This is a genomic window from Streptomyces sp. NPDC048623, from assembly GCF_040650755.1.
Lineage (GTDB): Bacteria > Actinomycetota > Actinomycetes > Streptomycetales > Streptomycetaceae > Streptomyces.
The window spans coordinates 57,026-168,269 of record NZ_JBEZHV010000006.1 but is presented as its reverse complement, the minus strand read 5'-3'; the positions used below and the strand labels follow the sequence as shown (position 1 = coordinate 168,269).

Below are 111,244 nucleotides of genomic sequence, written 5' to 3'. Positions count from 1 at the left end.
GCGGGGTGCGCCTGGAGACCGCCGGGTTCGCCGAACCGGCGTACGACGCGCCTGCGAAGGCGGGCGTGCACCGCCGTCTGTCGATGCCCACCGCCGGGTACGACGGCGCCTGAAGCCCCGTACGCACACGCGCGTACGCGCGTACGCGTCGCCCCACCCCGCCGCCTCTGTGCCACGCTGGTCGCAGGAGACGGGCGAGAGGTGAACCAGGCGTGGGTGAACGGCGAGAGCGGGCGCCGGGCCCGCTCAAGGGCCCCCGGCGGGACGGGGCGCCCCGGCGGGTCGGGACGCCCCGGCGGGTCGCGATCCCCTGGCGGAGCGCGAGCCGCGCGCTGCTGCGGGTGATCACGGTGTGGGCGGTGTCCACGCTCACCCTGCTCGTGCTCGCCGGCCTGCTCCCCGACTTCCAGCTGCAGTCCGCCGACGGCGCCAGCCTCACCACCATCGCCTTCACCGCCGTCTGGTGCGCCGGCGCCTTCGGTCTGCTCAGCGCCCTGGTGTGGCCGCTGATCGTACGGGCGCTGCTGCTCGTACCGGCCCTGGTGCTCGGTCTGCTCGTGTTCTTCCTGAACGGTTCGCTGCTGCTCCTCGCGCTCCGGCTCAGCACGGACGGGCGGGCCGCCGCCGCGCCCGAGACCGCGGTCGTGGTGGCCGCCGTGATGTCGGCGGTCGCCTCCGCCACCTCCACCGCGCTCGCGGTCCGCGACGACGAGGCCTACCGCCGCCGCCTCTACCGGCTCACCGGCCGCACCCGGCCCCGGATCGCCCGTACCGCGGGCGCCGGACCGGTGCCCGGCACGGTCTTCGTCCAACTCGACGGCGTCGGCCACCGGGTGCTGTCCGACGCGGTCGCCGCCGGCCGGATGCCGATGGTGGCCGAATGGCTGGCCACCACCCACACCCTCACCCCCTGGCGCACCGACTGGTCCAGCCAGACCGGCGCCAGCCAGCTCGGCATCCTGCACGGCTCCAACGAGGACGTACCCGCCTTCCGCTGGTACGAGAAGGACACCGGCCGTCTGATGGTGTCCAACCGCCCCGCGAGCGCGGTGGAGCTCCAGCGCCGGGCGGTCCGGCGCACCGGCGACGGCGGGCTGCTCACCCTCGACGGCGCATCGCGCGGCAATCTGTTCAGCGGCGGCGCCGACCAGCTGGCCCTGGTGCTCTCGATGGCCGCGCGCCGGGGCCGCCGCAACCGCTCGCGGTCCGGCTACTTCGCGTACTTCTCCGACCCCGCCAACGCGGTCCGCACCGCCGGCTCCCTCGTCGCCGAGGTCTTCCGCGAGATGACCCAGTCGGTCCGGGCCCGGCTGCGCCGTGAGTCCCCGCGGGTCTCGCGTGGCGGCCTCTACCCCTTCGTGCGGGCCTTCGCGACCGTCGTCGAGCGGGACGTCGTGGTCTCCGCCGTGATGGGCGACATGCTGGCGGGGCGCACCGCCGTCTACGCCGACCTGGTCGCGTACGACGAGGTGGCCCACCACTCGGGTCCGCGGGGCCGGGACACCGACCAGGTGCTCGCCCGCCTCGACCGGGCGCTCGCCCTGATCGCGAAGGTGGCCGAGCACGCGCCCCGCCCGTACCGGATCGTGCTGCTCTCCGACCACGGGCAGAGCCCGGGCGAGACCTTCGAGTCCGCGTACGGACTGACGCTGAAGGATCTCGTACGGGCCGGGTGCGGGCTTCCGGTGTCGCGCCGGGTGCGGCGCACCCGCAGTGGTTCCGAGGCCCGGGACGCCGCCCGCGACGCGCTGCGCAGTGCCCTGCACCGGCCGGTCGACGAGGCGGGGGAGGCCGGGAAGGAGGGCGCGGAGGCGGCGGCGGTGGCCGCGGCCCGCGCCCCCGAGCCGGTCGTCCTCGCCTCCGGCAACCTCGGCCTGGTGTCCTTCCCCGGCGTGCCGCACCGGGTGACCCGCGAGGAGATCGACCGCCTCCACCCGGGGCTGCTCCACACCCTCGCCCACCACCCCGGGATCGCCTTCCTGCTGGTCGCGAGCGAGGAGCACGGCTCGGTCGTGCTCGCCGGGGACGGCGTCGAGGTGCCGGTCGGCGCACTCGACGACGACTCCGCGGCCGGGCCGCTGGCGGTGTTCGGGCCGGGCGCCGCCGCCGCGGTGCGCCGCACCGACGGCTTCCCGCATGTCGCCGACATCATGGTCAACTCGATGTACGACCCCGCCGCCGGCACCGTGCACGCCTTCGAGGAGCAGATCGGCTCGCACGGCGGCCTCGGCGGCGACCAGGCGCTCCCCTTCCTGCTCTGGCCGCGCGACCTGACCCCGCCGCCCGCCGGTCTGGTGGGCGCGGAGCAGGTGCACCAGGTGCTGCGCGGCTGGCTGCGGGAGAGCGAGGGGCCTCAGGTGCCGCTGGAGATTTCCCCGTCGAGCGCCGATGCGGAAGCACTTCTTCCGGTCGAAGGGCCTGCCACACGGGACAAAAACGGGTGATTTGGAACGTCGTCCCGCCATCCGGACCATGGTGGCGTTTGTACGACGAGAGGCGCACCACCCCGCATGAGCACGGCCACCACCCCCGCACCCCCCACCCCCACCGCTGACACAGCCGAGCAGGACCCGCAGCAGGCCCCGGCCCCCACGCAGGACGGCAAGGGCAGCAGGCACGCCCGGCGCTTCGGGCTTCCGATCGCCACCGCCCTGGTCATGGGCAACATCATCGGCGGCGGCATCTTCCTGCTCCCCGCCTCCGTCGCCCCCTTCGGCACCATCAGCCTGGTCGCCTTCGGCGTGCTCACCGTCGGGGCGATCGCCCTCGCGCTCGTCTTCGGCCGGCTCGCCCGCCGCCACCCGCAGACCGGCGGCCCGTACGTCTACGCCCGCGCCGCCTTCGGCGACTTCGCCGGCTTCCTGGCCGCCTGGTCGTACTGGATCACCGCCTGGGTCTCCAACGCGGCCCTCGCCGTCGCCGCCGTCGGCTACCTCGACGTGATCGTCCCGGTCCACGGGTCCAAGCTCGCCACCATCGCCGTCGCCCTCGGCCTCCAGTGGCTGCCCGGCCTCGCCAACCTGGCCGGCACCCGCTATGTCGGCGCGGTGCAGATCGTCGCGACCGTGCTCAAGTTCGTGCCGCTGGTCCTCGTCGCCGTCGGCGGGCTCTTCTTCTTCGACCCGGACAACCTGGGCCCGTTCCGGGCGAGCGGTGACAGCGCGCTCGGCGCGGTCTCCGCCTCCGCCGCGATCCTGCTCTTCAGCTACCTGGGCGTCGAGTCCGCCGCCGTCAGCGCCGGCGAGGTCCGCGACCCGCGGCGCAACGTCGGCCGCGCCACCGTCCTCGGCACCCTCGGCGCCGCCGCCGTCTATCTGCTCGGCACGCTCGCGGTCTTCGGCACCGTCGCCCACGACAAGCTGGTCGGCTCCACCGCGCCCTTCTCCGACGCCACGAACATCATGTTCGGCGGCTCCTGGGGCGGCGTCGCCGTCGCCGCCATGGCCATGGTCAGCATCCTCGGCGCGCTCAACGGCTGGACCCTGCTCAGCGCCCAGGCGCCGTACGCCGCCGCCCGCGACGGGCTGTTCCCGAAGGCGTTCACGGTCAAGCGGCGCGGCGTCCCGACGGTCGGTGTGCTCGTCACCGTCGCCCTCGCCTCGCTCCTGACCGTCTACAACTACACGTTCGGCGGCGAGGGCGTCTTCGAGATCCTCGTCCTCGTCACCACCTTCACGGCCACCGTGCCCTACCTCCTCTCCACCGCCGCCCAGATCTACTTCCTGCTCTCCGGGCAGTCCGAGAAGGTCTCCCGGGCCCGCCTCGCCCGCGACGGCGTCCTCGCCCTCGCCGCCTTCGGCTTCTCGATCTGGCTGGTCGCCGGCGCGGGTTACGCCGCCGTCTACCAGGGCGTGCTGTTCCTCTTCGTGGGCGTGCCGGTGTACGCGGTGATGGCGGCCCGCAAGGGCCGCGCGGGCGCCGCCGGGCCCGGGGCCGCCGGGCCCGAGGCCGCCGGGGCGGGTCCCTCCGCGGGGTGAGAAGCGGCCCCCGCACCGGGGGCCGGGTCCCCTCAGCTGTCGGCTGCCTCCGGCCGTCCGGTCACCGCGCGCCCGTGCACGACGACCAGCGCGAGCACCGCCGCCGCGAGGAGCGCCAGGGCCACCAGGGCCGGCACCCGTTCCACCAGGGGGCCGGCCGCGAGGGCGGCCGCACCGCCGGCGAGCAGCGCGGTCGGCCGCCGCCCGGAGGAGCGCAGCACGATCGCCGCCGCGCCGAGCAGGAACACCCCGACGCCGCCGGTCAGCGACCAGGCCACCGTGCCGTGCAGCGGCTCGGCCAGACCGTAGTGGCCGGTGTCGGCGACCTGGGTGAGGACCTTCTTCATGCCGAGCGCGCACAGCACCACGCCCGCGACCAGCGGCAGATGCAGGAAGGTGTACACGTCGCGGGCGAAGCGGGTGCGTTCGTCGCCGTCCAGCGCGCCGAGCCGGTGCTCGGCCGGGTCGCCGAAGCGCCGGAAGTACAGCGCCCACAGCCCGCCCGAGAGCAGCAGCCCCGCCGCGCACGCGCCGATCACCGCCACCGTCAGCGGGAAGTCGGCCACGCCCACACCCATCGCCACGATCGACTCGCCGAGCGCGATGATCACGATGAGGCCGTGCCGCTCGGCGAAGTGCCCGGGGGAGTTGACCCGCCAGCCGGACGAGCCGGTCACGTAGATGCCGCCGTAGTCCACCGCGACCGCGCCCAGCCACAGCAGCAGCCGGGGCGTCCCCTCGTACGCGCAGCCCACGAGCAGCAGCGCGAGCGGCGGGGCGACGGAGAGCAGCGCCGTGCGGCGCAGCGTGCGGTGCAGGGCCGTGTCGCCGGGGCTGGAGATCCGGTACGAGACCAGGTGCAGCACGCGCACCAGGCCGTAACAGCTCACGAAGACCAGCGGCAGCGGCAGCCCGCCGGTGGTGTCCGTGAACAGCTCCGGCACCGCGAGCGACACCACGAACACCACCGTCATCACGGTCACCAGGACCCCGAACAGCGCCCCCGCGTCGGCCCGTACGACATTGCCGAGCCACGCGAAGCAGCACCAGCACCACCACAGCAGCGCGAGCACCACCATCGCCCCGAGCACCCGGGACGGCGCGGGCGCGGCGGCCATCAGCGCCGTCACCTGCGTGATCGCGTAGACGAAGACCAGATCGAAAAAGAGCTCGGCGGGCGTCACCCTGTGATCGCCCCCGGTCGCCACCATGCGTGACCGATGCCCGGCCGCCATGCCGTCCCCCTCGTTCCCCGGCCGTACCCTCCGGCCGTCCCGGCGCGCACCCTACCGGCCCGGGGGCGTCTCACGCCGCGCATCCGGCGGGCCCGCATGACCCCTGAGGTAATCGACCGTCCCCGCCCCGCCCCGGCATGCTCGGAGCACCGGTTCCCGGGCGGCGCACTCCGTCCGGGCGCCGGCCCGACTCCCCGTGAACTGCCTTGTCAGGAAGGTGATCCGCCATGTCCCAGGCCCTGCTCGCCGGAATCTCCCGCACCACCCGGCCGCGGTCCATGGTGCGCCGGTTCCTCGCGCTCGACGCCGTCGTCACCGGCGCCAACGGGCTCGCCTACGCCGCCGCGCCCGGACCGATCGGTGAACTCCTCGGTGTCGAACGGGGGTTGCTCTTCGAGCTCGGGCTCTTCCTCGCCGTGTACGCGGCCGGGGTGGCCTGGCTCGCGAGCTGGCCGCGGCCCGCCGCGGGCGGGGTCAGGGCCGTCGTCGACATCAACCTGCTGTGGACCGTCCTCAGCGTCGTCGCACTCGTCGCCTGGCTGGAGCCCACCACCGCCGGGACGGTGTGGACCCTGCTCCAGGCCGCCACCGTCGCGGGCTTCGCCGCGCTCCAGTGGTCCGCGCTGCGCGCCTCCGAGGCCACGCCGTAAGCCGTAGCGGGAGGGGCTATCCCGCCTGCGACCGGAGATAGGCGGCGGTCGCCGGGTCGGCCGGCAGCATCGTCTCGATGGCCAGCTCGGCGACCGTCACGTCCATCGGCGTGTTGAAGGTCGAGATCGACGACACGAAGGACAGCACCCGCCCGTCGTGCTCGATCCGCAGCGGCAGCGCGAAGTACGGGTACGGCTCCGGGTCCTCCCGGTCGTCCGGGTCCGCCACCCCCGCGTCCGGCAGCGGATACGCCGCCACCTCCTCGTACAGCGCCCGCAGCGCCTGCGAACGGGCGAGCCCGATCTGCCGCTCCATCTGGGCGAGCAGATGCCCCCGCCACTCGCGCAGATTGCGGATCCGCGGCGCGAGACCCTCCGGGTGCAGCGTGATCCGCATCGCGTTCAGCGGCGGGGTGAGGAGATGCTCCGGCAGTCCGGCGAGCAGCAGTTGGATGCCCCGGTTGGCCGCCACCACCGTGTACGAGCCGTCGACCACGAGCGCCGGGAACGGCTCGTAGCCCTGCAGCAGCCGCTCGATGCCCTCGCGCAGCGTCTCCAGCTCGGGTGCGTCGAGCGCCGACTCGGCGTAGCGCGGCGCGTAACCCCCCGCGAGGAGCAGGGAGTTGCGGTCCCGCACCGGCACGTCCAGATGCTCGGCGAGCCGCAGGATCATCTCCTCGGACGGCCGGGAGCGGCCCGTCTCGATGAAGGAGATGTGCCGCGCGGACGAGTCCGCCCGCAGCGCCAGCTCCAGCTGGCTCAGCCGCCGCTGCTCGCGCCACCCGCGCAGCAGGGGCCCCACACCCGTGTCGGTCGCGACAGTCGTCATGGGCAGACGGTATCCCAGAGGGGGACGCGGGTACGTTCTCCCCGGGACCGCTCCCGGGACCGCTCCGTCACCACCCCGCACACCTACCGGAGGGAGCACCACGTGCCCACTGAGCCCCTGTCGCAGAAGGAGATCGAGGACCGCCTGCGGGAGCTCCCCGGCTGGCGCCTCGACGGTGACCGCATCACCCGCCGCTACGAGCTCGCGGACCACTTCGCCGCGACCGCGCTCGTCGTCCACGTCGCCCAGATCCAGCAGGAGCTGAACCACCACAGTGATCTGACGCTCGGTTACAACACGGTCGCCGTGGCCGTGCACACCCACTCGGCCGGCGGGATCACCGAGAAGGACTTCGAACTCGCCGAGCGGGTCGAGGCGGTGGCCCCGGGCCACGGCGCACGCTGACACGGGTCAGGGCCGGACACACCCTCGCCGTACCATCCCCGCATGGGACGGACGACGATGCTCGACTACGAGGCCGAGGCCGCGCGCTACGACGAGACACGTGGGGGAGTCCCGCGCGCCGAGGCGGCGGCCGCCGCCGTGCTCCGCCTGCTGCCGCCCGGCGCCCGCACCCTCCTCGACGTCGCCTGCGGCACCGGTCTCGTCACCGAACGGATCGTCCGCCCCGGACTCACCGTGTACGGCGCCGACGCCGCCCACGCGATGCTGCGCACCGCCGCCGCCCGGCTCCCCGGCCGGGCGGTGCGCGCGGACGCCCGCCGGCTGCCGCTGCCGGACGGGGCGGTCGACGCCGTGAGCGCGATCTGGCTGCTGCATCTGGTGCCGTTCGCCGAGGAGATCGTCGCCGAGGCGGCCCGGGTGCTGCGGCCCGGCGGCGTGTTCGTCACCACCGTCGGCAAGGACGCCTGCCACGACGTCGGCAGTGACATCGATGTCCTGCTCCGCCCGCATCGCGCGCCGGACGCCGGGTCCGACCGGGCCGACCGCATCACCGCGTACGCCGCCGCCCACGGCCTCGCCCCGGCGTCCGGCACCACCTTCACCGGCCACGGCCAGGGCGCCACCCCGCGCGGCACGGCCGGGAAGCTGCGCCGCGGCCACTACGCCTCCTGGTTCCGCGGCACCCCTGTGACCGTGGAGAACCTCAGCCGGTCCCTCGCCGCCCTCCCGGACCAGGACCGGCCGCGTCCCGACCCCGCCTACCGCCTCGCCCGCTACGTCAGGGCCGCTCCCCGCGGCTGAACTCCATCACCCAGTTCACCACCCACTCCTCCGTGCCCGCCGGCGCGAAGGACTGCTCCCAGCGCGCCGTGTCCGGACCGATCCCGGACCACCGGAACCGCACCCGCACCGGCCGCCCCGCGTCGTGGTCGTCGCCGAAGAACTCGCCCGTGCCGTCCGCGCCGAACCGGCCGCGCACCGGCGGAGAGAGGAGGCCGGTACGGCTGTTGGACCAGTTCAGCGTCCACTCGCCGGACTCCGGCTCGTACAGCCGCAGCGTCAGCCCGCGGAAGTCCTTCGACGGGAACACGATCTCGTCGGCGTGCGCCCGGCCGCCCCAGAACAGGCGCCCGGTCGTGTACCCGTCGAACTCCTCCCAGCCGCTTTCCGGATCGAGGGAGTCGGCGAGCCGCCGATTGCGGACGGTCCACCGTCCGTCCAGGAAGTCGAAGCCGCCGCTCACGCGCACACCCCCGTGGTGCCCGTGGTCAGCGCGTCCGCGAGATAGGCGGTCAGGTCCGGAGCCTCGGGCACCAGCATGTGCCGTACCCAGGCGGCCCGTTCGTGCCCGAGCGGCGCCAACTCCCACACACAGCCGATCCAGTTGCGGACGGTCGGGTCGAGGCGCACGAAATGCGTGGAGTCCAGGTCCGGGCAGTCGAGGGCCGGCTGCCCGGCCGCCGCGCCCGCGAACTGCAGCACGTTGTCCCACACCCAGCTGTAGACGTTCAGATACGCGCCGGTGTCGCCGCCCCGGTGCAGCACCGTGAAGCTTGCCGCAGGGGTGGAGCCGTCCGGCTCCGGCAGCAGCTCGGGCAGCAGCGCGTACGCCGCCTTCGCGACCTCCGGCTCGATGCCCGCCGGGTCGGACGTGACGTGGTAGCGCTTGATGTGCCGGCCGTCGATCTCGACGGGCGGCAGGACGGTCAGATTCTTCTCCGCGAAAGCCATGGCTGGACTGTACGAACACTTCCCTGACATCTTCTGTCAGTGAAGTCCAGCCGACTCCTGACGATCCTGCTCCTGCTCCAGACCCGCGGCCGGATGACCGCCGCCCAGCTCGCCGAGGAGCTGGAGGTCTCCGTCCGCACCGTCTACCGCGACGTCGAGGCGCTGCACACCGCGGGAGTCCCGCTGTACGGCGACGCCGGGCACCGCGGCGGCTACCGGCTGCTCGACGGCCACCGCTCCCGGCTCACCGGCCTGTACGCGCGGGAGGCCGAGGCCCTCGTCCTCGCCGGCCTTCCGGCCGCCGCCGACGAACTCGGCCTCGGCGGACACTTCGCCGACGCGCAGCTCAAGCTGCGCGCCGCCCTTCCGGCGCCGCTGCGCGAGCACGTCGACCGGCTGCGCGGCCGCTTCCACATCGACGCCCCCGGCTGGTACGCGGAGGACACCGGCGCGCCGTTCCTGTCACAGGTCGCCGACGCCGTACGGGACGGGCGGGTGCTCGCCGTCCGCTACCGGCGCTGGAAGGAGCCCACCGACGTCGACCGGCGGCTCGCCCCGTACGGCCTGGTCCTCAAGGCGGGCCGCTGGTACCTGGTCGCCGGGCCCGGACCGCGCACCTACCGGGTCGACCAGATCCTCGACCTCACCGTCACCGACGAGGAGGCCGTCGTCTCCGAGGACTTCGACCTCGCCGCCCACTGGCGGGCCAGTCAGACCGACTTCCACGCCCGGCTCCACCAGGGCGAGGCGGTCGTACGGATCTCCCCGCGCGGCGCGGCCAAGCTCACCGGCGCCGCCGCCCGCGCCCTCGCCGCGAACGGCACCCCCGAACCCGACGGCTGGACCCGCGCCACCCTCCCCGTCGAGGGCCCTGACCACGCCCATGACACCTTCCTCGCCCTCGGCGCGGAGGCGGAGGTCCTCGCCCCCGAGGACCTCCGGGCCCGCATCGCGGCCACCGTGCGCACGCTGGCCGCGCGCTACACCTGACCGAGCGAACCGAACGTGGACCGTCGCCACCGGGGGGAGGGCTGAGCGGATTCGGCTTTGCCGGACCGGCAAGTTTTCTCGCGCCCACGGGGGCGGGCGCGCACGCTGTCCCCATGAGCGCATCCCACCACCACTCCGGGCACGACCACGGGCACGATTCCCAGGGACACGGGTCCCATGGCCACGGCTCCCACGGGCACGGCCACCACCACACCGACCTCGACTGGGCCGAGATGGCGCCGCTGCTCATCGCGCAGGCGGAGACACAGAGCCCCCTCTACGCGGAGGCCGCCGCCTGGCTCGCCTCCCTGCTCCCGGCCGGTTCGGTCCGCCGCGTCCTCGACGTCGGCAGCGGCCCCGGTGTCGTCACCGCCCTGCTCGCCGAGGCCTTCCCGGAGGCGGAGGTGGTCGCCGTCGACGCGACCCCGGAACTCCTCGCGCTCGCCCGGGAGCGGGCGGACGCCCGCGGACTCGGCGACCGGGTCGGCACCCTGCGGGCCGAACTCCCCGGAGACTTCGGCACCCTGGGCACCGCCGACCTGATCTGGGCCAGCAACTCCCTCCACCACATCGGCGACCAGCGGGCCGCCCTCGCGTCCTTCGCCGGTCTGCTGAACCCCGGCGGTCTGATCGCCCTCGCCGAGGGCGGCCTTCCGGCGCGGCACCTGCCGTGGAACCAGGGCGTCGGCCGCCCCGGTCTGGAGGCCCGGATGGACGCGGCGCAGGCCGACTGGTTCGGCGAGATGCGGGCCTCGCTGCCCGACAGCAAGGAGGAGATCGACGACTGGGCCGCGCTGCTCACCGGCGCCGGGCTCGATCCGAGCGGCACCCGCAGCTTCCTCGCCGACGTCCCGGCGCCGCTGCCGGAGGCCGTGCGCAGGCAGGTCGTCGCCCACTACGAGCGCCTGCGCGAGGGGTACGGCGAGCAGCTCGCCGCCGACGACCGCGAGGCCGTCGACCGGCTGCTCGACCCGGCCGAGCCGCTGTCCCTGCACCGGCGCCCGGACGTGTTCCTGCTGACCGCCCGCACGGTCCACACGGCGCGCAAGGCCTGACGCCCACCGCTACGGGCGGGGCCCGGTGGACGGACATCCACCGGGCCCCGCCCGTACCGCCTGCGGCATCCGCCGGTCAGGCGCCGACGTTGAACTCGCCCGGGTTCGGGCCGAGGCGGCGGCCCTCGTCGAGGGCGGCGATGCCGGCCAGGTCCTCGGCGTCCAGCTCGAAGTCGAAGACGTCGATGTTCTCGCGGATACGGGACGGGGTCACCGACTTCGGGATCACCACGTTGCCGATCTGCAGGTGCCAGCGCAGCACCACCTGGGCCGGGGTCCGGCCGTGCTTCTGCGCGATCGCGACGATCGCCGGGACCTCCAGGAGGCCCTTGCCCGAGCCGAGCGGCGACCAGGCCTCGGTCGCGATGCCGAGCTTCGCGTGCGCCTCGCGCGACGCGGTCTGCGCCAGCTGCGGGTGCAGCTCGATCTGGTTGACGGCAGGGACCACGGAGGTCTCACCGATCAGGCGCTCCAGGTGCTCGGGCAGGAAGTTCGACACACCGATGGCCCTGGCCCGGCCCTCGGCCAGGATCTTCTCGAAGGCGCGGTACGTGTCGACGTACGCGTCCTTCGCCGGCACCGGCCAGTGGATCAGGTACAGATCGACGAACTCCAGGCCCAGCTTGTCGAGCGACGCGTCGAACGCCCGCAGCGTCGAGTCGTAGCCCTGCTCGCTGTTCCACAGCTTGGTCGTGACGAAGAGCTCCTCACGCGGGAGCCCCGAGGCCGCGAGCGCCTTGCCGGTGCCGGCCTCGTTCGCGTAGATCGCGGCGGTGTCGATCGAGCGGTAGCCCGCCTCCAGGGCCGTGGCCACGGCCCTCTCGGCCTCGTCGTCCGGCACCTGCCAGACACCGAAACCGAGCTGCGGCATGCGCACGCCGTTGTTCAGGGCGAGGAAGGGGACGTTGCTGTCCGTGCTCACGAGGGGTGGATCCTTACGTCGTCGGGGGTTGTCCTCACAGCCTCAACGATCACGACGCCGATCGCATTCCGCCCGCCCCGGAATCCGCCCGCCCCGGAATCCGCCCGCCGGGAGCCGTGCGGCGCGCCCGTCAGCCGTACAGCGCCGCGACCTCGGTCGCGTACGCCTGCTCGATCGCCTTCCGTTTCAGCTTCAGGGACGGGGTCAGCAGCCCGTGCTCCTCGCTGAACGGATGCGCCAGGATCCGGAAGGTGCGGATCGACTCGGCCTGCGAGACCTTGGTGTTCGCCGCGATCACCGCCCGCCGGATCTCCGACTCCAGAGCCGTGTCGTGCACGAGCTCCCCGGGCGGCAGCGGCGCGCGGTTCTGCATCGCCAGCCAGTGCTCCACCGCCTCCTGATCCAGCGTCACCAGGGCCGCCACATAAGGCCGGTCGTTGCCGACCACGATGCACTGGGCCACCAGCGGATGCGCCCGTACCCGCTCCTCCAGGCCGAAGGGCGACACGCTCTTGCCGCCCGAGGTCACCAGGATCTCCTTCTTCCGCCCGGTGATCGTCAGATAGCCGTCCTCGTCGAGCATCCCCAGGTCGCCGGTGGCCAGCCAGCCGTCGTTCAGGACGGCGCCGGTGGCCTGCGGATCGTTCAGATAGCCGGAGAAGACGTGCGCGCCGTGCAGCCACACCTCGCCGTCCTCCGCGATGTGCACCGTCGTGCCCGGCACCGGCTGCCCCACCGTGCCGTACTTGGTGCGCTCCGGCGGGTTCGCCGTCGCCGCCGCCGAGGACTCCGTCAGGCCGTAGCCCTCGTAGACCGTCACGCCCGCGCCCTCGAAGAACAGACCGAGCCGCCGGTCCATCCCCGAGCCGCCCGACATCGCGTGCCGGACCCGGCCGCCGAGCGCGTCGCGCACCTTCCCGTACACCGTCTTCTCGAAGAACTGGTGCTGCATCCGCAGCCCCGCCGACGGCCCGGGACCGATCCCGAAGGCCTTGTGCTCCATGGCCTCCGCGTACTTCACCGCCACGTCCACCGCCTTGTCGAAGGGCCCTCGCTTCCCCTCCGACTCGGCGCGCCGCCGGGCGGCGTTGAAGACCTTCTCGAAGATGTACGGCACGGCCAGGACGAAGCTCGGACGGAAGGCCTGCAGATCGGGCAGCAGCTCCGCGGCCGCCAGCACCGGCTGGTGGCCCAGCTTCACCGCGCCCCGGATCGCCGCGACCTCCACCATCCGCCCGAAGACATGCGCGAGCGGCAGGAACAGGAGGGTGGCGGCCTCGTCGCCCGGCTTCGAGTGGAACACCGACTCCCAGCGCCCGATCAGCATGTCCGTCTCGAACATGAAATTGGCGTGGGTGATCACACAGCCCTTCGGGCGGCCCGTGGTCCCCGAGGTGTAGATCACCGTCGCCACCGACTCCGGCGTCACCGCCCTGCGGTGCCGCTGCACCACGTCCTCGTCGATCTCGGCGCCCGCCGCGATCAGCTCCGCGACCGCGCCCTCGCCCGCGTCGAGCTGCCACAGGCGCTGCAGCCGGGGCAGCCGGTCGATCACCGAACCGATGGTCATCGCGTGGTCCTCGTGCTCCACCACGCAGGCCGTCACCTCGGCGTCGTGCAGCATCCACAGCACCTGGTCGGCGGAGGAGGTCGGATAGACCGGCACCGGCTGGGCGCCGAGCGTCCACAGCGCGAAGTCGAACAGCGTCCACTCGTAGCGGGTACGGGCCATGATCGCGACCCGGTCGCCGAACCGCACGCCCTGGGCGATCAGCCCCTTCGCGAGCGCGAGCACCTCGTCCCGGAACTGCGCCGCCGTGACGTCCTGCCACTGCCCGTCGGCGTCCTTGCGGCCGAGAGCCACCCGGGAGGGGTCGTTCTCCGCATGATCGAACACGGCGTCCGCCAGACCGCCGATCTGAGGCGCCGCCTCGACGGGCGGCACGGTGAACTCGCGCACTGACCTGCTCCCTCGCCGGCTTGATGTCGCGCTCGTTGCGGCGCGGGTGAAACTACCCCACGGCGGAGCCGGGCGGGAGGGCCTTCACCAAGCCGCGACATAACGCATCCGCACAGGTCAGCGACCAGAGCGCGGGCAAGCGAGCGCTTCCCGGACCCCGTTGGCCCACCACCGGCGGGCCCTGCGGACCCGAACCTGCACCGAATCTGTACGGAGCGATCACGGCGGCATCGACGGGACCGAGGCTGTGACGAGACCCGCACCCAGGACGAGACGCGGGCCGTGGGGGACGCGCAGGGGGCCGCGGCCCCACCGACCAACCGTCCCGCAAAAACGTCACCGCAGCCGGTCCCCGCCCGCCAGGATCGCCGCGGCCAGCGCGTCCGCCGCCTCCTGGGTCGCCCCGCGCCGCCGCCCCTTGCGCAGCACGAAGTCCACCGCGCCCAGCTCCGGCAGCCCGGCCCGCGCCGGGAGCTCGACCAGACCCGGCGGCAGCAGGCCGCGGGTGTGCGCCATCACCCCGAGCCCGGCCCGCGCCGCCGCCACGTTCGCGCTCAGGCTGCTGCTGGTGCAGGCGATCCGCCACGCCCGGCCCTGCGCCTGCAGGGCCTCCAGGGCGCGAGCCCGGGTGATGCCCGGCGGCGGGAACACGATCAGCGGTACCGGACGCTCCGGGTCGAGCCGCAGCCGGGGCGCTCCGATCCACACCAGCACGTCCCGCCAGACCAGCTCCTCACCGCCCAGCTCCGCCTGCTCGCCGCGCCGCTTGGCCAGGATCAGATCGAGCCGGCCCGCCTCCAGACGGGCCTGGAGCGTGCCGGACAGTTCGACCGTCAGCTCCAGATCGACCTCCGGGTGCTCGCGCCGGAACGTCTCCAGGATCTCCGGAAGGCGCGTCATCACGAAGTCCTCCGACGCGCCGAAGCGCAGCCGGCCGCGCAGCCGCGTCCCGGTGAAGAAGGCCGCCGCCCGCTCGTGCGCCGCCAGGATCGTCCGGGCGAAGCCGAGCATCGCCTCGCCGTCCTCCGTCAGCTCCACCCCGTGCGTGTCGCGGACGAAGAGGGGCCGGCCGGTCGCCTCCTCCAGGCGCCGCACGTGCTGGCTCACCGTCGACTGGCGCAGTCCGAGGCGCCGGGCGGCCTGGGTGAAGCTGAGGGTCTGCGCGACCGCGAGGAAGGTGCGCAGCTGGGTCGGCTCGTACACATCCCGACCCTAGCGCCGCCGCCCCTCGTGCCGTCATCACGATTCGTGATGACAGTCAGTGCGCTGTACGACGTTCCCGATCGCCGGGCCGTCGACCAGGATGGACTCATGAGTTCCCGTACGCCCCGCGGCTCCCGCCGGCCCCTCCTGCCGTCCCGGCTGCCGGTCGACCCGTACATCCTGGCGCTGCTCGCCACGGTCGGCCTCGCCGCGCTGCTGCCCGCCTCCGGTGCGGCGGAGACGGTCGCGAGCGGCGCGGCGACCGGGGCGGTCGCGCTGCTCTTCTTCCTGTACGGGGCGCGGCTCTCGACCCGCGAGGCGCTGGACGGCCTGAAGCACTGGCGGCTCCACGTCACCGTCCTGGCCTGCACCTTCGTGCTCTTCCCGCTCCTGGGCCTCGCGGCCCGCGGACTCGAACCGACGGTCCTGACCCCGGAGCTCTACAGCGGCCTCCTCTTCCTCTGCCTGGTGCCGTCGACCATCCAGTCCTCGATCGCCTTCACCTCGATCGCGCGCGGCAACGTGCCCGCCGCGATCTGCGCGGGCTCCTTCTCGTCGCTCGCCGGCATCCTGATCACCCCGCTGCTCGCCGCGCTCCTTCTCGGGCACGGCGCGGGCGGCTTCTCGGCCGACTCGGTCCTGAAGATCGTGCTCCAGCTGCTCGTGCCGTTCCTCGCGGGGCAGCTGCTGCGCCCGTGGCTGGGAGGTTTCCTGTTCCGGCACAAGAAGGCGCTCGGCCACGTCGACCGGGGCTCGATCCTGCTCGTCGTCTACACCGCCTTCAGCGAGGGCATGAACCGCGGCGTCTGGCACCTGGTGACCCCCGCCCGGCTCGGACTGCTCCTCGCCGTCGAGGCGGTGCTGCTCGCCGTGATGCTGGGGCTGACCTGGTACGGCGCGAAGCGGCTCGGTTTCGGGCGAGGCGACCGCATAGCCATCCAGTTCGCGGGTTCCAAGAAGAGCCTGGCCGCCGGACTGCCCATGGCGAGCGTCCTCTTCGGTGCGCAGGCCTCGCTGGCCGTGCTCCCGCTGATGCTCTTCCACCAGATGCAGCTGATGGTCTGCGCGGTGATCGCCCGCCGCCGGGCCCGCGACCCGGAGGCCCGGGACCCGGAGGCGGCGCCCGCCGGGCGGACCGCGGAAGGACCGGGCGGAGAGCCGACGGAGCAGTTGGCGGAACAGAGGGCGGAGGCGAACTCGCCCGCGTAGGCTCCACCGATGGACAAGATCACCGCGCTCCTCTCGGCGGACGCCACGCCCTCGGCCCCCGCCCTCGTCCTGCGGCCCTGGGAACCGGCCGACGCCTCCGGCCTGCTGGAGCTGGGACGGGACGACGCCCTGCGCCGCTGGACGAGCCTGGCCGTGGACGACGAGGCGGGAGCGGCCGACTGGATCCGCGAGCAGCGGCAGGGCTGGGAGACGGGTGGTCGTTTCGCGTTCGCCGTCCTGGAACGCCGGGAGCCGGGCGGCGGCGCGGCGCGACTGGTGGGCCACGCGGTCCTCAACGGCGTCGCTCCCGGCACCGCGTCCGCCGACGTCGGCTACTGGACCGCGGCGCCCGCACGCGGCCGGGGCGTGGCGCCCCGGGCCCTGCGTGCCCTGACGGACTGGGCCTTCGCGACCTTCGCCGCGGAGGGCCTGACGCGTCTGCGCCTGCTGCACCAGGTGGACAACACGGCGTCCTGCCGGGTCGCGGAGAAGTGCGGCTACGAACTGAGCGCGGTCCTGCCCGCGGCACCCCCGGCCTACCCCCTGGACGGGCATGTGCACGTCCGGGCGTACGAGGCGTAGGCGCCCGGGCATGGTCGTTCGCCCGGGGGCGCCGCCACCGGGACAGAACGCGCCCCGTCGGCCGGCCCGGCGCGGGCGCGGCCACCGCGTGGGCGCGCGGCTCGCCGCCGACCGCCCAGGACCGCGCCGACCGGCGCTCTCGGGACCACCCGCCTCCTCGCCCCCCGCCGAGGCGCGCGGCACCGTCGGCCGGGATCGCACCCCGTCCGGCCGTCGATGATCATCCGGGCCGATACGGTGCTCCCATGCCCGCACTCGATCCCCGCCGCACCGCGCTCGTCCTCGTCGACCTGATGGAGCGCATCGTCGCGCTCCCCCTCGCCCCCCGACCCGGCAGCGACGTGCTCGCCACCGCCGGCCGCCTCGCCGAGACCTTCCGGGCCGCCGACGCGCCCGTCGTCCACATCAGGGTCGAGCGCCCCGGCGTCGACACCCAGCCGCCCGGGAGCGAGCTCGTCGCCGAGCTCGTGCACGCCGGCGACGAGACCGTCGTCAAGCGCACCATCGGCGGCTTCCAGGACACCGGACTGCACGAGCTGCTCCAGAAGCACGGGGCCACGACCCTCGTGTTCGGCGGCATCGCCACCAACCTCGGCGTCGAGTCCACCGCCCGCGCCGCCGCCGACCTCGGTTACGACCTCGTCTTCGCCGAGGACGCCATGACGGCGCTCACCGCCGACGAGCACCGCGCCTCCGTCCAGCTGGACTTCCCGCGCCTCGGCACCGTCACCCCGACCGACGACATCACCCTGGACGGCGCCGAGTGACCCACGTGCCGATACGGTACGGGGCCCGCCCCTGCTCGCTCGTGGTCTGCCGCGGCTGCTGCTGCGGCGACGCGCGCAAGAACCCCGGCCAGGACCACGACGGCCAGCTCGCCCGGCTCCGGGCCGCCGCCGCGGCCTCCGGCGGCCGCCTGGTGGTCCGTACCAGCGACTGCCTCGGCCCGTGCGCACAGGCGAACGTGCTCGTGGTCCAGCCGTCCACCGAGGGCCGGCGGCGCGGCGGCCGGGCCGCGTGGGTCGGCTGGAGCGCCGACCAGGACTGCCTCGACGAGGTCCTCGCCTGGACCGCGGCCGGCGGCCCCGGCGTCGCCCCGCCGCCCGCCACCCTCGAACTCCAGATGATCGACCCGCCGAAGAACTAGGCAGGACCAGGACCAGGACCAGGACCAGGACCAGGCCCAGGACCGGGACCGGGAGCGGCTTCCAGCGCGACCCGGTGCTCGCCCGCGTACACGTTCATGTCCTGCCCACGCAGGAACCCGACGAGCGTCAGGCCCGACTCGTGCGCCAGGTCCACCGCCAGTGAGGACGGCGCCGATACGGCCGCGAGCACCGGGATGCCCGCCATCACCGCCTTCTGCGCCAGCTCGAACGAGGCCCGCCCGGACACGAGCAGCACCGCCCGCGCCAGCGGCAGCAGACCCTCCTGCAGCGCCCGCCCGACCAGCTTGTCCACCGCGTTGTGCCGGCCCACGTCCTCCCGTACGTCGAGCAGTTCGCCGTCCTCCGAGAAGAGCGCCGCCGCGTGCAGACCGCCCGTCCGGTCGAAGACCTTCTGCGCCCCCCGCAGCCGCCCCGGCAGCGCCGCGAGCAGCTCCGGCGTCAGCCGCAGCGGCGGCGCGTCCGCGATCGGGAACCGGGCGGTGGTGCGCACCGCGTCCAGGCTGGCCTTGCCGCACAGACCGCACGACGAGGTCGTGTAGACGTTCCGCTCCAGGCTGATGTCGGGCACCGGCACGTCCGGCGCCAGCTGCACGTCCACCACGTTGTACGTGTTCACACCGTCCGCCGTGGCGCCCGCGCAGTACACGATGTTCCGCACGTCCGAGGCCGCGGCGAGCACCCCCTCGCTGACCAGGAACCCGGCCGCGAGCGCGAAGTCGTCACCGGGCGTGCGCATCGTGATGGCGATCGGCCGCCCGTTGAGACGGATCTCCAGCGGCTCCTCCGCCACCAGCGTGTCCGGCCGGGTGTTCACCGCCCCGCCCCGTATGCGCACCACACGCCGCCGCTCCGTGACCCGTCCCATGGTCGCTGCACCGTTTCTGTCCGAGCGGGACGCCACTGTCCCCGCGGATCGCCCCCAGGGGCCTGACCGGCCCATTCTCCTCTTGTCACGGTCGAACAGGCACTTCGGGTGAATCTTGGTGGTTTACGTCACCGGTTACCCGTCAGTCGCTGACAAGACTGGGTCCTCCCTGCCGAGGCCGCAATGCGGCAACGCACCGACGATCGAACGACCGAGGGGGTCCCGGCGATGACCGGCACTCGTATCGCCGCGCTCGGGCACTACCAGCCCGCCAAGGTGCTCACCAACGACGACCTCGCCGCGCTGGTCGACACCAGCGACGACTGGATCACCAGCCGGGTCGGCATCCGCACCCGGCATGTCGCCGGACCCGAGGAGCCGGTCGACGAACTCGCCGCGCACGCCGCCGGCAAGGCCCTCGCCGCCGCCGGGCTCGGCCCCGGCGACATCGACCTGGTGCTGGTCGCGACCTCCACCGCGATCGACCGTTCGCCGAACACCGCCGCCCGGGTCGCCGCCCGCCTCGGCATGGGCTCGCCCGCCACCATGGACCTCAACGTGGTGTGCGCGGGCTTCACCCACGCCCTCGCCACCGCCGACCACACGGTGCGCGCCGGCGCCGCCCGCCGCGCCCTGGTCATCGGCGCCGACAAGATGACCGACATCGTCGACTGGACCGACCGCAGCACCTGCGTCCTGGTCGGCGACGGCGCGGGCGCCGCGATCGTCGAGGCCACCGAGACCGACACCGGCGCGATCGGCCCGGTCCTGTGGGGCTCCGTCCCCGAGATGGGCCACGCGGTCCGGATCGAGGGCACCCCGCCGCGCTTCGCGCAGGAGGGCCAGTCCGTCTACCGCTGGGCCACCCAGCAGCTGCCCGCCCTCGCCCGCCAGGCCTGCGAGCGGGCCGGCGTCCGCCCCGAGGAGCTGACGGGAGTGGTGCTCCACCAGGCCAACCTGCGGATCGTCGAGCCGCTCGCCGCCAAGATCGGGGCGGTCAACGCGGTCGTCGCCCGCGATGTCGTCGACTCCGGCAACACCTCCGCCGCCTCCGTCCCGCTCGCCCTCGCCAAGCTGGTCGAACGCGGTGAACTCCCCTCCGGCGGGCCGGTGCTGCTCTTCGGCTTCGGCGGCAACCTCTCGTACGCGGGCCAGGTCGTCCGGGTGCCGTAAGGGGTCCCGGCGGGTCCCGCGGGGGACCCGGGGGATCCCGGGGGAGTCCCGGGAGAGTCCCGGGAGAGTCCCGGGGGCGGATGACCCGATCGGCGGAGCCCGGTGGCGGGGCACCCGCGGCGCGCCTAGCTTCGAACGCGACGAGGGCCCGCAACCGGCCCGCCGCGGAGCGTGAGTTCCGCGTCCGCCCTCGCGTGATCTGGAGGACCCCCATGCGCGCGATACGCGCCGCCGCTTCCGCCGCCCTGATCGCTCCCCTCGCGACCACCGCCCTGTTCCTCGCCGCGCCCTCGGCGGCCGCGGACGACGGGGGTTTCGCCCCCACCGACCTCGGCCTCCTCAAGGACGAGCTCCTCGGCACGGCCGACGCGGCCCCGAAGGACGCTCCCAAGGACGCCCCGAAGGACGCCCCCGACGAGGCCCTCAAGGAGGCCCCCAAGGGCGCTCCGCAGAACGACGGCGGCACCGGGCACGACATCACGTCCTTCGGCTTCTCCGTCACGCCCGCCACCGTGGCGCCCGGCGGCACCGTCACCCTCAAGGCCGACGGCTGCCAAGTCCCCAGCGTGAAGGTCGAGTCCGGGATCTTCGAGACCGTCACCCTGAACGAGGGTCACCAGGGCACCGCCACCGTCGACTTCAGCGCGAAGATAGGTGCCCAGTACGAGATCACCTTCGACTGCAAGGGCGAGCGCGGCACCACGAACCTCACCATCGCGGACGGCGGCGGCCATACGCCCGACCCGAACACCGGCGCCCACAAGGGCGTCAAGGCCGGCTTCGGCAGCGGCGCCACGCACGGGGTCGGCGCCACCGAGATGGTCACCGGTGGCGTCCTCATCGCCGGCGCGCTCGGCGCCGCCGTGGTCCTGACGCGCCGCCGCGAAACCACCGGGTCCTGACCACCGGCCGGCGTCCGGCCGGCATCCCAGACGGCTCCCCCGCCCCGGTGTGACGAGGTCCGGGGCGGGGGAGCGCCATTCCGCGGAACCGGCGGACGAGCGACGAAGGGGACGGCAGGCACGTGCAGGGGTCGAACGGGTCCGGGCGGCGCGGCGCCTGGGGTGTGATCGCCGTGGTCCTCCTGATCGGTGTGCACCTGGTGCGCGGCGGGGCGGGGGAGTGGCCCGCCGGCGGGCCGCCGCAGCCCCCGACCGCGGCCGCCGCGGCCGGCCGGGCCGCCGCCCTGACCGGTGCCGCCACCGCCGATCCGCTGCCCGCCTCGCCGCCCGTACGGGTCAGGGTGCCGTCCGTGCGCATCGACGCGCCCGTCACCCGGGTGGGCCTGGACGCCGACGGCTGGATCGATGCCCCCGCCCCGTACGACCGCAATCTGGCGGGCTGGTTCACCGGCGCCGTCACCCCCGGTGAACGTGGCACGGCCGTCGTCGTCGGCCATGTCGACGTCCCCGGCGGGCGGGCCGTCTTCTACGACCTCGGCGCCCTCGCCCCCGGCATGCGGGTGGAGGTGGCCCGCACGGACGGCCGGACGGCGGTCTTCACGGTGTACGGCATCGAGGTCGTCCCGAAGGACGGCTTCCCGGCCGCCCGGGTGTACGGCACCACCGGCGCCGCGGAACTCCGGCTGATCACCTGCGGCGGCCGCTACTCCCCGGACGGCGGCTACGAGAGCAACGTCGTCGTCTCGGCCCGCCTCACCGAGGTCCACTGACTCCTGCGACTCCTGTGACTCCCGCACCGACCTGACGTACTCCCGCTCCGGGACTGACCCGGGGCGCGCGCCGCCGGGCAAGGTGGCTCCCACGGAACCGGCGTCGGGGGGCGCCGGGCTCCGAGCGGCCTCCGCGCGCCGCACTGACCACGGAAAACGCGGGTGAAAGGCGCCTCGAACCCCTGGTAGAGTTATCCATGTCGCCGCGGGGAACACCGAGGCGCACACCACCTGTCCGGGTGGCGGAATGGCAGACGCGCTAGCTTGAGGTGCTAGTGCCCTTTATCGGGCGTGGGGGTTCAAGTCCCCCCTCGGACACCAGTACGGAAGGACCCCGACGAAAGTCGGGGTCCTTCCGCGTTTCCCCGTCTCACAGGGCCGGAGACGCGGCGTCCAGGCCCTTCCGGGCCACCACCAGCCGGCAGCGCGGGCTGCCGTCCTCCCGTGCGCCCAGGGAGCGGATCGGCAGGGTCTCCACCGTGAAGCCGGCGCCCGTGAGGCGGGCGCGGACGTCGGCGAGGCGGAAGGTGCGGTAGTACATGACGAACGGCGGGCGCCACAGAGCGTTACGGACGCGCATCGCCGCGTCGAAGCCCCAGGACGTCCAGTACGCGGCGGAGCCCACCCGGGGCGGGGTCGGGAGGGGGAAGGCGAAGGTGCCGCCGGGGCGCAGGGCGGAGTGGACCGAGGAGAAGAGGACGCGCTGCCCGGCGGGGAGGAAGTGGCCGAAGGCGCCGAAGCTGACCGCGAGGTCGAAGACCGGTGCGAAGGGGAGGGCGAGGGCGTCGGCCCGGACCAGGGCCGCCCCGGGGTGGGCGAGCCGGGCCTCGGCGAGCATCCCCGCGCTGAAGTCGACCCCGGCGATCCGGCCCGCGCACACCGAGCGGAGCACCCCGAGTCCCGCGCCGGTGCCGCAGCACACGTCCAGGCCCGAGTCGAAGGGGCCGAGCGGCTCCAGCGTGTCGGCGACCGCGGTGAGCAGCCGGTCGGAGGTGCGGAACGGCGTCGCGTCGAACTTCGCGGCGAGCAGGTCGTAGCCGTGCTCGACGGACGACAGCGCCTGGCGGGTCAGTTCGTACAGGCTGGGGCCCTCGGGGGAGAACATGCTCCGACCCTACGGCCCCGGTCCGAACGACACGCCCTACAGCGGGCTGCCGCCCGACAACGGGCTGCCGACCTGCGGCGGGATGCTCCAGGCCGGGGCGATCCCGGTCAGCTGGCAGGTCAGCAGATAGAGCGGGATCGGCGGGGAGTACGGGGAGCCGCCGTCGGGATGGTGGATGAGCCGCGGCCGGCGGTCCGGGACCCGGGCGCCGGGGGCGTAGCAGGCGGGCAGCGGCCAGGTGAGGTCGTCGTCGGAGCCGGCCGGGACCAGCCACCACCACCAGTCGGTGTCGGCGTAGACGCAGCCCTTGGCGGGCAGCCGGGACAGGATGCGGAAGCCGTAGCGGGCGGGGACGCCGACGGCGTCGCAGCCGAGGGTGGCCGGGAGGTCGACGGGCACGGGGAGCCGGGTCACGCCGACGGGCGCGGGGGAGAAGGGGGCGCCGGGAGTGCGGGGGGAGTTCTCGGGGCTCTTGCGGGCGCGCGGGATCAGCAGCGTCGCCATCGCCTTCAGCACGGCTCGCCCATGCCGTGCGCCAGTTCCGCCCAGACGATCTGCGCCGTGCCGTGGCCGGTGCGGTCCGCGCCCCAGGCCGCGCACAGGGCGTCGACCAGGATGAGGCCGCGGCCGCGCTCCTCCTCGCCGCAGTCGCGTATCCGCGGCCCGGCGGGCCCGCCCTCGTCGCACACGGCTATCCGGAGCCGCTCCTCGTCCTCGCGGATCTCGCAGACGATCCGGGCGCTCGCGGTGTGCACGACGGCGTTGGTGACGAGTTCGGAGACGACCAGGGCGACGGTGTCACGTATCCCGGTGTCGCAGCCCCACAGGATCAGGCGTTCCTCGGCCAGCCGCCGGGCCCGGGCGACGGACTCGGTCCGTGCGGGCAGTTCGAAGGCGAAACGGCGGAAGATGTCGTGAGGGCGTGGGCGCTGCTCCATGACGCGGGGGCTCATGAGACCAGAGGAGTGCGCGTTACCAGAAGCCACGACCGGATCCTCACAACTGTGGGCAGGAGTGCCGTACACACCCCTCCGGGGCGAATCGCCCGGTGACGTGCGTACTGGTTCACCGGAATACTCTGCTCCCGAGCCGGACACTTGGCAAGTGGCACTCTGAAAATTGCAGAGTGCTGTGTTCTCTCTGGCGGGGTTCGTGGCACACTCATCGAAACAGCGCGTCGGGGAGGTCTGAGAGTGAGCGAGCCGCGGTCCGCCCCCACGGTGGGACAGGTCGTTCTCGGCAAGCGTCTGCAGGATCTGCGCGAGCGGGCAGGCCTCAAGCGGGAAGAGGCCGCCAAGATCCTCAGGGTCGCCCCGGCCACGATCCGGCGCATGGAGACCGCCGAGGTCGCGCTGAAGATCCCGTACGTACAGCTGCTGCTGAAGGCGTACGGCATCACGGACTCCGAGGCGGAGAGCTTCGTCGCCCTCGCGGAGGAGGCCAACCTCCCCGGCTGGTGGCAGCGGTTCCACGACGTGCTGCCCGGCTGGTTCTCGATGTACGTCAGCCTGGAGGGGGCCGCGAGCCTCATCCGGGCCTACGAACCCCAGTTCGTCCCCGGTCTGCTGCAGACCGAGGACTACGCCCGCGCCATTCTGCGCAGCGGGGCGGTCGGCGGCAGGAATGCCGGGGAATCCGAGGAGACCGACCGGCATGTAGCCCTCCGCATGGAGCGCCAGTCCCTGCTCACCAGGGAGGACGCGCCCAAGTTCTGGGTGATCATGGACGAGACGGTCTTCCGCCGGCCGGTCGGTGACGGGCCCGAAGTGATGCGCGACCAGCTCGACCGGCTGCTCGAAGCGTCGGAGCTGCCGAACGTCACCCTGCAGATCGCGGAGTTCGCGTCCGGACACCATCCCGGTACCTACGGACCGTTCGTCCTCTTCCGCTTCGCCATGCCCGAACTCCCGGACATGGTCTACAGCGAGTACCTGACCGGCGCCGTCTATCTCGACGCGCGCCCCGAGGTGGCCTCCCACCTCGAGGTCATGGACCGCATGGCGGCCCAGGCCGCGACTGCACAACGCACGAAGGAGATTCTCCGGAATCTCCGCAAGGAGCTGTGAATGGATCGCATATACAACGGCATGCCCGCCGCTGAGCTCGGTGCCGAAGGCTGGCACAAGCCGTGGAGCGGCGGGAACGGGGGCAACTGCGTGGAGGCCATGAAGCTGGCCGACGGCAGGGTCGCCGTGCGACAGTCCGCAGACCCTGAAGGACCCGCGCTCATCTACACCCACGGGGAGATCGCCGCCTTCATCCAAGGAGCGAAATCCGGTCAGGCTGACTTCCTGCTCACCTGACCCCTTCCGTCCCACCCCGTGCATCGCGTAACTCTTGCTGTAAGCGCCACCGTTCGACCCGCCGAGGAGAGCCGATGACCCCCCAGGACGCCGTACCGCCGCAGGGCGGCATACGCATCGACACCAGCAAGCCGCATCCCGCGCGCATGTACGACTGGTTCCTGGGCGGCAAGGACAACTATCCCGTGGACGAGGAGATGGCCCGCCAGCTCCTCACCGTCGACCCCCGGGGCCGGGACATGGCCCGGGTCAACCGGGCCTTCATGCACCGCGCCATCCGCTGGCTCAGCGCCAACGGCGTCCGCCAGTACCTGGACATCGGCACCGGCATCCCCACCGAGCCCAACCTGCACCAGATCGCGCAGGGGGCCGCGCCGGAGTCCCGGATCGTCTACTGCGACAACGACCCGATCGTGCTCGCGCACGCCGCCGCGCTGCTGCGCTCGACCCCGGAAGGGGCCACCGAGTACATCCAGGCGGACGCCCGTGACCCCGAGCTGATCCTCGAACGGGCCGGAAAGGTCCTTGACTTCGACCAGCCCATCGCGCTCTCGATGCTCGCGCTGCTGCACTTCGTCGGCGACGAGGACGGGGCCTCCGAGCTGGTCGCCAAGCTCGTCGACAAGCTGGCCCCCGGCAGCTATGTGGTCATCTCCCATGTCACCGGGGACTTCAACCCCGAGGGCGCGGAGCAGGCCGCCGCCATGTACAGGGCCCGCGGACTCACCCTGCGCCTGCGCTCCCGCGACGAGGTCGGCGCCTTCTTCGACGGCCTCGACCTCGTCGACCCGGGCGTGACCCTGACCGCCGAGTGGCACCCCGAGCTGGGCGAGCCGGTCCCGGTGCCGGGCGACGAGCCCATCCCGGGCTGGTCGGCGGTCGGCCGCAAGCGCTGACCCCGTCCCGCAGCCTGCCGCGTCAGAGGGGCCCCGCCGTTCCGGACGGCGGGGCCCCCTCTCTCGTCCGTGCTGTCAGGGCCGTTCCAGCGTCACCAGGAAGCGCTGTGCCCGGCCCACGTTCCCGGCCGCGTCGACCGTCCGGTACTCGACCGTGTGCGTGCCGTAGTCCGGCGTCGCGTCGTCCCACGGCACCGCCCGCGGCCGGCCCAGCTTCCCGTACACCAGGCCGTCGATCACCGTGCCCGAGGGTGAGAAGAGGAACGGCGCGTCCGCGTCCGTCGGCCGGCCGTAGTACGTGTACCAGCCGTCGCCGTCCACCCGGAACTGGCTCACCACCGCGCCCGGCCGGTCGTCCGTGGCCGTCAGCCGCATCGTGAACGCGGCGTCGTAGACGTACTCGACCGGCCGCCCCGGCCGCCGCACCGTGCGCAGCGGCTTCGACAGCTCGTACGCGGCGGAGGCCGGCGTCGCGTCCACCGTCCAGCGCAGCTCCTGATGGGTGCCGGGGATGCGGGCGGTCAGGGTGTACGTGCCGGGGGCCAGGCGCAGCGCGCCCAGGTCGAGATCGCGGTCGTTGCCGGGGTTCGGGACCGTCCGGCCGTCGAGAGCCCAGGTCACCCCGGGGATCCGGCGCACCGGATGGGTGGTGTCGGCGTACACCACGGACCGGGCGCCGACCGGCGCCGTGGTCGCCGTGTGCCCGGTGAACACCGCGGCCGCGGCGGGGTTCCGCGGCGTGCGCAGCGCCGGGTCCACGGTCCAGCGGACGGTACGGGTCAGGGCGGCCGAGCCGCGGACCGCCGGGTCGCGCACGAACGGGGTCGGGTCGGTGACCGTCGCCGTCAGCGTGTACGTACGCCCGGGGGAGAGGCCGCCCACGGTCCGCAGGTCGAGCGTCCGGGCGCCGCCGGTGCGCAGCGGCCGCCCGTCGAGGCGCCATTCCACGGCGAGTTCGCCGCCCGTCGGGTGCAGGGTGTCCACCCACACCGTCCGGTCGGCCCCGACCGGCACGGTGTCCGGGGTGTGGTCCTGCACCAGATCGACCTTGCCGGAGATCGCCTTCACCATCACCTCGCGCTCCACCTGGTCGAAGGCGTAGCCGAGGGTCTTCATCATCGAGTGCCGGCTGGGCCGCCAGACGCCCCGGGTGCTGTACATCCCGCCCTCGTACCGCCCCACGACCCCGCCGGACTCGCTCTCCTCGCCCAGCCAGCGCCACCACTTGGCCCGCTCCGCCCGCATCCGCTCCTCCGTCAGGAGCGAGTGGTGGGCGGAGGACGGCTCGCCGCCCTCGTACGTGCCGCCGGGCACCCCGCGCGCGTAGTAGTCGTACTCGTCCTGGAGCCCGCCGAGCGAATGGCCCAGCTCATGCGGGGTGATGAGCGCCGACAGGGCGTTGCCGCCGGACGCGGTGGCGTAACTCCCGCCCGCGCCACCGTAGGTGGAGCTGTGCGCGAGCGCCACGATCTGCCGGTTCGCGCGCCGCGTCCCCGGCACCAGGTCCGCGAGCCCGGCCGCCTTGGCGCTGTCCACGGTAAGCAGCCGCTGCACGCTGCCCGGGTCGCAGCCGCCCCAGAAACCCATGTCGAGCGCGGTGTCCCGGGCCGGCGCGTCCAGCGAGGGATCGCAGTCCACGCCCGATTCCTTCGACGGCACCTCCACCGCCCACACGTTGATGTACGAGCGGTACGAGGCGAACGGCTCGATGCTCCACAGCATGCTCAGATGCCGTTCCAGGTCCGCCCGGAACACCGGCATCTCGGCGGCCGTGTAGCCGTCGCCCATCACCACCAGATTGAACCGGCGGTCGGCGGGACCGGTGGTCCGGACGGGCACCACGGTCGCCCCGCCGGACTCGGCGGCGGCCGGCCCGCCGCCGGCCAAGGTCCCGGTGGCCACGAGGCCCGCGGCCAGCAGGCAGCCCACGAGGAGCCGGGCCACTCCGCGGCGCACACCCCGGCGCACACCCCTTCGTCGCGGTGGAGTCGGTGAAGTCATGGGGCGCGAGCCTAGGCCGAGCGCCCCCACTCGTAAAGGTGTTCGTCGGCAGACGTCAGCCGTCCATCTCAGCGACGCAGATAGGCAAGACCCGCGTGCTCGGCCGTGTAGTCGTCGACGAGCCGGCGGGCCACCGCCACCGAGTCGACCAGCGGATGCAGCGCGAAGGCCTTCACCGCCGTGGCCCGCGAACCGCTCTCCGCCGCCGCGAGCACCTCCCGCTCCACCGCCTTCACCGCCGTCACCAGACCCACCGCGTGATACGGCAGCGGGTCCACCGACACCGGATGCGCACCGGCCGCGTCCACGAAGCACGGCACCTCGATCACCGCGTCCGCGTCGAGCACCGAAAGCGTCTGCCGATTGCGGACGTTGAGGATCAGCGTGGCCCGCTCGTTGCGCGCGATGGCCCGCATCAGGGCGAGCGCCACCTTCTCGTAGCCGCCCGACTCCAGGTCCGCCTCGTCCCGCTCGCCGACCCCGGCCGCCTCCCGGTTGTGCGCCATGTAGGTCGCCTCCCGGTCCGCGAGCACCCGGTGCCAGGTGCCCAGCGGCGGAGTGTCCGGCTTCCCCATCTCCTCGTAGAAACCGGCCTGTTGGTCGAGGAGATACGCACCCCGGGTCTTCTCCGCCTGGCGATAGGCCCGGACCGCCTCGCGGTTGAAGTAGTAGTAGTGCAGATACTCGTTGGGGACCGCACCGAGCGAGCGCAGCCACTCGGTGCCGAAGAGCCTGCCCTCCTCGAAGGAACCGAGCAGCGCGTCGTCCTCGAAGAGTCGCGGCAGTACGTCATGTCCGCCGACCTTCAACCCCCGCAGCCAGCCGAGGTGGTTGAGGCCCACGTAGTCGATCCACGCCTCGTCCGGATGCGCCCCGAGCACCCGCGCCACCCGGCGTCCGAGCCCCACCGGCGAGTCGCAGATGCCGAGCACCCGGTCACCGAGGATCCGCGACATCGCCTCGGTGACCATGCCCGCCGGGTTGGTGAAGTTGATGACCCAGGCGTCCGGGGCGAGTTCGGCGATCCGGTGCGCGATGTGCGTGACCACCGGCAGCGTCCGCAGCCCGTACGCGATACCGCCCGCGCCCACCGTCTCCTGGCCGAGCACCCCTTCGGCCAGCGCGATCCGCTCGTCCGCGGCCCGGCCCGCGAGCCCGCCCACCCGGATGGCCGAGAACACGAAGTCCGCACCGTGCAGCGCCTCGTCGAGGTCGGTCGTCGCGCTCACCACCGGCGCGTCCGCCACCCCCTCGCCCTGCTCCGCCAGGACCCGGGCGATCGCCGAGAGCCGCCCGGCGTCCAGGTCGTACAGGGTGACGTGGGTGACCCGCCCGTCGGCGTGGTCGCCGAGCAGCGCGCCGTACACGAGCGGCACCCGGAACCCGCCGCCTCCGAGAATCGTCAGTTTCATGCCCGTACGCTATCGGGATGCACGTCCTCAGCAGCAGGATCCTGCTCCGCCCGACGGACCCCGAGCGCTCCCGGCGCTTCTACGGCGAGACGCTCGGCCTCGCCGTCCACCGCGAGTTCGGCACCGGCCCCGACCGGGGCACCGTCTACTTCCTCGGCGGCGGCTTCCTGGAACTCTCCGGCCGCGCGTCCGTCCCGCCGCCGGAGCCCGGGGCGCGGCTGTGGCTCCAGGTCGCCGATGTGCAGGCGGCCCGCGAGGAGCTGCGGGGCAGGGAGGACGTGCGGGTGCTGCGTGAACCGGTCACGGAGCCGTGGGGGCTGATCGAGATGTGGCTGGCGGACCCGGACGGCGTACGGATCGCGGTGGTGGAGGTCCCGGAGGGGCACCCGCTGCGGTTCCGGCCGTAGGCCGGGTGGGGCGGAGGGGTGCTCGCACGCGACAATGAGCGCATGTCCCGACGCAAGACCCGCCCCGCCGCCGCTCCGGCCGTGACCGCCGAGTCGCCCTGCCCCTGCGGACTCGAAGCCGCCTATGGCGCCTGCTGCGGCCGCTTCCACACCGGACCGGCCACCGCGCCCACCGCCGAACTCCTCATGCGCTCCCGCTACAGCGCCTTCGTCGTCCGCGACGAGCCCTATCTGCTGCGCACCTGGGCCCCTGAGACCCGCCCCGGCGACGTCGATTTCGACCCCGCGCTGCGCTGGACCGGCCTCGCCATCGAGGACACCACCGACGGCACCGCCTTCCACCAGCACGGCACCGTCACCTTCCGCGCCCACTACACCCAGGCCGGCACACCGGGCGAACTCCACGAGCGCAGCCGCTTCGCGCGCCACGACGGGGCGTGGGTGTACGTGGACGGCGACTTCCTGGCCTGAGGCCGGGGCCCCGGCCCCGGGCCCGCCCCGCCGCGCGGGGCGCCCCGGGCCCGGTAGGCCCGGTCAGCGTGCCCCCACTCCCACCGGCTCCCGGTGCTCCTGTGGCAGTCCCTGCGCCAGGTCCTCCGCGATCAGCTTCTTCGCGATGGCGTCAGTGGCCGCCCGCAGTTCCGGGCCGCTCGGGCGGCCGCGTTCCTGTTCGACGCGGTTGCTGAGCCAGTCGCCCCAGGCCTTGGTGATGACGTCGGCCTCCCGCTTGCCGGCCGGCGTGTGGGACAGCAGATTGCCGTCGCGGGTGAGGAAGCCCTCGTCGACCATGCGGTCGAAGACCGGGAGCAGCACCTCGGGCGGGACGCGGCGGCCGGCCGAGATCAGGCCGAGGCTGGCGTGGCCGACGAGGCGCGTGAAGAGTTCGACCTGCATGACCGCCCACGCGCCGGCCGTGTCGAGCCGGGTGTCGGAGTCGGCGACGATCCGTTTGGCGGTGTCGTAGTCGGTCCTGCGGATGATCTGGCCGACGGCGAGTTCGAGGAGCTCGGCCGAGTTGCCGGCGGTGGTGGGGGAGCCGAAGCCCTCGCCCATGTCCGGGGCGGAGGCGCGGACCGTGTCGCGCAGCGCCACCTGCTTGAGGAAGAGGGCGACGACGAAGCCGACGGCCGCCACCGGAACCGTCCACAGGAAGACGGTCTGGAGGGTGTCGGCGTAGGCCTGCACGATCGGTTCGGCGATCCCGCCGGGCAGCGCGTGGAGCCCGGACGGGCTCTGCGAGGCGCGGACGACGACCGTGGGGTCGAGCCCGGCGCTCGCGGCGAGCGCCGAGGCCTGGCTCACAGCCTCGGTCAGGTTGGGCTTGAGCGCGTTGGTGTAGATGGTGCCGAAGACGGCGGTGCCGAAGGAGCTGCCCAGGGTGCGGAAGAAGGTGACGCCCGAGGTGGCGGTGCCCAGATCCGCGTAGTCCACGGTGTTCTGCACGGCGATCGTGAGCACCTGCATGCACAGGCCGATGCCGACACCGAGCACGAACATGTAGAGCGAGGCCAGCCAGGCGCTGGTGTCCGGGTCCAGCAGGGACAGCAGGAAGAGGCCGACGCCCATCACCAGGCAGCCGACGATGGGGAAGATCCGGTACCGGCCCGTCTTGCTGACCACGTTGCCGCTGAAGATCGAGGCGATGAGCAGACCGATGACCATCGGCAGGGTGCGGATGCCGGAGATCGTCGCCGAGTCCCCGTCCACGTACTGCAGATACGTCGGCAGGAAGGTCATCGCGCCGAGCATCGCGAAGCCCACGACGAAGCTGAGCACGGAGCACACGGTGAAGACCGGATTGCGGAACAGGCGCATGGGCAGCATGGGTTCGGCCGCCCGCGTCTCCGCCCAGCAGAACAGCGCGAGCGCGACGAGACCGCCCGCGAAGAGCCCGATGATGACGCCGGAGCCCCACGCGTACTCGTTGCCGCCCCAACTCGTGGCCAGGATCAGGGCGCTGGAGCCGACCGCGACGAGCGCGATGCCCAGATAGTCGATGACCGGCCGGCTCGCCGAGCGCACCGAGGGGATCGTGCGGGCGGCGGCGATCACGACCAGGATCGCGATGGGCACGTTGACGTAGAACGCCCAGCGCCAGGTGAGGTGGTCGGTGAACAGGCCGCCGAGCAGCGGCCCGATGACCGTGGCGACGCCGAACACCGCGCCGATCGCGCCCTGGTACTTGCCGCGTTCGCGCAGCGGGATGACGTCGGCGATGAGCGCCATCGAGGTGACCATGAGACCGCCGGCGCCGACGCCCTGGAGGCCGCGCCACACGATCAGCAGCGTCATGTTGGTGGCGAGGCCGCACAGGAACGAGCCGGTGATGAAGACGATCGCCGAGATCTGGAAGATCACCTTGCGGCCGAACAGGTCGCCGAACTTGCCGACGAGGACGGTCGCGACGGTCTCCGCGAGGAGGTACGCGGTGACCACCCAGGACATGTGCTCGGCGCCGCCGAGGTCCGACACGATCGTCGGCAGCGCGGTGCCGACGATCGTCTGGTCGAGTGCGGCGAGGAGGACGCCGAGCATGATCGTGCCGAAGACGACGTTGCGCCGGCGGCTGTCGAGCACCGGCGGCTCGGCGGCGGGGGGCGCGGGCGGCGCTGCTTCGCTGGTGGTGGTCACTCTCGCAGGGTCACACCGACGGCGGCGTCCCGCATGTGGAGTACACCCGAACCGGTACGGGTGCCTCGTGGCCCCGCCCCGTGGGGGCCCGTCAGTACCCCGGACGGACCGGCAGCTTGGGGTGGTGCTTGGCCAGGATCTTGTTCGCCCGGGCGAGCGCGGCCAGGGCGTGCTCCCGGTCGGCCCGGTCCTCCGCACACAGCGGCCCGCGGAAGCGGTACACCTCGCGCGCCGCGCAGTCGGCGTCGACCTCGGCCTGCAGCACGTGCAGCGGCAGGCAGGAACCGATCAGCGCGGCGACGCGGTCGGGGATCGGCACGGGGACGAGGGTCGAGGGCGAGGCGATCACGGTCGGTCCTTGTGGGGGTCGCGGGCGGGGCGGCGAGAGGGTTTCTCTCTTCCGTACGTACTTCCATACGTACCGGATGCCGGTGCCGGTTCGCCGACGGCCCTGTCACCGCCGGGCAACACCCGGAGCGCCGCTTCGGCGAGGCGTACGGGCGGGCGCGGCGTGGCCCCGGACGTTCCCGCAGGTGCGACCGGGTGCACCACCGGATCGAGCGTCAGTCCATCGAACAGAAGGGCGAGAAAAGGGCGTTGTCCGCCAAACCCGATGTGGGGCATCTCACGTCGGGCCGGCGGCGGAACGATCTTTGTGTGGTAAAGGGGCGTGAGCCCGCGCCGCTACGAGAGGATCGCGCCGAGGTCGTACGAGACCGGCTCCTCCAGCTGTCCGTAGCCGCAGGACTCCGGCGTCCGGTCCGGGCGCCAGCGCTTGAACTGGGCCGTGTGGCGGAAGCGGTCGCCCTCCATGTGGTCGTACCCGACCTCGCAGACCCGCTCGGGCCGCAGCGCCACCCACGACAGGTCCTTCTTCCCCGACCAGCGGCTCGGCGCGCCCGGAAGGCGCGAGGCCTCGTGCGCCGACTCGTCCGTCCAGGCCGCCCACGGGTGCCCGTCCGGCGGGTCCATGACCAGCGGCGCCAGCTCCTCGACGAGTTCGGCCCGGCGCACGGCGGTGAAGGCGGCGCACACGCCGACATGCTGGAGCGCGCCCCGGGCGTCGTACAGACCGAGCAGCAGCGAGCCGACCACCGGCCCGCTCTTGTGGAAGCGGTATCCGGCCACGACCACATCGGCCGTGCGCTCGTGCTTGATCTTGTACATCAGACGTGCGTCCGGCCGGTACGGCAGGTCGAGCGGCTTGGCGATCACCCCGTCGAGCCCGGCGCCCTCGTACTGCTCGAACCAGCGCGCCGCGAGCTCCGGGTCCGTCGTCGCGGGCGCGAGGTGCACCGGCGGCGCGACCCCGTCGAGCACCCGCTCCAGGGTGGCGCGCCGCTCGGCGAGCGGGGTGTCGAGGAAGGCCTCGTCGTCCAGGGCGAGCAGGTCGAAGGCGATGAACCGGGCCGGGGTGGTCTCCGCCAGCATCCGCACCCGTGAATCGGCCGGATGGATCCGCTCGGTGAGCCGGTCGAAGTCCAGGCGTCCGTCGTGCTCGATGACGATCTCCCCGTCCACCACGCAGCGCTCCGGCAGCCGGGCGAGCAGCGCCTCGACGAGCTCGGGGAAGTAGCGGGTCAGTGGCTTGCCGGTGCGGCTGCCGATGAACACCTCCGGCCCGTCCCGGTGCACCAGGGCGCGGAAGCCGTCCCACTTGGCCTCGTACTGCATCCCCGGCGGGATCTTCTTGACGGCCTTCGCCAGCATCGGCTTCACGGGCGGCATCACCGGCAGGTCCATGCCGCGATTCTAGGCACCCCTTGGGGACGCTTCATCCCGATATGCGCGCCATGGGTGCCAGACCTAGGCTGACCGGCATGGCAGGCAAGGCGGCAGCGGTGGAGCTCGAGGTCGGCGACCGGACCGTGAAGGTGTCCCACCCCGACAAGGTGTACTTCCCCGAGCCCGGCTACACCAAGATCGACATGGTGCGCTACTACCTGACGGTCGGCGACGGCATCACCCGCGCCCTGCGGGACCGGCCCACCACCCTGGAGCGCTACCCGGACGGTGTGACCGGCGAGTCCTTCTTCCAGAAGCGCGCCCCCAAGTACCTGCCCGACTGGATCCCGACCGCCCACATCACCTTCCCCAGCGGCCGCTCGGCCGACGAGATGTGCCCCACCGAGCCGGCCGCCGTGCTGTGGGCGGCGAACCTGGGCGCGGTCACCTTCCACCCCTGGCCGGTACGCCGGGAGGACACCGACCACCCCGACGAACTGCGCCTCGACCTCGACCCGCAGCCCGGCACCGACTACGCCGACGCCGTCCGCGCCGCCCACGAACTGCGCGCGGTCCTCGACGAGCACGGGCTGCGCGGCTGGCCCAAGACCTCCGGCGGCCGCGGCCTGCACGTCTTCGTGCCGATCGTGCCGAAGTGGACCTTCACCCAGGTCCGGCGGGCCGCCATCGCCTGCGGCCGGGAGCTGGAGCGGCGGATGCCGGACCGGGTCACCATCAAGTGGTGGAAGGAGGAGCGCGGCGAGCGCATCTTCCTCGACTACAACCAGACCGCCCGCGACCGCACCATCGCTTCCGCCTACTCTGTACGGCCCCGACCGCACGCGCCGGTCTCCGCGCCGCTGCGCTGGGACGAGATCGACGACGCCGTCCCGCGCGACTTCGACATCCGCACCATGCCGGAGCGCTACGCCGAACTCGGCGATGTGCACGCCGACATGGACGACGAGCGGTTCGGTCTGGACTCGCTGCTCGAACTGGCCCGCCGCGACGAGGCCGACCACGGCCTGGGCGATCTGCCCTATCCGCCGGAGTACCCGAAGATGCCGGGCGAGCCCAAGCGGGTCCAGCCGAGCCGGGCGAAGAAGAAGAAGGAGGAGTAGGTCCCTTGGCCGCGGCGCCCGCGCCCGCCTACGATGCCGAAGATCACCGCCGCACCGTGGGGGGAGCGGGGGAGCGCACCTGGGGGGAAGCTCGTGGACCAGTACAACGTGCCCGTGGGACCGGCCGCCGTGCGCGGGCCGCGCTACCGGTTCCGCGACCCCAAGGGGCCGGCGCTCGTCGTCCAGTGCCTGATCGCCACGTGGGCCCTGGCCGACATCGCCGTGATCGTGACCGGAAAGGACTCCCCCTTCGGCGAGGACGCGGACGCCCTGCTCGGCGGGCTCCAGATCGCCTGCTGGGGCGCGTTCCTCTTCTGGTTCTACCGCTGCCGGTGCAACGCCGAGGTGCTGGCGCCCGGCACCCACAAGTACGCGCCGGCCTTCGCCCTCGGCTCGTGGATCATCCCGCTGGGCATGTGGTGGCTGCCGCGCCGGATCATGCTCGACATCCGGCGGGCCGGTGGCCCGCCGCTCGACGTGTGGTTGATCAACGCCTGGTGGTTCGTATGGCTGTGCGACGGCCCGGTCTCGGTCGCCGTCCACCTGCTGGTCCTGCACCAGACCGACTACGAGAATCCCGTGGACAAGGCCGTCGCCGTGCTGGACACGATCCTGGCGATCGCGGTCATCCGCCGCGTCACCGCAGGTCAGCCGGCCGGTCCCCTGCCCTACTTCAACATGACCTGAGTATCGCCGCCATGACCTGAGGTACCGCCGCCGTGCGCGGGAGGCATGGCCGAAACGGTCCGGTCGGTGTGCGGCGCGCCGCGTTGATCGGACGTTGATGGCGCGTTTAGGGCGGCGGGCGAGTCTGGATCCATGCAGACCGACACGATGCCCTCCGCCCCGCAGCGCCTGACGGACGCCGATCTGGCCTGGCAGGAGGACGCCCTGTGCGCCCAGGCGGGACCGGAGTTCTTCTTCCCGGCACCCGGCTCCTCCACCCGCGAGGCGAAGCTGCTGTGCGGGGCGTGCGAGGGCCGCGTCGCCTGCCTCGAGTACGCGCTGACGCACGACGAGCGCTTCGGGGTGTGGGGTGGCCTCTCGGAGAAGGAGCGGATCAAGCTCAAGCGGGGCCGGGGCTGAGCTGCCGGAGGCGGCGGGGCTGACGGGCCCCCGGGGGCCCGTCCCCAACGCGTCGTCGTCGCCGTCAGCCGGCCGCGCGGGCCGCCATCCGCGCCTTGCGCGCCGCGAGCCGCTCGTCGAACTTGCGGGCCTCGGCGTCCAGACCGTTCATGAACAGGCCCAGCTCCTCCTGCGCCCGCAGTCCGTCCGGGCCGAGCCCGTCGATGTCGAGCACCTTGAGGAAGCGGAGCACCGGCGACAGCACGTCGTCGTGGTGGATGCGCAGGTTGTAGACCTCGCCGATCGCCATCTGGGCCGCCGCGCGCTCGAAGCCCGGCATGCCGTGGCCGGGCATGCGGAAGTTCACGACCACGTCCCGTACCGCCTGCATGGTGAGGTCGGGGGCGATCTCGAAGGCCGCGCCCAGCAGATTGCGGTAGAAGATCATGTGCAGGTTCTCGTCCAGCGCGATGCGGGCGAGCATCCGCTCGCAGACCGGGTCGCCGGAGTGGTGGCCGGCGTTGCGGTGCGAGATGCGGGTGGCGAGCTCCTGGAAGGAGACGTACGCGATCGAGTGCAGCATCGAGTGCCGGTTGTCGGACTCGAATCCCTCGCTCATGTGAGCCATGCGGAAACGTTCAAGCTCGTCCGGGTCGACCGCCCGCGAGGCCAGCAGATAGTCGCGCATCACGATGCTGTGCCGGCCCTCCTCCGCGGTCCAGCGGTGCACCCAGGTGCCCCAGGCGCCGTCGCGGCCGAAGAGGGTGGCGATCTCGTGGTGGTAGCTCGGGAGGTTGTCCTCGGTGAGCAGGTTGACCACGAGCGCGATCCGGCCGACGTCGGTGAGCTTCGACTGCGAGCGGTCCCAGGCCTCGCCGTCCTCGAAGAAGCCCGGGAAGTTCCGGCCGTCCGACCACGGGACGTACTCGTGCGGCATCCAGTCCTTGTAGACCTTCAGATGCCGGTTGATCTCCTTCTCCACGGCCTCTTCGAGGGCGTAGAGGAGCCGCGCGTCGGTCCACCCTGCCGAACTGTCGAGGTGGGGAGAGGTGAGCGTCACGGGGACTCCTGGGGACGGAGAAGGGCATACGGAACTACCTACGGCTTCGTAGGTTACGAGACCGTAGGTTAAGGCCCCGTAAGGCGTCGGCCAAGCCCGTCTCGGCGATGTCCGGTTACGTTCCGCTATGCGCCCTGGTCCGGTACCACGGAAGAGACCCAGGTCACGCGTTTGTTCGCCGGGTCCCCCGTGGTCGGGCGGCTACTCAGAGCGGCTGCGCGCCGGTAGCCGGTTGGAGCGGCTACTCGAGCAGACGGTCGGCCGTCGTCGGCCGGAGCGTCCCGTCGAGCCGCAGCCACCGGGTGATGCCGAGCGACTCCAGGAACGGCAGGTCGTGACTCACGACGACCAGCGCCCCCTCATATGCTTCGAGCGCGGACGTCAGGTTCCGGACCGACGCCAGATCCAGATTGTTGGTCGGTTCGTCGAGCAGCAGGAGCTGCGGAGCCGGCTCGGCGAGGAGCAGCGCCGCGAGCGTCGCCCGGAACCGCTCGCCGCCCGACAGCGTCCCCGTCGGCCGGTCCGCCCGGGCGCCCCGGAACAGGAACCGGGCGAGCCGGGCCCGGATCTCGTTGGGCGTCGCCTCCGGTGCGAACCGTGCCACGTTCTGCACCACACTCAGCTCGTCGTCCAGGACGTCGAGCCGCTGCGGCAGGAAGCGCAGCGGCACCCGCACCGCGACCTCGCCCGAGACCGGGGCGAGTTCACCCGCGACGGTCCGCAGCAGGGTCGTCTTCCCGGACCCGTTCCGGCCGACGAGCGCCACCCGCTCGGGCCCCCGCAGCTCGAACTCCCCGTCGACCCGGGCCCCGTACGGCAGTTCCAGATCGCGCAACAGCAGCACGCCCCGCCCGGGATGGACGACCGTGCGCGGCAGCTCGACGCGGATCTCGTCGTCGTCCCGCACCGCCTCCACCGCCGCGTCGAGCCGCGAACGCGCCTCGGCGAGCCGCTCGGTGTGCATCGTGCGGTGCTTCCCCGCGGACACCTCGGCCTGGGCCCTGCGGTTGTTCGCGACGATCTTCGGCACCACCTTGTTCTCGAAACTCTTCTGCGCGTAGCGCCGTCGCCTGGCCAACTTGACCTGGGCGTCCGAGAGTTCGCGCTTCTGGCGCTGTACGTCGGCCTCCGCGACCCGCACCATCCGCTCGGCCGCCTCCTGTTCGGCGGCCAGGGCGTCCTGGTAGTCCGACCACGCGCCGCCGTACCAGGTGACCTCGCCGTCCCGCAGATCGGCGATCTGGTCGACGCGTTCGAGGAGTTCACGGTCATGGCTGACCACGACCAGGACACCCGACCAGGCGTCCACCGCCTCGTACAGCCGGTGCCGCGCGGCCAGGTCCAGACTGTTCGTCGGCTCGTCGAGCAGCAGCACGTCGGGCCGGGCGAGCAGCAGCGCGGCCAGCCGCAGCAGCACCGACTCGCCGCCGGACAGCTCCCCGATCGTGCGGTCCAGGCCGATGTGGCCGAGTCCGAGCTGGTCGAGCACCGCGCGGGCGCGTTCCTCCACGTCCCAGTCGTCGCCGACGGCCGCGAAGTGCTCCTCGGCGGTGTCGCCGGACTCGATCGCGTGCAGGGCGGCCCGCGCCGCGTCGATGCCGAGCGCCCGGTCGACCCGCAGGGCCGTGTCCAGGACCAGGTTCTGCGGCAGATAGCCGATCTCGCCGGCCGTGCGGATCGTGCCCGAGGCCGGGGTCAGCTCCCCGGCGATCAGCTTGAGCAGCGTCGACTTGCCCGCGCCGTTGAGCCCGACGAGCCCGGTGCGCCCGGGGCCGACGGCGAGCCGGAAGTCGTCGAGGACCCGTGTGCCGTCGGGCCACGAGAAGGAGAGGGACGTACAGGTGATGAAGGTGGGGCGAGGTGCCAAAGGGGGCCTCCCGGATGCGAAGTGTGAAAAGGGGCATCGCGTGAGACACCGGGGCGCGGGCGGATCCGGGGCCCGGAGACAGGGGCCGGAACGGATCGGAGCAGCAGGAACGCTCGTACGCCGAGGTCGGACGACGGCACACGCGGCGGCAGGGCGGCACGCGCGGCACGGTGTCTCAGGACCTCAGACGTTCAACGGCCTGCTCCGATCGGGCGACAACAGCAACGCGGACGACGCTACGGCCGGGGCCCGGGGGACGGCAACCGATTTACCGGGCGGGAGTCAGGAGTGCTCCTCCAGGAGCTGCACCAGGTCCTGGTCCCAGTCCACGTACTGGTGCTCGCGCCCCTGCGGCACCAGATGCTGCGAGCGCTCCAGGAAGCGGCGCAGCTCCGAGGTGCGGATGTGCACCATGGCGACGCCCTCGGGCGCGTGGAACTCGACCACCGTGCGGTCGTAGCCGTACGGCCGGAGGCGTACGTCCCCTACCCCCGCCGGCCCGTCCACGCCCTCCACGAGCAGCTCGCGGGCGAACGCCCAGGACACCTCGACGCCCTCCAGGGTCGCGGGCGGCGGGAAGGCCATGCTCACGGCGTACGGGTCCTCGCGGTCGTAGCGCAGCGTGGCGGCGACCGACTCCGTCCGGGGCGCGGACGCGACCAGCCGGGCCTGCACGGCCTGCTCGATGACGGTGGACATGGACCAGCCTCCTGTCGCGGGCGTCCCCCCTGACACAAGGAGAGACGAACCGCGGAGCCGGAACGTGCACCGGAGGGGTACGTGAGCTGTGTCACCGCCCGGCGGCGGAACGCCCTCGCCGCTCCTTCCGCGCCGTCGCCGCTCCCTCCGCGCCCTCAGCGCTCCTTCGCGCCCCTTCCGCCTCTCACCGCTCCTCGGCCCGGTCGAAGTCACCGCCCGCGCAGGGCCCCGAGTGGTCGCAGTACGGCTGGTTCCCGGAGGCCCCGCAGCCGCAGAGCACCGCCCGGACCTCGTGCCGCTCGGCGCCGTCCCGGCCGGCGCGCACCAGCAGGTCGCCGCGCATCACCAGGCGCCCGTCCGGCATCCGGCGGACGGTGGTCGGGGTGTCCGGGGTCTCGGCGGTGCCGTCCGCGAGGTGATGGCGCAGCGCGCCCGAGGGGCAGCGGCCGACCACCTCCGCGACCTCGTCGGGGGCCGCTCCGTCGGGCTGCACCCAGGGCCGCTTCTTCAGGTCGAAGACGCCCGGGAGGCCGCGGACGCACTCGGCCGCGTGCAGGCAGCGGCGCGGCTCGAAGGTGACGGTGATGCCCTCGCCGTCGTACTCCTTGAGCTTCGGCGTCTGGTCGGGGACGGGTTCGGTCGTGCGGTCCGTCATGTGCCCAGCCTAGGAAGGCGGGGGGCCGCGCGCACTCCGGCGGCAGGCAGGCGCCCCGGCGGCCGGGTACGCACTCTGGACGGGATCTTCGCCGTGGACTAGCTTCCCGCGCCATGACGTCCATGGGGAAGACGAGACGAATGATGACGGCGGGGCTGGCGGCGGGGCTTGCGGGGGCGGCGCTCGCCATGGCGCCGGCGGTCCCGGCCCAGGCCGCGGCGGGGGAGCGGATGGCGGTGGAGCGCACCGCGGACGAGGCGGGGATGGGCTGGCGGCTCACGCCGACCGGCACCGACGCCCGGTTCCGCGGCCTGGCCGCGGTCAGCCGCTCGGTGGCCTGGGCCGCCGGGTCCAAGGGCACGGTCCTGCGCACCACCGACGGCGGCGCGAGCTGGCGGAACGTCTCTCCGGCCGGCGCCGACGGCCTGGAGTTCCGTGACGTCGAGGCCTTCGACGCGCGGCGGGCCGTGGTCCTCGCCATCGGCGAGGGCGAGGCGTCCCGGGTCTTCCGCACCGAGGACGGCGGGGCGACCTGGACGGAGTCCTTCCGCAACACCGACCCGCGGGCCTTCTACGACTGTATGACCTTCTTCGACCAGCGGCACGGGCTCGCGATGAGCGACCCCGTCGACGGCAGGTACCGCATCCTGTCCACCCGCGACGGCGGCCGGTCCTGGACGGTGCTGCCCGACAGCGGCATGCCGGCGGCGCTGCCCGGCGAGGCGGGCTTCGCGGCGAGCGGCCAGTGCCTGGTGGCCGCCGGGCCGCGCGATGTGTGGCTGGCGACCGGCGGCGGCGCGACGGGCAGGGTGCTGCACTCGGCGGACCGGGGCCTGACCTGGACCGCCACCGACACCACCATCCCGGCGGGCGAGGGCGCCAAGGGCGTCTTCGGGCTCGCCTTCCGCGACCGGTGGCACGGCATCGCGGTCGGTGGCGACTACCGCAAGGACCAGGCCTCTCCGCAGGCCGCCGCCGTCACCGGCGACGCCGGCCGCAGCTGGACCGCGTCCGCCACCCCGCCGCCCGCCTACCGCTCCGGCGTCGCCTGGCTCCCGCACACCAAGTCCGCCGCGCTGGCCGTCGGCCCCACCGGCACGGACCTCACCACCGACGGCGGCCGCACCTGGCGCACGGTCGACCCCGGCTCGTACGACACGGTCGACTGCACGACGGACGGCGCGTGCTGGGCCGCCGGCGAACAGGGCCGTATCGCACGGGCGGTGCGCCGCTGATCACGCCGTGAAGGACCGGGGCCCGTCGCCATGACGAGCCCCGGTGCGTCAGACGGGCAACTCGTCCCGGAACGCCGCGAGTCCGTCCACCGACTTGGTGGCGTGGAACTGGACGATCCGGTACTCGCACACGCCCGCGGCCACGAACGGATCGCCCGCCACGATCGCCTCGATCTCCGCCCGCCCGACCCCGCCGGCCAGGATCACCCCGCCGTCCCGCGGCTCCTTCCGCCCGGACGCCAGGAACACCCCGTCGGCATACCGTGCGTTCAGCCAGGTGCGATGCGCGTCGAGAAGCGCGTCGATCCGCTCGACGGGCGCGGTGTAGGTCAACTCCAGTACGAACATGATCGCCAGACTACCCATGGCCTCCGGCGCCGGCTCGGGGCCGCATAGGGTTCCGGCCATGACGATCATCGAGATTCCCGAAGGATGGCCCGCCGACGAGGCCGCCGCTCTCGCCGTGCAGCAGGAGCTGCGGGACCGGCTGGTGCTCGGGGAGGAGGGGCCCGGGGTCGGGGAGGGGAACGTCACCGGGGTGGACGTGGCCTATGACGACGAGCGGGATCTGGTCGCCGCGGCGGCCGTCGTCCTCGACGGGGAGACGCTGGAGGTGGTCGAGGAGGCCACCGCCGTCGGGCGGGTGTCGTTCCCCTACGTGCCCGGGCTGCTCGCCTTCCGCGAGGTGCCGACCGTGCTCGCCGCGCTCGGGCGGCTCCGCGCCGACCCCGGGCTGCTCGTCTGCGACGGGTACGGGATCGCGCACCCGCGCCGCTTCGGGCTCGCCAGCCACCTCGGAGTGCTCACCGGACACCCCGCGATCGGCGTCGCCAAGAACCCGTTCACCTTCTCGTACGAGCAACCCGGCGCCGCCCGGGGCGAGTTCAGCCCGCTCGTCGCCGAGGGCGAGACCGTCGGACGCGCCCTGCGCACCCGCGCCGGCGTCAAGCCGGTCTTCGTCTCGGTCGGCCACCGCGTCTCGCTGGAGCGGGCCTGCGCCCACACCCTGCACCTCAGCCCGCGCTACCGCATCCCCGAGACCACCCGGCACGCCGACTCCCTCTGCCGCCGGGCGCTCAAGGAGGCCCTGGACGCCGCGCTCTGAGCACAAGGGCCTGTCCGAGGGCCGAGCGGCCCTGGGACGAGTGAGTACCCGTACGGATATCGCCCCGTGACACTCCGGCGGCAGAGTGAGGGGCATGACTTCCCCCGGCACCGAGCGTCCCACCCCCGGCCCCGCCCCCACGCCCATCGGCACCCTGCAGTGCGTCGTCCTCGACTGCCCCGACGTGATGGAACTGGCCGTCTTCTACCAGCGGTTGCTGGGCGGCGAGATCAACCGCCCCGACCCGCAGTGGGCCGTCGGGGACGCCTGGGCCACCCTGCACGGTGCCGGCGGCACGCCCGTCCTCGCCTTCCAGGGCGTGGCCGACCACCGGCCGCCGGTGTGGGGCGCGCCCGAGCAGCAGTTCCACATCGACGTGCGGGTCGCCGACCTCGACGCCGCGCACGAGGCGGTGCTCGCGCTCGGCGCCTGGCGCCTCGACAGCGACGAGGGCGACCGGTCCTGGCGGATCTACGCCGACCCGGCCGGCCACCCCTTCTGCCTCGTCCGGCACTGAGCCGCACGGCGCGAGCCGCGGGGTGCCGAGCCGCGCGGCACCGGGTCGCGCGGCACCGGGTCACTCGGCACCGGGTCGCCCGGCGGGCGCTCAGCCCGAGTGCGCCACCCGGAACCGCAGCCCCGCCGCCCGCAGCCGCTCGACCAGCGCGTCCCCCATGGCGACCGCCGTGGTGACCTGCCCGGCGGTCTTCGGCAGCTCGTCGTGCGCCAGGCACAGCGCCGACTCGGCCAGCATCTTCGCCGTCTCGTCGTAGCCCGGGTCGCCGCCCGACACCTCGGTGAAGACGCGCCGCCCGCCGCCCTCGCCGACGAACCGCACCGAGAACCAGCTGCGCGCCCGCCGCTCCGCGTCCGGCCCCTGGCCCGGCTCCCAACGGTTCATCAGCCAGTCCCGTACGAAGGGGAGTTGGGCCGCGAGGACGCCCGCACCCACCGCCGCCGAGCCGCCCAGCGCCATCGGCAGCGTCTTCACCGAGGCGTAGTGGCGATAGCGGAAGTCCGGGCCGTAGCGCTCAAGGGCCCGCGCCGAACGCGCCACCACCTGCGGGTCGATGGTGGGCAGCGGCAGCGCCCAGGTGCCGGTCTCACGGCTGAACCGGGGGCCGCCGAGCGGCGCGCGGGCCCGACGGGTCACCAACCTGGGCTCGTACAGGCGCCGTTCGTGCGCGGCCCGCAGGATCTCGCGGCCGCGCCCGAACGCGGTGAGCGCCGAGGCGAAGGTCCCGCCGGAGAAGACCGCCCCGGCCCGCACGAAGCCGTCGATCCGCAGCGGCACGCCCTCCGGCAGCTGCTTCACGGTGAAGTACACGCCCAGGTCGTGCGGGATCGAGTCGAAGCCGCAGGCGTGCACGAGCCGGGCGCCGGTCTCCCGGGCGAGGGCGTCGTACCGCACGTACATCCGGTCCACGAACTCGGCCTCGCCGGTCAGGTCCAGATAGTCGGTGCCGGTCTCCGCGCACGCGGCGACGAGCTCCTCGCCGTACCAGACATAGGGTCCGACGGTGCTGGCCACCACTCGTGCGGACCCGGCGAGTTCGCGCAGCGCGACCGGGTCGGCGGAGTCGGCGACCAGGAGCGGGAGCCCGGCGCAGCGCGGCCACCGGGCGGCGAGGCGGTCGCGCAGGGCGGTGAGCTTGCCGCGGCTGCGGCCGGCGAGGGCCCAGCGGCAGTCCGCGGGGGCGTGCTCGGCGAGGTACTCCGCGGTGAGCTCGCCCACGAAACCGGTCGCCCCGAAGAGGACCACGTCGTACGGCCGTGCGGCCGCCCCTGTCTCCATCCAGCCCCTCGCCTTCGCGCCCGCGCCGGGCCCGGCGCGCGTGTCGTCGGCGGACTCTAGCGGACGCCGCCGCTGTGGCGGACCACACGGTACCCCCGGGTAATTTCCAAGCGCTTGCTCGGCTCGGGGGCTTGTGCCGAGTGGAACACGTTCCTAGCATCTTCGGTGTTACATCATCACTGTCACACACGTCTGGGGACTCGATGGGTACGAGGCAGACCGAGCGGACCGGCCCGCTCTCCGGCGTCCGCGTGGTCGAACTCGCCGGGATCGGCCCCGGCCCCTTCGCCGCCATGCTGCTCGCCGACCTCGGCGCCGACGTCGTCCGCGTCGACCGCCCCGGCGGCCCGGGCCTCGGCATCGACCCCGCCCACGACCTCACCAACCGCAACAAGCGCTCCGTCCTCGTCGACCTCAAGGCCGAGGGCGGCGCCGACACCGTCCTCGACCTGGTGGCCCGGGCCGACATCCTGATCGAGGGCTACCGGCCCGGCGTCGCCGAACGCCTCGGCGTCGGCCCCGAGGCCTGCCTCGCCCGCAACCCGCGGCTGGTCTACGCCCGGATGACCGGCTGGGGTCAGGACGGTCCGCTCGCCACGACCGCCGGCCACGACATCGCGTACATCGCGCTCACCGGCACCCTCGGCATGATCGGTCCCGACCCGGACGGCCCGCCCACCGTGCCTGCCAACCTCGTCGGCGACTACGCGGGCGGCTCCCTCTACCTCGTCATCGGCGTCCTCGCCGCCCTCCAGCACGCGCGGGCGCACGGCGAGGGGCAGGTCGTCGACGCCGCCATCGTCGACGGCGCCGCCCACCTCGCCACCATGATCCACGGCATGCTCGCGGCCGGCGGCTGGCAGGACCGGCGCGGGGTCAATCTGCTCGACGGCGGCTGCCCCTTCTACGGGACGTACGAGACCTCCGACGGCGGCCACATGGCCGTCGGCGCCCTTGAGCAGCAGTTCTACGACGAGTTCATGCGCCTCCTCGGCCTCGCGGAGCTCGGCCCCGCGCGCCGCGACCTGGCCCGCTGGGACGAACTGCGCGCCGCCGTCGCCGCCCGCTTCCTCACCCGTACGAGGGGGGAGTGGACGGCCGTGTTCGAGGGCACCGACGCCTGCGTGGCCCCGGTCCTCTCGATGCGCGAGGCCCCCGGCCACCCCCACCTCGCCGCCCGCGGCACCTTCGTCGAGCACGGCGGACTCGTCCAGCCCGCGCCCGCGCCCCGCTTCTCCGTCACGCCCGGCGCGGTGCGCACCGGGCCCGCGCTGCCCGGCGCCGACACCGACGAGGTCGCCCGCGACTGGGCCGTACCCGCCCTGCGCACCCCGGACGCCCCGCCCGCCCCGCACACCCCGGCCGCCCCGCCCACCCAGGAGTCGAAGAACGCATGAAGCGCACGCTCTACACCGACGACCACGAGGCCTTCCGGGGAGTCGTCCGCACCTTCCTGGAGAAGGAGGTGCTGCCGCACTACACGCAGTGGGAGAAGGACGGCATCGTCTCGCGCGAGGCGTGGCGGGCCGCCGGGCGGCAGGGACTGCTCGGCATCGCCGTCGAGGAGGAGTACGGCGGCGGCGGGAACCCCGACTTCCGGTACGCCTCCGTGCTCGCCGAGGAGTTCACCAGGGCGGCCGCCCCCGGCCTGGCCATCGGCCTGCACAACGACATCATCGGCCCCTACCTCACCAAGCTCGCCACCGAGGAGCAGAAGCGGCGCTGGCTGCCCGGCTTCTGCAGCGGTGAGATCATCACCGCGATCGCGATGACGGAGCCCGGTGCGGGTTCCGACCTGCAGGGCATCCGTACGACCGCCGAGGACCAGGGCGACCACTGGGTCCTCAACGGTTCGAAGACCTTCATCTCCAACGGCATCAACGCCGACCTGGTGATCGTGGTGGCCCGCACCACCCCGGAGGGCGGCGCGCACGGGCTGTCCCTCCTCGTCGTGGAGCGCGGCATGGAGGGTTTCGAGCGCGGCCGGAACCTCGACAAGATCGGGCAGAAGTCCCAGGACACCGCCGAGCTGTTCTTCGACGACGTACGCGTCCCCAAGGAGAACCTGCTCGGCGAGCTCAACGGCGCCTTCGTCCACCTCATGACCAATCTCGCCCAGGAACGGCTCGCCATCGCCGTCGCGGGCATCGCCGGCGCCGAGCACCTCCTGGAGCTGACGACGACGTACGTGAAGGAGCGCGAGGCGTTCGGCCGGCCGCTGGCCAAGCTCCAGCACGTGCGCTTCGAGATCGCCGAGATGGCCACCGAGTGCGCCGTCACCCGCGCCTTCGTCGACCGATGTATCGAGGAGCACGCCGATCCGGCAGGTCTCGGGCTCGACCCCGTGAACGCCTCCATGGCGAAGTGGTGGGCGACCGAGCTGCAGAAGCGGGTCGCGGACCGGTGCCTGCAACTGCACGGCGGATACGGCTACATGAGCGAATTCCCGGTGGCCAGGGCCTTCACCGACGGCCGCATCCAGACCATCTACGGCGGGACGACCGAGATCATGAAGGAGATCATCGGCCGCTCCCTGCTCACCTGACCCGTACCTCGACAGACTCGCCCGAAGAGACTCGCCCGAAAGGCAACACCGTGACCACCGAAGCGTACGTCTACGACGCGATCCGCACCCCGCGCGGCCGCGGCAAGGCCAACGGGGCCCTGCACGGCACCAAGCCGATCGACCTCGTCGTCGGCCTCATCCACGAGATCCAGGCCCGCAACCCCGGGCTCGACCCGGCCGCCATCGACGACATCGTCCTCGGCGTCGTCGGCCCGGTCGGCGACCAGGGCTCCGTCATCGCGCGGATCGCCGCCATCGCCGCCGGCCTGCCCGACACCGTCGCCGGCGTCCAGGAGAACCGCTTCTGCGCCTCCGGCCTCGAAGCCGTCAACCTGGCCGCGATGAAGGTCCGCTCCGGCTGGGAGGACATGGTCCTCGCCGGTGGCGTCGAGTCCATGTCCCGGGTGCCGATGGCCTCCGACGGCGGCGCCTGGTTCGCCGACCCGATGACCAACATCGCCACCAACTTCGTCCCCCAGGGCATCGGCGCCGACCTCATCGCCACCATCGAGGGCTTCTCGCGCCGTGATGTCGACGAGTACGCCGCCCTCTCCCAGGAGCGCGCCGCCGCGGCCGTCAAGGCCGGACGCTTCGACCGCTCGATCGTCCCCGTCAAGGACCGGGCAGGGCTGACCGTCCTCGACCACGACGAGCACCTGCGTCCGGGCACGACGGCCGACTCGCTGGCGAAGCTGAAGCCGTCGTTCGCGGACATCGGCGAGCTGGGCGGTTTCGACGCCGTCGCGCTGCAGAAGTACCACTGGGTCGAGGAGATCGACCACGTCCACCACGCCGGCAACTCCTCCGGCATCGTCGACGGCGCCTCGCTCGTCGCGATCGGCTCGAAGGAGGTCGGCGAGCGTTACGGGCTCACCCCGCGCGCCCGGATCGTCTCGGCGGCCGTGTCCGGCTCCGAGCCCACCATCATGCTCACCGGCCCCGCTCCCGCGGCCCGCAAGGCGCTCGCCAAGGCCGGCCTCACCATCGACGACATCGACCTGATCGAGATCAACGAGGCCTTCGCCGCCGTCGTCCTGCGCTTCGCCAAGGACATGGGCGTCTCCCTCGACAAGATCAACGTCAACGGCGGCGCCATCGCCCTCGGTCACCCGCTCGGCGCCACCGGCGCGATGATCCTCGGCACCGTCGTCGACGAGCTGGAGCGCCAGGACAAGCGCTACGGCCTCGTGACGCTGTGCGTCGGCGGCGGCATGGGCATCGCCACCATCGTCGAGCGCGTCTGACCACCCGGTCCGAACCCCTCTTACGGATCCAACGGAGAAGCATCAGTCATGAGCGAGAGCACCACCATCCGCTGGGAGCAGGACGAGACCGGGATCGTCACCCTCGTCCTGGACGACCCGAACCAGTCCGCCAACACGATGAACCAGGCCTTCCGGGCCTCCATCAAGGCGATCGCCGACCGCGCGGTGGCCGAGAAGGACTCCATCCGCGGCATCGTCTACACCTCCGCCAAGAAGACCTTCTTCGCCGGCGGCGACCTCAAGGACATGATCAAGGCCGGCCCCGAGGACGCCCGGGCGATCTTCGACACCGCCATCGAGATCAAGGACTCGCTGCGCCGCATCGAGACCCTCGGCAAGCCCGTCGTCGCGGCGATCAACGGCGCGGCCCTGGGCGGCGGTTACGAGATCGCGCTCGCCTCCCACCACCGGATCGCGCTGGACGCGCCCGGCTCCAAGATCGGCCTGCCCGAGGTCACCCTGGGCCTGCTGCCCGGCGGTGGCGGCGTCGCCCGCACCGTACGCCTCATGGGCATCACCGACGCGCTGCTGAAGGTGCTGCTCCAGGGCACCCAGTACAACCCGAAGCGCGCCCTCGACAACGGCCTCGTGCACGAGCTGGCCGCCACCCCCGAGGAGATGCTGGCCAAGGCGCGTGCGTTCATCGACGCGCACCCCGAGTCCGCGCAGCCGTGGGACGTCCCCGGCTACAAGATCCCCGGCGGCACCCCCTCCAACCCGCGGTTCGCCGCCAACCTGCCGGCCTTCCCCGCGAACCTCCGCAAGCAGACGAACGGCGCCCCCTACCCCGCCCCGCGCAACATCATGGCCGCGGCCGTCGAGGGCTCCCAGGTCGACTTCGAGACCGCGCTGACGATCGAGTCCCGCTACTTCACGGAGCTGGTCATCGGCCAGACCGCGAAGAACATGATCCAGGCGTTCTTCTTCGACCTCCAGGCCGTCAACTCCGGCGCCAGCCGCCCCAAGGGCGTCGAGAAGACCCAGGTCCGCAAGGTCGCGGTCCTCGGCGCGGGCATGATGGGCGCCGGCATCGCGTACTCCTGCGCCCGCGCCGGCATCGAGGTCGTCCTCAAGGACGTCACCACCGAGGCCGCCGCCAAGGGCAAGGCGTACTCGGAGAAGCTGTGCGCCAAGGCCGTCGCCAAGGGCCGCACCACCCAGGAGAAGGCCGACGCTCTCCTCGCCCTGATCACCCCGACCGGTGACGTGGCCGACCTGGCGGGGTGTGACGCCGTCATCGAGGCGGTGTTCGAGGACACCGCGCTCAAGCACAAGGTGTTCCAGGAGATCCAGCACGTCGTCGCCCCCGACGCCCTGCTCTGCTCCAACACCTCCACCCTCCCCATCACCGTCCTCGCCGAGGGCGTCGAGCGGCAGACCGACTTCATCGGCCTGCACTTCTTCTCGCCCGTCGACAAGATGCCGCTCGTCGAGATCATCAAGGGCGAGCGCACCGGCGAGACGGCCCTGGCCCGCGCCTTCGACCTGGTCCGCCGGATCAACAAGACGCCCATCGTCGTCAACGACTCCCGCGGCTTCTTCACCTCCCGGGTGATCGGCCACTTCATCAACGAGGGTGTCGCCATGGTCGGCGAGGGCGCCGAGCCCGCCTCCGTCGAGCAGGCCGCCGCCCAGGCCGGCTACCCGGCGAAGGTCCTCTCCCTCATGGACGAGCTGACCCTCACCCTCCCGCGCAAGATCCGCAACGAAACGCGCAAGGCCGTCGAGGAGGCCGGCGGCACCTGGGTCTCCCACCCGGGCGAGGTCGTCATCGACCGCATGGCCGACGAGTTCGGCCGCCCCGGGCGCAGCGGCGGCGCCGGCTTCTACGAGTACGGCGAGGACGGCAAGCGCGGCAAGCTGTGGCCGGGCCTGCGCGAGCACTTCACCAAGCCGGACGTCGAGATCCCGTTCCGCGACATGCAGGAGCGGATGCTCTTCTCCGAGGCGCTGGACACCGTCCGGCTGGTGGAGGAAGGCGTCCTGACCTCGGTCGCCGACGCCAACATCGGCTCCATCCTGGGCATCGGCTTCCCGGCCTGGACCGGCGGCGTGCTCCAGTACATCAACGGCTACGAGGGCGGCCTCGCCGGCTTCGTCGAGCGGGCGCGCGAGCTGGCGGCCACCTACGGCGAGCGGTTCACCCCGCCGGCTCTCCTTGTGGAGAAGGCCGAGCGGGGCGAGGTCTTCACGGACGCGCGGTAGTTCGGAAGGCCGTACGGAGTTCCTCGCTGAGGGACCGCTGGAAGGCCGTGACGAGGGACTGGATCACCATCGGCTGCATGTGCGCCGAGAGCGACTTCATCGCGGTCAGGTGATCCGGGTCCTCGCCGCTCTCCCGGTACGGATTCCACACCTGCTCCTGGAACAGCCTGGCCAGCTCCTGCGCGGCGGCCCGGGCATGCTCCAGGAGCACGGTCCGGGAGGCCAGGATCGTCTCGTGCCCGATGGGTACGTCGAGCAGCTCGACCCCGAGCCGGAGCAGGGCGCCGTCGAGCCGGAACACGTCCGGGTCGGGGCCCTTGTCCAGCACCCCCATGGCGGCCAGCCGGTCGACGTCCCGGTCGGTCAGCGGCCGCCCGGCCCGGCGCTCCAGCTCCTGCCGGGTGATCTCCTCGGCGGACTCCGGTGCCCAGGACGCCACGAGCGCCCGGTGGACCGCCAGATCCCGTGCGCTCAGGTCCGGCGGCAGCTGCTCCAGATACCGCTCGATCGCCGCGAGGGTCATGCCCTGCCGCTGCAGTTCCTCGATCAGCGCGAGCCGGGAGAGGTGCTCGGGCCCGTACCGCCCGACCCGCCGCGGCCCGATCACGGGCGGCGGGAGCAGCCCCCGGGTGCCGTAGAACCGCACGGTGCGCACGGTGACCCCGGCCCGGGCGGCCAGTTCGTCGACGGTGTAGCCGGGGGTGTCGGACCGCTCTTCGGTGGCCTGGTGCTCCTGCTCCTGCATGGTTCAACAGTATTGCTGTCTCACCAGCCATGTAAAAGGGCGATTGGGCGAGGTTCGGGGTTACGCCCCCGGTGCGAGCCGCTCGATCGCCACCAGCGCCGCGTCGTCGCCGAGGTGCCCGCCCGCGTATGCCTGGAGGTCGGCCCGGAGGCGCGCGAGCAGGGTGGGCGGATCGTCCCCGGCCCAGGCCGTGAGCCGCTCGGTCAGCGGATAGAAGGCGCGGGTGTCGTCGCGGGCCTCGACGACACCGTCCGTGTAGAGGAGCAGCACGTCGCCGACGTCGAAGGGGAAGGTCTCCACCGTCATGTCGGGCGCGAGGAGATCGGTGAGCCCGAGGGGAGGGGAGGCATCGGCGGTGTCCAGGGTGCTCACCTGCCCCGCGCGCAGGAGCAGGGGCGGCGGGTGCCCGCAGTTGACCAGCCGTACGACCGGATCGTCGTCGGGGATGTCGAGGACGAGCGCGGTGACGAAGGCCTCGTCGGTGCGGCCGGCGCTGTCGCTCTCCCGGTTCGTCTCGTCGTCCTCGTCCGCCGCGACGACCCCCGCCTCCAGGTGCCCGATCAGCTCGGGCAGCCCCTGCTCCCGGCGGGCCGTGACCCGGAAGGCGCCCAGGACCAGCGAGGCCTCGCTGATGGCGTCGAGGCCCTTGCCCCGGGCGTCCCCGATCAGCAGCCGCGTCCCGCGCGCCGTGCGCGCCGCGGCATACAGATCCCCGCCCATCTGCGCCTCCTCCTCGGCCGCCAGATACACGGACGCGATGTGCAGCGGCCCCGCCCGGTGCGGGAGCGGGCGCAGGACCACGCTCTGCGCGGCGTGCGCGATGGAACGCAGCCGGGTCATCCGGCTCTCGTCCCGCTCCCGCAGATAGGCGAAGAAGGTCACGATGACCGAGATCAGCACCAGCGAGATGATCTGGAGCGTGTGGTTGAGGTCGGTGAGCGTCGTCCGTGTCGCGGCCACCACCGACTGCGCGAGCACCGCGACGGCTCCGACCAGCGCGGTCATCCGAGGCCCCGCGAACGACGCCGTGAGCGCGGGAGCGGCCACCAGGAACGGCCCCAGATGCACGTCCGGCGGCGCGAGCACGTCCACCACGGTGACCACCGCGATCAGCCCGAACGGCGCGCACAACAGCCACCGCCCGCCGCGCCGGGACAGGCGGAGCCTCCGATCGCGCCGGTGGTCCTCCATGGGACAGGCATACCCGAGGACCGGGACCCTGTCCTGTTCACGGGCCCCCGGGCTCACTGACGGCGGCCCCGGGCGATTCTGGGGCGGGCCCAGGGCCCCCGATTCGAGGGGTTGCGCGACTCGTGCGCGATCGGCCCCATGCCCAGCGCCCGCGCCCCCGATCCCGTCGTGCCGTCAGGCGCATCCGGGACCTGTCGCCTCACCCGTCCCCGCCCGGCGTCACCAGGCCCGACTCGTATGCCAGGACCACCAGCTGTGCCCGGTCACGCGCCCGCAGTTTCGTCATGGCGCGGTTGATGTGGGTCTTCGCCGTCAGAGGGGTGATCACCATCCGGGCGGCGATCTCGTCGTTGGACAGGCCGCGGGCGACCAGGGCCACGGCCTCGCGTTCGCGGGCGGTCAGTTCGTCGAGGCCGGGGCCCGGGCGGGCGGGGGACGGGGCCTGGGCGAGGTGGCGGTGGATCAGTCTGCGGGTGATGGACGGCGCGAGGAGCGCGTCGCCGCGGGCCGCGACGCGGACGGCGTGCAGGAAGTCCTCGGGGAGGACGTCCTTGACGAGGAAGCCGGCGGCGCCCGCGCGCAGCGCGTCGAGGACGTACTCGTCCAGGCCGTAATTGGTGAGGATGACGACGTGGACCCCGGTGAGGGCCGGGTCCGCCGCGATGCGCCGGGTCGTCTCGATGCCGTCGACCAGCGGCATGCGGATGTCGACGAGGGCCACGTCGGGGACGTGCGTACGGGCCAGGGCCAGGCCCTCGGCGCCGTCGGCGGCCTCCGCGACCACCTCGATGTCGTCCTCCAGGTCGAGGAGCGCGCGGAACCCGCTGCGGATGAGCGGCTGGTCGTCCACCAGCAGGACGCGGATCACAGGACCCTCCGCCCGATGGTGGCGTCACGTTCCACGACCGCGTCCGGGGCCACCGGAAGCTCCGCCCGGACGCTGAAGCCGCCCTCCGCCCGTGCCTCCGTCCTCAGCCGCCCGCCCAGCGCCGTCACGCGTTCGCGCATGCCGAGGAGTCCCAGACCGGGCGCCGGCACGTTCCCCGGCCGCGCCTTCCCGTCGTCCTCGACGCGTACGGACACGGCGTCGGGCCGGCAGGCGACGCGGACCGAGACGGTACGGGCGTCCGCGTGCCGGGCCACGTTGGTCAGGGACTCCTGGACGATCCGGTAGACGGTACGGTCCACCGCCGCCGGCACGTCGGGCCGCAGCCGCCCCGCCGCCCCGTCCGGCCCATCCGTGGTGCCCGGCCCCTCCACCACCAGCGTCGCCTCCACGCCGAACGCCCGCGCCCGCTCGACCAGTTCGGGCACCGCGTCCAGCCCGCGCGGCGGCGCCGTGTCGTCGTCGCGCAGTGCTTCGAGAGTGGCGCGCAGCTCACGGCTCGCCTCCCGCCCCGCCTCCTGGATCGCGAGCAGCGCGGGCGGCACCTCCTCGCCGCGCCGCCGGGCCACGTGCACGGCGACCTCCGCCTGCACCTTGACGACCGAGATCTGGTGGGTGAGCGAGTCGTGCAGTTCCCGGGCGATCCGCAGGCGCTCCTCGTCGGCGCGGCGCCGCGCGGTCTCCTCCCGGGTGCGTTCCGCCTCGTCCGCGCGCCGCTCGGCCTGCCGCAGCGCCTCGCCAGCCGCGGCCGCCGCGATCAGCCAGGCGATTTCGAGCGCGCCCCGGGCCCGCGCGAACGCCTCGCCGATGTCGTCGAGGCCCGAGGCGAGCGCCGCGAGCGGCAGCGCCGCGATCATGGCCACGCTCACGGCCGCCGTGACCGCGCGGTGGCCCGCCCGTACGGCCGCGTACACGGCGAAGAGATAGCCGACCACCGGTACGTCGAAGCCCGCCGCCTGGTAGCCCACCGCGCAGAGGCCGGTCACGGCGAGGACGGCGACGGGGGCGCGGCGCCGCGCGACCAGGGCGAGACCGCCCGCCGCGAGCAGTCCGTACCCGAGCCCGAGCAGCGCGACGCCGATCGCCTGATGCCGCTCCGCCACCCCGGTGACCAGCAGCGCGCCCGCCACACCGACCGCGACCACCAGGTCCCCGAACCGGTCCCAGAGCCCCGCCGCCGGCCCTGCCGCACGTGCCTTCATGCGCGCACCCTAACCGCCTGCCCGGGCCCGCCGGATCCTCCGCGCGGACCGTGCCCGGCTACCGCGGACGCGGTACGCGCCCGCCGTCCTGCCGCCGTCGCGGCAGCGAAAGAGTCCGCGCCCGCCGGACGACCCGGCGGGGGAGCGGCGCCCATGCTCGGACCGTGCACCACACCCGCACGACCGAGAAGACGAGGAGCACCCGATGTCACAGCTGCCCGAACCCTCCGACCTGTCCGCGCTCGCCGCCAGTGTCTACACCCTCAGTGCCGGCCGGATCGGTGCCAGTGCCGCCGCCCTGCTCGGTCTGGCCGGCGCGGTCGTCGCCTGGCGCGTCCTGACCCGGCCCGCCGGCCGCCTCGGCCGCATCGGCGCCGGGCCCGCGCTGGGCGCCGGTCTGCTCGCGATGGCCCTCGGCGGCCTGGTCGCGGCCACCGCCGACGGCGGCGTCGGCACCGGCAACGGCCTTGGCGGCGCCTATGTGGCCCTGGTGGTGGGCGCCCTCGCCACGGTCCTGGCCGGTGTCGCCCTGGTGCGGACCCGGCGGGGGAGCGACGCCACCCGCTGACCGTACGGGCCGTGGCCGTGGCCGTGGCCGGCCGGCGCGGCCCGCCGATTGTCAGACCCCGCTCGTACGGTGGTGCCATGAACGCGATCGAGTACGTGCGGGGGGACGCCACCGTGCCGCGCGGCAAGGGGATCAAGGTCGTCGCGCATGTCTGCAACGACCTGGGTGGCTGGGGCAAGGGCTTCGTGCTCGCCGTGTCCCGGCGCTGGCCGGAGCCGGAGGCGGCGTTCCGCCGCTGGCACCGTGAGCGCGCGCGGAACGACTTCGGTCTGGGCGCGGCGCAGTTCGTCAGGGTCGAGCCGTATGTGTGGGTGGCCAATCTGGTGGGCCAGCGGGGGATACGGACGGGGCGGAGCACCGGTGTCCCGGTGCGGTACGAGGCGATCGACGCGGCCCTCGCGCTGCTCGCCGACAAGGCGGAGGAGCTGGGTGCCTCCGTGCACATGCCCCGGATCGGCTGCGGCCTGGCGGGCGGCCGCTGGGAGCGGGTCGAGCCGCTGATAACCGGGCGCCTGGTGGAGCGGGGGATTCCGGTCACGGTGTACGACGTGGGCGCCTAGCCGTACGTGCGCGCGCGGGGTGACCCTGGCGGCGGGGTGGGGGCGGCGGACGCTAGAGTCAGCCGCCTGTTCGGATCAGGGGCATGACACAGGGGAGGGGTATGCAGGCGCAACTCAGGGAGAGAGCCACCGAGTTGGCCGAGGTCCTGTGGAAGGAGCACACCGTCTACCGCGAGCGCGGCGGCGGCGTGGTGATCCGCGGCGATCATGTGCGCCGGTGGATCAGTCTGGCGCCGACCGGGGGCAAGGACCAGGCGCTGATGCGCGCCGGGCGGATCCTGGACGGCGGGACGACCGCGCCCGCCCGTATGGAGATCGTCGTGGACCTGGCGTCCGGGACGTCCGAGCTGGCCGCGGTCTGCCGCCGTCTGCTCGCGGAGACCGCGGCCGACGCCGCGACCTCCGCCGCCCCGGCCCGGCCCGCCCGGCCGCCCAGGGCCGCGCGGGCGGGGAAGGAGAGGGCGAAGGCGCAGGGCCGCCCGCGCGAGGGACGTCATACGGGCGTCGGCTCGTGGGTGATCCTGCTGTGCGTCGGAGGCGTCGTCGCCCTCTGGGCGTACAGCGTCTTCGGAGGCGCGTACTAGGCGCCTGCCCGTGACATGCGACGGCGCCGCGGGATCCGAGTCGAGTGGAGTCCCGCGGCGCCGCCGTTCACCGCAGTCGATCACTGCTGGTCGCGGCCCGGCCGGTGAAGGGGAGGGGTCAGCCCGCCGAGTAGGCCGTCACCGGGTAGTGGTCGGACAGGTTGGTGTACGTGTACTGCGTTCCCCAGCTGGAGACGGTCCAGGGCGCGGTCGTCTCCGGGATCACGTTGTTCGTCCAGCCCGCCGGGCGGGCGTTCCCGGCCCGGAAGAGGACGTAGTCGAGGTCCTCGCGGGGGTCGGTCGGGTAACGGTCGTGGGCGATGGAGTTCAGCGCCGTGTCGAAGGAGTACGGGTGACCGGTGCGGGCGTCCGCGCCGACCAGGCCCGCGTCGCTGAGCATGGTGCCGTACTCCGGCGTCCGGGAGTCCACGTTCATGTCGCCCGCGACGATGACCTGCTCGTTCGCCGGGATGTTCTTGGCGTCGAGGAAGGCGTCGATGTTCTTGAACTGGCGGCTGCGCATCTGCGCCGCCTCGCCCGCCGAGCAGCCCGGGTCGGTGGACTGCGCGTGCGTGCCGACCACGTGCACCTTGGTGCCGTTGACGTCCAGGACCGCGTAGACGAAGCCCTTGTTGGAGTACCAGTCGGCGCCGCAGGCGTCCTTGTAGATGTACTGCTCCTTGCGCAGCACCGGCCACCTGCTGAGCAGCGTCACGCCGCCGTCCTCCGGCGTGAGCGCGGAGTAGGCGCCACCGGTGGCGTCCCAGCCCGTCTTCGAGCGGCCCACGACCGGGGTCTGGTAGGGGTACTCGGCCGCCGCCTGCGACTTCAGGGCGTCGGAGGCGGAGTTGTCGAAGGCCTCCTGGAGGACGACGACGTCGTTGCCGCGGAAGAAGGACGTCGTGGGGATGGTCGCGGCCCGGTGGTCCTGGCCCCAGTTCGGGTACAGCGACTTGGACATCAGGAAGACGTTGTACGTCAGCACCTTCAGGCTCGGCGTCGCGGCGGCGGCAGCGGTCGCGGTGGGGGTCGCGGAGTCGGCGGCCGAAGCGGCCGTCGCGGTCCCGGTCAGGGCGGCGGCGGCCAGGGCGACCGAGAGGGCTGCGCCGGGGATGCGGCGGAGCGCGGTGAACTGCACGGCAAACTCCCAGAGGGTAGTGGGGGGTTGGGCTCGGGCGCGGTACATCGAACCAGCCGTAGTTACCTTCGGGTAGCCGTTGGATGCCACGAATCTTGCGCGGCTCGCACAAACGCGCCAACTCTCGGGCATCTGCCTGAATTGCGAGTTTTGCGACCAGGTAAGATGCGCGCATGACCCTCGCGCAGAACAAGCAGATCTTCCCCATGGACCTGGGCCCCCTGAACCCGGTCTGGGCGGAGCTCATCCTCGGTGCCGTCCTCTTCGGCCTCACTTTCCTGATCCTGGCCAAGGGGATCCTCCCGAAGATCAAGCGGACCCTCGCCGAGCGCGAGGACGCGATCGAAGGCGGCACCGAGCGCGCCGACGACCTGCGCTCCGAGGCCACCGCGATCCGTGAGCAGTACGAGGCCGAGCTGGCCGAGGCCCGCCACGACGCCGCGCGCATCCGCGCCCAGGCCACCGAGGAGGGCTCGGCCGCCATCGCCGCCGCCCGTGCCGAGGGCGTCCAGGAGCGCGAGGCCATCCTGGCCGCCGGCCACGCGAAGATCGCCGCCGAGCGCGAGTCCGCCGAGCGTGAGCTCTCCGCCGACGTCGACGCCTGGGCCCACGCCCTGGCCGGCCGCATCGTCGGCGAGCCGGTCGGCGCCGACCGCGCCTGACGCACCGCACACCCGTACGGGGCCGCGCCCCGGGCCGCTCACCAGGCCCGGGCCGCGGCCCCGCGTCGTATCCCCGGCCAGCCGCGCGCTGCCCGCGCCCTGCCCGTGCCGGGCGACCGCCTGACCGCCCGCCTGCCTGCGGCTTGCCCGCCGTGCGCGACCCGGGGCAGCCTGGGAGAACGAGAGGGAGACCGCGTTGACGCACCACGACGACACCCGCACCGAGCGCGCGACGCCCGCCAGGCCGGACGGCCCGGGGCCCGGTCCGGCCGCCGGACCTGGCCCGGCGGAGGCGTCCGCGCCGGTGGTGCCCGCCGGCGGAGCCTCGGGGCGCGCGAGGGCAGCGAGTGCTGCCGCGGGCGAGGCACCCGGCCGGGCGGCGGGCTCCGCGCCCGCGACAGCCACCGAAGGCGCCCTGGCCGGGGCGGCGGGCTCCGGGCCCGCGAAGGCATCCGCCCCCGCACCCGCCCCGGTGAACGCCACCGGCGGCGCCCCGGCGACGGCGGCTGCCTCTGCGACGGGCACCGGCGCCGCCCCCGCGGACGCCACCGACGCACCCGCCACACCCCGCCGTACCCGCACGCCCCGCACCGACCCCGTGCCCCCGCCCGTGGGCGGCGCGCTCTGGACGCTCGCCGGGGATGTGCGGGCCCTGTTGATGCTGCCTGCCGCGCTGGCCATGCAGGTCGCGCACCCTGCCGTCGGTGCCGGGGTGGACGAGCACTCCGTCTTCCGTACGGACCCCTGGGGCCGCGGCGAGCGGTCGCTGCGCTCGCTCCAGCTGTGGATCTACGGCGGCGAGCGCGCCGCCGAGGAGGGCCGCAGGCTTCGCGCGCTGCACAAGACGATCGGCGGCACCGACGCCCACGGGCGTCGCTACCACGCCCTCGACCCCGCCTACTACGCGTGGGTGCACGCCACCGGATACCCCGTCTACCGCCACGGTCTCGGTTATCTCGTCCGCCCGCTCACCGAGGCCCAGGAACGCCTGCTCTACGCCGAGTGGCTCCAGGTGGGCCGGATCCTCGGCATCCACGACCGGGACATGCCGCAGACGATCGAGGACTTCTGGCCGTACTACCGCCGCATTCTCGACGAGGAGCTGGAGGCCACCGTCGTCGTCCGCGAGCTGATCGCCACCGACATACCCGTCCCGGCCCCCGACCGCGGCCCGCTGCCCGTACGTCTCGCGCTGCGCGCGTTCTGGCCGCTGCTCCGCCGCCCGTTCCTGCGCGCCCGCGCCTTCCTCACCGTCGGCCTGATGCCGCCGGAGGCCCGCGCCGCGATCGGTCTGGAGTGGACCCCCGAGCAGGAACGCCGGCTGCGCCGCCTCGGCCGGGTCGTCCGCGCCGTCGTCCCGGTCCTGCCGGAGCGGCTCCGCTATCTCCCGCTGGCCCGGAAGGCGAGGGCGGAGGCGAGGGCGGAGGCCAGGGCCGCGGCCCGCCGCAACCGTTGACCAGGCCGCCCTTGGCGAGGCCGCCCTAAGCGAGGGCGGCCGGAGCGGCGAAGGGCGGGAGCCCCTTGAAGGTGGCGTGCAGGGCCAGGCTCGGCGTGATGCGGCGCAGCGCGGCCCGTACCCGGGTCAGCGGATGGTCGGGAAAACGCGCGTCCCAGCGCTCGTCGTCGGCCGCGTGCGAGGGCAGGCCGCCGGTGATCCCCGGGCCGTAGGGGTGGTCCGTGAAGTAGTGCATCGGGCCCACCTCGTTGAGGATCAGCGCCTCGCGCAGCCCGGTTCTGCGGCCCTCGCCCGCCTGCACCTTCACCACCGTGCTGCAGCGGGCGCGCGGGATCGTCCACGAACCGATGAAGGCCTGGCCGTGGCCCTGCGCCAGTGGCACCTTGACCAGCTGCCGTACGGCGGGCAGCGAGTCCACCTCGCCCAGCTCGGCCTCGATCAGCCCGGCGCCCGCACCCGCGGCGGACCGGGCGAGCCCATGCCGGAGCCGGTCGGGTTCGCCCAGGGAGGCGGGCAGATCGGGCACGAGGTCGAAGAAGTGGACGGAGAGCAGGAGGCCCTGCTCGTCGGTCCACATCCCCGGCTCGTCGAGCGCGCTGAATCCGGTGAGGTCGAGGCCGGTGATCGGTGTCATACGTCTGCTTCCCTTGTGGTCACGCGGTTGGTCGCACAGTCATGTCCGTCGGTCGTCGGAGGAGGAGCGGAACGGCCGGAAGCCCTGGCGGGGGCCGGGGGTCGTCCCCTGGCGGCGCAGGGCGGAGCCCGGCTCGTCGTACGCGACGTCACGCGCCGCCGGATCCGCCGAACCGACCGCCCGCAGCAGCCCCGGCACCTCCTCCGCGGAGCCGTAGGCCTCCGGCGCGGCCCGGTCGACGGCGTCCAACCCGGCGTCGATGCCCGCGAGTTGCGCGTCCGCTGTTCCGTGCCGCATGCCCGGACCCTACGCGATTTCCGGGCCGTGTCCGGAAACCATCGCCCGCAGGGCTTCGCCGCTACCCGGCCAGCGACCCCAGATAGTCGTCCACGAGCCGCGCCTGCCGCTCCGGCGGGAACTCCGCCGGTGCGAGCAGGGCCTGGACCACCAGGCCGAGGGCGAAGGACTGGGCTCCGGCGGCGAGGCGGGCCGGGTCGCCGGAGGGGAGTTCGCCGCGGGCCTGGGCCGACGCGATCAGGTCCGCGAGGCGGGCGCGGCCGCGGGCGTAGCGGGCCGCGTGGTCCCGGCTCAGGGCGGGGTCGGCGAGGGCGGTGTCCCAGGAGGACACCCAGACGCGGTTGCTGCGCTCGGCCTCCGGGGTGAGCGGCAGGATGTCGAGCAGCGCGGCGCGCACCGCGGCCAGGCCCTCGCCGCCGGTGCGGCGCGGGCGGGCTGCGGTGCGCTCGTCGAGCAGGTCGAGGGCGTGCCGGACCAGGTCGCGCTTGGCCGGGAAGTAGTGGGTGAGCAGGCCGGTCGTGGCGCCCATTTCAGCGGCGACCGCGCGCAGGGTCAGCCCGCCGAACCCCTGGGCGGCGAGCACCCGCCAGACCGCCTCGGAGACCTCACGGCGGCGGGCTTCGTGATCGCCCTTCGTACGTGCCATGCTGCTACGGTAATAGTCATAACGCTTGTTGTGTGAATGGGGTCCTCATGTTCGCCCTCCCGCTGCGGGACAACGCCGAGCTCCGCCCACTGGAGGCCTGGCACGCCGAGGAGTTCGCCGCCCACCTGGACCGGGCGCGCGAGCACATCCGGCCGTGGGTCGGGCCGGCCTTCGTCACCGACGACCTCGCCGGGGCCCGGGCCACCCTCGTCCGGTACGGCGAGCGCCGGGCCGCGGACGGCGGGCGCCTCTACGGCGTCTGGCGCGACGGCACCCTCGTCGGCGGCGTCATGTTCACCACCTTCGACGCCGCCTCCGGCAGCTGCGAACTCGGCTGCTGGCTGGAGCCCGCGGGCGAGGGCCACGGACTGATCACCGAGGCCTGCGCGATCCTCCTGGACTGGGCCTTCACCGAGCGCGGGCTGCACCGCGCCGAGTGGCACTGCCGCGCCGACAACGCCCGCAGCTCCGCGGTCGCCGAACGGCTCGGCATGACCCTCGAAGGCACCCGGCGCGAGGTCTGGCCGTACGGCGGCGCCCGCCACGACAAGCAGCTCTGGGGCATCCTCGCCCGCGAGTGGGCCGCCCGCTGACCCCTTCGCTGCTCTTCGCACGTGCCGGCGCCCCCGTCCCGCCCGACCGCGGGACGAGGGCGCCTTTCCGGTACGACCTGGGTCAGCGCCCGCCGTGCTCGTGGACCGTGTTCGTCGCCGCGATCTTCTTCCACGACTTCGGCGGTACGGGCTTCGCCGCCGCCTCCTCCGCCTCCGCCGCCAGGCCCACCGCCGGGGCCGCCGGCTTCACCGGCTGGAAGAGCCATGTGTCGAAGAGCCCGGCGAGCGGCCTGCCCGACACCCGCTCCGCGTACCGCACGAAGTCCGCCACCCCCGCGTTGCCGTACGCGTGCTCCTGCGGCCAGCCCTTGAGGATCGCGAAGAAGTCCTCGTCGCCGACGGTGTTGCGCAGCGCCTGGAGCGCCAGCGCGCCCCGGTCGTAGACGGCGATGTCGAACTGGTTCTCCGCGCCCGGGTCGCCCGGCTTCACCGTCCAGAACGGGTCGTCCGCCGCCCGCGTCGCGTACACGTAGTCGGCGAGCTCCTGCGCCGTGCCCTCGCCCTCCTTCTCCGACCACAGCCACTGGCTGTAGCGGGCGAAGCCCTCGTTGATCCAGATGTCCTTCCAGTCGGCGACCGAGACGCTGTCGCCGTACCACTGGTGGGCCAGCTCGTGCACGACCACCGACACGTTCGCGCCGTTGGCGAACTGCCGCGGGCTGTAGAACGGCCGGGTCTGCGTCTCCAGGGCATAGCCGCTGGTCACGTTCGGGACGTACCCGCCGAGGGAGTTGAAGGGGTACGGGCCGTAGACCGACTCCAGCCACTCCGCGACCTCGGCCGAGCGCTCGACCGAGGCGCGCGCCGCGCCGTCGTTGTCGCCGAGGCCCTTGCTGTACGCGTTGAGGACCGGGAGGCCGCTCGCCGTCTTGTCCGTCGTGATGTCGAACGCGCCGATCGCGAGCGTGGCGAGATACGTCGCCTGCGGCTTGTTGGAACGCCAGTTGAAGCGGGTCCAGCCCAGCTTCGAGGACTGCGACTGGAGCACGCCGTTGCTGATCGCCTGGGTGCCGTCCGGTACGAGCACCGACACGTCGAAGGTCGCCTTGTCCAGCGGGTGGTCGTTCGACGGGAACCACCAGACGGCCGAATCCGGCTCCTGCGCGGCCACGCCCCCGTCCGGGGTGCGGTGCCAGGCCGTCCAGCCGCCGATCTTCAGCTCGGACGGCTTGCCCGCGTAACGGACCACGACCGAGAGGGACTTGTTCTTCTCCAGCGGGACCGCCGGGGTGACCTCCAGCTCGTGCTCGCCGGACGTGGCGAACTTCGCGACGCGCCCGTTGACCCGTACCTCGCTCACCTTCAGGCCGAGGTCGAGGTTGAAGCGCGACAGGTTCTGCTTCGTGGTGGCGACGAGCGTCGCCGTGCCTTCGAGCAGGTCCGTGGCGGGCTGGTACTTCAGCCGCAGGTCGTAGTGCGACACGTCGTAGCCGCCGTTGCCGCTGGCGGGGTAGTAGGAGTCGCCGATCCCCGGCGTGCCCGGCTCGAAGTCGGCCGCCGATGCCGGGATCGCCAGCAGGAGGGAGGCCGCGAGGGTGCTCGGAACGATGATTCTGCGGTGCACAGGTGGTCCCCTAGTCGCCTAGTCGTCAGAGAGGTAAGACGCACAGGTGGTCGTCGGTCCTTAGCGACACTATTCAGAGCCCCGACGGCCCGTCACGTCCAGAGCACCCCCTGTCACATGAACGCCATTCGGCCGACATGAACCTCCCGTTCCGGTCGTCTCATCCGCACCGCTTGTCCGTGACGGCCCTCTTTTGCGCGGCAGTCGACAGCGGTACGTTCCGCCCCATGTCGACGACGACACCCCGCACCTCCCTCCGTACCCCCCGGCGCGCGCTCCTGGGCGCGGCGGGCATCGCCGCCCTCGGGCTGCCGCTGCTCGCCGCGCCCGCCCCGGCCGCGGGCAGGGCACTCCCGTCGCCGCCGCCCCCGCGCACCGGCTTCGAGGAGAGCGGTGGCGCCCGGTGGACCGGCGAGGCCGAGGAGACGGCCTTTCTCGCCGCCGTCGACCGGGGCAGTGACCGGCTCGCCGTCCGTACGGTCGGCGCCACCGCGCAGGGCCGCCCGCTGCGGCTCGCCACGCTCGGCACCGGCCCGACGCCTGTGCTGCTCATCTGCTCGCAGCACGGCGACGAACCCTCCGGGCGCGAGGCCTGTCTGAGCACCGTGCGCGATCTCGCGTACGACCGGGGCGAGGCGACCCGCCGCCTCCTGGCCCGCATCACCCTGCTCGTCGTGCCCACCGCCAACCCCGACGGGCGCGAGGCGAACACCCGCGGCAACAGCGCCGGCATCGACATCAACCGCGACCACATCGCGCTGCGCACCGCCGAGGCCCGGGCGCTCGCCGCCGTCATCCGCGACCGACGGCCGGAACTGATCTACGACCTGCACGAGTACAGCGCCACTCCGCCGTACTACGACAAGGACCTGCTGGCCCTCTGGCCGCGCAACCTCAACACCGACCCCGGCGTCCACACCGAGTCCCACACCCTCTCCGAGGCGTACGTGCGGCCCGCCGCCGGCCGCGCCGGCTACACCAGCGGTCTCTACGGCATCTGGACCGACCCCTACACCGGCGAGCCGGTCAAGCAGGTCGCGGGCGACGGCCAGGAGCGCATCCTGCGCAACACGGCCGGGGTCAAGCACGCGGTCGGCCTGCTCGTCGAGACCCGCGAGGACGCCCTCGACCCGGCCGAGCAGGACGACCCCGCACGCAACCACCGGCGCCGTGTCGCCACCCAACGCGCCGCGCTCAAGGGCGCGTTCGGCTACGTCGGGGAGCGCGGCGGCCAACTCGCCGCGGCCACCGCCCGCGCCCGGCGGACCGGCCTCGCCGACCGCGGCCCGGTCCTCCTCGGCGGCGCCGACAACGACCCCGCCGAGCCCGCCGAGATCCTCCAGGACCCGCCCTGCGCCTACCGCCTGACGGCGGATCAGTACGCGGAGGTCGGCGACGAACTCGACCTCCACGGCGTCTTCGTGCGCCGCGACGGCGCCGGGGGAGTGCTCGTCCCGCTGCGGCAGCCGTCGCGCGCGCTCGTGCCGCTGCTGCTCGATCCGCGCGCCGCGTACGGGCTGACACGAGGGGAGCCCGTGGAGAAGTGCTGAGGGATCGGTGAAGGGCTGGTGAGGGGCTGTTCGGCGGCGTCAGCGATGTGCGGAGCGGATGATCACTCCGGGTATGGTTACCAACCGGTATTGACCATACCTGAACGGGCTTCTACTGCCCGGAAGTTGGAGAGAACCATGACGAACGCGACGCCGCTGCGCCGTACCCTCACGGCCCTGGCCGCCACGATGCTGCTGGCCGGGGGCCTGCTGCTCGGCCAGACCGCGACCGCCCCGACCGCCCAGGCGGCCGTCTGCAAGCCCGCCGAGCTGCGCCAGGACGCCGCCGAGCTGCGCGCCAAGGCCGGGAAGCTCGACCGTCTGGGCGAGAAGGCCGCCGCCCGCAAGGCCCGCGACCAGGCCGCCGCCTTGGAGCGGAAGGCCAAGGCCTGCGAGGACGCGGACGACCACGCGACGAAGCCGTTCCCGGGCTAGGAAGCGGCCCGGCCCTGTCCGGAGCATGAACGCCCGCCCCGGAGTCGTACGGCTCCGGGGCGGGCGTCGTCCGTACCCCGGGGCCCCGGTCAGGGCCGGGACGCCGTCACCAGTTCCGCCACCCGGTCCGCGCAGCCCCACGCCACCGTGACGCCCGCGCCCCCGTGGCCGTAGTTGTGGACCAGGATGGCGCCGTCCGGCAGGGTCTCCGCCTCGATGCGGACGCCCGACGGGCGGGCCGGGCGGAGGCCGACCCGGTGGGCGAGCACCCGGGCGTCCGCGATCTCCGGGCGGACGCGAGCGCAGCGCGCCACGATCGCGGCCGCCGTGGCGGGGTCCGGGTCGAGGCGCTCGTCGTCGTCCTGCGCCGTGCCGCCCAGGATCAGCCGGCCCGGCTGCGGGAAGAAGTACGTCGTCTCGCTCGACGCCCCGTCCGCCGCCGTGAACCAGGTCTCCACACCCGGGTTCTCCACCAGGACCAGCTGCCCGCGCACCGGCCGCATCCCGGGGTCGCCCACCAGCTCCCGGGCGCCGAGCCCGGTGCAGTTCACCACCACGTCCGCACCGGCCGCGACCGCTTCCGCCGCCGGATCCGTCACCGTACGCCGCTCGATCACCCCGCCGAGCTCCTTCAGGCGCGCGGCCAGCCACGCCAGGTGGACCGGCATGTCGACCAGCGGCAGCACCGCGGCGAGCCCGCTGCCGTACGGCCCCGGCACCTCCTCCGGCGGCAGCTGCCGCAGCCCGTCGACCTGCCGCGCCCAGTCGCCGAGCCCCGCGAGCTCCGTGTCCGCGTGGACGCCGGCCACCAGCCGTACCCCCGTCGCGACCGGATCGGCGGCCAGCTCGCCGTACACCCGCAGCGTGTCGAGCGCCCACGCGCCGACCTCCGCCGCCGGCTCGATCCGGTACGGCCACCACAGCGCGCCCGCCACCGCCGAGGTGGTCTCCTCCGGTGCCTCGCGCGACCAGACCCGTATCCGCAGCCCGCGCTCCGCGAGCCGTACCGCCGAGGTCAGACCGACCACCCCGGCGCCCACCACGATCACATCAGCCACATCAGCGTCCATGCCGGGACCGTACCCACGCCGCCCGGGCCGTGATGTCCGGGCCCGTCCCTTCCTCGCCTAGGATTCATGGCCTGATGACTGCCACTCTCGTCGCCAAGGACCTCGCCGCCGGCCACGGCGAACGCTCCCTCTTCTCCGGGCTCGACCTCGTCGTCGCCCCCGGGGACGTCATCGGCCTCGTCGGCGTCAACGGCGCCGGCAAGTCCACGCTGCTGCGCCTGCTCGCCGGCCTCGACACCCCCGAGGAGGGCGAGCTGCGGCTGTCACCGCCCACCGCCACCGTCGGGCACCTCCCGCAGGAGCCGGAGCGGCGCGCGGGGGAGACCGTGCGGGAGTTCCTCGCCCGCCGCACCGGGGTCGCCGCCGCACAGGCCGCCATGGACGAGGCCACCCAGGGCCTGGTCGACGGCGCGCCCGGCGCCGACGACGCGTACGCCGTGAGCCTGGAGCGCTGGCTCGACCTCGGCGGCGCCGACCTCGACGAGCGCGCCGAGGAGGTCGCCGACTCGCTCGGCCTGACCGTCGGCCTCGACCAGCCGATGACCGGCCTCTCCGGCGGCCAGGCCGCCCGCGCCGGACTCGCCTCGCTGCTCCTCTCCCGCTACGACGTCTTCCTCCTCGACGAGCCCACCAACGACCTCGACCTCGACGGCCTCGAACGCCTGGAGGCCTTCGTCCAGGGGCTGCGTGCCGGCACGGTCGTCATCAGCCACGACCGCGAGTTCCTCACCCGCACCGTCACCAAGGTCCTCGAACTCGACCTCGCGCAGCAGCAGATCACGCTCTACGGCGGCGGTTACGAGGCCTACCTGGAGGAGCGGGCCACCGCCCGGCGGCACGCGCGCGAGGACTACGAGGAGTACGCCGACAAGAAGGCCTCCCTCGAATCCCGCGCCCTCATGCAGCGCAACTGGATGGACAAGGGCGTCCGCAACGCCCGCCGCAAGTCCACCGACAACGACAAGATCGGGCGCAAGCTGCGCGGCGAGGCCAGCGAGAAGCAGGCCGCGAAGGCCCGCCAGACCCAGCGCATGATCGAGCGCCTCGACGTCGTCGACGAGCCCCGCAAGGAGTGGGAGCTGCGCATGGAGATCGCCGCCGCGCCCCGCTCCGGCGCGGTCGTCGCGACCCTCCGCGAGGCCGCCGTGAAGCGCGGCGACTTCTCCTTCGGGCCGGTCGGCCTCCAGATCGACTGGGCCGACCGGGTCGCCATCACCGGCGCGAACGGCGCCGGCAAGTCCACCCTGCTCGCCGCCCTCCTCGGCCGGCTCCCGCTCGACGCGGGCGACGCGGCCCTCGGGCCCGGCGTCGTCGTCGGCGAGGTCGACCAGGCCCGCAAGCTGTTCCACGGCACCGAGACCCTGCTCGAAGCCTTCTGCGCGGCCGTCCCCGACACGGAGCCGGCGGAGGTACGGACCCTGCTCGCCAAGTTCGGCCTCAAAGCCGACCACGTGCTGAGGCCCGCCACCACCCTCTCGCCCGGCGAACGCACCCGCGCCGCGCTCGCCCTGCTCCAGGGCCGGGGCGTGAACCTGCTCGTCCTCGACGAGCCGACCAACCACCTCGACCTGCCCGCGATCGAGCAGCTGGAGTCGGCCCTGGAGTCGTACAACGGCACGCTGCTCCTCGTCACCCACGACCGGCGGATGCTCGACGCGGTACGCACCACACGGCGGATCGAGGTCGCGGACGGCAGGGTGACCGAGCTCTGATGACGGAGGCGTCCACGCCCTGGTCCGGGGCGCCGGGCGGGCCGCCGGGCGCGCCGCCGGGCGGGTTGCCCGCCGCCGCGCTGCCGGCCGCCGTGGCTGCGCCCGCCCAGGCCGCGGATCCGGCTCCCACGCCGGGTGGTGCGCCGACCGGGAGTCCGTCCGGGGCGGGGGCCGGGGTGCCCTCTGGAATCCCGTCCGGTGTGCGGACCGGGAACTCGTCCGGGGCGTCCGGCGGGGTGCCCGCCCGGGGCTCGCTGGGCGGCCCGTCCGGGATCTCGTCCTGGGTGCCCGCCGGAGGTCCGGCAGGCACGCCACCCGCGGCCGTCTCCTTCGGGTGGGGGCCGGTCGAGGCGCGCGCCCTCGCCGCCGGTGCGGAGTGCGTGGTCGTCGTCGACGTGCTGTCGTTCACGACCGCCGTCGGCGTCGCCGTGGAGCGCGGCGCCGTCGTGCACCCGTACCGCTGGCGGGACGAGACGGCCGCCGCGTACGCCCGCGAGCGGGACGCCGTCCTCGCCGTCGGGCGCGGCGCGGCCACCCCCGGACATCCGTGGTCACTCTCCCCGGCCGCGCTGCGCGCCGCGCCGGTCCCGGACCGCCTGGTCCTGCCGTCCCCGAACGGCTCCACCATCGCCGCCGAGGCCGCGGGCTCCGGCGCGACCGTGGTCGCCGCCTCGCTGCGCAACGCCACCGCCGTCGCCCGGTGGCTCGGCGAACGTTCCCCGGCCGGCGTCGCCGTCATCGCCTCCGGCGAGCGGTGGCCCGACGGCTCGCTGCGCCCGGCCCTGGAGGACCTCCTCGGCGCGGGCGCGGTCCTCGCCGCGCTGCGCGAGCTCCGGCCGGATCTCGCCCTGACCCCCGAGGCGGCCGCGGCCGCCTCGCTGTGGACCGCCACGGACGACCCGGCCGCCGCCTTGCACGGCTGCCACTCGGGCCGTGAACTGTACGAGTACGGCTATCCGCAGGACGTGGAGGTGGCCGCCGAGACCGACATGTCGACCGCCGTCCCCGTCCTCGTGGACGGCGCTTTCCAGGAGGCAGCACCATGACCACCGACGACTCCCGCGTGACGCGCCTCGTCGCGATGCTCGACGATCTCGAGGCCGATGTCGACGAGACCATCGACCTCGCCGACGAGATCGCGGCGACCGGCGACCGGGAGCTGCTCCCGCGCCTGGAGTCCGAACTCGACCGGGCGATCGCCGACCGCAACCCCTATGCCCGAGAACTCCTCGGCGGCGTGATCGCCGCTCTCGGCGGCCCCGACCGCCTCCCGGTCCTCGTCCGCGCCTCGGCCGTCGACCTGGGCGACGACCAGGACGGCCTGGCCGCGGAGATCGTCGACCTGGTGCAGGCCGACCCGAAGACGGCCGAGCGCCTGCTGCGCCCGCTGACGGACGACGACGACCTGACGGTCGCCAACCGGGCGGACTGGGCGCTGCGCTTCGTGCCGTAGGCACGCGCGGGAGCGGGTGAGGGCCCGGTCGACCGCCGTCGACCGGGCCCTCACCCCGTGTCCGGTCCCGCGTTCCGGGACGAGAGCCACGAGACCGGACTTCCGGGCTCGGCCCCCGGGACCCGTGACCGTGGTCCCGGGGGCCGAGCCCGAGTTCGAGTTCGAGGAATCAGCCCACGGTCCATTTCTGGGCCGCGGTGCCGTTGCAGGTCCAGATCTGCAGCCGGGTGCCGTTCGCCGAGTTGCTGCTCGGGACGTCGAGGCACTTGTCCGCGGCCACGTTCACGATGTCCTTGGCCGCCTCCACCCGCCATTTCTGGGCGCCGGTGCCGTTGCAGTCGTAGAGCTGGAGCTTGGCCCCGTCTGCCGTCGAACCGGCCGTGACGTCCAGGCACTTGCCGAGCGCGCGGATCGAGCCGTCGCTGTTCACGGTCCACTGCTGGGCCGCGGTGCCGTTGCAGTCGTAGAGCTGGACCGGGGTGCCGTTCGCGGGGTTCGCCCCGGCCACATCGACGCACTTGCCGGCGAGACCGGTGATCGGGCCGCCGCTGCCGGTCGGCGGGGCCGGCTGGTCGTTGGTGACCCGTACGTAGTCGACGGTCAGCGTGTTCGGCATCGGGGTGCTGCCGTCCGGGTCGCCCGGCCAGTAGCCGCCGACGGCGAGGTTGAGGATGAGGAAGAACGGGTGATCGAACACCCACTCGCGGCCGCCGAGATCGGCGGACGTCCGCGTCTGGTAGGTGACGCCGTCGACCTTCCACACCAGCTTGTCCGGCGACCACTCGACGCGGAAGGTGTGGAAGGCGTCCGCGAACGGAGAGCCGATCGAGTAGCCGGCGCCGATGCCGCCCGAGCCCGAGTAGCCGGGGCCGTGGATGGTGCCGTGCACGGTGTTCGGCTCGAAGCCGACGTTCTCCATGACGTCGATCTCGCCGCTCTGCGGCCAGCCGACGTTGCCGATGTCGTTGCCGAGCATCCAGAACGCGGGCCACATGCCCTGGCCGCGCGACATCTTCATCCGGGCCTCGAAGGTGCCGTACGCCTGGGTGAACTTGCCGGACGTGTTGAGCCGGGCCGAGGTGTACTCGCAACGCCCGTACCAGCAGTTGTAGTTGCCGGGGTTCTCGCGCCGTGCGGTGATGACCAGGTTGCCCTGGCCGTCGTGCACGGCGTTGCGGGTCGAGTTCGTGTAGTACTGCCGCTCGTGGTTGTTCACGTTGTCGCCGGTCTCCAGGTTCCACTTGGAGCCGTCGACCGGAGTGCCTGCCGGGGCGTTGAACTCGTCGCTGAACGTGGTGGCCTGGACGGAGACGTCGCCGGAGGGCGACGTCGGCGCGGCCGCGGCGGTCTGCACCGCGGGGCTCACCAGGGCGGCCAGCGTGGCGAATCCGACGCCGAGGGCCAGGAGCAGGCGTGATCGTCGAGAGGGGGGTGCGGACATCGTTGTCACCGCCGACGGTGGGGGAGTCGTGGACGGCAACGAACAGTGCCATGGTCCGGACCAGGTCGACAAGACCTTGCGCCAAATCCGGCCTCAACCCGCCTGTCGCGTTCGGGAGTTGTACGCATGAGGGGTTGACGGGGGTCGGGCGCCTCCATAACTTCACACCTTAAAGAAAGCCTTGCCGGCTCGCGGGACGCGGGTGGCCCCCACCGAAAGGTATGTCAGGTGCATTACAAATGGTCCTGGGCCGGTGCCCGCCGCGGACGGCCGCGCCGGCGCCTCGCCGCCCTCGTGACCGGCGTTCTCCTCGCGAGCGGCCTGGTCATGTCCGGTCCCGGTGTCGCGCAGGCCGCCGGTGAGCGGGTCGACGTCTGGCTGACCACCACCTCCGACGCCGGAGGCCGTACCGTCACCCGCGGCCTCGCCCCGCAGACGCCGCTCGCCTTCGGCCCGGCCGGCGGCAGCGCCGCCCACACCATCAGCGTCGACGAGAACACCACCTACCAGCAGTTCGAGGGCGGCGGCGCGTCGATCACCGACACCACCGCCTACCTCCTGCGCGGCGGAGCGGTCAGCGCCGCGACCCGCGACGAGGTGATGCGCAAGCTGTTCTCGCCGACCGACGGCATCGGCCTCTCCTTCGTCCGCAACCCGATCGGCGCCTCCGACCTCTCCCGGCCCGGCAACGTCTCCCTCGACGACACCTGCTGCGACCTGAACGACTTCGGCACCAACGGCTACGACACCGATGTGCGGCTCCTGACCGTCCAGGCCAAGCAGCTCAACCCGGCCCTCCGCCTCAAGGCCGTGCCGTGGAGCGCCCCCGGCTGGATGAAGGACAACGGCCGCATGGACCAGATGGGCTGGCTGAAGTGGGAGTACTACCCGCTCTACGCCCAGTACCTGGTCAAGTACATCCAGAGCTACCAGGCCGCCGGGGTCAAGGTCGACTACCTCTCCGTGCAGAACGAGCCCAACTGCTGCCAGGCGGACAACCCCACGGCCATGAACTACCCGGGCATGAGCTGGAACCCGTCCGGCCTGGTCGAGTTCACCAAGAACCACCTCTACCCCGCGTTCCGCGCCGCCGGGATCACCACCAAGGTCCTGGTGCACGACTGGAACTACGGCGACTACGCCGCCTTCGGCTCGGGCGTCCTGAACGACACGGGCGTGCGCACCGACCCGCTCTTCGGCGGCATCGCCTGGCACGGATACGCCGGCGACCCGGCCGTCGGCACCCAGGTCCACGACCAGTACCCGACGGTGAAGCAGTTCAGCACCGAGCACTCCGGCGGCACCTGGATCGGCAACCAGCACAACGAGGACCTCAAGGACATCGTCGGCTACGCCCGCAACTGGAGCAGCAGCCTGACGAAGTGGAGCCTGGCGCTCAACCAGTACATGGGCCCGCACAACGGCGGCTGCGGCACCTGCACCGGTCTGATCACGGTCCAGGAGGGCGGCGCGCGCGCCGGACAGGTCGACTACACGATCGAGTACTACACGACCGGCCACCTCACCAAGTTCGTGCGCCCCGGCGCGTACCGCATCGCCTCGACGGCCGACTCCACCGTGCAGAACGTCGCCTGGCGCAACCCCGACGGCTCCAAGGCCCTCATCGCCCACAACGGCGGCGCCTCCGCGCAGTCCGTCCGCGTCGACTGGGGCGGCCAGTCCTTCACGTACAACCTGCCCGCCCGCACCACCGCCACCTTCACCTGGTCCGGTACGACGGCGAGCGCACCGACCGGCCCGATGACGGGTCTCGCGGGCAAGTGCCTGGACGTGGCCGGCGCGGCCACCGCCGACGGCACCCCCGTCCAGATCTACACCTGCAACGGCACCGCGGCGCAGCAGTGGACCCTCGCTGCCGACGGCAGCATCCGGGCCCTCGGCAAGTGCCTCGACGTCACCGCCGCAGGCACCGCCGACGGGACCAAGGTGCAGCTCTACACCTGCAACGGGACGGGTGCGCAGCGCTGGTCGTACAACGCCACGACGCACGACGTCGTGAACACCGCCGCCGACAAGTGCCTGGACGTCACCGGCAACAGCTCGGCGGACGGGACGCGCACCCAGATCTGGACCTGCACGGGCGCCGCCAACCAGAAGTGGACACACCGCCCGTCCTGACGAACCGGCAGCCACCCGCCCTGTACCCCTCTCTCCTGGAGAACCCCGCATGCCGCACCCGCACCCACACCCGCGCCGGCGGAGAAGGGCGAGCGCCATGACGCTCGCCGTCACCGCCGCGACCACCGTCCTCGCCGGACTTCTCGCCGGCGCCACGCCGAGTGCCGCCACGCCGTTCGCCGCCGCGGCGGCCGACGGGCCCGACCCGGCGCCCCGGGCCGTCGACCGCTTCGAGGGCGAGGTCCCGTTCGCCGCCCCGCCCGCCGAGGGCCTGTTCACCTGGGGCAGCGACGCCGACGACAACCCGGCGCTGAGCCTCACCGAGCGCGCCGACGCCCCCGAGGGCGGCAAGGTCCTCGAAGGCCGCTACGACATCAGCGGCTGGGGCGGGTTCACCCACGACTTCGCCTTCGACCGGCCGGCGCAGGACTGGACCGCGTACAAGGGCATCCGCTTCTGGTGGTACGGCCAGAACACCGCCCCGCTGCCGCCCGGTTCCGGCAGGCGGATCAACTTCGAGATCAAGGACGGCGGGGCGAACGGAGAGGCGAGCGAGCTCTGGACGACCTCCTTCACCGACGACTGGGAGGGCTGGCACCTCGTCGAGATCCCGTTCTCCGAGTTCCACTACCGGGGCGACTACCAGCCGGTCGGAGGCATCGACCAGGTCCTCGGGCTCGACAGGATGTGGGGGTACGCGCTCACGCTGCCCACGGGCGCGCCGGGCCGCTTCGCCCTCGACGGCGTCGAGCTGTACGGCAGGGCCGACCCGGTCCTGAACACCCGGGTCGTGACGGGTGCGGTGGTGCACCCGGTCGACGAGGGCGGCACCGCCCGGATCGACATCTCGGTCGCCACCACTGCCTCCCAGCCGACCGGCGAGCCGGTCACGGTCGCGTACACGACGGACGACAGCGGGCCGGCGACGCCCGGCACGGACTACAGGCCGGTCAGCGGCACCGTCGTCTTCCCGGCCGGTACGCCCTCCGGGACCACCCGCTCGATCACCGTCGAGACGCTGAAGGACGCGACCGGCGAAGAGGCCGAGACGATCCCGGTGAAGCTGACGGTCGAGGGCGCGAAGGCGCCCACGGAGACCCCGGTCGTCGCCGTGAACGCGCACGGACTGCCCTACCTGGACACCGAGCTGCCGGTGAAGAAGCGGGTCGCGGACCTGCTCTCGCGGATGACGCTCCAGGAGAAGGCCGGCCAGATGACCCAGGCCGAGCGCAACGCCCTGCGCTCGCCCGGCGACATCGCCGGCTACGACCTCGGCTCCCTGCTCTCCGGCGGCGGCTCGGTCCCGACGCCCAACACGGCCGAGGCGTGGGCGCGGATGGTCGACGCGTACCAGCTGCGCACCCGGGCCACCCGGCTGCAGATCCCGCTCCTCTACGGCGTGGACGCGGTGCACGGGCACAACAACGTCATCGGCTCGACCATCATGCCGCACAACATCGGCATCGGTGCCACGCGCGACGCCGCGCTCGCCGCCCGCACCGGCGCCGTCACGGCGAAGGAGGTCCGGGCCACCGGTGTGCCCTGGGACTTCGCCCCCTGTCTGTGCGTGACCCGCGACGAACGCTGGGGCCGCTCCTACGAGTCCTTCGGTGAGGACCCGGCGCTGGTCACCGCGATGGAGAGCGTCATCGAGGGGATGCAGGGGGCGGCGGACGGCCGGGACCTCGACCGCGACGACAAGGTGCTGACCACCGCCAAGCACTTCGTCGGCGACGGCGGTACGGAGTTCGGGTCGTCGACCACCGGCTCGTACACGATCGACCAGGGTGTCACCCGGGTCACCCGCGAGGAGCTGGAGGCGGTGCACCTCGCGCCGTTCGGCGAGGCCGTGAGGCGCGGTGTCGGCACCGTCATGCCCTCGTACTCCTCGCTGGACATCCTGGGCGACGACCAGGGCCCCGTGAAGATGCACGCGAACGCCGAGATGATCAACGGCGTGCTCAAGGACCGGATGGGCTTCGAGGGCTTCGTCATCAGCGACTGGCAGGCCATCGACCAGATCCCCGGCGACTACCCGAGTGACGTCCGGACCTCGGTCAACGCCGGCCTCGACATGATCATGGTGCCGACGAACTACCAGGAGTTCACGCGCGTCCTGGTCGCCGAGGTGCGGGCGGGCCGCATCCCCACGGCCCGGATCGACGACGCCGTCGCCCGCATCCTCACCCAGAAGTTCCGCCTCGGCCTCTTCGAGAAGCCGTACGCGGACACCACGAACCTGCCCTCCGTCGGCTCGGCGGAGCACCGCGCGGTCGCGCGGGACGCGGCGGCCGCCTCCCAGGTGCTCCTGAAGAACGCGGGCGGTGTCCTTCCGCTGGGGCCGACCCAGAACGTGTACGTGGCCGGCTCGAACGCGGACGACCTCGGCAACCAGTCCGGCGGCTGGACCGTGACCTGGCAGGGCGCCTCGGGCCGGACCACCACCGGCACCACGATCCTGGACGCCATGAAGAAGTCCGTGGCGCCCGGGACCACGCTCACCTATTCCAAGGACGCCTCCGCGCCCACCGCGGGCCACGACGTCGGTGTCGTGGTCGTCGGCGAGACGCCGTACGCCGAGGGCATGGGCGACGTCGGCAACGGGCACGACCTGGAGCTGACCGCGGCCGACAAGGCCGCCGTCGACCGGGTCTGCGCCGCCATGCCCTGCGCGGTCCTGGTCGTCTCCGGCCGCCCCCAGCTCATCGGCGACCGCCTGCCCGCGATCGACGCCCTCGTCGCCTCGTGGCTGCCCGGCACCGAGGGCGACGGCGTGGCCGACGTCCTCTACGGCCGCAAGCCCTTCACCGGCCGGCTGCCGGTCAGCTGGCCCAGGTCGGAGCAGCAGCTCCCGCTGAACGTCGGCGACGCGACGTACGACCCCCAGTTCCCGTACGGGTGGGGCCTGACGACCCTCCGCGCCACCCCGCAGGGCGGCGAGCCCCTCCTGCGCGCGATGGCCCTCGCCGCCCGCGCCCTCCAGAAGACCGGCCACGGCGACTCGGCCGAGGCCCGCCAACTGGCCGGCCGGGCCCGCCTGATCGTCCAGGACCACATCGGCCAGCACGTCACGGAGGCGTCGGCGAAGCCCTTCGCCGAAGCGGACCACCTGCTCCTGAGCGGCGACGTGGCGGGCGCGATCGCCAAACTGACGGAGGCGTACCGCGCGGCGGGCTGACGGGCAGGCCCCGGCGTGGCGGGCCCGGCCGGCCGGTGCCCGCCCGCTGCGGGGCTGCGCCCGCGGGGCGGCGAGCCCGCCGGTCGCGGGGCGCCTCGTCAGTCCGTTGTGGGCATACGTTCCGCAGGGGCGCGAGGGTCCCCCCAGGGCGAAGCCCTAGGGGGCGGGTGGGCACAACGGACGGCGCCCCTTGCCGGGCCTAGGCTCCCTGAGCCTGAACGCCCAGCCGTACGGCGCCGCACTGGTGGTGCGGGTCCAGGCCCAGGGGGCGGAGGCGCCGCCCAGGGCGCCGTCCCGTGTGCCCACCCGTCCCGCCCTGCGGGACGAATGCCCACACGGAGGGGGACCGCGTGCGTCAGCGCTTGCCGCGGCCCCTGCGGTCGCCCGAGCCGCCCTCGTTCAGCAGGCCCGCCTTGCGCAAGGCGTCCGCCATCGCGCTGTTCGCGGGGGCCGGGGCGGAGCCCTGGGAGCGGTCGCGGTCACGGCCGCCACCGCCACCGCCACCGCGGCGCTGCTGCGGCGGGCGGCCGCCGCGGTCGCCCCGCTCGCGCTGGGGCGCACCGGTGCCGCCGTCGGCCGTCGCCTCGTCCTCCAGGCGCAGCGTCAGCGAGATCCGCTTGCGCGGGATGTCGACGTCCAGGACCTTGACCTTCACCACGTCACCCGGCTTGACGACGTCCCGCGGGTCCTTGACGAAGGTCTTCGACATCGCGGAGACGTGCACCAGGCCGTCCTGGTGGACGCCGATGTCCACGAAGGCACCGAAGGCGGCGACATTGGTGACGACGCCCTCCAGGACCATGCCCGACACCAGGTCGCCGATCTTCTCGACGCCCTCCTTGAAGGTGGCCGTCTTGAAGGCGGGTCGCGGGTCGCGGCCCGGCTTCTCCAGCTCCTTCAGGATGTCCGTGACCGTCGGGAGACCGAAGGTCTCGTCGACGAAGTCACCGGCACGCAGCGAGCGCAGGACGCCCGTGTTGCCGATGAGCGCGGCGACCTCGCCGCCCGCCGTCTTCACCATCCGCCGCACCACCGGGTACGCCTCCGGGTGCACGGACGACGCGTCCAGCGGGTCGTCGCCGCCGCGGATGCGCAGGAAGCCCGCGCACTGCTCGTACGCCTTCGGGCCGAGCCGCGCCACGTCCTTGAGCGCCCTCCGCGAGCGGAAGGGCCCGTTGGCGTCGCGGTGGGCGACGATGTTCTCGGCGAGACCGGCGCCGATGCCGGAGACGCGCGAAAGGAGCGGCGCGGAGGCCGTGTTGACGTCGACGCCGACGCCGTTCACACAGTCCTCGACCACCGCGTCCAGCGAGCGCGAGAGCTTCACCTCGGACAGGTCGTGCTGGTACTGGCCGACACCGATCGACTTCGGGTCGATCTTCACCAGCTCCGCCAGCGGGTCCTGGAGCCGCCGCGCGATGGACACCGCGCCGCGCAACGAGACGTCCAGGCCCGGGAGTTCCTGCGAGGCGAACGCGGAGGCCGAGTACACGGACGCGCCGGCCTCGGAGACCATCACCTTCGTCAGCTTCAACTCAGGGTGCTTGGCGATGAGTTCACCGGCGAGCTTGTCGGTCTCGCGGGACGCGGTGCCGTTGCCGATCGCGACCAGCTCGACCGCGTGCTCCTTCGCGAGCCGGGCCAGCTTCGCGAGCGACTCGTCCCACTTGTTGGCCGGGACGTGCGGGTAGATCGTGTCGGTGGCGACGACCTTGCCCGTCGCGTCCACCACGGCCACCTTCACGCCGGTACGGAAACCGGGGTCGAGGCCGAGCGTCGCACGCGTGCCGGCGGGCGCGGCGAGCAGCAGGTCGCGCAGGTTCGCGGCGAAGACCCGCACCGCCTCGTCCTCGGCGGCCGTGCGCAGCCGAAGCCGCAGGTCGATGCCGAGGTGCACGAGGATCCGGGTGCGCCAGGCCCAGCGGACGGTGTCCAGGAGCCACTTGTCGCCGGGCCGGCCCCGGTCGGCCACGCCGAAGCGGTGGGCGACGATCGGCTCGTACGAGGAGGTGGGGGCGTCGGAGGGCTCCTCCGGCTCCAGGTCCAGGGTGAGGACGTCCTCCTTCTCGCCGCGCAGCATCGCGAGGATCCGGTGCGAGGGCAGCGCCGTGAACGGCTCGGCGAAGTCGAAGTAGTCGGCGAACTTCGCGCCCGCCTCCTCCTTGCCCTCCCGGACCTTCGCGGCCAGCCGGCCCCGGCCCCACATGCGCTCACGCAGCTCGCCGATGAGATCGGCGTCCTCCGAGAAGCGCTCGGTGAGGATGGCCCGCGCGCCCTCCAGGGCGGCCGCCGGGTCCGCGACGCCCTTGTCCGCGTCGACGAACGCGGCCGCGGCGGCCAGCGGTTCCACCGTCGGGTCGCCGAGCAGCCCCTCCGCCAGCGGCTCCAGACCGGCCTCGCGGGCGATCTGCGCCTTGGTGCGCCGCTTGGGCTTGAAGGGCAGATAGATGTCCTCCAGACGCGCCTTCGTCTCGGCGGCCCGGATCTGCGCCTCGAGCTCGGGCGTCAGCTTGCCCTGTTCCCGTACGGAGTCGAGGACGGCGGCCCGCCGGTCCTCCAACTCGCGCAGATACCGCAGCCGCTCCTCCAGGGTGCGCAGCTGCGCGTCGTCGAGCATCTCGGTCGCTTCCTTGCGGTAGCGCGCGATGAACGGCACGGTCGAACCGCCGTCGAGCAGTTCGACGGCCGCCTTCACCTGTCGCTCGCGTACGCCGAGTTCCTCGGCGATCCTTGCCTCGATGGACGTCGTCACGATGTCCCGACCCGCCTTCTCGTGCCTCAAGCTTGCGCTTGCATTCTGCCGGGTCGGTCACCCGTACGCGGCAACCGACCCGCCCTGCCCACTCCCGCGTGCCTCAGGCCTTGCCGGTGAGACCCGCCGGAAACGCGCCCGCGCCGGCCGCCGTCACCAGGAAGCCCTTGGCCAGCTCGGTGAGCCGGGCCGTGCCCTCCGCGCCCAGGTGCTCGTACGGCGCCGCGTCCAGGCGGTCCGTCTCGTCCTCCAGCGACTCGCGCAGCGCCACGCCCGCCTCGGTGAGCCCGCCCTCGGCGTCGAGCAGTCCGCGCTCGCGCAGCCGCTCCAGGGCCGCGTCCCAGTCCTCCCGCGCCCAGCCCCGGGTGCCGAGGACCCAGCGCGGGGCCATGCCCCTGCCGGTGGCGGTGTGGCTGGCAAGCGCCTCCACCGGGTCGAGTCCCGCGCTCAGGAGCGCCGTCACGTGCCCGTCGCCGCGGTGCTCGCGGAGCAGCGTGGTGGCGTGGAAGAGCCGCAGGTGCGGGGCGTCCGGCACCGGCAGGTCGGCGTTGCCCGAGTAGAGCGGACGCGCGTGCCGGGTGCACGCCTCGGCGGCGCGCAGCGCCAGCCCGGCGGCCTCGGCCATCTCGGCGGAGGCCACGGCCTCCTCACCGAGCAGCCGCCGGTAGGTGGCGTCGGCGGCCCGCAGCCGGGCGGCGAGGACGGCGGCGGGGGAGGCGGTCTCCCAGACGGCGGGCAGATGCCGGGCGAGGAAGGCGTGCTGGTAGTTGTAGAAGGCCGCCGCCACGGTGCCGGCCCCGACGGCGCCGAGCGGGGCGCTGCGCGCGGCCAGCCGTATCGCGCTCGTGTCCTCGATGCCCAGGGCCTTGAACTCGGCGTCCAGGTCGGGCGAGAAGAACAGCGTCGCGTGCAGCAGGTTGACCGGGTGGGCGCAGCGGCGGCCGGCGAGCGGCGGCAGAGTCGTCATGATCCCGCACCCTACCTACCGGCCGGTACGCCGGGAATCCCCGCCCGCCCGGCTTCGGCCAGGGCGAAGCGCCTACGGCGGAAGGTCGCCGGGCAGGGCCTTCGGCCATGGCGAAGGGCCTGCGACGGAAGGGCGCGGGCAAGGCCTTCAGCTACGGGGAAGGGCCTGCGCCGGAACGGTGCCGGGGCAGGCCCCGGCCCGGGATCCTCGCCCGGTGGCGTGGCCAGGCCCCGGCCCGGGATCCTCGCCCGGTGGCGTGGCCAGGCCCCGGCCCGGGATCCTCGCCCGGTGGCGTGGCCACGGCCCGGCCCGCCCGGCGGCTCGGCCCGCCCGGCTCCCGGTCTGCCCCGCTCGGCCGGCCCGCCCGGCGACCTCGCCCGCCCGCGGCGCCGCCCAGGGCCTGTCCGGCCCTGGGCCGCCGGACAGGCTCTTACCGCCCGTACGTGAAACGGGGCGCGCGGCGCTCCAGGAACGCGGCGACCCCCTCCGCGGTGTCGCCGCTCCCGCGCGCCTGCTCCGCCCAGTGCGCCTCCCGGCCGGTGCGGCCGTCCGTGAACTCCTTGGCCGCGGACTGGGTGAGCAGCGAGCGGGAGACGAGGGTACGGGTGAACTCCGCGACCCGCTTGTCGAGTTCGCCCACCGGGTGGACCTCGTCCACCAGGCCCGTGCGCAGCGCCCGCTCGGTGTCGATCAACTCGCCCGAGAACAGCAGGTACTTGGCGGCCGAGGGGCCGACCAGGGCGGCCAGGCGCCGGGTCGAGGAGGCGGCGTAGACGATGCCGAGCTTCGCCGGGGTGACCCCGAAGCGCGCGCCCTCCTCGGCGAACCGCAGGTCGCAGGCGGCGGCGAGCTGGCTGCCGCCGCCCACGCAGTAGCCGCGCACCGCGGCCAGGGTCGGCTTGGGGAAGGCGGCGAGCGCCTCCTCGGCCCGGACGGCGAGGCTCTGCTGCTCGTCCCCCGGTTCGCGCAGCGTCGAGATGTCGGCCCCCGCGCAGAAGGTGTCGCCCGCTCCGGTGAGGACGAGGGCGCGCACCGCCGGGTCGGCGGCGAGCGGCGCGAGCAGGCCGGGCAGGGACCGCCACATGTCCGCGGTCATCGCGTTGCGCTTGGCGGGGTTGGCGATGACGAGGGTGGCGACCTCGTCCGTGACGTCGACGGTCAGCTGCGGCTCCATGCGCCGGATGCTATCCGGGGGACCGGTGTGCGCCGGGCGTCGGGGGACGCCGTATCGTCCGTATCGTCACACCAACGGCGCCGACGACGAAGGCGTCAGCAGGGGATCAGGAGTAGTCGAACATCTGACGTCGGCATACCCACCCGATCAGATTGTGGTCGATATCTGTCGACTTCTGGTCAGTATCCCGAGGTGCGGTGCCGGATTCCCAAGACTCGACCTGTGGCGACAATCGAGCACGAGGGCGGGAGCCGGATTATGGAGAGCCGCGGGAGCGTCCCCGCCCGGCCGCCGTCCTACGAAGGTGTCTGGCGCTTCACCGCTCCCGCGGTCGACGTCTCCGTGCCGCAGGCCCGGCACGCCGTCCGCGACCTGCTGATCCGGCAGAGCGTCCCGGTGCACGACGACACCGTGCAGGGACTGCTCCTCATCGTCTCCGAACTGGTCACCAACGCGGTGAAGCACGCCGCGCTGCTCTCCCCGGAGATAGCGGTGGAGGTGGCCATCGGGGCGGAGTGGGTCCGGGTGTCCGTGGAGGACAACCACCCCTACCGCCCCAAGGCCCTGGAGGCGGACTGGGGCCAGACCGGCGGCCGCGGGCTGCTCCTCGTCCGGGAGATCGCCCGCGAGGCCGGCGGCGCCTGCGACGTCGAGCACACCGCGAGCGGCGGAAAGATCATCTGGGCGGCGCTGCCGCTGAACCCCTTCGTGCCGGGTCAGGCCCCGCCGGGCCCGCTGTCCCAGGCCCAGGCCCAGGCCCAGGCCCAGGCCGTGGCCCAGGCCCAGGCCCAGGCCCAGGCCGCGCCTCAGGCGCAGGTCCAGGTCCAGGTCCAGGTCCAGACCCAGGCCGTGCCTCAGGCGCAGGCCCAGGTCCAGACCCAGCCCGAGGCCGTGGTCACCAGCCCCCGGCCTGACCCGTCAGCTCCCTGATCGCCGGGCGGGCCGCGTCGAGCACCGTCATGAACCAGGCGGAGAACGGCGCGGCCGCGTGGCGCTCGGCCAGCTCGGCGGCGGTCACGAAGGCGGTCTCCTCGACCTCCTCCGGGTCCGGCCGCGGCCCCGACTGCACCAGGCCGACGAAGAGGTGGTTGAACTCCTGCTCCACCAGGCCCGAGGCCGGGTCCGGGTGGTTGTAGCGGACCGTGCCGGCCTCCGCGAGCAGCGAGGGCGAGACGCCCAGCTCCTCGAAGGTGCGCCGGGCGGCCGCCGCGAACGGTGCCTCGCCCGGGTAGGGGTGGCCGCAGCAGGTGTTGGACCACACGCCGGGGGAGTGGTACTTGCCGAGCGCGCGCCGCTGCAGCAGCAGCCGGCCCTCCTCGTCGAAGAGGAAGACCGAGAACGCCCGGTGCAGCTGTCCCGGTGCCTGATGCGCGGTCAGCTTCTCCGCCGTGCCGATCGTGACGCCGTCCTCGTCGACCAGTTCGAGCATGATCGGCGCCTCGGCCTCGGTCGGCCGCACGCCGTTCGACGAGCTGTGAGCCACGGTGGCTGATGTGGTCGGCATACCCATCCTTCGGTTCGGTCCTCGCCCTGGCGGGCCACCTCAGTCTGCCGTACAAATGCGGCTTGTCCGTACTTCGGAGGCCGGACATGGCCGCTCCCACCGCACCGGAGTACGCCGACGCGGCAGGAGCGGCGCACGCGTCAGACCCCGAAAGACGCGGGATACGAGATCGTGCCCCTGGTCACCGCGCCGGAACCCTCCAGATCGAGCGCCATCATGGCCTCGTCCGGAACCTCGAAGGGTGGCCTGATTCCATGCGCGGACGCCCGTACGAATCCGAACCGGGGGTAGTACTCCGGATGGCCGAGCACGAGCGCGAGACGCTCGCCGCGCAGCCGCGCCGCGTCGAGCACCGCCCGTACCACCGCCTGCCCGGCCCCGGTCCGCTGGTGCTCCGGAGCCACCGCGACCGGCCCGAGCGCCGCCGCCGGGACGCCGTCGACATGGCACCGGGTGATCAGGGCGTACGCGGCGACTGTGCCGTCCGGAGTCTCCGCGACGTACGACAGACCGGGCAGCCAGGCGCCCGCGTCGGCGCGCAGCGCGTCGACCAGGCCCGCCTCCTCCGGGGTCGCGAAGGCGGCCGCGTTGATCTCCCGTACGACGGGGATGTCCGCGGTGGTCTCCTCACGGGTGCGCCAGCGCGGGTCGGCGGGCCGAAGCGCGAAGCCCGTGTAGCCGTAGTCGGAGCCGTACGCCCGCCGCATCGCGATTTCGGCGCGCGCCCCGGCGACGGCCTCGGCCATGCCGGGCACCGAGAGGTCCGCCGCGTCGGCGTGCCCGGCGAGCGGACCGTAGTACTCGTCCCAGTCGCTCTCGGGCTGCGGGACGGTCCCGAGGACGTGGTAGCCGGCGGCGACGGCCGCCGCCGCGTTCGCGGTGATCGTACGGAGCGGGTAGTGCTCCTCCCAGAAGGCGCGGGCCTCGGGCGCCGGGTCCGCGCTCGTCCACACGCACTCGGTCAGCACCAGGGTGCCGCCGGGCGCGAGCAGCCGGTGCCACTCGGCGAGCGCCCGGTCGAAGCCGAGGACGAAGACCGAGCTCTCGGCCCAGACCAGGTCGAAGGAGCCGTCGGGCAGTGCTTCCAGCGCGCCCATGTCGGCCCGGAGGGTACGGACGCGGCCGTCGAGCCCGCGGGCCGTGGCGGCCGCCCGCAGCTCGGCGAGGAACGGTTCGTGCAGATCGACCGCGGTCACCTCGGCGCCCGCCTCCGCGGCGAGCAGCAGGGCGGAGCGGCCGGGGCCGCAGCCCAGGTCGAGCACGCGCGGGCGCGCGGGCAGCGGGCCCACCAGGCTCAGCAGCCGGCGGGTGGTGGAGTCGGAGCCGGGGCCCTGCCGCGGCAGGCCGTGGTGCAGGGCGAAGAAGGCGTCGAAGCCGTTGAGGTCGAGGTCGTTGTCGGACAACGTGGGAACCCTTGTGTGTGAGAGGGCCCCGGCCGACGACAGGACGTACGAGGCGTCAGGTCAGCCGGAGACCCGGAGGCTGAGGGACGACCGGGCGCTGCCGCTGCGGGCAGCCTCCATCGCGACGGTCATCAACCTCAGCTCCTCTCCACTCACGCACGGGCGCTCATGTACGTACGTACGCGCCGAGCGTAGCAACTACAGGCACAGTTTGGCCTCGTGCTCGGCATGACCGGCCGGCTCCAGCTGGAAGGTGCAGTGCTCGACGTCGAAGTGCGAGCCCAGGCAGCCCTGCAGGTCGTGCAGCATCTTCTCGTGCCCGACCGCGTCCAGGGCGTCCAGGGCGTCCTGGGTGACGACCACGTGCGCCGAGAGCACCGGCATGCCCGAGGTGATCGTCCAGGCGTGCAGGTCGTGCACGTCCTCGACGCCCGGCAGGGCCAGGATGTGCGCCCGCACCTCCGCCATGTCGACGCCCTTGGGGGCCGCCTCCAGGAGCACGTCCAGGGTCTCCCGCAGCAGCTTGAAGGTGCGGGGCACGATCATCAGGCCGATCAGGATCGAGGCGATCGGGTCCGCGTACGACCAGCCGGTGAGCAGGATGATGCCGGCGGCGACGATCACCGTCACCGAACCGAGGGCGTCGGCGAGCACCTCCACATAGGCGCCGCGGACGTTCAGACTCTCCTGTTGGCCGCGCATCAGCAGCAAGAGGGAGATGATGTTGGCCACCAGGCCGATGACGGCGAAGGCGATGGCCAGACCGCCGCGGGTCTCGGCCGGCTCGATGAAGCGCTGGACCGCCTCGTAGAGGACGTATCCGCCGACGCCGAGCAGAAGAAGACCGTTGGCGAGCGCGGCAAGGATCTCGGCCCGTGCGAAGCCGAAGGTGCGGTTGCCCGAGGGCGGCCGGTTGGCGAAGTGGATGGCGAGCAGGGCCATCGCGAGGCCGATGCCGTCGGTCGCCATGTGCGCCGCGTCCGCGATCAGGGCGAGCGAGTCGGCGAGCATGCCGCCGACGATCTCCACCACCATCACGGAGAGCGTGATGCCGAGTGCGATCCGCAGCCGGTTCCGGTGGGCCAGGGCCGCGGTGCCGGTCGGCGGCGGCCCGCCGTGGCTGTGTCCGTGGTCGTGTCCAGCCCCCATGGCAAGGCCTCCCGGTCAGGTCGTGAACGTGCGCGGCGGTCTCTCTCGATTCGCCAGTGAACTACGGGAGGGGGGTATGTGCAACACGGTACTGAACACCGTTGTCATATGCTCTGACCTGCGGATATACGGATCGGGCAGGGAGTGGCCGAAACGGACCCCGAAAGGGGCCCGGGGACGGGCGCCGACCGCGGTTTGTCGCCCGGGCGGCGGATCGCCCATGATGATCACACCGACACCTGGCGTACCCGCGCGGACACGGGGCGGATGCGGGACGGCCGTCCCGCGAAACCTCGGTGAACTCGAGCTTCCGTCATCCGATAGCCTCAGCCGACGTGCCGCCGCCGGTGCCGGACCGCCTCGCCGTGTCCGGACCGTGCCGGGGCCCCGCCGGCCCGTCCGCCAGCTCCAAGGAGTGAGTTCGCCCTGTCGACCGCCATCCTCACCGGTCCGCCGGTACCCGGATCGTCGCTCGACGCCGATCTGCGGTCCCTCGGCTTCCACGTCGAGGTCGCCTCAGGCCCCCACGAGACGGGCGCGCTGCTTGCCGGCGTGCCCGCCGGGCAGCGCGTCGCCGTCGTGGATCCCCGCTTCGTCGGGCACCTCCACGCGCTGCGGCTCGCCCTCACCGACCCCCGCTTCCCGGCCGCCGCGGCGCCCGGCGCGCTCACCGCGCAGCCCGAGGCCCGCCCGGCCCTGGCCCGCGCCCTCGACGCGGCCGAGGTGCCGGTCGGCGGTTCCGGTGGACCCGGTGGCGGCCACGCCGTCGCCAGTGCCAGTGCCAGTGCCGGTGCCAGCGTCGGTGCCGGTGCCGGTGCCGGTGCGGCGAACGGCGCGGACCAGGCCGTCGCCGACAGCCTCCCCGACACCCTCGCCGCCGCGCTCGACGCCGACGGCGTCGCCGTCCACCGGCCCGCGCTCGGCACCCTGGTCGCCGCCGTGCCCGACGGACCGGAGGCCCGCCACCAGGCGCGTACCGCCGTCGAGGCCGTCGACGAGGAGGCCGTACGCCTCAAGTCCGCCGTGAAGGCCCACGACGGCTTCTTCACCACCTTCTTCATCAGCCCGTACTCGCGCTACATCGCCCGCTGGTGCGCGCGCCGCGGCCTGACCCCCAACCAGGTCACCACCGCCTCGCTGCTCACCGCGCTGCTCGCGGCCGGCTGCGCCGCCACCGGCGACCGGGTCGGCTACGTCGCGGCCGGTGTGCTGCTCCTGGTCTCCTTCGTCCTCGACTGCACCGACGGGCAGCTCGCCCGCTACTCCCTGCAGTACTCGACGATGGGCGCCTGGCTCGACGCCACCTTCGACCGCGCCAAGGAGTACTCCTTCTACGCGGGTCTCGCGCTCGGGGCGGCCCGCGACGGCGACGACGTCTGGGCGCTCGCGCTCGGCGCCATGGTCCTCATGACCTGCCGGCACGTCGTGGACTTCGCCTTCAACGAGGCGAACACGAACGACGACGCGAGCGCGGGCAGCACCGCCAAGACCAGCCTGGGCGTGTCCAGCCGGCTCGACAGCGTCGGCTGGACGGTCTGGGCCCGGCGCATGATCATCCTGCCGATCGGCGAGCGCTGGGCGATGATCGCCGTCCTCACCGCCGTCACCAGCCCCCGGATCGTCTTCTGGGCGCTGATCATCGGCTGCGCCTTCGGTGCCTGCTACACCACGGCCGGCCGGCTGCTGCGCTCGCTCGGCCGCAAGGCCCCGCGCACCGACCGCGCCGCCCAGGCGCTGTACGACCTCACCGATTCCGGGCCGCTGGCCTCTGCCGTCGCCCGGCTCTTCCGCCGTGGCCGTGCCCGGGGCCTCGTCGCCCCGCTGTTCGCCCTGCTCGGCGCGGCCTGCGTACTGGTCTGCGCCGCCGTGACGGGCCCCGGCTGGGCCACGGTCGGCGCCGCCGTCGCGTACGCCTTCCTGGCAGGGCAGGCCGTCGCCGCCCCCCTCAAGGGCAAGCTCGACTGGCTCGTCCCGCCGCTCTTCCGCGCCGCCGAGTACGGCACGATCCTGTTCCTCGCGGCCACGTCGGACGCCCCCCAGGCCCTTCCCGCCGCATTCGGGCTGGTCGCGGCCGTCGCCTACCATCACTACGACACGGTGTACCGCATTCGCGGCGGCACCGGCGCGCCGCCCGCCTGGCTGGTGCGCACCGTCGGCGGCCACGAGGGGCGCACGCTCGTGGTGGCCGCGCTCGCCGCGCTGCTCGCGGACCGTGGCGACGACTTCACCTGGGCCCTCACCGCACTCGCGGTCGCCGTGGGTCTCGTGGTGCTCGCGGAGTCCATCCGCTTCTGGGTCTCCTCCGGAGCACCCGCCGTACATGACGAAGGAGAGACAGCATGATTGGCCTCGTACTGGCAGCCGGTGCCGGACGGCGTCTGCGCCCCTACACCGACACGCTTCCGAAGGCCCTCGTGCCCGTGGACCCGGCCGGCGACGGCTCGCTGACGGTCCTCGACCTCACGCTGAAGAACTTCGCCGAGGTCGGTCTCACCGAGGCCGCGATCGTCGTCGGCTACCGCAAGGAGGCCGTGTACGCGCGCAAGGAGCAGCTGGAGGCGAAGTACGGCCTGAAGCTGACCCTCATCGACAACGACAAGGCCGAGGAGTGGAACAACGCCTACTCCCTGTGGTGCGCGCGTGAGGTCCTCAAGCGCGGTGTGATCCTCGCCAACGGCGACACCGTCCACCCCGTCTCCGTCGAGAAGACCCTGCTCGCCGCCCGCGGGAACGGCCAGAAGATCCTCCTCGCCCTCGACACGGTGAAGAACCTCGCCGACGAGGAGATGAAGGTCGTCACCGCCGACGGCAAGGGCGTCCAGAAGATCACCAAGCTGATGGACCCGGCCGACGCGACCGGCGAGTACATCGGTGTCACCCTCATCGAGGCCGAGGCCGCCGAGGAGCTCGCCGACGCCCTGAAGGTCACCTTCGAGCGCGACCCCGACCTCTATTACGAGGACGGCTACCAGGAGCTGGTCAACCGCGGCTTCACCGTCGACGTGGCCCCCATCGGCGACGTCAAGTGGGTCGAGATCGACAACCACGACGACCTCGCGAAGGGCCGTGACATCGCGTGCCAGTACTGACCCGGCTGATCCCGTCGCCGGTCGTCGTCGACATCCGCGGCGGAGCGCTGGACGACCTGTCCACGCTCCTCGCGGACCAGCGGATCTCCAGCAACGGCCGGATCGCCGTCGCCATCAGCGGCGGCTCCGGCCTCAAGCTGCGTGACCGCTTCGCCCCCGAGCTGCCGGACGCCGACTGGTACCCGGTCGCCGGCGGCACCATCGACGAGGCCGTCAAGCTCGCCGACGCCATGCGCGGCAAGCGGTACGACGCGGTCGTGGCGCTCGGCGGCGGCAAGATCATCGACGTGACCAAGTACGCGGCGGCCCGGGTCGGCCTGCCGCTGGTCGCCATCGCCACCAACCTGTCGCACGACGGGATCTGCTCGCCGATCTCCACCCTGGACAACGACAACGGACGCGGCTCCTACGGTGTGCCGACCCCGATCGCGCTGGTCATCGACCTCGACGTGATCCGGGACGCGCCGATCCGCTTCGTCCGCTCCGGCATCGGCGACGCCGTGTCCAACCTCTCCGCCATCGCCGACTGGGAGCTCTCCCACCGCGAGACCGGCGAGAAGATCGACGGCCTGGCCGCCGCCATGGCCCGCAGCGCGGGCGAGGCGGTGCTCCGGCACCCCGGCGGCGTCGGCGAGGACGACTTCCTGGTCACCCTCTCCGAGGGCCTGGTGATGTCCGGCATCGCCATGTCGATCAGCGGCGACAGCCGCCCGTCCTCGGGCGCCTGCCACGAGATCAGCCACGCCTTCGACCTGCTCTACCCCACGCGCGCGGCCAGCCACGGCGAGCAGTGCGGCCTCGGTGCCGCCTTCGCCATGCATCTGCGCGGCGCCCGCGAGGAGTCCGCCCAGATCGTCGCCACGCTGCGGCGGCACGGGCTTCCCGTGCTCCCGGAGGAGATGGGTTTCACCGTCGACGAGTTCGTACGGGCGGTCGACTTCGCCCCGCAGACCCGGCCCGGCCGCTTCACCATCCTCGAGCACCTCGACCTGTCCACAGACCAGATCAGGGACGCGTACGCCGACTATGCCAAAACCATCGGTAGCTGAGCTCCGACCGGTCGTCCACCCGCCGGGTGTGAAGGACCGGCGGAGCGGGGAACACTGGGGCGGCCGCCTGTACATGCGGGAGATCTCGCTGCGGATCACCCGCCACCTGGCGAACACCAAGGTCACGCCCAACCAGCTGACCTACCTGATGACGCTGTCCGGAGTCCTCGCCGCGCCCGCGCTGCTCGTGCCCGGTATCTGGGGCGCCGTGCTCGGCGTGATCGCCGTCCAGGGTTATCTGCTGCTCGACTGCGTCGACGGCGAGCTGGCCCGCTGGAAGAAGCAGTACTCGCTGGCCGGGGTCTACCTGGACCGGGTCGGCGCCTACCTGTGCGACGCGGCCGTGCTCGTCGGCTTCGGCCTGCGCGCCGCCGACCCGTGGGGCGGCGGCCGTATCGACTGGCTGTGGGCCTTCCTCGGCACCCTGGCCGCGCTCGGCGCCATCCTGATCAAGGCGGAGACCGACCTGGTCGGCGTCGCCCGGCACCAGAACGGCATGCCGCCCGTCAAGGAGGCGGCGTCCGAGCCGCGCTCCTCCGGCATGGCGCTCGCCCGCCGCGCCGCCGGCGCGCTCAAGTTCCACCGCCTGATCCTGGGGATCGAGGCCTCACTGCTCATCCTGGTCCTGGCCGTCGCGGACCAGGCCCGGGGCGACCTCTTCTTCTCCCGGCTCGGCGTCGCCGTGCTCGCCGGCATCGCGCTGCTGCAGACCGTGCTGCACCTGGTGTCGATCCTGGCCTCCAGCAGGCTCAAGTGAGGACGGCCACCATGACCAGGCCGATGAAGCTGGGCGCGGTCGTCATCACCATGGGCAACCGCCCCGACGACCTGCGCGCCCTCCTCGACTCGGTCGCCCGGCAGCAGGGCGACCCGGTTGAGGTGGTCGTGGTGGGCCAGGGCGTGGAGGTCACCGGGCTGCCCGCGGGCGTCCGCTCGGTGACCCTCCCGCAGAACGTCGGCATCCCGGCCGGCCGCAACATCGGCATCGAGGCCTTCGGACCCGGCGGCAGCGACGTCGACGCACTGCTCTTCCTCGACGACGACGGCCTGCTCGCCAACAGCGACACCGCGGAGCTGATCCGGCAGGCCTTCACCGCCGATCCGACGCTCGGCATCATCAGCTTCCGGATCGCCGACCCGGAGACCGGCCGCACCCAGCGCCGGCACGTGCCGCGGCTGCGCGCCGCGGACCCGATGCGCTCCTCACGGGTGACCACCTTCCTCGGCGGCGCCAACGCGGTGCGCACCAAGGTCTTCGCGGAGGTCGGCGGGCTCCCGGACGCGTTCTTCTACGCGCACGAGGAGACCGATCTGGCCTGGCGGGCTCTCGACGCCGACTGGATGATCGATTACCGTTCCGACATGGTGCTGCTGCACCCCACCACCCCGCCGTCCCGGCATGCGACGTACCACTTCAACGTGGCCCGCAACCGAGTGTGGCTGGCCCGCCGCAATCTTCCCGCACCCCTGGTGCCGGTCTATCTCGGCGTCTGGCTGCTGCTCACGCTGGCGCGGCGGCCCTCCGTACCGGCCCTCAGAGCATGGTTCGGCGGATTCCGGGCGGGCTGGCGGACCCCCTGCGGTCCAAGGCACCCCATGAGGTGGCGTACGGTGTGGCGGCTGACCCGGATGGGACGCCCGCCCGTCGTCTGACATCGTGGTACCCGAACTGCCGCGCATCCCGAACACGAAAGTTTCGACTGTGAGTGACACATCCCAGGACGGTGGGGTCGTGACGAGCGCCCGACCGTCCGCCGACGACGGCCTGAGCCCGGCCGAGCTGGCGGCGAAGTACGGACTCTCCGTCAGCGGGGCCCGGCCGGGGCTCGTGGCGTACATCCGCCAGCTGTGGGGACGGCGGCACTTCGTCCTGGCCTTCTCGCAGGCGAAACTCACCGCCCAGTACAGCCAGGCCAAGCTCGGACAGCTGTGGCAGGTGGTGACGCCGCTGCTGAACGCGCTGGTCTACTTCCTGATCTTCGGCCTGATCCTGGGCGCCAGCAAGGGCATGTCGCGGTCCGTGTACATCCCGTTCCTGGTGACCGGGATCTTCGTGTTCACCTTCACCCAGAGTTCGGTGATGGCGGGCGTCCGGGCGATCTCGGGCAACCTCGGGCTGGTGCGGGCGCTGCACTTCCCCCGGGCCACCCTGCCCATCTCCTTCGCGCTCCAGCAGCTCCAGCAGCTGCTGTTCTCGATGATCGTGCTGTTCGCCGTCGCCGTGGCCTTCGGCAGCTACCCCTCGCTCAGCTGGCTGCTCATCCTCCCGGCGCTGCTGCTGCAGTTCGTGTTCAACGCCGGCCTCGCCATGATCGTGGCGCGGATGGGCGCCAAGACACCCGACCTCGCGCAGCTGATGCCGTTCATCATGCGTACCTGGATGTACGCGTCCGGCGTCATGTTCTCGATCACGGTGATGCTGGAGGACAAGCCGGCCTGGATCACCGACGTGCTCCAGTACAACCCGGCCGCGCTGCACATGGACCTCATCCGGTTCGCGCTCATCGACGGCTACGGCGCGTCCAACCTCCCGCCGCACGTCTGGTTCGTCACCCTGGCCTGGTCCGTGGTGATCGGCCTGGGCGGCTTCGTCTACTTCTGGAAGGCCGAGGAGAGGTACGGCCGTGGCTGACCACGACTCCCAGGGCCGTGTGCCCACCGTCATCGCGGACAACGTCCACATCGTCTACCGGGTCAACGGCGGCGCCGGCGGCAAGGGCAGCGCCACCGCGGCCCTCAGCCGGATCGTCCGCCGGCGCAAGGGCGACACCGAGCGCGGGGTGCGCAAGGTGCACGCCGTCCGCGGCGTGTCCTTCACCGCCTACCGCGGCGAGGCCATCGGCCTCATCGGCAGCAACGGCTCCGGCAAGTCGACCCTGCTGCGCGCCATCGCCGGCCTGCTGCCCACCGAGAGCGGCAAGGTCTACACCGACGGCCAGCCCTCGCTGCTCGGCGTCAACGCCGCGCTCATGAACGACCTGACCGGTGAGCGCAACGTCATCCTCGGCGGCCTCGCCATGGGCATGAGCCGTGAGGAGATCAAGGACCGCTATCAGGACATCGTCGACTTCTCCGGCATCAACGAGAAGGGCGACTTCATCTCGCTGCCGATGCGGACCTACTCGTCCGGCATGGGCGCCCGGCTCCGCTTCGCCATCGCCGCCGCCAAGCAGCACGACGTCCTCATGATCGACGAGGCCCTGGCGACCGGTGACCGCAAGTTCCAGATCCGCTCCGAGGCCCGCATCCGAGAGCTCCGCAAGGAGGCCGGCACGGTCTTCCTGGTGAGCCACAGCAACAAGTCGATCCGCGACACCTGCGACCGCGTGCTCTGGCTGGAGAAGGGCGAGCTGCTCATGGACGGCCCGACCGACGAGGTCATCGCCGCCTACGAGCGCGAGACCGGCAAGTAGCACCAAGCCGGCACCTGCCGGCACCCGCGCGGCGCTTCCGCGCGCCGTGTCACCACCACCGCCGCCCCCGCCGATTGATCGGAGGGGGCGCGAGTGTGTTCACGCACGTCCGGTTTTCACGCGTCACGCTCCCACCTGGAATGTTCATGCGGTCAACATCGGGCAGGATGAGCGCATGCCAGTGTTCCCGGGAGGAAAGACCTATCACCACGGCGACCTGCGCAACGCCCTCATCTGCGCCGCCGTCGGTCTCGCCACCGAAGGCGGACCCGAGCGCGTCGTGCTGCGCGAGGCGGCCCGCCGGGTCGGCGTCTCGCCGACCGCCGCCTACCGGCACTTCGAGGGCCGCGGCGAACTCCTCGCCGCCGTCCGCGACCACGCCCGGCGGGCCCTCGCCGACTCGATGGAGCGGGCCGCCGCCCGGATGCCCGGCGCCGACGACACCGCCCTCGCCGCCGAGACCCGGCTCGCCGCCCTCTGCCGGGGCTATGTGGCCTTCGCCGTGGAACAGCCCGGCCTCTACCGGTCCGCCTTCGGCACCCCCCGTGACCCCGCCGAGGGCGCCGACGGCGACGCGGACGCCTACGGCGGAGCCGGGGAGGTACGGGCCTTCACCCTGCTCACCGACGCGCTGACCGCCCTCGGCGCGACCGCCAGGCCGCCTCGCGCCGCCCGCCCTGCCGCCGACGCCGCCGCGTGGTCGGCCGTGCACGGACTGTCCCTGCTCCTCCTCGAAGGGCCGCTGCGGCGGCTGCCCGCCCAGCGCCGGGACGACGTCGTCGACTCGACCCTCGCCATGGTGGTCTCCGGCACCCGCGAGCCCTGACACCCCGGGCGGCGCCCCCGGGGCCCCGGGGAGGCACGCCGGGACAAGGTCAAGGACGAGCCCGGGAACGTGTGAACTTCCGCCCCCGGCGGGAAGGTTGACGCCACACCCGGTGTTGTCCAGAGGTGCCCGGCCCCCCGGCGCGGCATCCGGCCCCGTACAACGTAAGCTGTACCGGTCTGTTTCGCGGCGAGAGGGTCCATACCCCAGGGCGTCCGGGCACCGGGCGGAGGGCCACGGGCAGGGCTCGGCGGCGTGTCCGAAATAGGATGGATTGGATCCGCGGTGTAGAACGGGAGATGTGACGGCCATGACGCAGAATCTCCAGCTCCACGAGGGTGTCGCCGTCCCCGCGTCGGGCAGCGGCCGGTGACCGGAATCCGGCAGGTGCGAGACGAAGAATCCTCGCACTCCACTCTCGGCAAGGCCGCGGACGAGAACTTCCCCGTGGCCCCCTTCTTCCTGCCGCGCGCCTGGCGCGACGACCTGATGGCCGTCTACGGCTTCGCCCGGCTCGTCGACGACATCGGCGACGGCGACCTCGCCCCCGGCGGTGCCGACGCCCGGTACCTCGGCGTCGCCCCCGAGCACGCCGAGGACCGGATCGCCCTCCTCGACGCCTTCGAGACCGACCTGCGGCGCGTCTTCGACCCCGCGGGCGAGGCCCCGCACCACCCGCTGCTCCGCGCCCTCGTGCCCACCGTCGAGCGCTGCGGGCTGCCCCCGGAGCCCTTCCTCGGCCTGGTCGCCGCCAACCGGCAGGACCAGCTGGTCCGCCGCTACGAGACCTACGACGACCTGCTCGCCTACTGCGAGCTGTCCGCGAACCCGGTCGGCCGGCTCGTGCTCGGCATCACCGGCACCGCCACCCCCGAGCGGATCCGCCGCTCCGACGAGATCTGCACCGCGCTCCAGATCGTCGAGCACCTCCAGGACGTCGCCGAGGACCTGGCCCGCGACCGGGTCTATCTGCCCGCCGAGGACCTCAAGCGCTTCCACGTCACCACGGACGACCTCGCCGCCCCCACCGCCGGGGCCTCCGTGCGCGCCCTCATCGCCTTCGAGGCCGACCGGGCCCGCGCCCTGCTCGACTCCGGAGCCCCGCTCGTCGGCAGCGTCCGCGGCCGGCTCCGGCTGCTGCTCGCCGGCTTCACCGGCGGCGGGTACGCGGCACTCGACGCGATCGCCGCCGCGGGCTTCGACGTCCTGCCCGGGCCGCCCAAGGCCACCAAACCGAGTCTGATGCGCCGGGCGGGCGCCGTCCTGCTCACGGCGCGGAGAGAGGGGTGAGCCGCACAGTGGAGGGACAGTCCCAGCCGTCCGCGCCGGTGCAGGCCGCGTACAGCTACTGCGAGGCCGTGACCGTACAGCAGGCACGCAACTTCGCGTACGGGATCCGGCTGCTGCCGGCCGAGAAGCGCCAGGCCATGTCGGCGCTGTACGCCTTCTCGCGGCGGGTCGACGACATCGGCGACGGGCCGCTCCCGCCCGCCGACAAGAAGGAGCGCCTGGAGGGCACCCGCGCGATCCTCGCCCGGATCCGCGCCGGCGAGATCGAGGAGGACGACACCGACCCGGTGGCCGTCGCCCTCGCCGACACCGCCCGCCACTTCCCGATCCCGCTCGACGGACTCGACGAGCTCATCGACGGCGTCCTCATGGACGTGCGCGGCGAGACCTACGAGACCTGGGACGACCTCAAGGTCTACTGCCGCTGCGTGGCCGGCGCGATCGGCCGGCTCTCGCTCGGCGTGTTCGGGACCCAGCCCGGCGCCATCGGCGCCGACCGCGCCCCCGAGTACGCCGACACCCTCGGCCTCGCCCTCCAGCTCACCAACATCCTGCGCGACGTCCGCGAGGACGCCGGCAACGGGCGCACCTACCTCCCGGCCGACGACCTGGCCAAGTTCGGCTGCTCCGCGGGCTTCGCCGCCGAGACCCCGCCGCCAGGCGCCGACTTCGCCGGCCTGGTCCACTTCGAGGTCCGCCGCGCCCGCGCCCTCTTCGCCGAGGGCTACCGGCTGCTCCCCATGCTCGACCGCCGCAGCGGCGCCTGCGTCGCCGCCATGGCCGGCATCTACCGCCGCCTCCTCGACCGCATCGAACGCGCCCCCGAGGCCGTCCTGCGCGGCCGCGTCTCCCTCCCCGGCCACGAGAAGGCCTACGTCGCCGTCCGCGGCCTCTCGGGCCTGGACGCCCGCCACATCTCGCGCCGCACGGTGAGGAGGCCGGCGTGAGGTACGGAGCCGGCGCGTGCCGGACAACCCGCACCGTCCGTTCCGCGTCCCTGATCACGACGTTCCGAGGGGAGGCCGCATGACCGCCGACGACATTCGCGTCACCGGGGGTGCCACCGGTGTGCCCGGGCACGGGGGGCGGCGCCACCGGGCCGTGGTGGTCGGAGGTGGGCTCGCCGGGGTCACCAGCGCGTTGCAGCTGGCCGAGGCCGGTCTTGACGTCACGTTGCTCGAAGGGCGGCCGCGGCTCGGGGGGCTCGCGTTCTCGTTCCGGCGCGGGGAACTCACCGTCGACAACGGGCAGCATGTGTACCTGCGCTGCTGCACCGCGTACCGCTGGTTCCTGGACCGGGTCGACGGGGCGCACCTCGCGCCCGTGCAGCCGAGGCTCGACGTGCCCGTGCTCGACGTCGGGCACCCGGGCGGGGCGCGGCTCGGGCGGCTGCGGCGCGACGCGCTGCCCGTACCGCTGCATCTGGCGCGGAGCCTCGCCACGTATCCGCATCTGTCGCCCGGCGAGCGGGCGAGCGTCGCCCGCGCCGCGCTCGCGCTGAAGAAGCTGGACCCGGCCGACCCGGCACTCGACGGCATCGACTTCGGCACCTGGCTCGGCCGGCACGGCCAGTCGGCCCGTACCGTCGAGGCCCTGTGGGACCTGGTCGGCGTGGCGACGCTGAACGCCGTCGCGCCGCACGCCTCCATGGGTCTTGCCGCCAAGGTCTTCAAGACCGGCCTGCTCTCCGAGAACGGCGCCGCCGACATCGGCTGGGCCCACGTCCCGCTCGGCCACCTGCACGACACCCTCGCCCGCAAGGCCCTCGACGCCCTCGGCGTGCGCACCGAACTGCGCACCAAGGCCGAGCGGATCACCCGCGGCGACGACGGACGGTGGAGCGTGCGGCTGCCGGGGGAGACCCTGGAGGCCGACACCGTCGTCCTCGCCGTCCCCCAGCGCGAGGCCCACGCGCTGCTGCCCGAGGGCGCCCTCGACGACCCCGACCGGCTCCTCGACATCGGCACCGCGCCCATCCTCAACGTGCACGTCGTCTACGACCGCAAGGTGCTGCGCCGGCCCTTCTTCACCGCGATCGGCAGCCCCGTCCAGTGGGTCTTCGACCGCACCGAGTCCTCCGGGCTCACCGGCCCCGGCCAGTACCTGGCCATCTCCCAGTCCGCCGCGCAGGACGAGATCGACGAGCCCGTCGCCGTCCTCCGCGAGCGCTATCTGCCGGAGCTGGAGCGGCTGCTGCCCGCCGCCCGCGGCGCCGGCGTCCGGGACGTCTTCGTCACCCGCGAACGCACCGCCACGTTCGCCCCCACCCCTGGCGTCGGCCGGCTCCGCCCCGGCGCCCGCACCCGAGCGCCCGGCCTCCATCTGGCCGGTGCGTGGACCGCCACCGGCTGGCCCGCGACCATGGAGGGTGCCGTCCGCAGCGGCTTCAGCGCCGCCGGCGCCGCACTCTCCGCACTCGGCCGCCATTATGATCACCCGCTTCAGGAGGCGGCATGAGTGTGACCACCGGAACTAGAGGAGAGACCGTGCCGACTGTGCCCCCGGGGAATCCGGCCGTCGACACCGCGGACGTCGCCGCACTGCTGGAGCGGGGCCGCGCCCTGTCCACGCCCGTCATGCGGGCGGCCGTCGACCGCCTCGCGCCGCCCATGGACACCGTGGCCGCCTACCACTTCGGCTGGATCGACGCCCTGGGCAACCCGACCGTGGGCGACAGCGGCAAGGCCGTGCGCCCCGCGCTCGCCCTGATCTCCGCCGAGGCCGCGGGCGCCGCCCCCGAGGTCGGCATCCCCGGCGCGGTCGCCGTGGAGCTCGTGCACAACTTCTCGCTGCTCCACGACGACCTCATGGACGGCGACGAGCAGCGCCGCCACCGCGACACCGTGTGGAAGGTGTACGGCCCCGCCCAGGCCATCCTGGTCGGCGACGCGCTCTCCGCCCTCGCCAACGAGCTGCTGCTCGAACTCGGCACCGTAGAGGCCGGCCGCGCCACCCGCCGGCTGACCACCGCCAACCGCAAGCTCATCGACGGGCAGGCGCAGGACATCTCCTACGAGCACCGCGAGACGGTCACCGTCGAGGAGTGCCTGGAGATGGAGGGCAACAAGACCGGCGCCCTGCTCGCCTGCGCCGCCTCCATCGGCGCCGTCCTCGCGGGCGCCGACGACCGGACCGCCGACAAGCTGGAGGAGTACGGGTACCACCTGGGCCTCGCCTTCCAGGCCGTGGACGACCTCCTCGGCATCTGGGGCGACCCGGAGTCCACCGGCAAGCAGACCTGGTCCGACCTGCGCCAGCGCAAGAAGTCGCTGCCCGTCGTCGCGGCCCTCGCGGCCGGCGGCCCCGCCTCCGAGCGGCTGGGCGAACTGCTCGCGGCCGACGCCAAGAGCACGGACTTCGACTCCTTCTCGGAGGAGGAGTTCGCCGCCCGTGCCGCCCTCATCGAGGAGGCCGGCGGCCGCGAGTGGACCTCCCAGGAGGCCCGCCGCCAGCACGAGATCGCCATCAGCGCCCTGCACGACGTGGACCTGCCGGCCCATGTGCGCGAGCAGCTGACGGCCCTGGCCGATTTCGTCGTCGTACGGAAGAGATGATCACCATCGCTCTGATATGAGTGCGCAGTCGCCGGCCGGTGCCACCCGGCACCGGCCGACGGCAGACCCGAAGAAGCAGAAAGTACGCGCCAGTACACCACCTGCACGAAGGGGAAGCCATGACAGCGACGACCGACGGAAACGCCGGGGCCATGGGACCCCGAGCGGCCGCGGCCAGCACCACCACGACCACCGCCACCACGACCGGCACCACCGCGCCCGCCTTCTCGCCGGGCGCTCTCGACGAGGCGGCCGCCCGCGCGGCGGAACGATCCGTCGCCCACCTCCTCGGCCGCCAGGACCCCGAGGGCTGGTGGAAGGGCGATCTGGAGACCAACGTCACCATGGACGCCGAGGACCTCCTGCTGCGCCGGTTCCTGGGCATCCTCGACCCGGACACCGCCGGAGCCTCCGCCCGCCACATCCGCGGCGAGCAGCGCGAGGACGGCACCTGGGCCACCTTCCACGGCGGGCCCGGCGAGCTCTCCGCCACCATCGAGGCCTATGTCGCCCTGCGGCTCGCCGGGGACGCCCCCGAGGACCCGCACATGGCCCGCGCCTCGGCCTGGGTCCGCGAGCAGGGCGGCATCGCCCGGGCCCGCGTCTTCACCCGCATCTGGCTGGCCCTGTTCGGCTGGTGGCGCTGGGAGGACCTGCCGGAACTGCCGCCCGAGCTGGTCTTCCTGCCGAGCTGGTTCCCGCTCAACATCTACGACTTCGGCTGCTGGGCCCGGCAGACGATCGTGCCGCTCACGGTCGTCTCCGCCAAGCGGCCGGTGCGGCCCGCGCCCTTCCCGCTCGACGAGCTGCACACCGACCCGGCCCGGCCCAACCCCGTCAAGCCCCTCGCCCCGGCGGCGAGTTGGGACGGCTTCTTCCAGCGCGTCGACAGGGGGCTGCACCTCTACCGCAAGGTCGCCCCGCGCCGGCTGCGGAAGACCGCGATGAACGTCGCCGCCCGCTGGATCGTCGAGCGGCAGGAGAACGACGGCTGCTGGGGCGGGATCCAGCCGCCCGCCGTCTACTCGGTGATCGCGCTCCATCTGCTCGGCTACGACCTCGAACACCCCGTGATGCGCGCCGGGTTGGAGTCCCTCGACCGCTTCGCCGTATGGCGCAGGGAGGGGCCCGCCGGGCCCGACGGGCAGTCAGGTGCCCCGGTCCGGATGATCGAGGCCTGTCAGTCCCCGGTCTGGGACACCTGCCTCGCCACCATCGCGCTCGCCGACGCGGGCGTACGGCCCGACCATCCGGCCCTGGTCAAGGCCGTCGACTGGATGCTCGGCGAGGAGATCGTCCGCACCGGCGACTGGGCCGTGCGCCGGCCCGGACTCCCGCCGGGCGGCTGGGCGTTCGAGTTCCACAACGACACCTACCCGGACATCGACGACACCGCCGAGGTGATCCTCGCGCTGCGCCGGGTGAAGCACCCCGAGCCGGACCGGGTGGAGGCGGCCGTACGCCGCGGTGCCCGGTGGACCGCCGGCATGCAGTCGAAGAACGGCGCCTGGGGCGCCTTCGACGCCGACAACACCAGCGCCTTCCCCAACCGGCTGCCCTTCTGCGACTTCGGCGAGGTCATCGACCCGCCCTCGGCCGATGTCACCGCCCATGTCGTGGAGATGCTCGCCTGGGAGGGCCGGGCGGACCACCCGCGCGTCCGCCGCGGCATCGAGTGGCTGCTCGCCGAACAGGAGCCCAGTGGTGCCTGGTTCGGCCGCTGGGGCGTCAACTACATCTACGGCACGGGCTCCGTGGTGCCCGCCCTCACCGCCGCCGGGGTCTCCCGCGGCCACCCCGCGATCCGGCGGGCCGCCGGCTGGCTGCGGTCCGTGCAGAACGAGGACGGCGGCTGGGGCGAGGACCTGCGCTCGTACAAGGAACGGCAGTGGATCGGCCACGGCGCCTCCACCGCCTCGCAGACCGCCTGGGCGCTGATCGCCCTGCTCGCGGCCGGCGAACGCGACTCCGAGGCCGTCCGGCGCGGCGTCGCCTGGCTCGCCGGGACCCAGCGCGAGGACGGCTCCTGGGACGAGCCGTACTTCACCGGCACCGGGTTCCCCTGGGACTTCTCCATCAACTACCACCTCTACCGCCAGGTCTTCCCGCTCACCGCGCTCGGCCGCTACGTGAACGGGGAGCCCGCACTGCCCGGCCGGGAGGCCCGCTGATGGACCGGGACCAGGGCCGGGACCAGGACCCGGCCGCCGGGGCCGCCGTACCGCCGCTGGTCGTCGCCTGCGCGCTCGGCATCGAGAAGCTGGCGCTGCGCAGCGGCGACCGCGGCGGCGCGCCCGCGCCCGTCACAGTCGTGCGCACCGGGATGGGCCCGGCGCACGCCCGGCGGGCCGTCGCGCGCACCCTCGGCCGGGAAGCCTGGCGGGACGCCGCCGTCATCGCCTCCGGCTTCTGCGCGGGCCTCGCCCCCGGCATGCACCCCGGCGACATCGTCGTCGCCGAGGAGACCCGCGGCCCCGACGGCACCACCCCCTGCGCCGGCACCGATCTGCTCGTGAAGGCGCTTGCCAGGGCGCTGCCCGGCCGCACCGTCCACACCGGCCCGCTGACCGGCTCCGACCACGTCGTACGCGGTCCCGAGCGGGCCGCGCTGCGGGCCGGCGGCGCGATCGCCGTCGACATGGAGTCCGCCGCCACCCTGAGCACCGCCCTGGCCGCCGGAGACCGCCCGGTTGCGGCCGTCCGGGTGGTCGTGGACGCCCCAGAACATGAACTGGTCCGGATCGGCACGGTACGCGGGGGAATATCGGCCTTCCGTGTCCTGCGTGCGGTCCTACCCGCATTCTTCGAATGGCACCGTTCTTTGCTGCTCCCCAGGAGGTGAACGAGTTATGGCCATGCCGCTCCGTCAGTCCATCCGGGTCGGGACCTATCTCTTCGAACAGAAGCTCCGCAAGCGGGACAAGTTCCCGCTGATCGTCGAGCTCGAACCGCTCTTCGCCTGCAACCTCAAGTGCGAGGGCTGCGGCAAGATCCAGCACCCGGCCGGCGTCCTCAAGCAGCGCATGCCGGTGGCCCAGGCGGTCGGCGCCGTCCTGGAGTCCGGGGCGCCGATGGTCTCGATCGCCGGCGGCGAGCCGCTGATGCACCCTCAGATCGACGAGATCGCACGCCAGCTGGTGGCCAAGCGCAAGTACGTCTTCCTCTGCACCAACGCCATGCTGCTGCGCAAGAACCTGCACAAGTTCACGCCCTCCCCGTATTTCGCGTTCGCCGTGCACATCGACGGGCTGCGTGAGCGACACGACGAATCGGTGGCCAAGGAGGGGGTGTTCGACGAGGCGGTCGCGGCGATCAAGGAGGCCAAGCGGCGCGGTTTCCGGGTCACCACCAATTCCACCTTCTTCAACACCGACACCCCGCAGACCGTCATCGAGGTGCTCAATTTCCTCAACGACGACCTGCAGGTCGACGAAATGATGATCTCGCCCGCCTATGCCTACGAGAAGGCTCCCGACCAGGAACACTTCCTGGGGGTCGAGCAGACCAGGGAGCTCTTCAAGAAGGCCTTCGCGGGTGGAAACCGGCGCCGCTGGCGTCTGAACCATTCGCCGCTCTTCCTGGACTTCCTCGAAGGCAAGGCCGATTTCCCCTGCACCGCGTGGGCGATCCCCAACTACTCGCTCTTCGGGTGGCAGCGCCCCTGCTATCTGATGAGCGACGGCTACGTCCCGACGTACCGCGAACTCATCGAGGAGACGGACTGGGACAAGTACGGCCGCGGCCGGGACCCGCGCTGCGCCAACTGCATGGCGCACTGCGGCTACGAGCCCACCGCCGTCCTCGCCACCATGGGCTCGCTCAAGGAGTCGCTCCGCGCGGTGCGCGAGACCGTCAACGGAAACGGGTGACGCACGATGACGGGTGACCCGGCCACGACGGGGGAGTCCGGACCCCGCACGACGGGGGAGTCCGGCCCCCGCGGCACGTTCGACCTGCGGGCACTGCTCGCCGAGCGCGGTGGCGAGCGCTACGAGCTGCACGCCCGCCACCTCAACCACCAGCTCCCGCGCATGCTGCACACCATCGGCTTCGACAAGGTCTACGAGCGGGCCGAGGGCGCCCACTTCTGGGACGCCGACGGCAACGACCACCTCGACATGCTCGCCGGCTTCGGCGTCATGGGCCTGGGCCGGCACCACCCCGTCGTCCGGCAGGCGCTGCACGACGTGCTCGACGCGCAGCTCGCCGACCTCACCCGCTTCGACTGCCCGCCGCTGCCCGGACTCCTCGCCGAGCGGCTGCTCGCGCACAGCCCGCACCTCGACCGGGTCTTCTTCGGCAACAGCGGCACCGAGGCCGTCGAGACCGCCCTCAAGTTCGCCCGGTACGCCACCGGCCGGCCGAGGATCGTCTACTGCGCGCACGCCTTCCACGGCCTCACCACCGGCTCCCTCTCCGTCAACGGCGAGGACGGCTTCCGGGACGGCTTCGCGCCGCTCCTCCCGGACACCCCGATCGCGCTCGGCGACCTCGACGCCCTGGAGCGGGAGCTGCGCAAGGGCGACGTGGCCGCTTTCATCGTCGAGCCGATCCAGGGCAAGGGCGTGCACGAGGCCCCGCCCGGCTTCCTGCGCGCCGCCCAGGACCTCCTGCACCGGCACGGCGCGCTGCTGATCGCCGACGAGGTGCAGACCGGCCTCGGCCGGACCGGCGACTTCTACGCGTACCAGCACGAGGAGGGCGTCGAGCCGGACCTGGTCTGCGTCGCCAAGGCCCTCTCCGGCGGCTATGTGCCGGTGAGCGCCACCCTCGGCAAGGACTGGATCTTCAAGAAGGTCTACTCCTCGATGGACCGGGTCCTGGTCCACTCCGCCAGCTTCGGCGGGAACGCCCAGGCCATGGCCGCCGGGCTCGCGGTGCTCTCGGTGATGGAGTCCGAGGACACCGTGGCGCGGGTGCGCCGGGTGGGCGAGCTGCTCGCCTCGCGCCTGCGCGAGCTCGTCCCGCGCTACGAGCTCCTCAAGGAGATCCGGGGCCGCGGGCTGATGATCGGGATCGAGTTCGGCCGCCCGTCCTCGCTGGGCCTGCGCAGCCGCTGGACGATGCTCCAGGCGGCCCGCAAGGGACTCTTCGCCCAGATGGTCGTGGTGCCGCTGCTCCAGCGCCACCACATCCTGACCCAGGTGTCGGGGGACCACCTGGAGGTGATCAAGCTGATCCCGCCGCTGATCATCGACGAGGCGGACATCGACCGCTTCGTGACCGCCTTCACGGCGGTGATGGACGACGCCCACGGGGGCGGCGGACTGATGTGGGACTTCGGGAAGACACTGGTCAAGCAGGCGGTCGCGCAGCGGTAGCGGGCTTACGGGCCGGCCCGCCGGAGGCCCGGCTCCATCGGGGTTTTGCCTCTGGGGCAAGAAAGTTGCCTCAGAGGCACAAGCCTGGCGCAATGGACGCATGGACCACGTCACCGACGTCGTACCGGACGTCGCCCCCCAGCTGCGGGCCCTGCGCCGGCGGCGCGGGCTCACCCTGGAGGCGGCCGCCCAGCGGGCCGGGCTCTCGCCGGCGCATCTGTCGCGCCTGGAGACGGGGAACCGGCAGCCCTCGCTGCCGATGCTGCTCGCCCTCGCCCGAATCTACGGTACGACGGTCTCCGAGCTGCTCGGCGAGGCGCCGCCGGAGCGCGACCCGGTCGTCCGGGCCGGGCGCTCCGAGCCGGTCGAGGCCGACGGCTGGATCTACCGGCAGGCCGGCGGCGCGGGCCGGGCCATGCAGGCGCTGCGGGTCCACATCCCGTACGCGACCCGGGCCGACATCGTGCGCGTCCATCCCGGCGAGGAGTGGCTGCACGTCCTGGAGGGGCAGGTCCGGCTCGCCCTCGGCGACACCGTGCACCTCCTCGACCCCGGGGACAGCGCGCACTACGACTCGCTCACCCCGCACCGGATCGGCGCGGCCGGACAGGCCGGCGCCGAGGTGCTCTTCGTCCACACGCTCATGCAGAGCCCCGCCGCCGACCTGTGCCTCGGCGACGGCACCCCGCACGGCCGCTGACCCTCAGCGCTGACCACCAGAAAGGGCTGACATGTCCGAGAAGTCCCTAGATGTCACCGGCGAGGAACGCGGCGACGGCAAGTTCCCCAAGGGCCTGGTGCTCCGGCTCTTCGCGTACCTGATCGCCGGCCACCTCTTCGCCGGGTTCCTCTACCTGCTCTTCACGCTGGGCGGCGCGAAGTAGCTACGCCGTCGTGAGCAGCCGCGCGCGCAGCCGCTCCCGGGTCTCCGGGGCGAGCGTCAGGCCCTCCGCCAGATAGGCCTCGACCGAGCCCCAGGTCTCCTCGATGGTCCCGAAGGCGGCCCGCAGATACTCCACCCGCGCGTCGAACAGCGGCGCGAGCAGCTCCATCACCTCGGGCGACATGCCGTCCGGGGCGGTGGAGCTGCGCTGCACCTTGTAGCGGCGGTGCGGGGCGTTGGACTTCACGTAGTCCGCCTCGATCGCCTCGCGCTCCACGCCGACCGCGAGCAGCGATATGGCGATGGCGAGACCGGCCCGGTCCTTGCCGGCCGCGCAGTGCATCAGGGCGGGGACGCTGTCCTCGGCCATCTCGTGCAGGATCCGGCTGTGCTCGGCGGTCCGCGCGACAATCATCTTCCGGTACGAATCGGACATCCGGGCCGCCGCCTTGCCGTCGCCCAGGATCCCCCGCAGCTGCGCCAGGTCCCCGTCGCGGACGAGCTTCCAGAACTCCTTGCCGTCGGCCGGGTCGTTGAGCGGAATGTTCACGTTCCGTACGCCCGGGAGTTCCACGTCCGCGCCCTCGATGCGCCGGTCCGCCTCGTTGCGGAAGTCGAAGACCGTGTGCAGCTCCAGGGTGGTGAGGAAGGCCGCGTCCTCGGGCGTGGCGTGCGCCAGGTGACCGCTGCGGAAAAGCCGCCCGGGGCGCACGGACCGGCCGTCCACGGTCGGCAGTCCGCCCAGGTCGCGGAAGTTGCGTACGCCGGTGAGTTCGGGCTCGGTCGTCGCTCGCGTCACGGTTGCTCCTGCTCTTGAGATCGGTTCCTGGCGCAATCATCATCGCGGGCGGGCCCCAGGGACACCCCATCGGGATGGAATGGGCGATCTGTCCGTATTGAGTGATTGGGTATAAGGCGCCCTGGTTGCAGGGGAGATGGGCTCGCGGGCGTGAGCAGCGTCATAAACATGACGGACCGTGCCTGATCGTCTTTTCCAAATTCCCCTCGGCAAAGGGGGATCGAGAGACCGTCATCCACGGAGGGTGACCGGAATTCCGGGCGGATATCAAGGAATTCGAGATCGAGTGGAACCGGTGGCTTGTTCCCGTCGTCCCCGCTCGTCTAGCGTCGCGCTCACTCCGGACGGACCGCCGAATCCTGCCGCCGACCGGAATCCGCACTCACCCGTGAACGGCAGGAGCGGGGGACCCAGGTAAGACGCCGGCCCCTTCGAAGAAGGACGGCTCGGGGTGAAGTCGTGCGACCGCGCGACCGGACATCTCCCGTCCGAACCCGACAGCTCACCTCGCAGGCGACGGAGAGGAAACCGTCATGCCCGCGAAGGGTAAGCACCGCCGTACCAAGGCCAACCCGATCACCCGCGGGTTCGTGGCCGCCGGCGCCGGAGGCGCCGTCGTCGCCCTCCCGCTGATCGGCGCCACCGGCGCGCACGCCGCCGAGCAGGCCGCCCCGGCCGCCCGCCAGGCCGTCGCCGCCGTCGCGCCCGCCGCCGTCACCCCCGCCAAGGCCCCGGCCGCCGCGGGCACCAGCTACACCGTCGTGCGCGGCGACTACCTGTCGAAGATCGCCACCGAGCACCACCTGGCCGGCGGCTGGCAGAAGCTGTACCGCGACAACCGCCAGGTCGTCGGCGGGAACCCCTCGCTGATCCTCCCCGGCATGAAGCTCACCCTCGGCGCCAAGAACCCCGCCAAGGCCGCTCCCGCCAAGGCCGCCCCGGCCGCCCCGGCTCCCAAGGCCGCCGCGCCGAAGAGCTCCGCCAAGAACGGTGACACCGCGCCCTCCCGCGCCTCCCGCGGCAGCGAGCGCGCCTCGGCCCCGGCCGCCGCGAGCTCCTCTTCCTCCTCTTCGGCCTCGTCCTCCTCGGCCGGCGCCACCACCTCCTCCGGCTGGGTCGCCCCCGTCAGCGGCGGCATCTCCACCCCGTACCGCGCCTCCGGCTCCATGTGGTCCTCCGGCTACCACACCGGTGTCGACTTCATCGCCTCCACCGGCACCACCGTCCACGCGGTCGGCCCCGGCGTCGTGTACTCCGCCGGCTGGGGCGGCGCCTACGGCAACCAGGTCGTCATCAAGCACGCCGACGGCACCTACTCCCAGTACGCCCACCTCTCCTCGCTGTCCGTCTCCGCCGGCCAGACCGTGAGCGGCGGCCAGCAGATCGGCCTCTCCGGCGCCACCGGCAACGTCACCGGCCCGCACCTGCACTTCGAGATGCGCACCGGGCCGGACTACGGTTCCGACATCGACCCGCTGGCCGTCCTGCGCCAGCACGGCGTGAGCATCTGACGGGCGTCCGACGTCACGTCGGCAGCCTCCCGACACCCCGTGGCCCGGCATGCACATGCCGGGCCACCGGCGTATTCCGGCTTGGCGGAATCTTTAGCGGTGGCATATGTCACCCTGCGTCAACCCCTCCTTACGGTCGCGTAGGTCACACAGGGCGGGGAAAGATGTGGTCCCGTGGCAGACGATTCGAGATCTACAGACAAGAACGCATTCGGGTCGTACGCGGCGATCGGCGACAGCTTCACCGAGGGCGTCGGAGACCCCGGCCCCGACGGGACGTATGTCGGCTGGGCGGACCGCTTCGCGGTCCTGCTCGCCGACGAGCTGCCGGAGCAGGACGGCTTCCGGTACGCCAACCTCGCCGTACGGGGGCGCCTTCTCGACCAGATCGTCGCGGAGCAGGTCCCGCGGGCGAAGGAACTCGCCCCCGACCTCGTGACCTTCTGCGCCGGCGGCAACGACATCATCCGCCCCGGCACCGACCCCGACGACGTGGCCGAGCGCTTCGAGCGCGCCGTGGCCGACCTCACCTCGGCCGTCGGCACCGTCATGGTGACGACCGGCTTCGACACCCGTGACGTGACCCTGCTCAAGCACCTGCGCGGCAAGATCGCCACGTACAACGGGCACGTACGGGCCATCGCCGACCGGTACGACTGCCCGGTGCTCGACCTGTGGTCGCTGAAGTCCGTCCAGGACCGGCGGGCCTGGGACGACGACCGGCTCCACCTCTCGCCCGAGGGCCACACCCGGGTCGCGCTGCGCGCCGCCCAGGTCCTCGGCATGGCGGTGCCGGCCGACCCGGAGCAGGCATGGCCCCCGGAGCCGCCGCGCGGCACCCTGGAGGTCCGCAAGGACGACATCCACTGGGCCAAGGAGTACCTGGTCCCGTGGATCGGGCGCCGACTGCGCGGCGAGAGCTCCGGCGACCACGTCGAGGCGAAGCGCCCCGACCTGATGCCGCTCTAGGGCGTGTGCGCCGCGATGTGCGCCGGGACGCGTTCCAGGACGCCCCCGGCGAACACGTCGTACAACGGCAGCGTCTCCAGGTGGACGTAGCCGATGTGGCAGTCGCACACGGCCAGCGGGCACGGCCGGGGCCGCAGCGCCGCCCGGTACGAGCCGTCGTAGAGGTTGCCGAGCTCGGCCTTCACGAAGTGGCAGCGCCGTACCGTCCCGTCGCCGTCCACCGAGACCACCGACTCGCCGGTGCGGCACGGCAGCCCCGCCGAGGGGTGCGGATGCCGGCTGTACGGGAAGAGCGGGTCGAGCGCCGTCCAGTCCGCGGCCTCCGCGTCCGTGTACGTGTGGCCCTCGGCCGCGTTCACCCACAGGTACACCTGCTCCGGCAGTTCCGCGCGCAGCCGCCGGGCGTGCTCCCGGTGCTCGGGCAGCCCGACGATCCCCACGCTGAAGCGCACCCCGCGCGCCGCGAGCTCCCGGCACTTGCCGAGGAAGCGCTCGTACGGCGTCTGGCCCGGGTGGTAGGTGCACCACAGGGCCACCGTGTCCAGGTCGGCCTCGGCCAGCCACTCGGTGCGGCAGCTCAGATTGGTCTGGATCGCCACCCGCTCCACGTGCGGGAGGCGCGACAGCTCGACCAGCGTCCGCCGGTACCAGGACCGCACCAGACCCTCGCCCCACGGCGTGAACAGGATCCGCAGCCGGTCGCCGGTCTGCCCGGCGGCCCACCCGGCGAAGCGCCCGAGCGCGGCCCGGTCGGCCCGCAGCCGCTCCGGGCTGTCCCGCCGCTTGGCGAAGGGGCAGTAGGGACAGTCGTAGTCGCAGGAGGCGAGCGGCCCCCGGTAGAGCAGGGTCAGATCCATGGCCGCTGCCCCCCTACTTGGCCTCGTACGCGGCCATGGCCGCCCGTACCGCCGGCGAGAACAGCTCGGGGCCGAGGGCGTCCGAGTGCGCCAGGCCCTCCGGGGACAGCCGCAGCAGCCCGGCCGGGGCGCCGGCGTCCAGCCAGCCGCGCTCCTCGTACCGGGCCAGCTCGTCCCCGAAATGGGCGAACGGCGAGTCGCCGAACCGGGCCGCGTACTCCGCGAGCGGCATCCCGGCGGCCTGGAGCAGCGACTGCAGCAGATGCCGGCGGCGCGCCTCGCCGTCGTCGACCGGGCGGCCCACCTCGGCCCGCGAGAAGTCGGCGGTCTCGGTGTAGGCGTCGATGATCGAGCGGATCTCGCGCATCTCCACCGCGTAGTCGAAGGAGTAGTGCAGCCGCGAGGTGTACGAGCGGGCGCCGCAGCCCAGGCCGATCATGCCGTCCGTCTGGCAGGCGTGGTCGTCGGGGCCGAGCGCGGGCGCGTCCGCGCGCCGGAACATGCGCATCGACACCTGCTCGTAGCCGTGCGCGAGGAGGTGGTCGCGGCCGTACCGGTAGAGCCGCAGCCGCCGCTCGTCCCACGCGCGGTCGCTCTCGGCCGGGCCCTTGCGGCCGAGGCCGGTGAGCGGCCGGACGTACAGCGGATAGAGATACAGCTCCTCGGGCCGCCAGGCGAGGGCGGCGTCCAGGGAACGGCGCCAGGACCGCTCGGTCTGCCCGTCGATGCCGTAGATCAGGTCGATGTTGAGGACCGGGACACCGGTGTCGCGGATCCGGCCGAGGGCCGCCTCGACGTCCGCCCGGCGCTGCGGCCGCACCGCCGCCCTGGCCTCCGACTCGACGAAGCTCTGCACGCCGATGCTCAGGCGCGTCGCGCCGCGCTCGGCGAGCACGGCGAGCCGGTCGGCGGTCGCGGTGGCCGGCGAGGTCTCCACGGACAGCGGCACCGCCCGCAGGTCCACGCCGGTGCGCCGCTCGGCGATGTCGCACAGCCGGTCCAGCTCGGCGGCGCTGAGGAAGGTGGGCGTGCCGCCGCCGAACGCGGCCGTGGCGAACCGCACCGGCGCCGTGTCGCCGAGCGCTTCGCGCACGGCCGTGGCCTGCCGGTCGAGCGCGTCGAGGTAGCGGGTGGTCAGCTCGTCCGGGGCGCCGATCCGGGTGAAGAGATTGCAGAAGCCGCAGCGGACCTCGCAGAAGGGTATGTGCGCGTACAGGGACAGCGCGTCCTTCGGCTCGTCCGCCCACAGTCCGGCGAGCGCGGGCCGGTCGGGCAGCGGGCGGTAGGCCGTCTTGTGCGGATAGGCGTAGACGTAACCGGTGTACGGGCGGACCGTCTCGGTCGTGGTGCTCACGCGGCCGACTCCTTCTCGTCCCGACCCGGGGCGGGCAGCACGAACTGCGCGTACGGCACCGTCCACACGCTCTCGTGACCGAGCCGGTGCCCGGTGAAGCCGTCGTCGCCGTAGGCCGTGCCGTGGTCGGAGCAGACGATGGTGAAGCAGGCGCGCCGGCTGCTCATCGCCGCGAACAGGCGCCCGATGTGCCGGTCCACGTACTCCAGGGCGGCGGCGTGGGTCTCCCGGGAGTCGCCGGCCTCACGGGTCGCGCCCTCCCGATGGAACCAGTTGGGCTGGTGCAGCGCCGAGACGTTGACGAAGAGGAAGAGCCGGCGGTCCCGGGGGAGCCCGGCCACGACCTCCTCGGCCCTGGCCACCTGGGACGCGAAGGAGGTCGGCGAGGCCACCCCGAAGGACGGCTCCCAGTGGCTCTCCTGGAACAGGCCGGGCAGCACCGTGCCGAGCGGCGGCTGCTTGTTGAAGAAGCCGACCCCGCCGATGCACACCGTGCGATAGCCCTCGTGCGCGAGCGCCGACACCAGGTCGGGCGTGTCGTGGAAGACATACGTGCCGTCGGCGGTGGTCTCACTGCCCGCGAACCGGGCCGCGAACAGCCGCGGGTGCGGCCCGGGTGTCGCCGGGGTCGGCAGGAAGCCCGCGAACAGCGCCTGGTGGGAGGCGTAGGTGAAGCTGCCCGGCGCGTGCCGCCGCTCCCAGGCCCCGCCCGGCAGATGCCGGGCCAGGTTCGGTATGCGGCCCTCCGCGGCGAGCTCGGCGGCCACGTCGAAGCGCAGGGTGTCGAGGGTGACGAGGAGCAGGTCGTGGCTGCCGACGATCTCGTTCATGTCGAGCGTGGGGCCGGGGTCTGCGGTCGGGGTGTTCACGGCGTGCTGGTTCCTGTGGTGCTCGGAGTGGTGACAGTCGT

General features: G+C 73.1%; 107 protein-coding genes, 1 tRNA gene, 1 pseudogene and 1 riboswitch (2 of these 110 cut by a window edge). Of the genes and pseudogenes, 65 read left to right on the top strand and 44 right to left on the bottom strand.

Annotated features, from left to right (window positions below; genetic code table 11):
* The 3 genes from AB0C73_RS11495 to AB0C73_RS11485 all read left to right on the top strand — a co-directional run.
* Positions 1-113 carry the final stretch of a hypothetical protein gene (locus AB0C73_RS11495; protein WP_362527601.1) on the top strand. 292 nt of this gene lie to the left of the window's left edge, so the window shows 113 of its 405 coding nt (coding positions 293-405); its start codon lies off the left edge, out of view; it ends in the stop codon at positions 111-113.
* A 228-nt stretch (positions 114-341) separates the two neighbouring features.
* Positions 342-2,444 (top strand): phage holin family protein, encoded by a 2,103-nt coding sequence (locus AB0C73_RS11490; RefSeq protein WP_362528036.1) that lies wholly within the window; start codon positions 342-344, stop codon positions 2,442-2,444.
* 66 nt (positions 2,445-2,510) lie between these two features.
* Positions 2,511-3,977, top strand: coding sequence for an amino acid permease (locus AB0C73_RS11485; RefSeq protein WP_362527598.1), 1,467 nt, complete (start codon positions 2,511-2,513; stop codon positions 3,975-3,977).
* Positions 3,978-4,009: 32 nt separating this feature from the next.
* On the opposite strand, the gene AB0C73_RS11480 is transcribed toward AB0C73_RS11485, so the two are convergent.
* Entirely contained in the window at positions 4,010-5,161 is a 1,152-nt protein-coding gene (locus AB0C73_RS11480) for a low temperature requirement protein A (protein WP_362527596.1), read from the bottom strand.
* A gap of 278 nt (positions 5,162-5,439) precedes the next feature.
* Here AB0C73_RS11480 and AB0C73_RS11475 point away from each other — a divergent pair, with 278 nt between their 5' ends.
* The gene (locus AB0C73_RS11475; RefSeq protein ID WP_362527593.1) at positions 5,440-5,862 is read left to right on the top strand and encodes a hypothetical protein; all 423 of its coding nucleotides are present in this window, start codon (positions 5,440-5,442) and stop codon (positions 5,860-5,862) included.
* A gap of 16 nt (positions 5,863-5,878) precedes the next feature.
* On the opposite strand, the gene AB0C73_RS11470 is transcribed toward AB0C73_RS11475, so the two are convergent.
* Positions 5,879-6,691: a helix-turn-helix transcriptional regulator gene (locus AB0C73_RS11470; protein WP_362527590.1), complete on the bottom strand. Its 813-nt coding sequence runs from the start codon at positions 6,689-6,691 to the stop codon at positions 5,879-5,881.
* A 102-nt stretch (positions 6,692-6,793) separates the two neighbouring features.
* Here AB0C73_RS11470 and AB0C73_RS11465 point away from each other — a divergent pair, with 102 nt between their 5' ends.
* Both AB0C73_RS11465 and AB0C73_RS11460 read left to right on the top strand, forming a co-directional pair.
* Positions 6,794-7,096: a 4a-hydroxytetrahydrobiopterin dehydratase gene (locus AB0C73_RS11465; protein WP_362527589.1), complete on the top strand. Its 303-nt coding sequence runs from the start codon at positions 6,794-6,796 to the stop codon at positions 7,094-7,096.
* A 57-nt stretch (positions 7,097-7,153) separates the two neighbouring features.
* Entirely contained in the window at positions 7,154-7,897 is a 744-nt protein-coding gene (locus tag AB0C73_RS11460; protein WP_362528033.1) for a class I SAM-dependent methyltransferase, read from the top strand.
* On the opposite strand, the gene AB0C73_RS11455 is transcribed toward AB0C73_RS11460, so the two are convergent.
* Positions 7,875-8,339 (bottom strand): hypothetical protein, encoded by a 465-nt coding sequence (locus tag AB0C73_RS11455; RefSeq protein WP_362527586.1) that lies wholly within the window; start codon positions 8,337-8,339, stop codon positions 7,875-7,877. The genes AB0C73_RS11460 and AB0C73_RS11455 overlap by 23 nt on opposite strands.
* Positions 8,336-8,827, bottom strand: coding sequence for a hypothetical protein (locus AB0C73_RS11450; protein ID WP_362527583.1), 492 nt, complete (start codon positions 8,825-8,827; stop codon positions 8,336-8,338). The genes AB0C73_RS11455 and AB0C73_RS11450 overlap by 4 nt, the downstream gene beginning before the upstream one ends.
* Before the next feature lie 39 nt (positions 8,828-8,866).
* Here AB0C73_RS11450 and AB0C73_RS11445 point away from each other — a divergent pair, with 39 nt between their 5' ends.
* Positions 8,867-9,817, top strand: coding sequence for a WYL domain-containing protein (locus AB0C73_RS11445; protein WP_362527580.1), 951 nt, complete (start codon positions 8,867-8,869; stop codon positions 9,815-9,817).
* 113 nt (positions 9,818-9,930) lie between these two features.
* Positions 9,931-10,872, top strand: coding sequence for a methyltransferase (locus AB0C73_RS11440; protein ID WP_362527577.1), 942 nt, complete (start codon positions 9,931-9,933; stop codon positions 10,870-10,872).
* A 76-nt stretch (positions 10,873-10,948) separates the two neighbouring features.
* On the opposite strand, the gene AB0C73_RS11435 is transcribed toward AB0C73_RS11440, so the two are convergent.
* From AB0C73_RS11435 to AB0C73_RS11425, 3 genes are all read right to left on the bottom strand, one after another.
* The gene (locus tag AB0C73_RS11435; protein ID WP_362528030.1) at positions 10,949-11,743 is read right to left on the bottom strand and encodes an aldo/keto reductase; all 795 of its coding nucleotides are present in this window, start codon (positions 11,741-11,743) and stop codon (positions 10,949-10,951) included.
* A gap of 181 nt (positions 11,744-11,924) precedes the next feature.
* Positions 11,925-13,754 carry an AMP-dependent synthetase/ligase gene (locus tag AB0C73_RS11430; protein WP_362527574.1) on the bottom strand — a complete coding sequence of 610 codons (1,830 nt, stop codon included), beginning with the start codon at positions 13,752-13,754 and terminating at the stop codon, positions 11,925-11,927.
* Between the two features lie 336 nt (positions 13,755-14,090).
* The gene (locus AB0C73_RS11425; protein WP_362527571.1) at positions 14,091-14,957 is read right to left on the bottom strand and encodes a LysR substrate-binding domain-containing protein; all 867 of its coding nucleotides are present in this window, start codon (positions 14,955-14,957) and stop codon (positions 14,091-14,093) included.
* A 108-nt stretch (positions 14,958-15,065) separates the two neighbouring features.
* Here AB0C73_RS11425 and AB0C73_RS11420 point away from each other — a divergent pair, with 108 nt between their 5' ends.
* The 4 genes from AB0C73_RS11420 (at position 15,066) to AB0C73_RS11405 (ending at position 17,895) form a co-directional block, all read left to right on the top strand.
* Positions 15,066-16,166, top strand: a complete 1,101-nt coding sequence (locus AB0C73_RS11420) for a bile acid:sodium symporter family protein (RefSeq protein WP_362527570.1) — start codon at positions 15,066-15,068, stop codon at positions 16,164-16,166.
* Between the two features lie 9 nt (positions 16,167-16,175).
* The gene (locus AB0C73_RS11415) at positions 16,176-16,748 is read left to right on the top strand and encodes a GNAT family N-acetyltransferase (RefSeq protein WP_362527567.1); all 573 of its coding nucleotides are present in this window, start codon (positions 16,176-16,178) and stop codon (positions 16,746-16,748) included.
* 245 nt (positions 16,749-16,993) lie between these two features.
* Positions 16,994-17,515, top strand: coding sequence for an isochorismatase family protein (locus tag AB0C73_RS11410; RefSeq protein WP_362527565.1), 522 nt, complete (start codon positions 16,994-16,996; stop codon positions 17,513-17,515).
* Positions 17,512-17,895: a (2Fe-2S) ferredoxin domain-containing protein gene (locus tag AB0C73_RS11405; protein WP_362527562.1), complete on the top strand. Its 384-nt coding sequence runs from the start codon at positions 17,512-17,514 to the stop codon at positions 17,893-17,895. Before AB0C73_RS11410 ends, AB0C73_RS11405 begins: the two co-directional genes overlap by 4 nt.
* On the opposite strand, the gene fdhD is transcribed toward AB0C73_RS11405, so the two are convergent.
* Positions 17,892-18,782, bottom strand: a complete 891-nt coding sequence (gene fdhD, locus AB0C73_RS11400; RefSeq protein ID WP_362527561.1) for a formate dehydrogenase accessory sulfurtransferase FdhD — start codon at positions 18,780-18,782, stop codon at positions 17,892-17,894. The genes AB0C73_RS11405 and fdhD overlap by 4 nt on opposite strands.
* A gap of 228 nt (positions 18,783-19,010) precedes the next feature.
* On the opposite strand from fdhD, the gene AB0C73_RS11395 reads away from it, so the two are divergent.
* From AB0C73_RS11395 to AB0C73_RS11380, 4 genes are all read left to right on the top strand, one after another.
* Complete coding sequence (locus AB0C73_RS11395) at positions 19,011-19,955, top strand: beta-ketoacyl-ACP synthase III (RefSeq protein ID WP_362527558.1); 945 nt, start codon at positions 19,011-19,013, stop codon at positions 19,953-19,955.
* Between the two features lie 212 nt (positions 19,956-20,167).
* Positions 20,168-20,857 (top strand): hypothetical protein, encoded by a 690-nt coding sequence (locus AB0C73_RS11390; protein WP_362527555.1) that lies wholly within the window; start codon positions 20,168-20,170, stop codon positions 20,855-20,857.
* A gap of 122 nt (positions 20,858-20,979) precedes the next feature.
* On the top strand, positions 20,980-21,627 hold the full coding sequence (locus AB0C73_RS11385) for a class F sortase (protein WP_362527553.1): 648 nt from the start codon (positions 20,980-20,982) through the stop codon (positions 21,625-21,627).
* A gap of 233 nt (positions 21,628-21,860) precedes the next feature.
* Positions 21,861-21,948: transfer RNA gene (locus tag AB0C73_RS11380), tRNA-Leu, on the top strand.
* A 49-nt stretch (positions 21,949-21,997) separates the two neighbouring features.
* Here the strand turns inward: AB0C73_RS11380 and AB0C73_RS11375 are convergent.
* The 3 genes from AB0C73_RS11375 to AB0C73_RS11365 are packed head-to-tail and all read right to left on the bottom strand — an operon-like array spanning position 21,998 to position 23,718.
* Positions 21,998-22,732, bottom strand: coding sequence for a methyltransferase domain-containing protein (locus tag AB0C73_RS11375; protein ID WP_362527551.1), 735 nt, complete (start codon positions 22,730-22,732; stop codon positions 21,998-22,000).
* Between the two features lie 36 nt (positions 22,733-22,768).
* Positions 22,769-23,236 (bottom strand): hypothetical protein, encoded by a 468-nt coding sequence (locus AB0C73_RS11370; RefSeq protein WP_362527548.1) that lies wholly within the window; start codon positions 23,234-23,236, stop codon positions 22,769-22,771.
* 5 nt (positions 23,237-23,241) lie between these two features.
* Positions 23,242-23,718: an ATP-binding protein gene (locus tag AB0C73_RS11365; RefSeq protein WP_362527546.1), complete on the bottom strand. Its 477-nt coding sequence runs from the start codon at positions 23,716-23,718 to the stop codon at positions 23,242-23,244.
* 207 nt (positions 23,719-23,925) lie between these two features.
* On the opposite strand from AB0C73_RS11365, the gene AB0C73_RS11360 reads away from it, so the two are divergent.
* From AB0C73_RS11360 to AB0C73_RS11350, 3 genes are all read left to right on the top strand, one after another.
* Positions 23,926-24,798 (top strand): helix-turn-helix transcriptional regulator, encoded by an 873-nt coding sequence (locus AB0C73_RS11360; protein ID WP_362527543.1) that lies wholly within the window; start codon positions 23,926-23,928, stop codon positions 24,796-24,798.
* On the top strand, positions 24,799-25,035 hold the full coding sequence (locus AB0C73_RS11355) for a DUF397 domain-containing protein (protein WP_015037566.1): 237 nt from the start codon (positions 24,799-24,801) through the stop codon (positions 25,033-25,035). It begins immediately after the preceding gene.
* A gap of 74 nt (positions 25,036-25,109) precedes the next feature.
* Positions 25,110-25,931 carry an SAM-dependent methyltransferase gene (locus AB0C73_RS11350; protein ID WP_362527541.1) on the top strand — a complete coding sequence of 274 codons (822 nt, stop codon included), beginning with the start codon at positions 25,110-25,112 and terminating at the stop codon, positions 25,929-25,931.
* 75 nt (positions 25,932-26,006) lie between these two features.
* On the opposite strand, the gene AB0C73_RS11345 is transcribed toward AB0C73_RS11350, so the two are convergent.
* Together AB0C73_RS11345 and AB0C73_RS11340 are read right to left on the bottom strand one after the other, a co-directional pair.
* Complete coding sequence (locus AB0C73_RS11345; protein WP_362527539.1) at positions 26,007-27,887, bottom strand: M64 family metallopeptidase; 1,881 nt, start codon at positions 27,885-27,887, stop codon at positions 26,007-26,009.
* A 113-nt stretch (positions 27,888-28,000) separates the two neighbouring features.
* Positions 28,001-29,344, bottom strand: a complete 1,344-nt coding sequence (locus tag AB0C73_RS11340) for a 6-phospho-beta-glucosidase (RefSeq protein ID WP_362527537.1) — start codon at positions 29,342-29,344, stop codon at positions 28,001-28,003.
* A 17-nt stretch (positions 29,345-29,361) separates the two neighbouring features.
* Between AB0C73_RS11340 and AB0C73_RS11335 the strand changes: the two genes are divergently transcribed.
* Positions 29,362-29,751 carry a VOC family protein gene (locus AB0C73_RS11335; protein ID WP_362527534.1) on the top strand — a complete coding sequence of 130 codons (390 nt, stop codon included), beginning with the start codon at positions 29,362-29,364 and terminating at the stop codon, positions 29,749-29,751.
* 42 nt (positions 29,752-29,793) lie between these two features.
* Complete coding sequence (locus tag AB0C73_RS11330; RefSeq protein WP_362527532.1) at positions 29,794-30,222, top strand: YchJ family metal-binding protein; 429 nt, start codon at positions 29,794-29,796, stop codon at positions 30,220-30,222.
* 63 nt (positions 30,223-30,285) lie between these two features.
* Here the strand turns inward: AB0C73_RS11330 and AB0C73_RS11325 are convergent, their stop codons facing one another.
* From AB0C73_RS11325 to AB0C73_RS11315, 3 genes are all read right to left on the bottom strand, one after another.
* Complete coding sequence (locus AB0C73_RS11325; RefSeq protein WP_362527529.1) at positions 30,286-32,382, bottom strand: MDR family MFS transporter; 2,097 nt, start codon at positions 32,380-32,382, stop codon at positions 30,286-30,288.
* A gap of 91 nt (positions 32,383-32,473) precedes the next feature.
* On the bottom strand, positions 32,474-32,731 hold the full coding sequence (locus AB0C73_RS11320; RefSeq protein ID WP_265863207.1) for a hypothetical protein: 258 nt from the start codon (positions 32,729-32,731) through the stop codon (positions 32,474-32,476).
* A 335-nt stretch (positions 32,732-33,066) separates the two neighbouring features.
* On the bottom strand, positions 33,067-34,125 hold the full coding sequence (locus tag AB0C73_RS11315; protein WP_362527526.1) for an ATP-dependent DNA ligase: 1,059 nt from the start codon (positions 34,123-34,125) through the stop codon (positions 33,067-33,069).
* A 77-nt stretch (positions 34,126-34,202) separates the two neighbouring features.
* Here AB0C73_RS11315 and ligD point away from each other — a divergent pair, with 77 nt between their 5' ends.
* From ligD to AB0C73_RS11300, 3 genes are all read left to right on the top strand, one after another.
* The gene (gene ligD, locus AB0C73_RS11310; protein ID WP_362527523.1) at positions 34,203-35,228 is read left to right on the top strand and encodes a non-homologous end-joining DNA ligase; all 1,026 of its coding nucleotides are present in this window, start codon (positions 34,203-34,205) and stop codon (positions 35,226-35,228) included.
* Positions 35,229-35,321: 93 nt separating this feature from the next.
* Positions 35,322-35,915 (top strand): DUF4328 domain-containing protein, encoded by a 594-nt coding sequence (locus AB0C73_RS11305; protein WP_362527520.1) that lies wholly within the window; start codon positions 35,322-35,324, stop codon positions 35,913-35,915.
* A 132-nt stretch (positions 35,916-36,047) separates the two neighbouring features.
* Entirely contained in the window at positions 36,048-36,314 is a 267-nt protein-coding gene (locus AB0C73_RS11300; RefSeq protein ID WP_362527518.1) for a WhiB family transcriptional regulator, read from the top strand.
* A 64-nt stretch (positions 36,315-36,378) separates the two neighbouring features.
* Here AB0C73_RS11300 and AB0C73_RS11295 read toward each other — a convergent pair whose 3' ends face one another.
* From AB0C73_RS11295 to AB0C73_RS11280, 4 genes are all read right to left on the bottom strand, one after another.
* Positions 36,379-37,353, bottom strand: a complete 975-nt coding sequence (locus AB0C73_RS11295; protein ID WP_362527516.1) for an acyl-ACP desaturase — start codon at positions 37,351-37,353, stop codon at positions 36,379-36,381.
* Positions 37,354-37,594: 241 nt separating this feature from the next.
* Positions 37,595-39,220 carry an ABC-F family ATP-binding cassette domain-containing protein gene (locus tag AB0C73_RS11290; protein WP_362527514.1) on the bottom strand — a complete coding sequence of 542 codons (1,626 nt, stop codon included), beginning with the start codon at positions 39,218-39,220 and terminating at the stop codon, positions 37,595-37,597.
* Positions 39,221-39,502: 282 nt separating this feature from the next.
* Positions 39,503-39,919: an SsgA family sporulation/cell division regulator gene (locus AB0C73_RS11285; protein WP_362527513.1), complete on the bottom strand. Its 417-nt coding sequence runs from the start codon at positions 39,917-39,919 to the stop codon at positions 39,503-39,505.
* Between the two features lie 184 nt (positions 39,920-40,103).
* Entirely contained in the window at positions 40,104-40,574 is a 471-nt protein-coding gene (locus AB0C73_RS11280) for a (4Fe-4S)-binding protein (protein ID WP_362527510.1), read from the bottom strand.
* Positions 40,575-40,687: 113 nt separating this feature from the next.
* Here AB0C73_RS11280 and AB0C73_RS11275 point away from each other — a divergent pair, with 113 nt between their 5' ends.
* Positions 40,688-41,809, top strand: a complete 1,122-nt coding sequence (locus tag AB0C73_RS11275; protein WP_362527508.1) for an oxidoreductase — start codon at positions 40,688-40,690, stop codon at positions 41,807-41,809.
* Positions 41,810-41,857: 48 nt separating this feature from the next.
* Here AB0C73_RS11275 and AB0C73_RS11270 read toward each other — a convergent pair whose 3' ends face one another.
* Positions 41,858-42,157 (bottom strand): YciI family protein, encoded by a 300-nt coding sequence (locus AB0C73_RS11270; RefSeq protein ID WP_362527506.1) that lies wholly within the window; start codon positions 42,155-42,157, stop codon positions 41,858-41,860.
* 58 nt (positions 42,158-42,215) lie between these two features.
* Between AB0C73_RS11270 and AB0C73_RS11265 the strand changes: the two genes are divergently transcribed.
* Both AB0C73_RS11265 and AB0C73_RS11260 read left to right on the top strand, forming a co-directional pair.
* Complete coding sequence (locus AB0C73_RS11265) at positions 42,216-42,914, top strand: endonuclease V (RefSeq protein ID WP_362527504.1); 699 nt, start codon at positions 42,216-42,218, stop codon at positions 42,912-42,914.
* A 94-nt stretch (positions 42,915-43,008) separates the two neighbouring features.
* Positions 43,009-43,431, top strand: a complete 423-nt coding sequence (locus AB0C73_RS11260; RefSeq protein WP_362527502.1) for a VOC family protein — start codon at positions 43,009-43,011, stop codon at positions 43,429-43,431.
* Positions 43,432-43,521: 90 nt separating this feature from the next.
* Here the strand turns inward: AB0C73_RS11260 and AB0C73_RS11255 are convergent, their stop codons facing one another.
* Positions 43,522-44,709, bottom strand: a complete 1,188-nt coding sequence (locus AB0C73_RS11255; RefSeq protein ID WP_362527500.1) for a saccharopine dehydrogenase NADP-binding domain-containing protein — start codon at positions 44,707-44,709, stop codon at positions 43,522-43,524.
* Positions 44,710-44,912: 203 nt separating this feature from the next.
* Here AB0C73_RS11255 and AB0C73_RS11250 point away from each other — a divergent pair, with 203 nt between their 5' ends.
* Genes AB0C73_RS11250 through AB0C73_RS11235 form a run of 4 tightly spaced genes read left to right on the top strand, consistent with a single transcriptional unit; the run spans position 44,913 to position 50,745 of the window.
* On the top strand, positions 44,913-46,106 hold the full coding sequence (locus tag AB0C73_RS11250; protein WP_362527498.1) for a CaiB/BaiF CoA-transferase family protein: 1,194 nt from the start codon (positions 44,913-44,915) through the stop codon (positions 46,104-46,106).
* Complete coding sequence (locus tag AB0C73_RS11245; RefSeq protein ID WP_362527497.1) at positions 46,103-47,254, top strand: acyl-CoA dehydrogenase family protein; 1,152 nt, start codon at positions 46,103-46,105, stop codon at positions 47,252-47,254. Before AB0C73_RS11250 ends, AB0C73_RS11245 begins: the two co-directional genes overlap by 4 nt.
* Before the next feature lie 50 nt (positions 47,255-47,304).
* Positions 47,305-48,519: an acetyl-CoA C-acetyltransferase gene (locus AB0C73_RS11240; RefSeq protein ID WP_362527494.1), complete on the top strand. Its 1,215-nt coding sequence runs from the start codon at positions 47,305-47,307 to the stop codon at positions 48,517-48,519.
* A 48-nt stretch (positions 48,520-48,567) separates the two neighbouring features.
* Positions 48,568-50,745 (top strand): 3-hydroxyacyl-CoA dehydrogenase NAD-binding domain-containing protein, encoded by a 2,178-nt coding sequence (locus AB0C73_RS11235; RefSeq protein ID WP_362527492.1) that lies wholly within the window; start codon positions 48,568-48,570, stop codon positions 50,743-50,745.
* Here AB0C73_RS11235 and AB0C73_RS11230 read toward each other — a convergent pair.
* The 4 genes from AB0C73_RS11230 to AB0C73_RS11215 all read right to left on the bottom strand — a co-directional run bounded on the left by AB0C73_RS11230 (position 50,729) and on the right by AB0C73_RS11215 (position 54,769).
* Complete coding sequence (locus tag AB0C73_RS11230; RefSeq protein ID WP_362527491.1) at positions 50,729-51,490, bottom strand: MerR family transcriptional regulator; 762 nt, start codon at positions 51,488-51,490, stop codon at positions 50,729-50,731. The two genes, AB0C73_RS11235 and AB0C73_RS11230, sit on opposite strands and share 17 nt — an antisense overlap.
* A 60-nt stretch (positions 51,491-51,550) precedes the next feature.
* Complete coding sequence (locus tag AB0C73_RS11225; protein WP_362527489.1) at positions 51,551-52,681, bottom strand: PP2C family protein-serine/threonine phosphatase; 1,131 nt, start codon at positions 52,679-52,681, stop codon at positions 51,551-51,553.
* Positions 52,682-52,880: 199 nt separating this feature from the next.
* Positions 52,881-53,549: a response regulator transcription factor gene (locus AB0C73_RS11220; protein ID WP_362527486.1), complete on the bottom strand. Its 669-nt coding sequence runs from the start codon at positions 53,547-53,549 to the stop codon at positions 52,881-52,883.
* Positions 53,546-54,769 (bottom strand): histidine kinase, encoded by a 1,224-nt coding sequence (locus AB0C73_RS11215; protein WP_362527483.1) that lies wholly within the window; start codon positions 54,767-54,769, stop codon positions 53,546-53,548. The genes AB0C73_RS11220 and AB0C73_RS11215 overlap by 4 nt, the downstream gene beginning before the upstream one ends.
* A 205-nt stretch (positions 54,770-54,974) precedes the next feature.
* Here AB0C73_RS11215 and AB0C73_RS11210 point away from each other — a divergent pair, with 205 nt between their 5' ends.
* The 3 genes from AB0C73_RS11210 (at position 54,975) to AB0C73_RS11200 (ending at position 56,481) form a co-directional block, all read left to right on the top strand.
* Positions 54,975-55,337 carry a DUF6223 family protein gene (locus AB0C73_RS11210; RefSeq protein ID WP_362527481.1) on the top strand — a complete coding sequence of 121 codons (363 nt, stop codon included), beginning with the start codon at positions 54,975-54,977 and terminating at the stop codon, positions 55,335-55,337.
* Between the two features lie 77 nt (positions 55,338-55,414).
* On the top strand, positions 55,415-55,897 hold the full coding sequence (locus tag AB0C73_RS11205; protein WP_362527478.1) for an Appr-1-p processing protein: 483 nt from the start codon (positions 55,415-55,417) through the stop codon (positions 55,895-55,897).
* Between the two features lie 101 nt (positions 55,898-55,998).
* Entirely contained in the window at positions 55,999-56,481 is a 483-nt protein-coding gene (locus AB0C73_RS11200; RefSeq protein WP_362527476.1) for a hypothetical protein, read from the top strand.
* Positions 56,482-56,599: 118 nt separating this feature from the next.
* On the opposite strand, the gene sph is transcribed toward AB0C73_RS11200, so the two are convergent.
* Positions 56,600-57,619 carry a sphingomyelin phosphodiesterase gene (gene sph / locus AB0C73_RS11195; RefSeq protein ID WP_362527474.1) on the bottom strand — a complete coding sequence of 340 codons (1,020 nt, stop codon included), beginning with the start codon at positions 57,617-57,619 and terminating at the stop codon, positions 56,600-56,602.
* A gap of 173 nt (positions 57,620-57,792) precedes the next feature.
* Here sph and AB0C73_RS11190 point away from each other — a divergent pair, with 173 nt between their 5' ends.
* Together AB0C73_RS11190 and AB0C73_RS11185 are read left to right on the top strand one after the other, a co-directional pair.
* A complete protein-coding gene (locus AB0C73_RS11190; protein ID WP_362527472.1) occupies positions 57,793-58,281 on the top strand; it encodes a hypothetical protein in 489 nt (162 codons plus the stop codon).
* 598 nt (positions 58,282-58,879) lie between these two features.
* Positions 58,880-59,737 carry an oxygenase MpaB family protein gene (locus tag AB0C73_RS11185; RefSeq protein WP_362528028.1) on the top strand — a complete coding sequence of 286 codons (858 nt, stop codon included), beginning with the start codon at positions 58,880-58,882 and terminating at the stop codon, positions 59,735-59,737.
* Between the two features lie 25 nt (positions 59,738-59,762).
* Here the strand turns inward: AB0C73_RS11185 and AB0C73_RS11180 are convergent, their stop codons facing one another.
* From AB0C73_RS11180 to AB0C73_RS11170, 3 genes are all read right to left on the bottom strand, one after another.
* Positions 59,763-60,371 (bottom strand): hypothetical protein, encoded by a 609-nt coding sequence (locus AB0C73_RS11180; RefSeq protein WP_362527469.1) that lies wholly within the window; start codon positions 60,369-60,371, stop codon positions 59,763-59,765.
* Positions 60,372-60,410: 39 nt separating this feature from the next.
* Positions 60,411-60,668 carry a hypothetical protein gene (locus tag AB0C73_RS11175; protein ID WP_362527467.1) on the bottom strand — a complete coding sequence of 86 codons (258 nt, stop codon included), beginning with the start codon at positions 60,666-60,668 and terminating at the stop codon, positions 60,411-60,413.
* 61 nt (positions 60,669-60,729) lie between these two features.
* On the bottom strand, positions 60,730-61,314 hold the full coding sequence (locus AB0C73_RS11170) for a TetR/AcrR family transcriptional regulator (RefSeq protein WP_362527464.1): 585 nt from the start codon (positions 61,312-61,314) through the stop codon (positions 60,730-60,732).
* 47 nt (positions 61,315-61,361) lie between these two features.
* Here AB0C73_RS11170 and AB0C73_RS11165 point away from each other — a divergent pair, with 47 nt between their 5' ends.
* Complete coding sequence (locus tag AB0C73_RS11165) at positions 61,362-61,907, top strand: GNAT family protein (RefSeq protein WP_362528025.1); 546 nt, start codon at positions 61,362-61,364, stop codon at positions 61,905-61,907.
* Between the two features lie 82 nt (positions 61,908-61,989).
* Here AB0C73_RS11165 and AB0C73_RS11160 read toward each other — a convergent pair whose 3' ends face one another.
* A complete protein-coding gene (locus AB0C73_RS11160) occupies positions 61,990-63,492 on the bottom strand; it encodes a M1 family metallopeptidase (RefSeq protein WP_362527462.1) in 1,503 nt (500 codons plus the stop codon).
* 227 nt (positions 63,493-63,719) lie between these two features.
* Between AB0C73_RS11160 and AB0C73_RS11155 the strand changes: the two genes are divergently transcribed.
* Positions 63,720-65,042, top strand: coding sequence for a M14 family metallocarboxypeptidase (locus AB0C73_RS11155; protein WP_362527460.1), 1,323 nt, complete (start codon positions 63,720-63,722; stop codon positions 65,040-65,042).
* Positions 65,043-65,180: 138 nt separating this feature from the next.
* Positions 65,181-65,477 (top strand): hypothetical protein, encoded by a 297-nt coding sequence (locus tag AB0C73_RS11150; protein ID WP_362527457.1) that lies wholly within the window; start codon positions 65,181-65,183, stop codon positions 65,475-65,477.
* An 89-nt stretch (positions 65,478-65,566) separates the two neighbouring features.
* On the opposite strand, the gene AB0C73_RS11145 is transcribed toward AB0C73_RS11150, so the two are convergent.
* Positions 65,567-66,547 carry an FAD-dependent oxidoreductase gene (locus AB0C73_RS11145; protein ID WP_362527455.1) on the bottom strand — a complete coding sequence of 327 codons (981 nt, stop codon included), beginning with the start codon at positions 66,545-66,547 and terminating at the stop codon, positions 65,567-65,569.
* A gap of 74 nt (positions 66,548-66,621) precedes the next feature.
* Between AB0C73_RS11145 and AB0C73_RS11140 the strand changes: the two genes are divergently transcribed.
* Genes AB0C73_RS11140 through AB0C73_RS11130 form a run of 3 tightly spaced genes read left to right on the top strand, consistent with a single transcriptional unit; the run spans position 66,622 to position 69,712 of the window.
* On the top strand, positions 66,622-68,259 hold the full coding sequence (locus AB0C73_RS11140; RefSeq protein WP_362527452.1) for an ABC-F family ATP-binding cassette domain-containing protein: 1,638 nt from the start codon (positions 66,622-66,624) through the stop codon (positions 68,257-68,259).
* On the top strand, positions 68,259-69,305 hold the full coding sequence (locus tag AB0C73_RS11135; RefSeq protein WP_362527450.1) for a 2-phosphosulfolactate phosphatase: 1,047 nt from the start codon (positions 68,259-68,261) through the stop codon (positions 69,303-69,305). Before AB0C73_RS11140 ends, AB0C73_RS11135 begins: the two co-directional genes overlap by 1 nt.
* A complete protein-coding gene (locus tag AB0C73_RS11130; protein WP_362527448.1) occupies positions 69,302-69,712 on the top strand; it encodes a hypothetical protein in 411 nt (136 codons plus the stop codon). The genes AB0C73_RS11135 and AB0C73_RS11130 overlap by 4 nt, the downstream gene beginning before the upstream one ends.
* Positions 69,713-69,881: 169 nt before the next feature.
* Here the strand turns inward: AB0C73_RS11130 and AB0C73_RS11125 are convergent, their stop codons facing one another.
* Positions 69,882-71,153: a family 16 glycosylhydrolase gene (locus tag AB0C73_RS11125; RefSeq protein WP_362527445.1), complete on the bottom strand. Its 1,272-nt coding sequence runs from the start codon at positions 71,151-71,153 to the stop codon at positions 69,882-69,884.
* A gap of 294 nt (positions 71,154-71,447) precedes the next feature.
* Here AB0C73_RS11125 and AB0C73_RS11120 point away from each other — a divergent pair, with 294 nt between their 5' ends.
* Together AB0C73_RS11120 and AB0C73_RS11115 are read left to right on the top strand one after the other, a co-directional pair.
* Entirely contained in the window at positions 71,448-73,292 is a 1,845-nt protein-coding gene (locus AB0C73_RS11120) for a ricin-type beta-trefoil lectin domain protein (protein ID WP_362528023.1), read from the top strand.
* Between the two features lie 97 nt (positions 73,293-73,389).
* Positions 73,390-76,470 carry a glycoside hydrolase family 3 N-terminal domain-containing protein gene (locus AB0C73_RS11115; RefSeq protein ID WP_362527442.1) on the top strand — a complete coding sequence of 1,027 codons (3,081 nt, stop codon included), beginning with the start codon at positions 73,390-73,392 and terminating at the stop codon, positions 76,468-76,470.
* Positions 76,471-76,825: 355 nt separating this feature from the next.
* On the opposite strand, the gene AB0C73_RS11110 is transcribed toward AB0C73_RS11115, so the two are convergent.
* The 3 genes from AB0C73_RS11110 to AB0C73_RS11100 all read right to left on the bottom strand — a co-directional run bounded on the left by AB0C73_RS11110 (position 76,826) and on the right by AB0C73_RS11100 (position 81,363).
* Positions 76,826-79,222, bottom strand: coding sequence for a Tex family protein (locus AB0C73_RS11110; protein WP_362527439.1), 2,397 nt, complete (start codon positions 79,220-79,222; stop codon positions 76,826-76,828).
* Positions 79,223-79,325: 103 nt separating this feature from the next.
* Positions 79,326-80,189: a hypothetical protein gene (locus AB0C73_RS11105; protein ID WP_362527436.1), complete on the bottom strand. Its 864-nt coding sequence runs from the start codon at positions 80,187-80,189 to the stop codon at positions 79,326-79,328.
* Positions 80,190-80,619: 430 nt separating this feature from the next.
* Positions 80,620-81,363 (bottom strand): enoyl-CoA hydratase-related protein, encoded by a 744-nt coding sequence (locus tag AB0C73_RS11100; protein WP_362527434.1) that lies wholly within the window; start codon positions 81,361-81,363, stop codon positions 80,620-80,622.
* 258 nt (positions 81,364-81,621) lie between these two features.
* Here AB0C73_RS11100 and AB0C73_RS11095 point away from each other — a divergent pair.
* A pseudogene (locus tag AB0C73_RS11095) lies at positions 81,622-82,065 on the top strand (ATP-binding protein); the annotation flags it as partial.
* A gap of 193 nt (positions 82,066-82,258) precedes the next feature.
* Here AB0C73_RS11095 and idi read toward each other — a convergent pair.
* The 3 genes from idi to AB0C73_RS11080 form a co-directional block, all read right to left on the bottom strand.
* A complete protein-coding gene (gene idi, locus AB0C73_RS11090) occupies positions 82,259-82,867 on the bottom strand; it encodes an isopentenyl-diphosphate Delta-isomerase (protein ID WP_362527431.1) in 609 nt (202 codons plus the stop codon).
* Positions 82,868-83,007: 140 nt separating this feature from the next.
* Positions 83,008-84,270 (bottom strand): bifunctional class I SAM-dependent methyltransferase/N-acetyltransferase, encoded by a 1,263-nt coding sequence (locus tag AB0C73_RS11085; protein ID WP_362527428.1) that lies wholly within the window; start codon positions 84,268-84,270, stop codon positions 83,008-83,010.
* 198 nt (positions 84,271-84,468) lie between these two features.
* A complete protein-coding gene (locus tag AB0C73_RS11080; protein WP_362527427.1) occupies positions 84,469-85,419 on the bottom strand; it encodes a cation diffusion facilitator family transporter in 951 nt (316 codons plus the stop codon).
* 426 nt (positions 85,420-85,845) lie between these two features.
* On the opposite strand from AB0C73_RS11080, the gene AB0C73_RS11075 reads away from it, so the two are divergent.
* From AB0C73_RS11075 to AB0C73_RS10990, 18 genes are all read left to right on the top strand, one after another.
* Positions 85,846-87,762 carry a DUF5941 domain-containing protein gene (locus AB0C73_RS11075; protein WP_362528020.1) on the top strand — a complete coding sequence of 639 codons (1,917 nt, stop codon included), beginning with the start codon at positions 85,846-85,848 and terminating at the stop codon, positions 87,760-87,762.
* Positions 87,759-88,508, top strand: coding sequence for a phosphocholine cytidylyltransferase family protein (locus tag AB0C73_RS11070; RefSeq protein WP_362527425.1), 750 nt, complete (start codon positions 87,759-87,761; stop codon positions 88,506-88,508). The genes AB0C73_RS11075 and AB0C73_RS11070 overlap by 4 nt, the downstream gene beginning before the upstream one ends.
* The gene (locus AB0C73_RS11065) at positions 88,496-89,557 is read left to right on the top strand and encodes an iron-containing alcohol dehydrogenase family protein (protein WP_362527422.1); all 1,062 of its coding nucleotides are present in this window, start codon (positions 88,496-88,498) and stop codon (positions 89,555-89,557) included. The genes AB0C73_RS11070 and AB0C73_RS11065 overlap by 13 nt, the downstream gene beginning before the upstream one ends.
* Positions 89,535-90,314, top strand: a complete 780-nt coding sequence (locus tag AB0C73_RS11060) for a CDP-alcohol phosphatidyltransferase family protein (protein ID WP_362527419.1) — start codon at positions 89,535-89,537, stop codon at positions 90,312-90,314. Before AB0C73_RS11065 ends, AB0C73_RS11060 begins: the two co-directional genes overlap by 23 nt.
* 11 nt (positions 90,315-90,325) lie before the next feature.
* Positions 90,326-91,210 carry a glycosyltransferase gene (locus AB0C73_RS11055; RefSeq protein WP_362527416.1) on the top strand — a complete coding sequence of 295 codons (885 nt, stop codon included), beginning with the start codon at positions 90,326-90,328 and terminating at the stop codon, positions 91,208-91,210.
* Between the two features lie 49 nt (positions 91,211-91,259).
* Positions 91,260-92,189, top strand: a complete 930-nt coding sequence (locus AB0C73_RS11050) for an ABC transporter permease (RefSeq protein ID WP_362527414.1) — start codon at positions 91,260-91,262, stop codon at positions 92,187-92,189.
* Complete coding sequence (locus tag AB0C73_RS11045; protein ID WP_362527412.1) at positions 92,182-92,970, top strand: ABC transporter ATP-binding protein; 789 nt, start codon at positions 92,182-92,184, stop codon at positions 92,968-92,970. Before AB0C73_RS11050 ends, AB0C73_RS11045 begins: the two co-directional genes overlap by 8 nt.
* Positions 92,971-93,145: 175 nt before the next feature.
* Positions 93,146-93,796 carry a TetR/AcrR family transcriptional regulator gene (locus tag AB0C73_RS11040; protein ID WP_362527410.1) on the top strand — a complete coding sequence of 217 codons (651 nt, stop codon included), beginning with the start codon at positions 93,146-93,148 and terminating at the stop codon, positions 93,794-93,796.
* 369 nt (positions 93,797-94,165) lie between these two features.
* Complete coding sequence (hpnC, locus tag AB0C73_RS11035) at positions 94,166-95,086, top strand: squalene synthase HpnC (protein ID WP_362527408.1); 921 nt, start codon at positions 94,166-94,168, stop codon at positions 95,084-95,086.
* Positions 95,083-96,033 (top strand): presqualene diphosphate synthase HpnD, encoded by a 951-nt coding sequence (hpnD, locus tag AB0C73_RS11030; protein ID WP_362527405.1) that lies wholly within the window; start codon positions 95,083-95,085, stop codon positions 96,031-96,033. Before hpnC ends, hpnD begins: the two co-directional genes overlap by 4 nt.
* Positions 96,034-96,112: 79 nt before the next feature.
* Complete coding sequence (hpnE, locus tag AB0C73_RS11025) at positions 96,113-97,543, top strand: hydroxysqualene dehydroxylase HpnE (RefSeq protein WP_362527402.1); 1,431 nt, start codon at positions 96,113-96,115, stop codon at positions 97,541-97,543.
* The gene (locus AB0C73_RS11020) at positions 97,540-98,640 is read left to right on the top strand and encodes a polyprenyl synthetase family protein (RefSeq protein WP_362527400.1); all 1,101 of its coding nucleotides are present in this window, start codon (positions 97,540-97,542) and stop codon (positions 98,638-98,640) included. Before hpnE ends, AB0C73_RS11020 begins: the two co-directional genes overlap by 4 nt.
* Positions 98,641-98,759: 119 nt before the next feature.
* Positions 98,760-100,811, top strand: a complete 2,052-nt coding sequence (gene shc / locus AB0C73_RS11015; RefSeq protein WP_362527397.1) for a squalene--hopene cyclase — start codon at positions 98,760-98,762, stop codon at positions 100,809-100,811.
* Positions 100,811-101,482, top strand: a complete 672-nt coding sequence (locus tag AB0C73_RS11010) for a 1-hydroxy-2-methyl-2-butenyl 4-diphosphate reductase (RefSeq protein ID WP_362527395.1) — start codon at positions 100,811-100,813, stop codon at positions 101,480-101,482. The genes shc and AB0C73_RS11010 overlap by 1 nt, the downstream gene beginning before the upstream one ends.
* Positions 101,483-101,489: 7 nt before the next feature.
* Positions 101,490-102,509, top strand: a complete 1,020-nt coding sequence (gene hpnH, locus AB0C73_RS11005; protein ID WP_362527393.1) for an adenosyl-hopene transferase HpnH — start codon at positions 101,490-101,492, stop codon at positions 102,507-102,509.
* Positions 102,510-102,515: 6 nt separating this feature from the next.
* The gene (locus AB0C73_RS11000) at positions 102,516-103,961 is read left to right on the top strand and encodes an aspartate aminotransferase family protein (protein WP_362527390.1); all 1,446 of its coding nucleotides are present in this window, start codon (positions 102,516-102,518) and stop codon (positions 103,959-103,961) included.
* A gap of 100 nt (positions 103,962-104,061) precedes the next feature.
* Entirely contained in the window at positions 104,062-104,661 is a 600-nt protein-coding gene (locus AB0C73_RS10995; RefSeq protein WP_362527387.1) for a helix-turn-helix domain-containing protein, read from the top strand.
* A gap of 31 nt (positions 104,662-104,692) precedes the next feature.
* Positions 104,693-104,845 (top strand): DUF6126 family protein, encoded by a 153-nt coding sequence (locus AB0C73_RS10990; RefSeq protein WP_362527385.1) that lies wholly within the window; start codon positions 104,693-104,695, stop codon positions 104,843-104,845.
* Here AB0C73_RS10990 and AB0C73_RS10985 read toward each other — a convergent pair whose 3' ends face one another.
* On the bottom strand, positions 104,846-105,643 hold the full coding sequence (locus AB0C73_RS10985; RefSeq protein ID WP_362527383.1) for a tyrosine-protein phosphatase: 798 nt from the start codon (positions 105,641-105,643) through the stop codon (positions 104,846-104,848). It abuts the gene before it with no gap.
* A 340-nt stretch (positions 105,644-105,983) separates the two neighbouring features.
* Positions 105,984-106,172: riboswitch (cyclic di-AMP (ydaO/yuaA leader) on the top strand.
* Positions 106,173-106,176: 4 nt separating this feature from the next.
* Between AB0C73_RS10985 and AB0C73_RS10980 the strand changes: the two genes are divergently transcribed.
* Positions 106,177-107,154, top strand: a complete 978-nt coding sequence (locus tag AB0C73_RS10980) for a LysM peptidoglycan-binding domain-containing M23 family metallopeptidase (RefSeq protein WP_362527381.1) — start codon at positions 106,177-106,179, stop codon at positions 107,152-107,154.
* Positions 107,155-107,328: 174 nt separating this feature from the next.
* Entirely contained in the window at positions 107,329-108,123 is a 795-nt protein-coding gene (locus tag AB0C73_RS10975) for an SGNH/GDSL hydrolase family protein (RefSeq protein ID WP_362527378.1), read from the top strand.
* On the opposite strand, the gene AB0C73_RS10970 is transcribed toward AB0C73_RS10975, so the two are convergent.
* The 4 genes in view from AB0C73_RS10970 to AB0C73_RS10955 are tightly spaced (at most 35 nt apart) and all read right to left on the bottom strand, a layout consistent with a single transcriptional unit that may run on beyond the window.
* Positions 108,120-108,980 carry an STM4011 family radical SAM protein gene (locus AB0C73_RS10970; RefSeq protein WP_362527376.1) on the bottom strand — a complete coding sequence of 287 codons (861 nt, stop codon included), beginning with the start codon at positions 108,978-108,980 and terminating at the stop codon, positions 108,120-108,122. The two genes, AB0C73_RS10975 and AB0C73_RS10970, sit on opposite strands and share 4 nt — an antisense overlap.
* 13 nt (positions 108,981-108,993) lie before the next feature.
* Entirely contained in the window at positions 108,994-110,334 is a 1,341-nt protein-coding gene (locus AB0C73_RS10965; protein WP_362527374.1) for an STM4012 family radical SAM protein, read from the bottom strand.
* Complete coding sequence (locus AB0C73_RS10960; protein ID WP_362528018.1) at positions 110,331-111,164, bottom strand: STM4013/SEN3800 family hydrolase; 834 nt, start codon at positions 111,162-111,164, stop codon at positions 110,331-110,333. The genes AB0C73_RS10965 and AB0C73_RS10960 overlap by 4 nt, the downstream gene beginning before the upstream one ends.
* 35 nt (positions 111,165-111,199) lie before the next feature.
* Positions 111,200-111,244, bottom strand: the end of a protein-coding gene (locus AB0C73_RS10955) for an STM4014 family protein (RefSeq protein ID WP_362528015.1). It continues 1,062 nt past the right edge of the window; 45 of the gene's 1,107 nt are visible here — the last part of the coding sequence; its start codon lies beyond the right edge, outside the window; the stop codon is at positions 111,200-111,202.

What these genes read in the sequence shown, in the direction of transcription:
- AB0C73_RS11485 (WP_362527598.1), top strand. Translation starts at nt 2,511, where the DNA reads ATGAGCACGGCCACCACCCCCGCACCCCCCACCCCCACCGCTGACACA.
- AB0C73_RS11475 (WP_362527593.1), top strand. Translation starts at nt 5,440, where the DNA reads ATGTCCCAGGCCCTGCTCGCCGGAATCTCCCGCACCACCCGGCCGCGG.
- AB0C73_RS11470 (WP_362527590.1), bottom strand. Translation starts at nt 6,691, where the DNA reads ATGACGACTGTCGCGACCGACACGGGTGTGGGGCCCCTGCTGCGCGGG.
- AB0C73_RS11460 (WP_362528033.1), top strand. Translation starts at nt 7,154, where the DNA reads ATGCTCGACTACGAGGCCGAGGCCGCGCGCTACGACGAGACACGTGGG.
- AB0C73_RS11450 (WP_362527583.1), bottom strand. Translation starts at nt 8,827, where the DNA reads ATGGCTTTCGCGGAGAAGAATCTGACCGTCCTGCCGCCCGTCGAGATC.
- AB0C73_RS11440 (WP_362527577.1), top strand. Translation starts at nt 9,931, where the DNA reads ATGAGCGCATCCCACCACCACTCCGGGCACGACCACGGGCACGATTCC.
- AB0C73_RS11435 (WP_362528030.1), bottom strand. Translation starts at nt 11,743, where the DNA reads ATGCCGCAGCTCGGTTTCGGTGTCTGGCAGGTGCCGGACGACGAGGCC.
- AB0C73_RS11420 (WP_362527570.1), top strand. Translation starts at nt 15,066, where the DNA reads ATGAGTTCCCGTACGCCCCGCGGCTCCCGCCGGCCCCTCCTGCCGTCC.
- AB0C73_RS11415 (WP_362527567.1), top strand. Translation starts at nt 16,176, where the DNA reads ATGGACAAGATCACCGCGCTCCTCTCGGCGGACGCCACGCCCTCGGCC.
- AB0C73_RS11410 (WP_362527565.1), top strand. Translation starts at nt 16,994, where the DNA reads ATGCCCGCACTCGATCCCCGCCGCACCGCGCTCGTCCTCGTCGACCTG.
- fdhD (WP_362527561.1), bottom strand. Translation starts at nt 18,782, where the DNA reads ATGGGACGGGTCACGGAGCGGCGGCGTGTGGTGCGCATACGGGGCGGG.
- AB0C73_RS11395 (WP_362527558.1), top strand. Translation starts at nt 19,011, where the DNA reads ATGACCGGCACTCGTATCGCCGCGCTCGGGCACTACCAGCCCGCCAAG.
- AB0C73_RS11390 (WP_362527555.1), top strand. Translation starts at nt 20,168, where the DNA reads ATGCGCGCGATACGCGCCGCCGCTTCCGCCGCCCTGATCGCTCCCCTC.
- AB0C73_RS11375 (WP_362527551.1), bottom strand. Translation starts at nt 22,732, where the DNA reads ATGTTCTCCCCCGAGGGCCCCAGCCTGTACGAACTGACCCGCCAGGCG.
- AB0C73_RS11370 (WP_362527548.1), bottom strand. Translation starts at nt 23,236, where the DNA reads ATGGCGACGCTGCTGATCCCGCGCGCCCGCAAGAGCCCCGAGAACTCC.
- AB0C73_RS11355 (WP_015037566.1), top strand. Translation starts at nt 24,799, where the DNA reads ATGGATCGCATATACAACGGCATGCCCGCCGCTGAGCTCGGTGCCGAA.
- AB0C73_RS11350 (WP_362527541.1), top strand. Translation starts at nt 25,110, where the DNA reads ATGACCCCCCAGGACGCCGTACCGCCGCAGGGCGGCATACGCATCGAC.
- AB0C73_RS11340 (WP_362527537.1), bottom strand. Translation starts at nt 29,344, where the DNA reads ATGAAACTGACGATTCTCGGAGGCGGCGGGTTCCGGGTGCCGCTCGTG.
- AB0C73_RS11335 (WP_362527534.1), top strand. Translation starts at nt 29,362, where the DNA reads ATGCACGTCCTCAGCAGCAGGATCCTGCTCCGCCCGACGGACCCCGAG.
- AB0C73_RS11330 (WP_362527532.1), top strand. Translation starts at nt 29,794, where the DNA reads ATGTCCCGACGCAAGACCCGCCCCGCCGCCGCTCCGGCCGTGACCGCC.
- AB0C73_RS11315 (WP_362527526.1), bottom strand. Translation starts at nt 34,125, where the DNA reads ATGGACCTGCCGGTGATGCCGCCCGTGAAGCCGATGCTGGCGAAGGCC.
- ligD (WP_362527523.1), top strand. Translation starts at nt 34,203, where the DNA reads ATGGCAGGCAAGGCGGCAGCGGTGGAGCTCGAGGTCGGCGACCGGACC.
- AB0C73_RS11300 (WP_362527518.1), top strand. Translation starts at nt 36,048, where the DNA reads ATGCAGACCGACACGATGCCCTCCGCCCCGCAGCGCCTGACGGACGCC.
- AB0C73_RS11285 (WP_362527513.1), bottom strand. Translation starts at nt 39,919, where the DNA reads ATGTCCACCGTCATCGAGCAGGCCGTGCAGGCCCGGCTGGTCGCGTCC.
- AB0C73_RS11280 (WP_362527510.1), bottom strand. Translation starts at nt 40,574, where the DNA reads ATGACGGACCGCACGACCGAACCCGTCCCCGACCAGACGCCGAAGCTC.
- AB0C73_RS11275 (WP_362527508.1), top strand. Translation starts at nt 40,688, where the DNA reads ATGACGTCCATGGGGAAGACGAGACGAATGATGACGGCGGGGCTGGCG.
- AB0C73_RS11270 (WP_362527506.1), bottom strand. Translation starts at nt 42,157, where the DNA reads ATGTTCGTACTGGAGTTGACCTACACCGCGCCCGTCGAGCGGATCGAC.
- AB0C73_RS11265 (WP_362527504.1), top strand. Translation starts at nt 42,216, where the DNA reads ATGACGATCATCGAGATTCCCGAAGGATGGCCCGCCGACGAGGCCGCC.
- AB0C73_RS11260 (WP_362527502.1), top strand. Translation starts at nt 43,009, where the DNA reads ATGACTTCCCCCGGCACCGAGCGTCCCACCCCCGGCCCCGCCCCCACG.
- AB0C73_RS11255 (WP_362527500.1), bottom strand. Translation starts at nt 44,709, where the DNA reads ATGGAGACAGGGGCGGCCGCACGGCCGTACGACGTGGTCCTCTTCGGG.
- AB0C73_RS11250 (WP_362527498.1), top strand. Translation starts at nt 44,913, where the DNA reads ATGGGTACGAGGCAGACCGAGCGGACCGGCCCGCTCTCCGGCGTCCGC.
- AB0C73_RS11245 (WP_362527497.1), top strand. Translation starts at nt 46,103, where the DNA reads ATGAAGCGCACGCTCTACACCGACGACCACGAGGCCTTCCGGGGAGTC.
- AB0C73_RS11235 (WP_362527492.1), top strand. Translation starts at nt 48,568, where the DNA reads ATGAGCGAGAGCACCACCATCCGCTGGGAGCAGGACGAGACCGGGATC.
- AB0C73_RS11230 (WP_362527491.1), bottom strand. Translation starts at nt 51,490, where the DNA reads ATGCAGGAGCAGGAGCACCAGGCCACCGAAGAGCGGTCCGACACCCCC.
- AB0C73_RS11225 (WP_362527489.1), bottom strand. Translation starts at nt 52,681, where the DNA reads ATGGAGGACCACCGGCGCGATCGGAGGCTCCGCCTGTCCCGGCGCGGC.
- AB0C73_RS11215 (WP_362527483.1), bottom strand. Translation starts at nt 54,769, where the DNA reads ATGAAGGCACGTGCGGCAGGGCCGGCGGCGGGGCTCTGGGACCGGTTC.
- AB0C73_RS11210 (WP_362527481.1), top strand. Translation starts at nt 54,975, where the DNA reads ATGTCACAGCTGCCCGAACCCTCCGACCTGTCCGCGCTCGCCGCCAGT.
- AB0C73_RS11205 (WP_362527478.1), top strand. Translation starts at nt 55,415, where the DNA reads ATGAACGCGATCGAGTACGTGCGGGGGGACGCCACCGTGCCGCGCGGC.
- AB0C73_RS11200 (WP_362527476.1), top strand. Translation starts at nt 55,999, where the DNA reads ATGCAGGCGCAACTCAGGGAGAGAGCCACCGAGTTGGCCGAGGTCCTG.
- AB0C73_RS11190 (WP_362527472.1), top strand. Translation starts at nt 57,793, where the DNA reads ATGACCCTCGCGCAGAACAAGCAGATCTTCCCCATGGACCTGGGCCCC.
- AB0C73_RS11180 (WP_362527469.1), bottom strand. Translation starts at nt 60,371, where the DNA reads ATGACACCGATCACCGGCCTCGACCTCACCGGATTCAGCGCGCTCGAC.
- AB0C73_RS11175 (WP_362527467.1), bottom strand. Translation starts at nt 60,668, where the DNA reads ATGCGGCACGGAACAGCGGACGCGCAACTCGCGGGCATCGACGCCGGG.
- AB0C73_RS11170 (WP_362527464.1), bottom strand. Translation starts at nt 61,314, where the DNA reads ATGGCACGTACGAAGGGCGATCACGAAGCCCGCCGCCGTGAGGTCTCC.
- AB0C73_RS11165 (WP_362528025.1), top strand. Translation starts at nt 61,362, where the DNA reads ATGTTCGCCCTCCCGCTGCGGGACAACGCCGAGCTCCGCCCACTGGAG.
- AB0C73_RS11155 (WP_362527460.1), top strand. Translation starts at nt 63,720, where the DNA reads ATGTCGACGACGACACCCCGCACCTCCCTCCGTACCCCCCGGCGCGCG.
- AB0C73_RS11150 (WP_362527457.1), top strand. Translation starts at nt 65,181, where the DNA reads ATGACGAACGCGACGCCGCTGCGCCGTACCCTCACGGCCCTGGCCGCC.
- AB0C73_RS11145 (WP_362527455.1), bottom strand. Translation starts at nt 66,547, where the DNA reads ATGGACGCTGATGTGGCTGATGTGATCGTGGTGGGCGCCGGGGTGGTC.
- AB0C73_RS11140 (WP_362527452.1), top strand. Translation starts at nt 66,622, where the DNA reads ATGACTGCCACTCTCGTCGCCAAGGACCTCGCCGCCGGCCACGGCGAA.
- AB0C73_RS11135 (WP_362527450.1), top strand. Translation starts at nt 68,259, where the DNA reads ATGACGGAGGCGTCCACGCCCTGGTCCGGGGCGCCGGGCGGGCCGCCG.
- AB0C73_RS11130 (WP_362527448.1), top strand. Translation starts at nt 69,302, where the DNA reads ATGACCACCGACGACTCCCGCGTGACGCGCCTCGTCGCGATGCTCGAC.
- AB0C73_RS11125 (WP_362527445.1), bottom strand. Translation starts at nt 71,153, where the DNA reads ATGTCCGCACCCCCCTCTCGACGATCACGCCTGCTCCTGGCCCTCGGC.
- AB0C73_RS11115 (WP_362527442.1), top strand. Translation starts at nt 73,390, where the DNA reads ATGACGCTCGCCGTCACCGCCGCGACCACCGTCCTCGCCGGACTTCTC.
- AB0C73_RS11105 (WP_362527436.1), bottom strand. Translation starts at nt 80,189, where the DNA reads ATGACGACTCTGCCGCCGCTCGCCGGCCGCCGCTGCGCCCACCCGGTC.
- AB0C73_RS11100 (WP_362527434.1), bottom strand. Translation starts at nt 81,363, where the DNA reads ATGGAGCCGCAGCTGACCGTCGACGTCACGGACGAGGTCGCCACCCTC.
- idi (WP_362527431.1), bottom strand. Translation starts at nt 82,867, where the DNA reads ATGCCGACCACATCAGCCACCGTGGCTCACAGCTCGTCGAACGGCGTG.
- AB0C73_RS11080 (WP_362527427.1), bottom strand. Translation starts at nt 85,419, where the DNA reads ATGGGGGCTGGACACGACCACGGACACAGCCACGGCGGGCCGCCGCCG.
- AB0C73_RS11070 (WP_362527425.1), top strand. Translation starts at nt 87,759, where the DNA reads ATGATTGGCCTCGTACTGGCAGCCGGTGCCGGACGGCGTCTGCGCCCC.
- AB0C73_RS11060 (WP_362527419.1), top strand. Translation starts at nt 89,535, where the DNA reads ATGCCAAAACCATCGGTAGCTGAGCTCCGACCGGTCGTCCACCCGCCG.
- AB0C73_RS11055 (WP_362527416.1), top strand. Translation starts at nt 90,326, where the DNA reads ATGACCAGGCCGATGAAGCTGGGCGCGGTCGTCATCACCATGGGCAAC.
- AB0C73_RS11040 (WP_362527410.1), top strand. Translation starts at nt 93,146, where the DNA reads ATGCCAGTGTTCCCGGGAGGAAAGACCTATCACCACGGCGACCTGCGC.
- hpnE (WP_362527402.1), top strand. Translation starts at nt 96,113, where the DNA reads ATGACCGCCGACGACATTCGCGTCACCGGGGGTGCCACCGGTGTGCCC.
- AB0C73_RS11020 (WP_362527400.1), top strand. Translation starts at nt 97,540, where the DNA reads ATGAGTGTGACCACCGGAACTAGAGGAGAGACCGTGCCGACTGTGCCC.
- shc (WP_362527397.1), top strand. Translation starts at nt 98,760, where the DNA reads ATGACAGCGACGACCGACGGAAACGCCGGGGCCATGGGACCCCGAGCG.
- AB0C73_RS11010 (WP_362527395.1), top strand. Translation starts at nt 100,811, where the DNA reads ATGGACCGGGACCAGGGCCGGGACCAGGACCCGGCCGCCGGGGCCGCC.
- hpnH (WP_362527393.1), top strand. Translation starts at nt 101,490, where the DNA reads ATGGCCATGCCGCTCCGTCAGTCCATCCGGGTCGGGACCTATCTCTTC.
- AB0C73_RS11000 (WP_362527390.1), top strand. Translation starts at nt 102,516, where the DNA reads ATGACGGGTGACCCGGCCACGACGGGGGAGTCCGGACCCCGCACGACG.
- AB0C73_RS10995 (WP_362527387.1), top strand. Translation starts at nt 104,062, where the DNA reads ATGGACCACGTCACCGACGTCGTACCGGACGTCGCCCCCCAGCTGCGG.
- AB0C73_RS10990 (WP_362527385.1), top strand. Translation starts at nt 104,693, where the DNA reads ATGTCCGAGAAGTCCCTAGATGTCACCGGCGAGGAACGCGGCGACGGC.
- AB0C73_RS10980 (WP_362527381.1), top strand. Translation starts at nt 106,177, where the DNA reads ATGCCCGCGAAGGGTAAGCACCGCCGTACCAAGGCCAACCCGATCACC.
- AB0C73_RS10970 (WP_362527376.1), bottom strand. Translation starts at nt 108,980, where the DNA reads ATGGATCTGACCCTGCTCTACCGGGGGCCGCTCGCCTCCTGCGACTAC.
- AB0C73_RS10960 (WP_362528018.1), bottom strand. Translation starts at nt 111,164, where the DNA reads ATGAACGAGATCGTCGGCAGCCACGACCTGCTCCTCGTCACCCTCGAC.